Raw genomic sequence first — 115,343 nt, 5'->3', positions numbered from 1 at the left:
CTGCATGCCGATGACCCGCGAGCGCTGCGAGCGTCTACAGCTGCCGCTGATGGTGCGCGACAACGGCTCCGGCTTCGGGACCAAGTTTACCCTGTCCATCGAGGCCGCCGAGGGGGTGACCACCGGCATTTCCGCCGCCGACCGTGCGCGCACCGTGCGCGCGGCGGTCGCCCGCGATGCCAAGGCCGGAGATATCGTCCAACCCGGTCACATCTTCCCGCTGATGGCCGAGCCCGGCGGCGTGCTGCGCCGCGCCGGCCACACGGAAGCGGCCTGTGACCTCTCGGCGCTGGCCGGTCTCGACCCCAGTGGCGTGATCTGCGAGGTCATGAACGAGGATGGCAGCATGGCCCGCCGGGCCGAGCTCGAGCGCTTCGCCGTCGAGCATGGCCTGAAGATGGGTACCATCGCCGACCTGATCCACTACCGCATCCACAACGAGCAGACCGTGCAGCCGGTGGAATCGACGTCGGTCGAGACCGCATTCGGCGAGCTCAGCCTGCACGTCTTCCGCGACAGCATCCAGGGGGCCCATCACCTGGCGCTGGTCAAGGGGGATCCGCATCCCTCGACCTTGACCACGGTGCGCGTGCACCTGGCCAATGCGATGCGCGACCTGCTCGCCCTGCAGCAGGGCGACAGGCCGAGCTGGACCGCCCATCAGGCCCTGGCCGAGGTGTCCCGCGCCGAGCAAGGGGTCTTCGTGCTGCTCGACGACGGGCGTCCGCGTCAGGACCTCCATGACCTGCTCGAGGTGTTTCTGGAGCGTCGTCGGCCACCGCGCACCAGCAACTCGGATGGCGCCGGCAACTACCTGACCATCGGCACCGGCTCGCAGATTCTGCGTCATCTGGGCGTCGGCAAGATGCGCCTGTTGAGCTCGCCCTGGAAGTTCTCCGCCCTCTCCGGGTTCGACCTCGAGGTGGTTGAGCGACTGGAGCCTGGCGAGCGCGTGCACGGCGAGGAGCATGGCGACTAGCGCCACGCTCTCCTTTCACATGATGGCATGGCCGCGGCCATGCCTCCGGACCCTCCAGCACCGGATCTTTCAGGACACAGAACCATGCAACCGATTTCCCAAGTCGAAGGCAGCTTCATCGACGTCGATGGTCGCTACGTCATCGTGGTCGGCCGTTTCAACCATCATGTGGTGGACAGCCTGGTCGAAGGCGCCGTGGATAGCCTGGTGCGCCATGGCGTGGACCCTCAAGGCATCGATATCGTCCACGTGCCAGGCGCCTGGGAGCTGCCCCTGGCCATCAAGCGCGTGCTGCAGGTGGCACGCCCCGATGCGGTCATCGCCCTGGGGGCGGTCATCCGCGGCGGCACCCCTCATTTCGAGTACGTGGCCGGAGGGTGCAACACGGCCATGGGCAGTCTGCAGCTGGAGTTCGACACGCCGGTGGCCAATGGCGTGCTGACCGTCGAGTCCATCGAGCAGGCCATCGAGCGCGCTGGCACCAAGGCCGGCAACAAGGGCGCCGAGGCAGCCATGGCGGCCATGGAGATGGTCTCGCTGCTGCGCTGTTTCGGCGATGACGCCGACGATGGGGGCGAGCAATGAGCGGTGAGCGGATGCGGGGCCCCTCCAAGGCCCAGCTGTCGCGCCATGCGGCCCGCGAACTGGCCGTCCAGGGCCTCTACCAGTGGCAGATGACCGGCAAGTCGATTACCTCCGTGGAGTCGGAGTTCCGCAGCCAGGTGGCCGACGATGACCTCGAGGACCACGAGAACTGGCGCAAGGTCATGGAGATCGCCGACCTCGCGCTCTTCCACGAACTTCTGCACAACGTGGCGCGTGATTGGCAGGAGCTCGATGCCGCCATCTCCCCGCTGCTCGACCGCCGCCTCGAGGAACTCGACCCCATTGAGCTGGCGATCCTCCGCCTGGGCGCCTACGAGCTTTCCCGGCGCATGGAAGTGCCGTACCGTGCGGTGATCAACGAGGGTGTGGAGCTCGCCAAGTCCTTCGGTGCCACGGATGGACACAAGTACGTCAATGGCATCCTCGACAAGCTTGCCAGTCGCCTGCGTTCCGTCGAGGTCACCGCTCGCCGCCGCTGAAGGTCAGCCCCGATGCACAGCGAATTCGAACTCATCACTCGCTACTTCACGCCCGACCCGCCCGGGGCGGAGGACGGCGTGAGCCTGGGTGTGGGTGACGACTGCACCCTGCTGGTTCCGACGCCGGGCCAGCGGCTGGCCGTCAGCGTCGATACCTCAGTGGCAGGGGTCCACTTTCCCGAGGAGGCCCCGGCCGCGGCGGTGGGTCATCGAGCGCTGGCGGTCAGCCTGAGTGACCTCGCCGCCATGGGTGCCCGTGCCCGCTGGTGCCTGATGTCGCTGACCCTGCCGGCGTCGGATGACGGCCCCTGGCTGGCGGACTTCGCCCGCGGCTTCCATGAGCTCTGCGCTGCCACCGGCACCGCCCTGGTGGGTGGCGACGTCACCCGCGGGTCGCTTTCGATCGGCGTGACGGTGATGGGGGAGGTGCCGCCGGAGCAAGCGCTGACTCGCAGCGGGGCGCGCCCGGGCGATGTGCTGGCGGTGACCGGTGCGCTGGGTGGCGGCGCCGGGGGGCTGGCCCTGTGGCGGCGCGGCGAGCGAGACGCCGGTCATCCACTGCTGAAACGCTACCTCCATCCCCTTCCGCGCCTCGAGGTGGGCCTGGCGCTGCGCGGCCTTGCCATGGCCGCCATCGATATCTCTGACGGCCTGCTGGCCGACCTCGGTCATGTGCTCGAGTGTTCCGGCGTCGGGGCCGAGCTGACCCCCGAGACCCTGCCCCTGGCCGAGGGGCTCTCGGCGGCGCTCGGCGAGGAGCGCGCCCTCGAGGCGGGGCTGCATGGCGGTGATGACTACGAGCTGCTGGTGGCCCTGCCGCCCGAGCATCTCGACGAAGCCCGCGAGAGGCTGGCAGCGCTCGGCCTGGCGCTCACCCAGGTCGGCCGGGTGAGCGAGGCGCCCGGCGTGCGCGGGGTGGCGGTCAGCGGCGAGCGCGGCTGGCAGCACTTCCAGGGAGGCGGTGCCCCATGAACCATGCTCCCGCCAGCGTCTGGCGGCGTCCGGTGCACTTCCTGGCCTTCGGGCTGGGCAGCGGTACCGTGCCCTTCGCGCCCGGGACCTTCGGTACCCTGGCCGCCATCCCCTTCTACTGGCTCATGTCCGAGCTGCCGCTGAACTGGTACCTGGGCCTGGTGGTGGTGACCTTCCTGTGGGGCGTCTGGCTCTGTGACAAGACCTCCCGCGACCTGGGGGTGCACGACCACTCCGGCATCGTCTGGGACGAGTTCGTCGGCTACTGGCTGACCATGGCCGCCGTGCCCTTCTCCTGGGAGGCCGCCCTGTGGGGGTTCGTGCTGTTCCGTATCTTCGATGTCTTCAAGCCCTGGCCGATCCGCTGGGCGGACCGGCGGGTCGCCGGCGGCTTCGGCATCATGATCGATGACGTCCTCGCCGCCATCTATGCATGGAGTATCATGCACCTTTGGTTCTGGCTCCACTGATCCGGCTGCCCGGCAGACCTCTCTCCTGCCGGGTGACACGGGAATGGCCTGGATGCGGTGCGGACAAGGAATGCCATGATGCGCAAGGAACGACTGATCGTCCCTGTGGTGGTGGGGCTGGCGCTGCTCTGGGGCGTGGCCCAGTTCATCGCCAGCGTACTCTTCGAACGGGAGCTGGCCCGAGCCCTCGAGGATCTCGCCGCCAGGGGAGAACTGGAGGTCGAGCGAACCGATGTCGACCGGGGATGGCTCGACTCTCGCGGCACCATCCACCTGACCCCCCGTTTCGGCCGGGCCTGGCACCTCGAGCTGCCCTATGAGGCACGTCACGGGGTGATCAGCACACGAATCGACGGCGAGCTGCGGCCCCATCTCGGCACTGACGGCCGTCGCCTTTTCGGCGATCTGCTGCCCTCTTCCCCGCCCCTCTGGCAAGCCCGCTACTATACCCTGGGGGCTTCCCTTCGAGGGCGCTTCCAGCTTGCACCCTTCATCGTCAGCCAGGAGGCGCGCGAATTCGAGTTCCGCGGCGGGCAGGTCACCTTCGGTGGTGTCTACGGGGATTGGCGTCTTCAGGCCATCTTCGCGCCCTGGCGGCTCAGCGATGGCCTGACCACCCTGGAGGCCGGCCCGGTGACGCTGGAGAGCCGCTATGCCTATACCGAGGGTGCCTATCACTTCACCCAGCAGGACCTGCTCAGGGTGGAGCGCCTGTCCTGGCGCCAGCCGGACCTCGACCTGGACGCCGACGGGCTCGTCCTGCAAAGCCGCACGTCCCTCGACGAGGAGGAGTTGCGCATCCACAGTGAGCTGCTTCTGGATCGGCTGGTCACCGCCGACCAGGTGCTGCTTACCGGTCGCATCGACGTGGAGCTGTCGCGGATCAATGCCAACGCGCTGCGCAACGTGCTGGCCGTGCTGCGCTACGAGGCGGCCCGGGGTGATATCGGCCGGCAAGGCAGGGAACTGCTGGCTCGCCTCGAGGCCGACCTGCTGGGCATGCTCGAGGATTCCCCTCGGCTGGACATCCTTGCCATCGACCTCGACAGCCCCATGCTGGGGCTGGACGCTCGTGGCGACGGGGCGCTGTTCTTCGATGCGCGCAGGCTCGATGAACTGAATCTGGTCGCGCTGGGCGACCCCGGAGAACAGGCCCGTTGGCGTTCACGGCTCTTCGGGGACATCGCCTGGAACCAGGTGCCTCAGGTGGTGGCGCTGTGGCTCGGCCTGCCGTTGGGAACCAAGGACCTGGAAATCGATGTGGTGCGTGGCCGTGTCAGGATCAATGGACGGCCTCTGCCACCGGCCCTCGAGCGGCTACAGTGACTTGAAGTCTGGCCCCGTCGCCCGCATTCCTGAGGGCAGCCCCGGGAATAGCTCCCGATGATCCAGGACGAGGAACGCATGAGCGACGACCACGATATGCAGGATGGCCTGGACTGGATCCATGCCAGTGACGATGACGTCTTCGACGACGAGATACCGGGTGCGGGTAGTCACCAGGCGGTGGTGCCCGCCAGCGACTCCCTGCCGGAGCGTATCTACCTGCTGCCGATCCACAATCGGCCCTTCTTTCCCGCCCAGGTCCAGCCGTTGGTGATCAACCGCGAGCGCTGGGAGGAGACCATCCACTGCGTCGGCAACACGCCGCACCGTACCGTCGGCCTGGCCTTCGTCGGCGAGACCGGCGTGGAGGATCTCGGCAGTGAGGAGTTCCCCGAGATCGGCACCGCGGTCAGGGTGCACAAGCTGCAGGGCGAGGACCAGCAGATCCAGTTCATCGCCCAGGGCATGCGGCGCTTTCGCATCCAGCGCTGGCTTTCGAGGAAGCCTCCCTACCTGGTGGAGGTGAGCTATCCCCGCGAACCGGTGGATGCCGAGGAAGACGAGACACGTGCCTATGCGATGGCGCTGATCAACGGCATCAAGGAGCTGCTGCCGATCAACCCGCTCTATGGCGAGGAGCTCAAGCATTACCTGAACCGCTTCAGTCCCCATGAGCCTGGGCCGCTGACCGACTTCGCCGCGGCGATCACCTCGGCCAAGGGGCACGAGCTGCAGGATGTGCTGGAGACCCTGCCGGTCATGGACCGCATGCAGAAGGTGCTGCCGCTGCTGCGCAAGGAGATCGAGGTCGCCCAGCTGCAGAGCGAGATCAGCGAGCAGGTCAATGCCCAGATGCAGGAGCGCCAGCGCGAGTTCTTCCTGCGCGAGCAGCTCAAGGTGATCCAGCGTGAGCTGGGCATCTCCAAGGATGACCGCGAGAACGACGTCGACACCTTCCGGGCGAGACTCGAGGGGTGCGTGGTGCCCGAGCGGGTCATGGAGCGCATCAACGACGAGCTCGACAAGCTCTCGGTACTGGAAACCGGCTCGCCGGAATATGGCACCACCCGCAACTACCTCGACTGGCTCACCGCCATGCCCTGGGGTGTCTACAGTCAGGACCAGCTCGACCTGGGCCACGCCCGCACGGTCCTCGATCGCGATCATGACGGCCTCAGCGACGTCAAGGAGCGCATCGTCGAGTTCCTCGCCGAGGGCACCTTCAAGGGCGACGTTGGCGGATCGATCCTGCTGCTGGTCGGGCCCCCGGGGGTCGGCAAGACCTCGGTGGGGCGCTCCATCGCCGAGGCCCTGGGGCGTGAGTTCTACCGCTTCTCGGTCGGCGGGATGCGTGACGAGGCCGAGATAAAGGGCCATCGTCGCACCTACATCGGCGCCATGCCCGGCAAGCTGGTCCAGGCCATCAAGGAAGTCGAGGTCGAGAACCCGGTGATCATGCTCGACGAGATCGACAAGATGGGACAGTCCTTTCAGGGCGATCCTGCCTCGGCGCTGCTTGAGGTGCTTGATCCGGAGCAGAATGTCGACTTCCTCGACCATTACCTCGACGTGCGCCTGGACCTCTCCAAGGTGCTCTTCGTCTGTACCGCCAATACCCTGGACTCGATCCCCCCGGCGCTGCTCGACCGCATGGAGCAGATCCGCCTCTCGGGCTACATCGCCGAGGAGAAGGTGGCCATCGCCAAGCACTTCCTCTGGCCCAAGCTGCTCAAGCGCGACAACATCCCCAAGAAGCGCATCAACCTCACCGATGCGGCCCTGCGGCAGGTCATCGAGGGCTACGCCCGGGAGGCCGGGGTGCGCCAGCTCGAGAAGCAGCTGCACCGCATCGTGCGCAAGGCGGCCGTGAAGCTGCTGGAGGGTGATCAGCAGTCGGTGCGGGTCTCGGTGAACAACCTCGAGACGTTCCTCGGCGCGCCGATCTTCCGAAGGGACAAGGTGATGCAGGGCGAGGGCGTGGTCACGGGGCTGGCCTGGACCGCCATGGGCGGGGCCACGCTCTCCGTGGAAGCCGGCAAGGTGCACGCCCTGGATCGCGGCTTCAAGCTCACCGGCCAGCTGGGCGACGTGATGAAGGAATCGGCCAACATCGCCTACAGCTACGTGCTCGGCCACCTGGGCGACTACGGGGCCGATGCGGACTTCTTCGACTCGGCCTTCGTGCATCTTCATGTGCCGGAGGGGGCCACGCCCAAGGACGGTCCCTCGGCCGGGGTGACCATGGCCACGTCGTTACTGTCGCTGGCCAGGCATCGCTCCATCGACCGGCCCCTGGCCATGACCGGCGAGCTCACCCTGACCGGCCAGGTGCTGCCGGTGGGCGGCATCCGTGAGAAGGTTATCGCGGCACGCCGCAGCGAGATCGTCGAGCTGATCCTGCCCGAGGCGAACCGCCGCGACTACGATGAGTTGCCCGAATACCTCAAGGAGGGCATGACGGTGCATTTCGCCGGCCATTTCCGCGACGTGGCCGGGGTGGTGTTCGGCTAGCCATCGCGGTCAGCCATTGCGACGACCCGGGTGCGTGACGCACTATCCCCCGACCCCACAAGAGGAACCACCATGCACCCCATGATCGCGGCAGGCGTCCTGGCCCTGGCCGGCCTCAGCGCCGGCGCAACGGCCGCCGCCGCCGAGCGCACCCTGACGGTCTACACCTATGACTCCTTCGTTTCCGAGTGGGGCCCGGGTCCGGGCATCGAGGAAGCCTTCGAGGCTCGCTGCGGCGATTGCGACCTGCAGTTCGTGGCTTTGCCCGGCGGGATCGACATCCTCCAGCGCCTGCGCCTGGAAGGTGAGGGCAGCGGGGCGGATCTGGTGCTGGGCCTGGACATGAACCTGATGGCCGAGGCACGCGAGCTGGACCTGCTGGCCCCCCACAATGCCGACCTGGCGCCGCTGGCGCTTCCCGTCGACTGGGACGACGATACCTTCCTGCCCTACGACTGGGGTCACTTCGCCTTCGTCTATGACACCGAGCAGCTCGAGACGCCGCCGGGCAGCTTCGCCGAGTTGCTCGAGGCCCCCGAGGACGTCCGGTTGATCCTCCAGGACCCGCGTACCAGCGTCACCGGTCAGGGGCTGCTGCTGTGGATCAGGAAGGTCTATGGCGACCAGGCCCCGGCCATCTGGGAACGGCTCAACGAGCGGGTGCTCGCCGTCACCAACGGCTGGAGCCAGGCCTACTTCTCGCTGTTCATGAACGGCGAGGCGCCCATGGTGCTGTCGTATGCCACCTCTCCGGCATACCACATGGCGGTAGAGGAGACCGAGCGCTACCAGGCCGCCGAGTTCGAGGAGGGGCACTACCTGCAGGTGGAGACCGCCGCGATGCTGCGATCCACCGGGGAGCCGGCACTGGCTCGGGATTTCCTCGCCTTCATCCTGACGCCGGACTTCCAGCGTCATATCCCGCTGGGCAACGTCATGAATCCGGCCATCGATCTGGGCGACGAGTTGCCCGAGGTCTTCGACCGGCTGATACAGCCCGAGAGCCTCACCTTCACGCCCGAGGAGGTCCGCGCGCAGCGTCGTGACTGGATTCGCGAGTGGCTGAACGCCAGCGTGCGCTGACCGGCGCAGCCGCGCCTGCGCGCTGGGCCACTCTGTCCCGCTGGCCGCCGGGTCTCGGCCTCGCTGCCCTGACGGCGGTGGCGGGGCTGGGGCTTGGCAGTCTCGGCGCCCTGCTGTGGCAGGCGCGGGGACTGCATCCGGCGGCCCTGTGGCAGGAGCCCTGGCTCGCCGCGGTGCTGCGCTTCACCCTCTGGCAAGCGACCCTCTCGACCCTGCTGGCCGTGGGGCTCGCCGTGCCGGTGGCCCTGGCCCTGGCACGGCGCCCGCGCTTCCCGGGGCGGGGCCTGCTGCTGCGTGCCATGGAACTCTCGCTGGTGCTGCCTACCCTGATCGGCCTGTTTGGCCTGGTGGCCGTGCACGGCCGCCGCGGCTGGGCGGCACCGCTCTGGGAGTGGCTGGCCGGGTCGGAGTCGGGGTACCTCTATGGCCTCTCAGGCATCGTGCTGGCCCATGTCTTCTACAACCTGCCGCTCTCGGCCCGGCTGATGCTGCAGGTCCTGGAGACGGCACCCCCGGCGCACTGGCGGCTGGCCTCGCAACTGGGCCTGACGCGGGTCGCACTGTGGCGCACCCTGGAGTGGCCGAACCTCAAGCCCTTGCTGCCGAGGCTGGCGGCGCTGGTCTTCACGCTCTGCTTCACCAGCTTCGCCATCGTCATGACGCTGGGCGGCGGTCCGCGCTCCTCGACCCTGGAAGTGGCGCTCTATCAGGCGCTGAAGTTCGACCATGACCTGGCGCTGGCGGCCCTGCTGGCGCTGACCCAGCTGACCCTCTGCCTGTCGCTTTGGCTGCTGGCCCTCTCCCGGGGCGGCACGCCCTCGCTGGTGGTGGGCAGCGTCTCCCTGCCGGCCGGCGGGCGCTGGCGTCGCCGCGACGCCGTCGGCGCCTCAATGGCCACCGACGCCATCTGGCTCACCGCGCTGGCGGCGCTTCTGCTGCCCCCCCTGGTTGCCGTACTGGTCGCGGGCCTGGCCGGGCTTCCGGAGTTGCCACACCAGGCGAGCCTCTGGCCTGCGACGGCACGCAGCCTGGTCATGGCCCTGGCCGCGGCGCTCGGTGCCCTGGCCATCGCCCTGGCCCTGCTTGCGGGCAGCCGATGGCTCAAGGCCCGACGGCACGGGATAGCGGCGCTGCTGATGGAGGGGGGCGGCCAGCTGATCCTGGTGATCCCGTCGCTGGTGCTGGGGACCGGGCTCTTCCTGCTGCTGCGCCCGACCCTGGGCAGCGGCTGGCAGGGCTATGGCCTGGTGGTGCTGGTCAATGCCTTCATGGCGTTGCCCTTCGCGATGCAGGTGATCCGTGGGGCACTGCCTGGCCTGTCGACCCCCGAGGAACGCCTGGCCGACCAGTTCGGCATCCGCGGGCGCGTCCGGCTGCGCTGGCTGGTCTGGCCGCGGCTGCGTCGTCCCCTGGCCCTGGCATTGGCCTATGCCATGACCCTGTCGCTTGGCGACTTCAGCGTGATCGCCCTGTTCGGTAGCCCTTCGGCGCCGACCTTGCCCATGCTGCTCTATCAGCAGCTGGGCGGCTATCGCTGGCAGGGCGCCGCCGCCACGGCGCTGCTGCTGCTGGCGCTGGTGGTGCTGGTGTTCGTGCTGCTCGGCCTGCTGACCCGCAGCACGCCCCGCTATCCCTGGAACCGCTTCGCCCGCGAGGAGCGCCATGCTCGAGTGCCGTGACCTGATCTTTCATTACGATCGCTTTGATCCCGGTGAAACACCGGACTTCGATTTCAGCTTCCGGCTCGCCTCCGGGGAGTGTCTGTCGGTGGAGGGCCCCTCGGGTGCCGGAAAGAGTACCCTGCTCGGCCTGCTGGCTGGCTTCCTGGAACCGGCCGGCGGCAGCCTCGCCTGGCAGCGCCAGGACCTGCTGGCGCTGCCGCCATGGGAGCGCGGCATCACCACCGTCTTCCAGGAGCACAACCTCTTCGACCAGCTGCCGGTCTGGCTCAACGTGGGGCTCGGCCTGGCACCGGACATGCGCCTGTCCCGGGAACAGCGCGCCCGGGTCCGGGAGGGACTGGCGGAGGTGGGCCTCGAGGGCCTGCATGACCGCCTGCCCTCGGAGCTCTCCGGCGGCCAGCGCCAGAGGGTGGCGCTGCTGCGGGCGTTGCTGCGCGGCTCGCGGATCCTGCTGCTCGACGAGCCCTTCTCCGGGCTCGACGAGACGACCCGCGATGGGCTCTGGGGCCTGGTCCGCCGGCAGAAGGCGGCGGGGGCCGCCGTGCTGCTGGTCAGCCACGACCGAGACGACATCGAGGCACTGGCCGACCGGCGCAGTCGGCTCGAGATGGGGCGGCTGGTGCCTGTCGCCTAAGCGAGCATTGAGGCTACATCGCCACGCTGGCGCCGTCATCGATGACAAGAGTGTCGCCGGAGATGAAGGTGTTGTCGGGGGAGACCAGAAACGCCACGGCGCGGGCCACCTCACCGGCAAGGGCTATCCGCCCCGGCGGCGCGGCCCCGCCGAGGCGCGGGTTCAGTTATTCGATGCCTTTCCCGAGGCCTTCGAGGCGCTGGTGTCAGGCCACGTCGATCGGGTGCTGCAGTGTACAGCGCACTTCAGCCATGCCGACTGTGTGGGTCGCACCATGCATCGTGCCTTTCCGGTGGATACCTTCGTCGCCGGCAGTCGCCCCCTGGCACTGCTGAGACGCGTCAAGGTGGCAGAGCCGTTCAGCGTGGGGCTGCAACCGGCCACCCGCCACTACACCGACCTCTCGGCCTTTGCCGAGCAGCGCCACTACGCCACGATTGTGGCCGTTGCCGAGGGGCTTCTGGCAGGGGAGGTCGATGCCGGCATCTGTGCCCGCGATACGCTGGCACACCAGCAGGGGGCGCTGCTACTGATGAAGGATCTCGGTCCGGCGCTGGACGTCTGGGTGCTCTACGGCACTGAGTCGCTGCCCGACACCAGCCCGCTGGTGTTGTCCTAGCCACTGGCCTGCCGTGCGGCCCCATGACAGAATCGCCTCCACTGGATACCGCTCAAGAAAAGAGAACACCATGCCCGAGTATCGTGTGCGCACCACCACCGCCGACAAGGGCGCGGTGCGAGACCTGGCGAAGCTGGACTAGGCTTGAAGAGCCGCCACCGGCATGCCCATCCCGGCCGAGTGCCGGGTTTCGTGACACCTGCAGGGAAGCCGACATCATGAAGACAAAGACTATCAGCGTCGGCCTGGTTGGCTTCGGAATGGCCGGACGCACCTTCCATGCGCCGCTCATCCAGGCGGCGCCGAGCCTGGAACTCGCTGCCGTGGTCAGCGGCGATCCCGAGCGGGTCCAGGTCGATCATCCGGGGGTCGAGGTGCTGCCCAAGGCGGCGCAGCTGTTCGCTCGACGCGACATCGATCTGGTGGTGATCGCCACCCCCAACGAGACCCACTTCCCGCTGGCCAAGGCGGCACTGAATGCCGGCAAGCACGTGGTGATCGACAAGCCCTTCAGCATCACCGTCTCCGAGGCCCGCCTGCTCAAGGCCCAGGCCGACCTGGTTGAGCGCTTGCTTAGTGTCTTTCACAATCGCCGCTGGGACAGCGATTTCCTGACCCTCAAGGCGCTGATCGATGCCGGGACCCTCGGCCGGGTGGTGGCCCTGGAGTCGCGATTCGACCGCTTCCGACCCCGGGTCACCGACCGCTGGCGCGAGCGCCACCAGCCGGGCGGCGGCATCTGGTATGACCTGGGGCCGCACCTGCTGGATCAGGTCCACGAGCTCTTCGGCATGCCCCGGTCGATTTTGCTCGAGCTGGCCACCGCCCGCGAGGGGGCCGAGGTGGACGATGACTTTCTGGCATTGCTGGAGTATGACCACCTGCGGGTGACCCTGCAGGCCAGTTCCCTGGTGGCCGAGCCGACGCCCCGCTTCCGGGTACATGGGACCCGCGGCAGTTTCGTCAAATACGGGCTGGACCCCCAGGAGGGGTGGCTCAAGGCGGGACAGCAGCCGATGCCGGGCTGGGGCGTGGATGCCTGGCCCGGCACGCTCACCCTTGAAGAGGGAGGGGGAGACGAAGAGGAAACCCGCGAGTCGGTCGCCCTGGTGAGCCGCGAGGCACCGGTCGTGCCGGGCGACTACACCGCCTATTATTCCGGCATCGCCGAGGCGCTGCTCAAGGGCACATCTCCGCCGGTGACCAGCGAGTCAGCCCTGGACGTGATGACTCTCCTGGAAACGGGGCTCGACAGCTATCGCCAGGGCCGCTGGGTAAAGCTCAAGGAAGGCGACAGCAAGGTTCGCCGGTTGCAGAGTCACTAGGCGGCATCGTCGCGGACCGCGCCGGGCTCACCAGAGCCCGGCCTCGTCGGGAGCCTCGCTGCGCAGCTTGTCCCTGGCGATGAACAGTGCCGCGATGGCTCTGGCCTCGTGGAAGTCCTCCCGGGCCAGCAATGCCGACAATTCGTCGATGGCGTGGGTCTCGACGACCAGCGGCTCGGGCTCGTCACCCGGCAGCCGCTTGGGATAGAGGTCGGTGGCCAGCAGGACCTGCATGCGGTGGCGCATGTAGTTGGGGGCCAGCGACAGCTCCACCAGTGGCTCGATGCGATGGGCGCCGAAGCCGCACTCTTCCATCAGCTCGCGATTGGCCGCGGTGACGATGTCCTCGCCCGGGTCCACGAGCCCCTTGGGCAGGGTCAGTACGTAGTCCTCGAAGCCGGCGGCATATTCGCGGATCAGCAGCACGTGTTCGGGGTCCGGCATGGCCACGATCATCACCGCGCCGACACCCTGGCCGGTGCCGGTGAGCCGCTCGAAGGTGCGTTCGGCGCCATTGGAGAAGCGCAGGTCCAGCTCCTCCACGTGGAAAAGGCGACTGCGCGCCACGCTGCGGCGGTCGAGGATCTGTGGCTTGATAGGCCAGTGTCGGGAGGCATCGTGCGGGTCTGACATGGCGGTATTCCGTTTGGCGATGGATAGGGAAATGGATAGGGAGATCGATAGGGCGAGCGGTAGGGGCGTGGGAGATGACGGGCGTTATGCGTCATCCATGGCGATTCGATACAATACTACGTCCCAACGGCCCCCGACTCACTCCCGGAGTAGCGATGATCGACTGGCGCGCCATCGATACCGTCCTGCTGGACATGGACGGCACCCTGCTGGACCTGCACTTCGACAGCCACTTCTGGCTCGAGCACCTGCCGCGCCGCTATGTGGAGTTGCACCGTCTCGACGACTCCACCCAGGCGGAGGTGCGCGCGCGAATCATCCGTGAGCAGGGCACCCTCAACTGGTACAGCCTGGCCTACTGGAGCCGCGAACTGGGGGTCGATGTGGTCGCGCTGAAGCGGGAGGTGCAGCACCTGATCGGCCTTCGCAGCGACGCCCTGGATTTCCTGCAGTGGTTGAAGGCGGCCCACCCCCGGGTCGTGCTGGCCACCAACGCCGATCGTGAGAGCCTGGCGCTCAAGCTGCCGCTCACCGGGCTCGAGGATTACCTCGACGCCATCGTCTCCTCGGCGGATCTCGGCGTGCCCAAGGAGGAGCAGGCCTTCTGGTTTGCCCTGCAGGAGATCGAGCCCTTCGATCCCGAGCGGACCCTTTTCATCGACGACAACGCCTCGGTGCTCGAGAGCGCTCGCGAGTTCGGCATCCGCCACCTGCTGGGCATCAAGCAGCCGAACAGCCGCCGGCCTGAGAAGGAACTCGAGGAGTTCATCGCCCTGGATCGCTTCGCCAGCATCCTGCCCGATGATCGGCCGTCGATTCCCGGAGCAAGCCATGGATAGCGTTCGACTCGACAAGTGGCTCTGGGCGGCACGCTTCTTCAAGACCCGGGCACTCGCCAAGAAGGCCATCGAGGGCGGCAAGGTCCACTACAACGGGGGCCGAGCCAAGACCAGCAAGGGCGTCGAGGTCGGCGCGCTGGTCAAGGTCCCTCAGGGGTGGGACATCATGGAAGTCGAGGTGCTGGCCCTCTCCGACCAGCGTCGCGGGGCACCCGAAGCCCGGGCGCTCTATGTCGAGACGTCCGATAGCATCGAGCGCCGCGAACGCGAGGCCGAGGCGCGGCGCCTGACCAACCAGGCCATGCAGCACCCGCTCAAGCGACCCGACAAGAAGCAGCGCCGGGAAATAAAGCGGTTCCAGGAGCGCTCCGGCGAGTGAGCCTGTGCTCGGTTTCCATGCCCGACAGCCCCCCCCCGCATTTGCTATTCACCATTCAGGTTCCAGACGACATGAACGACCAGATCCAGCGTTTTCTCTTCGAACGTACCAACGTGCGCGGCGAGATCGTCACCCTCGAGCGATCCTATGCCGAGGTGCTCGAGCGTCATGACTACCCGGCCGCGGTGAATCACCTGCTGGGCGAACTGCTGTGTGCGGTGGCCCTGCTCACCGACACCGTGAAGCTCGACGGCACCCTGAGCATCGAGGTGCGCGGACAGGGAGCGCTTTCCCTGCTGATGGCCGAATCCAACCCCGGAGGTGAGCTGCGCGCCATCGCCCGTCTGGCCGAGGATGCGGCGATTCCCGGCGACGATGCAGGCTTCCGCGAGCTGGTGGGTGAGGGACAGATCGTGATCACCCTCGACCCGACCGGTGGCCATCGCTACCAGGGCATCGTGGCCCTCGAGCACGACAGCCTGGCGGGTTGCCTGGCCGCCTACTTCGCCCAGTCCGAGCAGCTGCCCACCCGGCTTTGGCTCCGCGCCGACGGCCGGCGTGCCGGTGGGCTGCTCCTGCAGCGACTACCCGATGAGTCGATCAATCAGGATGACGATGCCTGGGAGCGCACCGTACAGCTTGCCGAGACACTCAAGGACGAGGAACTGCTGGGCCTCGAGCAGCTCGAGGTCCTGCGTCGGCTCTACCACGAGGAGGAGGTCCGGGTCTTCGACCCCAAGTCCTTGCGCTTCGGATGCACCTGTTCTCGCGAGCGCATCGCCAACGGTCTGATGACCCTGGGCGGGCAGGAGCTCCGCGAAGTGCTGGCAGAGCAGGGCGGCATCGAGACCCAGTGCCACTTCTGCCATACCCGCTACGAGTTCTCGGCCGTGGAGATCGAGGCGATGCTGGAAGCCCCACAGGGGCCGCCACCCATCGTGCATTGACCGGGGTCGCTGCCGAGTGCTGCAGGGCAGCATGCGTCCTGGAGTGAGCGGTAGTGAACGGCGTCGATGTAGTAGTAAAACTACAAGAACTTCGCCCAAAAATGGCGTTTCCCGGCGGCCGGCTTTTTGCCATAATGGCGCCGATTTTCCGGTTCGATCGCCAATGACTAGACGGGAATACCCCCGCACGCGGCGATCATGGCATGACCCACGTTGCGTCACCGACGCCCGGCACACGAGAGAGAAGCGGCCGCAAGGCCCAGGAAACGACATGACCACGACTCAAGCCGCCCCCCAGCAAGCCGCCACTTCCCACGTCAACCTCTGCAGTGCCGAGCTGATCGAGCGGGCCGTGGCCAACGGGGAAGGTCACCTGGCCGCCAATGGCGCCCTGGTGGTCAACACCGGCGCGCGCACCGGTCGCTCCCCCAAGGACCGTTACATCGTCGACGAGCCGAGCACCAGCGGCCAGATCGACTGGGGCAGCGTCAATCGTCCCTTCTCGGCCGGCAGGTTCGATGCGCTCTGGACGCGAGTCGAGGACTACCTGGCCAGCAGCGGGTCCTATGTCTCCGAACTTCACGTCGGCAGCGACCCCGTCCACTACCTGCCGGTCCGCGTCACCACCGAGACCGCCTGGCATAACCTGTTCGGCCGGACCATGTTCGTGCGCCCAGAGGCCTACAATCCGTCGACCAAGGACGAGTGGACCATCCTCAATGCGCCCTGGTTCGAGTGCGATCCGGCCCGGGATGGCACCAACTCAGACGGCTGCGTCATCCTCGACTTCGCCCAGAAGAAGGTGCTGATCGCCGGCATGCGCTATGCCGGCGAGATGAAGAAGGCGATGTTCTCGGTCCAGAACTTCCTGCTGCCGGCCGCCGATGTGCTGCCGATGCACTGCTCCGCCAACGTGGGCGAGGATGGCGAGACCACCCTGTTCTTCGGCCTCTCCGGTACCGGCAAGACCACCCTGTCCGCCGACCCGGCGCGCTTCCTGATCGGCGATGACGAGCATGGCTGGGGACCGGGCACCGTCTTCAACATCGAGGGCGGCTGCTATGCCAAGTGCATCGACCTTTCCGAGAAGAACGAGCCGATCATCTGGAATGCCATCAAGTTCGGCACCGTGCTTGAGAACGTGGTCCTCGATGACCGCCATGAGCCGGACTATGTCGACGACAGCCTGACCCAGAACTCCCGTGCCGCCTACCCGCTGGAGCATGTCGAGAAGCGCGTGGTCGAGAACCGTGCCGACGAACCCAATGCCATCATCTTCCTGACCTGCGACATGAGCGGCGTGCTGCCGCCGGTTTCCGTGCTGTCCAAGGAAGCCGCGGCCTACCACTTCCTCTCGGGCTACACCGCCAAGGTCGGGTCCACCGAGGTCGGCTCCTCTGCCGGTCTCGAGGCGACCTTCTCCACCTGCTTCGGTGCACCCTTCTTCCCGCGCCCGGCCCGGGAGTATGCCGACCTGCTGGTTCGCCGCGTGTCCGAGAAGGATGCCCAGGTCTATCTGGTCAACACCGGCTGGACCGGCGGTGCCTACGGCGAGGGCGGCGCGCGCTTCTCCATTCCGACCACCCGCGCCATCATCAGCGCCATCCAGTCCGGCGCGCTGCGTGACGTCGCGACCCGTTCGGTCGAGGGCCTGAACCTGGCCGTGCCCACTGCCGTACCGGGCGTCGACTCCAGCCTGCTCGACCCGCGGGAAACCTGGGAAGACAAGGCCGCCTATGACCGCAAGCGGGACGAGCTGGCCGCCAAGTTCGTCGAGAACTTCAAGAAGTTCGACGGCGTCAACGAGTCGATCCTCAAGGCCGGTCCCAGCCTGGTCTGACGGTCAGGTCATCGCGAACCGTCGGCAAGGTCGGTGGTCCTAGGGGGGAAGGGAACAAGCCCTTCCCCCTTTCGCATCTATATGGAGACGATCATGAAACGACGTCATTTCCTCGGGCTGGTGGGGGCAGGCGGCATCGTCGGCCTGATCCCCGGGCTGGCCCTGGCCCGGCCCAAGCCTGATCTGAAGCGTGCCGCGGGCCTCGAGGTGCTGGAGCTTTCCGAGGCCGAGTGGCGGGAGCGCTTGACCGAGGCGCAGTTCGATATCCTGCGCAAGGAGGGTACCGAGCCGGCGTTCTCCAGCCCCCTGGACAAGGAAACGCGGGAAGGCGAGTTCCACTGCGCGGGCTGCGATCTGGTGCTCTTCACCAGCGCCATGAAGTACGATTCCGGTACCGGCTGGCCAAGCTTCTTCGAGCATGTGGAAGGACACCTGCTCAGCAAGGTCGACTACAAGGCCATCTGGCCACGTACCGAGTACCATTGCGCCCGCTGCGGCGGCCACCAGGGCCACGTGTTCGAGGACGGCCCGGCGCCCACCGGCCTGCGCTGGTGCAACAATGGCCTGGCACTGCGATTCGTCCCCGCCTGAACGACGATTGTGATACCTTGTCGCGATCGTCTGGACGTTTGATTGCCAAGGATTTCATGGACGCACACGACAAGATCATCACCCGCCTCGCCGAGGAACTCGCCGTTCGTCCGCCGCAGGTCTCGGCCACGGTGGAGCTGCTCGACGGCGGGGCCACCGTTCCCTTCATCGCCCGCTACCGCAAGGAAGTTACCGGCGGGCTGGATGATATCCAGCTGCGCCAGCTCCATGAGCGACTCGCCTACCTGCGAGAGCTGGAGGAGCGACGGGAGGCCGTGCTGGCCGCCATCGACGAGCAGGGCAAGCTTACCGACGCGCTGGCCGCCAGTATCCGCGCCGCCGGTACCAAGCAGCGTCTGGAAGACCTCTATCTCCCCTACAAGAAGAAGCGTCGCACCAAGGCCCAGATCGCCCGCGAGGCGGGACTCGAGCCGCTGGCCGATGCGCTGCTGGCCGATCCCGGCCTGGATCCCGAGACGGAGGCGGCGCGCTACCTTCGCGCCGCCGATGGCGACATTCCCGCCATCGAGGACGCCAAGGCGGCCCTGGACGGCGCCAAGCAGATCCTCATGGAGCGCTTCGCCGAAGAGCCCGAGTTGGTGGGCCGTCTTCGTGAAAGGCTGTGGAGCGAGGGCGAGCTGTGTGCCCGGCTGATCGCCGGCAAGGAGCAGGAGGGCGCCAAGTTCTCAGACTACTTCGAGCATGACGAGGCGCTCGCGAAGGTGCCTTCGCACCGGGCGCTGGCGATGTTCCGAGGCCGCAACGAGGGCGTGCTGGCGCTGACCCTGCGCCTGCCCGGCGAGGAAGACGTCCCGGTCCACCCGGCCCAGGTGGCCATCGCCCGGCACTTCTCGATCAGTGACCAGGGACGCCCCGCCGACCGCTGGCTCGCCGAGGTGGTGCGCTGGACATGGCGGGTCAAGCTCTACACACACCTCGAGACCGAGCTGATGGGGCGCCTGCGCGAACGCGCCGAGCAGGAGGCCATCGAGGTCTTCGCCGCCAACCTCAAGGACCTTCTGCTGGCCGCCCCGGCGGGCCAGAAGGCGACGCTCGCCATCGACCCCGGCCTGCGCACCGGCTGCAAGGTGGCGGTGGTGGATGCCACCGGGCAGTTCCTCGAGCATGCCACCATCTATCCCCATGCGCCCCGCAACGCCTGGGAGGCCTCGCTTGCCGAGCTGGCGAAGCTGGTGGATAAGCACGACGTGGCGCTGATCGCCGTGGGCAACGGCACCGCCAGCCGCGAGACCGATCGCCTGGCCGGCGAACTGGTCAAGGCCTTCTCTTCGTCTCAAGGGCGGGGCAAGCGTCATCTCGCCAAGGTGATGGTCAGCGAGGCCGGCGCCTCGGTCTACTCCGCCTCGGAGTTCGCCTCCCGGGAGTTTCCGGACCTCGACGTCAGCATCCGCGGCGCGGTCTCCATCGCCCGTCGTCTGCAGGACCCGCTGGCGGAACTGGTCAAGATCGAGCCCAAGTCCATCGGCGTGGGCCAGTACCAGCACGACGTTTCCCAGCTGCAGCTGTCGAAGAGCCTGGAGGCGGTGATCGAGGATTGCGTCAACGCCGTGGGCGTGGATCTCAATACCTCCTCAAGCGCGTTGCTTTCCCGGGTGGCCGGCCTCAATGCTGCGCTGGCCGACAACATCGTCGCCCGGCGCAACACCGAAGGGGCCTTCACCAGCCGCCGGGCGCTGCTCGACGTCAGCCGGCTGGGGCCAAAGACCTTCGAGCAGTGTGCGGGCTTCCTGCGCATCATGAACGGCGTCAACCCGCTGGACGCCAGCGCCGTTCACCCCGAGGCCTATCCGCTGGTGGAGCGTATCGCCAGCCGAAGCGGTCGCGACCTGGCCGGCCTGATCGGCGACAGCACCACCCTGAAGTCGCTCAAGCCCGCCGAGTTTGCCGACGAGCGCTTCGGCGTGCCCACGGTCAGCGATATCCTCGCCGAGCTCGACAAGCCGGGACGCGACCCGCGCCCCGAGTTCAAGGCCGCCGAGTTCCGTGAGGGTGTCGAGACCCTCAAGGATCTCGAGCCCGGCATGATCCTCGAGGGCAGCGTGACCAACGTCACCCACTTCGGCGCCTTCGTCGATATCGGCGTTCACCAGGATGGCCTGGTGCACATCTCGGCGCTCTCCGATCGCTTCATCGAGGACCCGCGAACGGTGGTCAAGGCCGGTGATATCGTCAGGGTCAAGGTGATGAGCGTGGACCTTCCGCGCTCGCGCATCGGCCTGACCATGCGGCTGGATGACCAGCCCGACGCCCAGGGCGATGGCCGGCCCGCCGGCAAGGCGCGCCGGGCGCCCGGCGAGACCCGTGACCGCGGCAAGGCCGCCCGCAGCAAGGCGCCGGAGCAGGGGGGGCAGATGGGCGCCCTGGGCGAGGCGCTGCTGCAGGCCAGAAAGGACCGCTGACCTGAAGGCGCCGCCGTCCGGCGCCATAATCTGATGCTTGTCGGGCGCCCAGGCGCCCGCCTTACCACACATGGGGTGACCATCTTGTCCGAATCGCTTATCGCCCGTGTCGATCGACTCAAGGAACTGGCCGACCAGGGTCGAGTCGGCCGACTGCGGCGCGGCATCGAAAAGGAAGGGCTGCGTGTCGATGGCGAGGGGCGTATCGCCGCCACTCCGCATCCGGCGGCCCTGGGGTCCAAGCTGACCCATCCGCACATCACCACCGACTACTCCGAGGCGCTGCTTGAGTACATTACCCCGGTCTATTGCCGGCCGAGTGATGCCATGGACTTCCTCGGCGACCTGCACCGTTTCAGCTACCGTCACCTGGAAGGCGAGCTGATCTGGCCGGCGAGCATGCCGGCACGACTCGACGGCAACGACAGCGTGCCCATCGCCGACTACGGCGCCTCCAACGTGGGCGTCATGAAGCATGTCTACCGCAAGGGGCTGGACCTGCGCTACGGGCGGATCATGCAGTCCATCGCCGGGGTGCACTACAACGTCTCGCTGCCCGATGACCTCTGGCAGCTGCTGCGCGAGATCGACGGTGATACCGATACGTCGTTGAGTGACTACCGCTCGGCGCGCTATTTCGGCCTGATCCGCAATTTTCGTCGCCACAGCTGGCTGCTGCTCTACCTCTTCGGCGCCTCGCCGGCGCTTGACCGCAGCTTCATGCCTACCGGCGACGTCCCGCGAAAGCTTCGCCGACATGGAGAGGACACCCTGGTATCGAACCATGCCACCAGCCTTCGCATGTCGGACCTGGGGTACCAGAACAAGGTCCAGGAGCAGCTCAAGATCTGCTTCAACTCGCTATCCAACTACGTCAACACCCTGCGTCACGCCATCGCCACCCCCTGGCAGGACTACCGGAAACTGGGCGTGAACGAGACGGGCGAGTGGCGCCAGCTCAACGCCAATATCCTGCAGATCGAGAACGAGTACTACAGCGACATCCGCCCCAAGCGGGTGACGCGCCAGGGCGAGACGCCCAGCCAGGCGCTGGAGGCCCGCGGGGTCGAGTACATCGAGGTGCGTTGCCTCGACCTCAATCCCTTCCTGTCGCTGGGCGTCGACGAGACCCAGATTCGCTTCATCGACACCTTCCTGATGTGGTGCCTGCTCAGCGAGAGCCCGTGGATACCCGATGACGAGTGTGACCGGCTGGACGACAACCGCCGCCTGGTGGTGGAGCGAGGCAGGGACCCCACGCTTCGCCTGCTGCAGGGCGCCCGGCATCGCGCCATCGCCGACTGGGGCGGGGAGATACTTGCCGAGATGGTCCCGGTGGCGGAACTGCTCGACCGACAGGAAGAGGGCGAGCCCCATGGCGAGGCCCTGGCCGCCCTGGCTCCGCGTCTCGATGATCCGGCACTGACGCCCTCCGGGCAGATGCTGGCGCGGCTCGAGTCGACCGGCGAATCCTTCCTCGAGGCGATGCTGGGCCTCGCCCGGGAACAGGCGCAGGGCTTTCGCGACACGCCCATGGACCCGGCCCGTGAGGCGCTGTTCGACGAGATGGTGGCGACCTCCCACACACAACAGGCGGACATCGAGGCCGCGGACGACGAGGACTTCGATACCTTCCTGGCCCGCTACTTCGAGCGTGCCCGCGAGGTCAGAAGCGTTACTCCGCTGCAGACGGGAGAGACATCATGATCGACGATCTTCGACGCCTGGACGTGCGCGAGTGGAGCCTCGCCGGCCTCGCTTTCTGCGTGTTGATGATGGGCGTGGCCCTGGTGCTCGAGCATGTCGTCGGGCTGGAGCCCTGCCCGCTGTGCATCTTCCAGCGGGTGGCGGTGCTTGCCGCCGCTGCGGTATTCCTGGTGGCCGCGCTCCACAACCCCGACGGCCGCCTCGGGGCGGTGCTCTACGGGCTGATGTCGCTGGCTGCCGTGGGTGGCGGCATCGCCGCGGCCGGGCGCCACCTGTGGCTGCAGTCGCTGCCGGCCGACAAGGTGCCGACCTGCGGCCCGGGGCTCGACTACATGATGGAGATCCTGCCATGGCAGCAGGTGGTGTCCCGGGTGTTCACGGGCTCTGGTGAATGTGCCGAGATCAGCTTCCTCCTGCTGGGCATCTCGCTGCCCGGCTGGACCCTGCTTGGCTTCCTGGTGCTTGCGCTTGCCCCGCTGGGCCTGCTGCTGTTGGCCAACCGGCCTCACCCCGGCTTTCGCTGGGTGGGATAGGCAGGCGTCATGCTCTATCGCCACCTGGCCTCCCAGGAGGAGATCGACCGGGCCTATGACCCCATGCGGGGGCGCGATGGCGCGGCCCTGATCGCCGACTGGCGCTCGCGCAGCGCCCGCTCGCGTCAGCACCATCGCCTGACGCCCGACCTGGCCTATGGGCCGACCCTGGCCGAATGCATGGATGTCTTCGAAAGCGGCATCGAGGGCGGTCCGGTGCATCTCTTCTTCCATGGCGGCTACTGGCGCGCGCTGGGTCACGCCGAGTTCGGCTTCGTCGCCGACGGCCTGGTGGCATCGGGCATCACCGTGGCGGTAGTCAACTATGCCCTCTGTCCCGCAGTGCGCTTCGGCGAGGTGGTCCGCCAGAGCCGGGCGGCGGTGGCCTGGATGCATAGCCATGGGGCGTCGCTGGGCGTGGATCCGAATCAGCTCAGCGTCTCCGGCCACTCCGCGGGGGGGCACCTGTGCGCCATGCTGCTCGCCACCCGATGGGAAGAGGAGTACGGCCTGCCCGACGACCTGATCCGCGGCGCCCTCTCGATCAGCGGCCTCTACGACCTCGCGCCCTTCCCCTGGTCCTGGCTGCAGCCCAAGCTCCAGCTCACCGGTCGTGACGTGAGAGACTACAGCCCCGTGCTGCAGCTCTGCCGCGTGCCGGCCGAGGTGCGTCTCGTCGCCGGCAGCGAGGAGTCAGATGAGTTCGCTCGCCAGATGCAGGCCCAGGCCGCGCACCTGAGAAGGCAGGGGTGTCGGGTCGAAAGCGAGCTGCTCTCCGGCGACGACCACTTCTCGATTCTCGACCACTATCGCCCCGGCGGGCGCTTCATCGACGAGATCGCCGCCTTCCATCGCTGAGGGGCGCGCCGCCTATACCCCCAGGTAGCGGTCGCGGAGTCGGTGGTCCAGTGCCTCGGGCCTGCCCGTCCATGCCGTGCGTCCCTTCTCCAGGATCGTGCAGCGGTCGGCGACCGGCAGCAGCTCGCTGAGTGACTTGTCGACGATCAGGGTCGACTGACCCTCGGCCTTGAGCCGGCGAAGCGCCGACCAGATCTCCTGGCGGATCACCGGGGCCAGGCCCTCGGTGGCCTCGTCGAGCACCAGCAGGCGGGGGTTGGTCATCAGTGCCCGGCCGATGGCGAGCATCTGCTGCTCTCCGCCCGACAGGGTCTCGGCCATCTGGTTTCGTCTCTCGGCCAGCCGCGGAAAGAGTGCCTCGACCCGAGCCTGGTCCCAGGGGCCGGTCCGGGCGGTGACGACCAGGTTCTCGCGCACCGAGAGGTTGGGAAAGCATCGGCGCCCCTCGGGCACCAGCCCGAGACCGCGCTGGGCGATGCGGTACGCCGGCAGCCGCCGCAGTTCCCGGGACTCGAACTCGATCCGCCCCCGGCGCGCCGGGGTCAGGCCGAACAGCGAGCGGATGGTGGTGGTCTTGCCCATGCCGTTGCGCCCCATCAGGGCCACCATCTCGCCAGCCTCGACATGGAGGCTGACGCCGAACAGCGCCTGGGACGGCCCGTAGAAGGTCTCGAGGTCGGTGATCGTGAGCATCTCAGTCTCCCAGGTAGGCCTCCCGAACGCGCGGGTCACGCCGAATGGCGTCACTGTCGCCATGGGCGAGGACGCTGCCGTCGACCAGCACGGAGAGGCGGTCCGCCAGCCGGAAGACCGCGTCCATGTCGTGCTCGATCAGCAGGATGGGGACCTCGCGTTTCAGGGTCTCGAGCAGCTCGGTGAGTCGCGCCGAGCCCTCCGGCCCGAGGCCCGCCATGGGCTCGTCGAGCAGCAAGGCGCGGGGCTCGAGCACCAGGGCACAGGCCACCTCCACCTGCCGGCGCTCGCCGTGGGAAAGGGCCGCCACCGGGGTGTCGGCACGGTGGCCCAGGTGCACCCGCTCCAGTGCCTTCCGGGCCGGGGTGACCAGCCGCGCGTCGCGTGCCACCGGCGTCCAGAAGCGGAAGCTGTGGCCCGCCCGCGCCTGGGCACCGATCATCACGTTGCGCAGCGCGCTGAGGGGCTCGGCCAGCGACGAGACCTGGAAGCTGCGACCGAGGCCGAGGCGGGCCCGGGCGGCGACGCCCAGCCCGGTGATGTCGCGCTCTGCAAGATGAATGCGTCCCTCGTCGGGCCTGAGACTGCCGGCGATCTGGGCGATCAGGGTCGACTTGCCGGCCCCGTTGGGACCGATCAGGGCATGGATCTCGCCGGCCCGCAGGTCCAGCGAGACGTCCCGGGTGGCCTCAAGGGCGCCGAAGCGCTTGTGCAGCCCCTCGATCGACAGCACCACCTCACCCATGCGGCTCCCCCCCGGCCAGCCAGCCGATCACGCCTTGCCTTGCGAACAGCACCACGCCGAGCAGCACCAGGCCGAGGAAGAACTGCCAGTATTCGGTCAGCCCGCCCAGCAGGGTCTCCATCAGCACATAGACGATGGCGCCGGCCAGCGGCCCGTAGAGACGACCGACCCCGCCGAGGATGACGATCACCATCAGCTCCCCCGACATGTGCCAGCTGAGCATGGCGGGGCTGACGAAGCCGTTGAGGTCCGCATAGAGGGCGCCGGCGAGCCCGGTAATCATGGCCGAGATGACGAAGGCCGTGAGGCGGATGGGGTAGGGCGAGATGCCGGCAGTGGCCAGCCGGGTCTCGTTGAGCCGCGCCATGGTCAGGGCAGCGCCGAAGCGTGACGCCATCAGCCTCGAGGTGATCGCCATGGCGAGCAGCAGCAGGGCGAAGCAGATCAGGAAGAAACTCAGCGGGTCCTGGCTGTCGACCATTGGAAGGCCATTGCGCAGGTAGATCGGCAGGCCGTCCTGCCCGCCGTAGCTCGGCCAGGAATTGGCGAAGTAGTAGACCATCTGGGCGAAGGCCAAGGTGATCATGATGAAGTAGACCCCGCCGGTGCGCAGCGAGACGGCACCGATCACGAGTGCCAGCAGGCCGCACGCCAGCAGCGCCACCAGCCAGATCACGAGCATGTCGTCGCTGCCGGGCAGGCCCATCAGCAGGCTGCCGTCGAAGGCGTGGTAGGCGCTGATGCCGGCCGCATAGCCTCCCACCCCGAAGTAGGCCGCATGGCCGAAGCTGATCATGCCGCCGTAGCCCAGGGCCAGGTTCAGTCCCACCCCCGCCATCGCCACCAGAACGATGCGGGTGGCCAGGTTGACGTAGTAGGCTTCGCCCAGCAGGTGCGCCAGTAGCGGGGCCAGCAGCGTCAACGCCAGCAGCCCGAGCTGTACCAGGCCCTGACGATGGCGCCAGGGCCGCGGTGCGCCCGATCGTTCGAGGACGGGGAAAGTATCGTGGGGGGGCTCAGTCATGGGCGGCAAAGAGTCCCTTCGGCTTGAAGGCAAGGATGACGGCCATGAGGATGTAGATCAGCATGGCGGCGAGTGCGGTGCCGACACCGGCGGCCTCCGATGGGCTCATGAAATGCCCGAACAGGGTCGGCAGGAAGATGCGCCCAAGGGTGTCCACCACGCCGACCAGTACCGCGCCCAGCAGGGCGCCCTTGATCGAGCCGATGCCGCCGATGACGATCACCACGAAGGCCAGGATCAGCACCGGCTCGCCCATTCCCACCTGCACCGATTGCAGCCCGCCCACCAGGGAGCCGGCGAGTCCCGCCAGGGCGGCGCCCAGGGCGAACACCAGGGTGTAGAGCCGCTGGATGTCGATGCCCAGCGCACCGATCATCTCGCGGTCGCTCTCGCCGGCGCGGATGCGCATGCCCAGCCGCGTGTGAGAGATCAGCAGGTAGAGCCCGGCGGCGATGATCACGCCCACGGCGATGATCATCAGTCGGTAGACGGGATATCGTGAACCGCCGGGCAGCGCCACGGAGCCTGACAGCCACTCGGGCGGGCTGAGCCACAACGGCGAGGAGCCGAAGAGCCAGCGCGTGCCCTCCGAAAAGATCAGGATCAGGGCGAAGGTGGCCAGTACCTGGTCCAGGTGCGGGCGTCGGTAGAGTCGCCGAATTACCAGCAACTCCACCACGCCACCCGCGACGGCGGCCGCGAGGGTGCCGGCGGCCAGGCCCAGCAGGAAGGAGCCGGTCGAGGCGGTGGCCAGGGCGGTCACATAGGCTCCGACCATGTAGAAGGAACCGTGGGCCAGGTTGATGAGCCCCATCACGCCGAACACCAGCGTCAATCCGCTGGCCATCAGGAACAGCATGGTACCGAGCTGCAGGCCGTTGATGAGTTGCTCGATCAGCAAGGTTAGGCTCACGACAGGGGGTCCATGGCTGGGGAGCGGGGCAACCGGGCCGCGAGCGGCCCGGGGTTTAGGTCACATCTGGCACTGCTCGGCATAAACATCCTGGATGTCCTCGACGGCGATGCCGACCAGGCGGTTGGTGGGCTCCCCGTCTTCGCCCGCGACCACCTCGCGGACGAAGATGTCCTGGATCGGATGCTGGTTCGAGCCGAAGCGGAACTTGCCGCGCACCGAGGCGAAGTCGGCCGCGCGAAGGGCCTCGCGGAAGGCGTCCTTGTCGTCGGGGTGCGCCTTGTCCAGGGCGCTCAGAATCAGCCGAGCGGTGTCGTAGCCCTGAGCCGCGTAGAGGGTCGGAGTGCGGTCATGGGCCTCGCGGAAGGCCTCGACGAAGGCCCGGTTGGCCTCGTTGTCCATGTCATAGGCCCACTCCGAAGTGTTGATGGCGCCGATCGCCGCGTCGCCCACCGCCTTGATGATGATCTCGTCGAAGGAGAAGGCCGCGCCGAACACCGGCATGTCGACGCCCGAGTTCTCCCACTGCTTCATGAAGGAGATGCCCATCCCGCCGGGAAGGAAGAAGAACAGGCTGTCGGCATCGCTGGCGCGGATCTGGGCGATCTCGGCGGCGTAGTCGGTCTGACCGAGCTGGGTATAGCGCTCGTCGACCACCTCGCCCTCATAGAGGTGCTTGAAGCCGGCCAGGGCATCCGTGCCGGCAGGGTAGTTGGGGGCCATCAGGAAGGGACGCTCGAAGCCCTGCTCGCGCATGTAGGCGCCCATCGCGCCGTGCAGGTTGTCGTTCTGGTAGGCCACGTTGAAGTAGTTCTCGTGGCAGAGGCGGCCTGCCAGGTCCGAGGGCCCTGCGTTGGGCGAGAGATAGAAGGTGCCCTGACGAACCACCGACGGCACCACGGCCATGGCCAGGTTCGACCAGATGATGCCGGTCATGATGTCGACGTCATCGCGCTGCATGAACTCGTTGGAGAGCGTCTTGGCCAGGTCGGGACGACGGGCGTCGTCCTGGATCAGGACCTCGATGTCGTCGCGCTGTGCCTGCTCGATGGCCAGCATGAAGCCATCTCGCACGTCGACGCCGAGATGGGAGCCACCGCCAGAGAGGGTGGTGATCATGCCGATCCTGACCTCCTCGGCCTGGGCCGTGGCTACGGCAGTCGTCATCAGCAGGCCAAGGCCGGCACGGGTCAGCTTGTTCATGGAAATACCCTCTGGTGTCCTGATGGTGTCGTTGGGCGAGCGCTGCGCCGCACGCTGAAGGTCGGCTGGCACTCGCGTCATCCTGCTCCGGATTCTCTCACCGTTACAAGGTGCTAGTAATCAATGTACTACGAATGCCGCGACAGTCTCTCCACACTTCTGTCGGGATGCATGCATCCTGTCCTCCTGGCGGGCCTCGGAGGCATCATGAGGTTCGAGCTGTCCGGGTCTACAGGATTGACACCGCCCCCGGCAGGCGCGAGTCTGTTGTCTCGCGGGTCGAGCGCGCTGTCGCTGCCGGCCATCGAGCAAGGGAGGAACCCATGCTGGAAGATTGCAAGAATTCCCGGGAGCGCTGGGGTGGAGTGCACCAGCTGATCGATCGCTGGCTCGATGAGCGCCGTGAATTGCTGATCAACTTCGTTGAACTCAAGGATGCCTGCGGCGACGAAAGGGAGATCGTGGACAAGGCCCGTATCGACGCCTTCAGCGAATTGCTGATGGATTATATCAGTGCCGGCCACTTCGAGATCTACCCGCAATTGCGCGAAGAAGCCCGTGCCTTCGACGACGAGCCCGCCCTGAAACTGGCGGACCAGCTGATGGAGCGTCTCGAGATGTCCACCGAGCTGGTGCTCGCCTTCGACGAGGACTACGCCACCCCGGAGCGCTGCGAACAGCGCCTCGTCCGGCTGCCCGCCTGGATCGACCGTCTCACCAAGGGGCTCGGTCAGCGCTTCGAGCTGGAGGACCAGCTGATCGCCCGGCTGCATGCGGCTCATTCGCCTGATGCCGCCCACGCTCCGGTCGACTCCCGGGTCTGAGGGCACCGTCCTCGGCCTGCCAGGAGAGCATGCCTACCGCGTGCGGCTGAACCGTGCGCCCAGCACCAGCATGCAGGGAGTGAGCAGCAGCGTCAGCCCGGTGGCGAAGGTCAGGCCGCCGGCGATGGCGCTGGAAAGCTGTGTCCACCACTGGGTCGAGGGGGCCCCGATGCCCAGGCTCGGGGTGAGCAGGTCGACATTGATGCCCAGCACCATGGGCATCAGGCCCAGTACCGTGGTGACGGCGGTCAGCAGCACCGGGCGCAGACGCAGGCCGCCGGCCTCGAGGGCCGCCTCTCCGGGCGAGAGCCCATCGCCACGCAGCTGGTTGTAAGTGTCGATCAGCACGATGTTGTTGTTCACCACGATCCCCGCCAGGGCGATGATGCCCATGCCCACCATGACGATCCCGAAGGGCTGGGCAGTGGCGAGCAGGCCCAGCAGCACGCCGGCGGTGGAGAAGACGATGGCCGAGAGCACCAGCGCCGCCTGATAGAGGCTGTTGAACTGGGTGACCAGGATCAGTGTCATCAGGCAGATCGACGCCAGGAAGGCGGTGGTCAGGAACTGCATCGCCTCCTGCTGGTCCGCCTGTTCTCCCGCCACGTCGACCACCACTCCATCGGGTGGCGCCTCCATGGCCGCCATCAGGGCCTCCAGGCGCTCATCGGGACGGTATCCCGCCGAGACATCGGCTTCCAGAGTGATCGCCCGGCGCCCGTCGATACGGTGCAGCACACCGACCTTGGGAGCCGGTTCCAATGACACGAAGTGCGAGATCGGCACCTGCCCCCGAGGGGTGTCGAGGGAGAGGCGGCCGAGCTGGTCCAGCGAGCGGGCGCCCTCCGGCAGGCGGACCCGGATATCCACCTCTTCGTTGACGCCGGCGGGTCGGTAGCTTGCCACGCGTAGCCCGGTTGTGAGCAGCTGCACGGCACTGCCGACGCTTGCCACGTCGGTGCCGAAGCGAGCGGCGGCCTCGCGATCGACCTTCACTCGCCACTCCACCCCCGGCAGGCTGCGGTTATCCTCGATGTCGCGAAAGCCGCCCAGCGTCTCCATGGATCGTCGAATCGACTCGATGGTCCGGTCGGCCAGCGCCGGGTCCTGGGCACTGATCTCCAGCACGATGGGCTTGCCGGCGGCGGGGCCGCTCTCCTGTTCGCGGAACTCCAGCTTGAGGCCCGGCAGGTCACGGGTACGCTCGGCCATCTCGGCAAGGATCGCGCTGGCCGGGCGGCGCTTCTGCCAGTCGATCAGCTGGAACTGCAGCACGCCCACCACATCGCCGCCCAGCTGCTGGTCGGGCACGGCGAAGGAGCGGGCATAGAGCGCCTGGACCTCGCTCATGCCGGCGAGACGTGACTCGACGCGACGCACCACGGCGTCGGTCTCCTCGGCGGAGAAGTCGCCCCGCGAGCGCACCAGCACCTGGGCGGTGTCGGGCTCGACGCTGGGGAAGAACTCGACGCCGTGGTTGAAGCGTGCATAGGTCGCGTAGATCAGGGCCACCATCAGCAGGGCGACCAGCAGGGTGAGCCCCGGCCAGGCGAGCATGCGGGCCAGCAAGCCCCGGTAGAGCCTCCCTCCGGCGGTGACCATGTCGGTGTCGCGGACGACAGCTACGCTGCGGGCGCCGAACACTCCGCCCAGGGTGGGCAGGAACACCAGCGCCATGGCCAGCGACGCCAGCAGGCAGAGGATCACCGTGATGGGCAGGTACTTCATGAACTGGCCCACCACGCCCGGCCAGAACAGCAGCGGCACGAAGACGGCCAGGGTGGTGGCGATGGAGGCGATCACCGGCCAGCTCATGCGGGTGGCGGCCTGGGTCCAGGCCTCCCGGGGGGACTGGCCCTGGCGCAGGTGGCGGTCGGCCAGCTCACTGACCACGATGGCGCCATCCACCAGCATGCCGGCGACCAGGATCAGCGCGAACATGACCACGATGTTGAGGGTGTACCCCAGTGCCCAGATCATCAGGATGCCGGTGAGGAAGGCGCCGGGAATGGTCAGCCCGACCATCAGCGCCGAGCGCACCCCCATGGCGGCCAGAATCAATATCAGCACCAGCACGACCGCGGTGACCACGTTGTTGAGCAATTCCGAGAGGATGTCCCGAACCGTCTCGGACTGGTCGAGAATGGTGGTGACCTCGAGTTCGTCGGGAAGCAGGTCGGCCGCCGCCTCGAACAGTGCCCTTACCTGGGCCACGGTGGCGATGATGTTGGCGCCGGCACGCTTGGATATCTCCAGCACCAGGGCGGGCTGGTCGTCGATGCGGGCGAAGCCTTCCGGGTCCTTGAAGGTGGGGCGGATCCAGGCCACGTCGCCGAAGGTGACGACCCGGTCGCCGTCGACCTTGATGGGCATCGCCATGACGTCTTCGAGTCGTTCGACCACGCCCGGGACCTTGATGGCCTGGCGGCCCGCACCCGTGTCGAGGCTGCCGGCCGCCACCAGGCGGTTGTTGCGGCTGACCAGGGTGAACAGGGTGTTGAACTCGATCCCGTAGCTGTCGAGGATCAGGGGGTCCACGACGATCTCCAGCAGGTCCTCGCGGTCACCGCCGATGTCCACCTCGAGCACCTCGGGAATGCCTTCGATCTCCTGCTGCAGTCGGCGGGCCACGGCCAGTCGCCGGCCCTCCTCGAGGGGCCCGGAGAGACCGATGGAGAGGATCGGAAACAGGGCCACGTTGACCTCCGTGACCCTCGGCTCATCGGCCTCGGCGGGCAGCTCGGCCCTGGCGATGTCGACCTTCTCACGCACGTCGGTCATCGCCTGGTCGGGGTCGAAACCGGCATCGAACTCCAGGGTCACCGCGGCATGGCCCTCGCTTGCCTGGGCGGTCATCTTGCGCAGTCCCTCGATGCTGCGTAGCTCCTGCTCCATGGGGCGTACCAGCAGCCGCTCGCCATCCTCGGGGCTGACGCCTTCCAGCGACAGGGACACATAGATGATGGGGATGGTGACGTCGGGGTTGGCTTCCTTGGGGATCGCCTGCCAGGCGGCGACCCCCGAGAGCAGCAGTGCGACCAGCAGCAGCAGGGTGGTGCGGGAACGATCCAGTGCCGCCTCGATGAGGGTGCGCATCTCAGTGCGATTCCCGGTCGCCGAGATGCTCGGCCGCATCGTCGAGTGCCGCGGAGCGCGGTTCGGCGATGACGGCCTCCACTCGTTCGCCCCCATCGACGAAGCCGCCGCCCAGGGTGATCAGTCGTATCCGCTCGGGCAGGCCGGCCACCCGGGCGGTGTCGGCGTCGGCGTCGACCAGCTCGACCGGGGAGATGACCACGCGGTCGTCCTCATCCAGTCTCTTCACCGCCAGTTGCCCTTTCTCATCCAGCTCGAGCAGAGCAGGGGAGAGCCGGTGCACCCGACGCTCGGGCAGCTGGATGACCAGGGTGGCGCTGGCGCCGGCCAGGCGGCGTCCGTCGGGATTCTCCACCGTGACCTCGACGGGGAAGCTGCGGGTGGTCTCGTCGGCCCGGTGGGCGACGAAGGTCAGCGTGCCGGGCAGGCGTGAGCCGTCGAGCAGGCGTACCTCCGCGGGAAGCCCCGCAGCCAGCGACAGGACATCCCGCTGGGGCGCCGCGGCGGTGGCCGTGAGACTGGAGTCGTCGACCAGTCGCCCCCAGGTCTCGCCGGCCTGGACCAGGTCGCCAAGTTCCACGTCGAGGCGGTCGAGTACGCCGTCGAAGGGGGCCTCGGGACGGGTGTCATCGAGCTGGCGATGCAGGGTGGCGACCTCGGTCTCGGACCGGCGCAACTCGCTCTGCAGGCGCAGGATGTCGGTGTCGGAGACCAGGTTGCGGCGGTGCAGGCGGTCGGCGCCGGCGAGCTCCGCCCTGGCCAGGGCCAGCTCCGCCTCGGCCTGTGCGAGCCGCGCGGGCAGCGCCTCTCGGGCGAGTGCCAGCAGGGGCTGGCCCGCGGAGACCCGCTCGCCCAGGGCGATGGGCAAGGCCTCCACCCGGCCTGTCGTACGGGCCCGCAGGTCCGCCTCGCGGTGGGCCTCCAGCTGGCCCTGCAGGACTCGGTGTGGCGTGTAGGGGGCCGCGTGGCGTTCCACCACCTCGACCCGTGTCGGCGTCGGCCCTTCGGCCGCGGCACGCTCCGGGGGGGCGTCGCGAAAGCCCTCGATATCGCCCAGGGCGAGCCACAGCAGCAGCAGGCAGGCCAGCCCGAGGGCCAGCAGGAGGGGGAGTGGGGGGAGACGACGAGACATTCGGACCTTCCCTGGTGCGACGCGGCGTTCGATAGTGTGGGCTGGCAAATACCCGGGGCCAGGCGGCCAGCATAGCCCAGCGGGCCCGGAGTGTCTCTGGCTCGCCCATGGCCTCCGTGCGAGGGAGTGGTCTTCCTGGCGGGTCTAGTCGCAGGTCGAATTGAGTTTTGTGCAGTGCAGGCATAACATCTTGGCGGTTCGAATTCCGGTCAGATGGGCCGCCGGCCCACCTGGCTCATCCTCACGGCGACAACCCGCGTGTTGACAACCCAAGGAGCTACCATGAAAGACCCCGTCCGTATTGCCATCACCGGTGCTGCCGGCCAGATCAGCTACTCCCTCGCCTTTCGTATCGCCTCCGGCGACATGCTGGGCAAGGACCAGCCGGTCATCCTGCAACTGCTGGAGATCCCGCCGGCCATGGACGCCCTGAACGGCGTGGTGATGGAGCTCAATGACTGCGCCTTCCCGCTGGTGCAGGACATCGTTGCCACCGACGACGCCAATGTCGCCTTCAAGGATGCCGACTTCGCCCTGCTGGTCGGTGCCCGTCCGCGGGGGCCGGGCATGGAGCGCAAGGATCTGCTCGAGGCCAACGCCGCGATCTTCTCCGTGCAGGGCAAGGCGATCAACGACCATGCCAGCCGTGACGTGCGCGTGCTGGTGGTCGGCAACCCGGCTAACACCAACGCCCTGATCGCTTCCTGCAATGCGCCGGACCTTGATGCGGGTCAGTTCACCGCGATGATGCGCCTGGACCACAACCGCGCCAAGACCCAACTGGCCCAGAAGGCCGACAAGCACGTCAACGACGTCGAGTCCATGGTGGTCTGGGGCAACCACAGCGCGACCCAGTACCCGGACCTGGCCCACTGCAAGGTGGACGGCAAACCGGCCCTGGACCTGGTCGATCGCGACTGGTACGAGAACGACTTCATCCCCACCGTGCAGCAGCGCGGCGCCGCCATCATCAAGGCGCGCGGGGCTTCTTCCGCGGCCTCCGCGGCCTCCGCGGCCATCGACCACATGCGTGACTGGGCGCTGGGCACCGACGAGGTGGTGAGCATGGGCATCCCCGCCGACGGCAGCTATGGCGTCGAGCCGGGCATCATGTACTCCTACCCGGTGGTCTGCCGGAACGGCAAGTACGAGATCGTCCAGGGCCTGGAGATCGATGACTTCAGCCGCGGCCGCATGCAGGCGACCGAGGACGAGTTGCGCCAGGAGCGCGCCGCCGTCGAGCATCTGCTGGGCTAAGCAGCACCGAGCTACAAGCGCCGAGCTGCTCGTTGACGGGCTTCTGGCTAAACGGCTGTAAATGAAAAACCCGCTGGATCGAATCCGGCGGGTTTTTCGGTTCTTGCCGAGTATCCTTAGGCCGCTCAGTCCCTCAGGCTGATGATCTTCCAGCCGCGGGCCTCGGCCACTTCGCGCAGGCTTGGGTCGGGGTCCACCGCCACCGGGTGGTCGATCTGCTCAAGCAGCGCCAGGTCGTTATGGGAGTCGCTGTAGAACCAGCTTCCGTCCAGGGACAGGTCCTGGCCGGCAAGCCATGCGTCCAGACGCTTGACCTTGCCCTCTCGGTAGCTGGGGATGCCGACGGTGCGACCGGTATAGCGCCCATCGACCATCTCGGGCTCCACGGCGATCAAGTCGTCGATGCCCAGGCGTTCGGCGATGGGGCCGGTGATGAAGCGGTTGGTGGCGGTGATGATCAGCAGGGTGTCGCCGCGGGTGCGGTGGCGGGCCACCAGTTCCTCGCCCTTGGACAGGATGTGTGGCTCGATCTTGCTGGCCATGAACTGCTGATGCCAGGCGGCGAGCTGCTCGGGGCTGTGCTCTGCGAGTGGTCGCAGGGCTACCTCGAGGAAGGCCTGCATGTCCAGAGTGCCCGCCTCGTAGTCGGCCAGGAAACGGTCATTGGCCTCGCGGTAGGTCACCGGGTCCACGGCGCCCTGTTCCAGCAGGAACTCGCCCCAGGCATGGTCGCTGTCGATCGACAGCAGGGTGTTGTCCAGGTCGAAGATGGCCAGGCTCACTGCGTTTCCCTCATGTGTTGTCGGTGTGGGTGGACCGGTAGGTGTCTCGGTCACGACGAGGTCGGCGATTATGGCAGAAGCGATGGCAAGCTTCGAGCACAAGCCCGGGGGCGGATCGCCGCCGGTTCATCACTAACTTCCCGGTTGTATTGATGCTCTTTGTGGCCTTGTGGAAGAATGGTCTCATTACTTGATCCATTAAGGTGAAGTCCGTGATCGACGCTGACGGCTTTCGCCCCAATGTTGGCATCATCATCGCCAACGAGATGGGGCAGCTGCTTTGGGCGCGTCGGGTAGGGCAGAATGCGTGGCAGTTTCCCCAGGGTGGCATCAAGGCTGACGAGAATCCGCAACAGGCACTTTTTCGTGAGCTGCACGAGGAGATCGGCCTCACCGCCGAGGACGTCGAGATCCTTGCCTGTACCCGGGGCTGGCTGCGCTATCGCCTGCCGCGACGCATGGTTCGTACCCACTCGAGGCCGGTGTGCATCGGCCAGAAACAGAAGTGGTTCCTGCTGAGGATCCGCTGCCAGGAAAGCCGGATATGCATGGACATGTCCGGCAAGCCGGAATTCGATGGCTGGCGATGGGTCAGCTACTGGTACCCTCTGGGGCAGGTCGTGCCCTTCAAGCGGGAGGTCTACCGTCGCGCCCTGCGCGAGTTGTCGTCCCGGGCACAGCGGCTGGCACTCGGACATGGATGAGTCGAGGGCCTGACGGTCGCGGATTTCCTCAGCGAGGCGAGAGACAACCACCATGGAAAACAAGACGCCGATGCTCGAGGTGTTGCGACGCATCATTCAGGAGGTCAACGGAGCTCGCAGCCTGGACGCGGCCCTGGCCACCATGGTGCGACGCATCCGCAAGGCCATGCTCACCGACGTATGCTCCTTCTACCTCTTCGACAGCGCCATCGACCGACTGGTGCTGATGGAGACTATCGGCCTGCGTGCCCAGGCGGTGGGGCGAGTGAGCCTGGAGGTAGGCGAAGGCCTGGTGGGCCTGGTGGCGAAGCGCGAGGAGCCGCTCAACCTGGAAGATGCCCAGGCCCATCCTCAGTTCCTCTACTTCGAGGCCACCGGCGAGGAGCGCTATTCCAGCTTTCTCGGCGTGCCGATCATCCACCAGCGCCGCATGCTCGGCGTTCTGGTGGTGCAGCAGTCCGAGAAGCGGCGCTTCGACGAGGAAGACGAGGCCTTCCTGGTTACCATGGCCGCCCAGCTGGCCGGTGTGCTGGCTCATGCCCTGGCGACCGGCGGGCTCAATCGGCCGAGCCTGCCCGGGGGTGAGGCTCGATTCACCGGGGTGGCGGCCTCGCCCGGCATGGCCATCGGCGAGGCGGTCGTCATCGCCGCTCCGGCTGACCTCAACAGCGTACCCGACCTGGTACCCACCGATGTCGAGTACGAGATCGCCCGTTTCAAGGAGGCCATCGGCCGGGTCCGCGAGGAGATCCGCTCCGCGGGCCAGCGTCTTGCCAGCCGCATTTCCGCCCAGGAGCTCGCGCTGTTCGATGTCTACCAGCAGATGCTCGGCGAGGCGGCTCTCTCCCAGGAGGTCGAGAATCGCATCCGCGAGGGGCAGTGGGCGCCCGGCGCGCTGGCCGATGTTGTGCGTCGCCACGTTCAGTACCTGGAGCGGGTTGACGACAACTACCTTCGGGAACGTGCGGCGGACGTCCGCGACCTGGGCAGGCGGGTGCTGGCCCACCTGCAGGAGGAGACCCCCCAGAACCCGGAGGTCTATCCCGACAGCACCATCCTGGTGGGCGACGAGATCAGTGTGGCGTTGCTCGGCGAGGTCCCTCGCGACAAGCTCGCCGGCCTGATCTCGGTGCGCGGCTCCAGTACCTCCCATGTGGCCATCGTCGCCCGGGCCATGGGCATTCCCACCGTGTCCGGCATGGTCGACCTGCCGCTGCCGCGTCTCGGCGGCAACCGGGTGGTGCTGGATGGCCACCGCGGGCGCCTCTTCGTTCGCCCCTCGCCGGAGCTCGAGAGCCACTACCAGGGCCTGATCGACGAGGAGCTGGCGCTGATGGAGGTGCTGGAGCACGAGCAGGACCTGCCCAGCCGCACCCCGGATGGCCATGACATGCCGCTGATGGTCAACACCGGCCTGACGGTGGACGCCGTGGCGTCGCTCAAGTCGCGCATCGGCGGGGTGGGGCTCTATCGCACCGAAGTGCCCTTCATGATCACCGAGCGCTTCCCCGGTGAACAGGAACAGACCCGCCTCTATCGCGACCAGCTCGAGAGTTTCGCGCCCTTGCCGGTGGTGATGCGCACCCTGGACATCGGCGGCGACAAGGACCTGCCCTACTTCCCCATCGAGGAGGCCAACCCCTTCCTGGGCTGGCGCGGCATCCGGGTCACCCTCGATCACCCCGAGGTGCTGATGGTGCAGTTGCGCGCCATGCTGCGCGCCTCCCAGGGGCTCGACAACCTGCAGGTGCTGCTGCCCATGGTCACCAATGTCGATGAGGTCGACGATGCGATGCGCCTGCTCGACCGCGCCATCGTCGAGCTCGGCGAGGAGGGGGTGCCGGTCAATCGACCCAAGGTGGGAGTGATGCTGGAGGTGCCGGCGACCCTCTACCAGCTCGATGCCTTGGCCAGGCGCGTCGACTTCTTCTCGGTGGGCAGCAACGACCTTACCCAGTATCTGCTGGCGGTGGATCGCAACAACCCGCGGGTCGCCGACCTCTACGACGCCTGCCATCCCGCCGTGCTCTCGGCCATGGCGCGGCTAGGCGACGATACCCGGCGCCTGGCCATGCCGACTTCGGTGTGTGGCGAGATGGCCGGGGACCCCGCCGGGGCGCTGCTGCTGATGGGCATGGGCTTCGATGCCCTGTCGATGAACGCGCCCAGCCTGCCGAGGGTGAGGGCGGCGATACGCCGTGTGCCCCTCGAGAGTGCCCGGGAGCTGGTCGATGAGACCCTCAGGCTCGATTCTCCCGGAGATGTGCGCCGCCATCTCGCGGAACGCCTCGGCGGCTGGGATCTCGCCCACCTGCTGCCGCCAAGGGACTGAGTGCCCTGGCACCCCTCTGCGGGAGCGCTGCTTGCAGCGCGATCGGGGGAGGTGTTCTGGAAATGATGGTGGCCATGGCAGCCACTGCCTCGAGAGCAAGGCTGCTATTGCTGGCTAGTGGATAGCCGCTCCACCTTTTCCCCAAGTGGCACCCCGTCCGGTCCGAAGCGGCGCTCACCGATCTCGATCCGCCCATCGCCGTGCCAGGTCAGCCAGGTGGTGGCCCGGGTGCCGTAGTCCCTGCCGACGATGAAGCAGGACGACAGCCGGCGCTCCTGTTCGAGTCCCACGCCGGTCTCCGGCAGCTCGTCGTCATCGAAGAGGTGGGCGTCACCGAGCACAGTCAGGGCTTCCGCCGGCCAACGGCCATGGCGCAGGCCGGCTTCGAGCCCCTGTCGGGCAGCGATCAGTTTCGGCCAGGGAGTATCCAGGCTGGCGTTGGACAGGCCATGCAGGCCAGGAGGAACTTGTCTGAGGCGGATATCGTCGAGGCCACGATGCAGATGCCAAAGCGTCTCCCCGTCACCCACCAGCAGGTTGAAGCCGGCATAGTTCCGGGCCGCCCCGCCCGCCAGCCGGTCTAGCCAGGCCGTCAGGTCGTCGTGTTCCAGGGCCTCGCGCACCAGCTCGCCGCGACTCGGTGCACCCGGTGGCATGTTGAGGCGAGGGTCGCGGACATTGGTCACGGCGGCGACACGGCCGCGGCGGTGCACGGCCAGCCAGGTGCCGCCGGCCTCCAGGTCTCGGCCACCGACGATAGCGGAGGCCTCATCCCAGGCTGCCAGCGGCGCCGACGGCCGGGCGTGGAACTCGTCACGGTTGGCCACCAGGCGCAGCGGATAGTCGCTGCCGGGGCGATGGTCGAAGGCGATCAGGCACATGGGGCCAGCTTAGCCGGCTGCAGGCCCGGGGGGAAGGTGCCGTCATGACAGCTCCGACACGGCCGCGTACACTCAGTTAACTGTTGAGCTTACCCAGGGATGACAATGCAGGACAATCTCAGCATGGACCGCTTCTGGACGCGTCTGGTCTGGCCGATCCTCTGGCCGGTGCTGCTGGCTCAGGTAGCCCTGGTGACGCTCTGCCTGGTGGTCGGGGTCTTGCTGTGGTGGATGATGCCCACACATGCCTCGTGGGGCGCCACCCTCTGGTTGCTGCTGGCGATGCTGCTGGGCAGCAGCCTCAACGGGGCGGTCTTCATGACCCTGCTCCGGCAGCGCCTGCGCGGGAAACAACGTGAAGTCGACGAGGCCCTGGCCGGTCTCGAGGCGTATCTGGCTCGACACCACCGGCCTCAGCGCCATGATCTGCCGCTTTCGCAACGACTCGAGGCCCTGGCGGACTCCTGTGAGGACCTGGTGGAAAGCTGGCGTGGTGACCTCGAACAGAGGCGTGACGCCGAGTGGCGCCTGGCCGGCGACCTCCAGGCCTGCAAGGGCCAGCTCGAGCGGCTGGAGGCCGGGCGGGTGAGGGCCCGCGAGGATTCGCGCATCAAGTCCGTCTTCCTCTCCCACCTGCAGCAGTCGTTGAGCCCGCTGATGACCTCGCTGACCGGGGTGCTGGAGAGCGATACCCGTGGGCAGGGGAGCGGAGATCGCGACCATGCGGCCCTGCTCTCGCTGCGGGAGCGTCTGGCCGATGCCATGCTGCTGCTGGAGAACCTCGGCGAGCCCAGTGATACCTCCAGGGTGCCCGTGACGGCCACGCCCTCCGGGAAATGGCGGGTGCTGATCGTCGATGACGGCCCGGTGAATCTCACCCTGGCGCGGCAGGTGCTGGAGCGCCAGGGGCTCGAGGTCGCCACGGCCACCAGCGGTGATCAGGCCCTGTCACTGCTCGAAGGCGAGCCCTTCGACCTGGTGTTGATGGACATCTTCATGCCCGGCATGGACGGTGTGGAGGCCAGCCGGCACTGGCGTGAGAGGGAGGCCGACAAGGTGCCTCGCCGGCGCAGCATCCTGGTGGCGCTGACCGCCAACGCCAGCGACGAGGATCGCCGCCGCTTCCGTCAGGCTGGCATGGACGACTGCCTGGCCAAGCCCTATCAGCCCCAGGCGCTGGTCGACAAGCTGCGGCTGTGGCTGCCGGCCCTTCCAAAAGCCGATCTCGCATGAGCCTCGTCCTGACCCTCGCCGCTTACCTTTTACTCGGCGCCGTGGCCGGCACCATGGCCGGCCTCTACGGCGTGGGTGGCGGATTGATCATCGTGCCGTCCCTGATCGCCGCCTTCGGATGGCAGGGCGTGGCCCCGGAAGTGGCCATGCACCTGGCCGTGGGCACCTCGCTTGCCACCATCGTGGTGACCGGGTCGTCCTCGGCCTGGGGGCATTATCGTCGCGGCAGCATCCGCCGCGACTGGTTCCTGGCGATGTTGCCGGGGCTGGTGCTCGGCGCCATCGCCGGGGTCTTCGTTGCCGGCAGCCTCTCCGGCGGGCTGCTGGGAACCCTGTTTGGCCTCTTCGTGATACTGGTCGCGTTGAAGATGGCGCTGGGGCGAGGCCCCAGGCCAGGCGGGGCGCAGTCCGGTCCTGCCGCGATGGGTCTGGCGGGGGTGGTGGTCGGCGGCGTATCGGCGCTGTTCGGCATCGGCGGGGGCACCCTCAGCGTGCCCTGGCTGTCGCGCTGCGGGGCCACCATGACCCAGGCCGTGGGTACCTCATCGGCCTGCGGCCTGCCCATCGCGCTGTTCGGCGCGGCCACCTTCATGGTGGTTGGGTGGGGCAACCCCCTGTTGCCGTCAGGGGCCGTCGGCTTCGTCATGTTGCCCGCCTTCCTGGGCATCGTGCTGGCCAGCGTGCCCTTCGCGCGCCTCGGGGTGTTACTGGCCCATCGGCTGTCGGCCCGGGCGCTGCGCCTCTCCTTCGCCGCCCTGCTGGCGGTGGTGGGCCTGAAGTTTCTCCTCTAATCGTTTTTCAAGGGCATCCCATGCTGCGCTATCCCGACATCGACCCCGTGGCCATCTCGTTCGGTCCCTTCCAGATTCACTGGTATGGCCTGATGTACGTGGTCGGTTTCGTTGCCGCCTGGTTCCTGGGGCGTCGCCGGGCCCAGCGTATCGGCCTGACCCGCGACGATGTGGGCGACCTGCTGTTCTATGCCGCCATCGGCGTGGTGGCCGGCGGGCGCCTGGGCTATGGGCTCTTCTATGGGCTGTCCCAGTGGCTGGCGGACCCGCTGTGGATCTTCCGAGTCTGGGACGGCGGGATGAGCTTCCACGGCGGCCTGATCGGCGTGCTGTTAGCCGCCCTCTGGTTCGCCCGCAGGAAACGGCTAGCCTTCATCACCCTGACCGACTTCGTGGCCCCCCTGGTACCCATCGGCCTGGGGGCGGGGCGCATCGGCAACTTCATCAACCACGAACTCCCCGGTCGTCTCACCGGGCTGCCCTGGGGCATGCCCTTCCCGGGCATGGGTCCGGAGCCGCGTCACCCTTCGTCTCTCTACGAGGCGTCGCTGGAGGGTGCGGTGCTGTTTGCGCTGCTGTGGTGGGTCTCGGCGACACCGCGTCGCCGTGGGCTGGTCTCTGGCCTCTTCCTGCTGCTCTATGGGGTGTTCCGCTTCGTGGTGGAGTTCGTGCGCCTTCCCGACCCCCAGCTTGGCTTCATCGCCCTGGGCTGGGTGACCATGGGCATGCTGCTGAGCCTGCCGATGATCGTCGCCGGCATCCTGCTGGTCACCTGGTCCCGTCGTCAGCCGGTGGATGCCCGACTCGGCTAGCGAGGGGGCCAGACGGACGGTAGACTCTCCCGATTCGCTCACTCACATCTTCGACCCGGGGGCCGCCCAGACGATGCACACCGACGATGCCCAGCCGGCACTGGAACAGCCCTATCTCGACCTGATGCGCCAGGTGCTCGACCATGGCGTGGAGCGTGATGATCGCACCGGTGTCGGCACACGCTCGCTGTTTGGCCACCAGATGCGCTTCGACCTCTCGCGGGGCTTCCCGCTGGTCACCACCAAGAAGCTGCACCTGCGCTCGATCATCCACGAGCTGCTGTGGTTCCTGGCCGGCGACACTAACATCGCCTACCTCAAGGACAACGGGGTGCGCATCTGGGACGACTGGGCCGACGAGAACGGCGACCTGGGGCCGGTCTACGGCTACCAATGGCGCAGCTGGCCCGACCCGCGAGGCGGGCACGTCGACCAGATCGTCAACCTGCTCCAGCAGATTCGCACCAACCCGCGCTCGCGCCGGCTGATCGTCTCGGCCTGGAACCCGGCGCTGGTCGACGAGATGGCCTTGCCGCCGTGCCACTGCCTGTTCCAGTTCTACGTGGCCGAGGGGCGGCTTTCCTGCCAGCTCTACCAGCGCAGCGCCGACATCTTCCTCGGTGTGCCGTTCAACATCGCCAGCTACGCGCTTCTGACCCAGATGATCGCCCGGGTCGCGGGACTCGAGCCCGGTGACTTCGTTCATACCCTGGGCGATGCCCACCTCTACCTCAACCATCTCGAGCAGGCCGAGGAGCAGCTCTCGCGCACGCCGCGCCCGGCGCCTCGCCTGGTGCTGGACCCCTCGGTGGACGATCTCTTCGACTTCCGCTTCGAGCACATCGCCATCGAGGGGTACGACCCACACCCCCATATCAAGGCCGAGGTGGCCGTATGAGCGAGGCGAGCGGCTTGACCGACGAGACCCTCATCCCCATCGCGATGATTGCCGCCATGTCCCGCAATCGCGTGATCGGCGTGGACAACCAGCTGCCCTGGTACCTGCCGGAGGACCTGAAGTTCTTCAAGCGGATGACCCAGGCCAAGCCGCTGGTGATGGGGCGCAAGACCTTTCAATCCATCGGTCGGCCGCTGCCCGGGCGTCTCAATATCGTGGTGACCCGGGATCCCGACTTCCATCCCGACGGCGTGCGGGTCTGTCATGACATCGCCTCCGCGCTGACACTGGCCGACCAGCAGGCCACCATCGACGGCGTCGAGGAGATCATGGTGATGGGCGGGGCCGAGATCTATGCCCAGGCGCTGCCCTGCGCCAGCCGGCTATACCTCACTGAGGTGGACATCGAGGTCCAGGGCGATGCCCGTTTCCCCGAGCTCGACATGGGCGACTGGGAGGAGAAGCAGCGTGTGGCCGGCGAGCCTGCCGAGGGCCAGCCGCGCTATGATTTCGTGGAGTACCGTCGATATCAAGGGCAGCGTCGCTGATGGCGTCGCCTGCCACCGACATTTGTCACCAGGCCACGCCTGGCACAGACTGAGCAGCAAGTGCCATTGCCGGCCGGAGCCGGCAGCGGCCGGACGAGTCAGGGGCATGGCGCACTGGAGGGCCAGGACGTGAACGAGGAACGCTCAACACACCTGCTGGAACAGTTGGAGCGGCGCGTTGCGGCCCTGCTGGGCGAGTCGCGGGAATCCCGCCTGCAGCAGGATGCCCTTCAGTCCCGGCTGGCCGAGATGCAGGCTCGCATCACTGAGCTGGAGGCCACCCGCCTCGAGCTTGCCGAGGAGAACCGCGAGCTCGATGAGCAGAACCGTGAACTCGAGGCGCACAACCTGCGCCTGCTGGAAAAAGATCCCGCCGAGGCGGGAACGATGCTCTTCCATCGCCAGGCGCGACGGGCCCTTGGGCTCTCCGCCCTGATCGGTCGTCGCCCGCGAAAGCCCGAGGCCGCCGAGGCGCTCTCCGATTCGCCTAAACCCGGTTCGCCCAGCTCCGAGTCGCCCAACCTGGAGTCGCCCGAGTCGGAGAGCACCTCCGCCCCAAATCCCGAGACGACGGCTGACCCGGCCGACCCTTCGGGGGATGTCTCCGCCGGTGTTCGTGACCAGGTTCGCCCCGACGTTCGCCCCGACGTTCGCCCCGAAGCTCGCGCTGAAGTTACCGGAGAGCCGGGCACGACCCCTGAGCTCGACATCGGTGAGGCTCCGTCTCCCCAGGCGCTGCTGGACGAGTGGTACCGGCGCTATTCGGCCACCTTCTTCAAGGGTCATACCCGGCCACTCAAGGTCGGCATCCACGAGGAGCTGACCGAGCGTGAGCCCTGGCCCGAGAAGCTCGTGCGCCGGGCGCTGGCCTGCTACGTCAACCTGCCGCGCTACCTCAAGTCGGTGCGCGAGGGGGCCTGGCGCCTCGACCTGGCCGGTGAACCGGCGGGCCAGGTGGATACCGCCGCCGCCGAGCATGCCCACAGGAAGCTGGAGCGACTGCAGGCCGATCGCCGCAAGTCCGCCCGCTCGGCCCGACCCCGCGGCAAGGGACGCGAGGCCGGCTCTGGCGACAAGGGCGATAGAGGAGATAAGGGCGACAGACGCGCCGAAGGGCAGGGCAGGCGTGACGGCCACGGTGACAACAGGGACGGTGAGCACAAGGCTCACACGAACAAGGCCGGCACGCACAATGCTTCCCCTGGGTCGTCGTCTGCCTCCTCGCGCCCTGCCGGCCCCTCCTCCGGCGCCCCCGAGAGCGGGGGCGCCGACACCCTGGACGAGAAGCTCTCCGCCCTGCTGGCCAAGCATAACCAGCGTTGATCTCCCCCTGACTTGTCTTCGTCATATTGGCAGGGCATCATGAGCCCGCTCATCGCGCCAGGCGCCCGATTCGGCGGCAACATCGCCGCGGCAAGCCGGAGGGGGCGCAGGGCTCGCCGGGATGGCGCCCGAATCGCAAGGAGCAGGAGGAGGCACCGGTTGTGGATGTGCGCGGCGAATGAAAACAGTGTTTTTTCTTGTTGCGTTCCCCCCGATACCCGGTATAAAGTTCCTCTTGCGAGCATTGGACTATAACAAGGCTTAGCCGTGGTCTGGCTCGCGACCTGCCACCTCCCGGGAGGGAGCCCGCAGGCACGAGAACCGGCACCAAGACCGGCCAAGCCCGCTGACCCGCTCATCAAGAACGGGCAGCTACGATCGAAACAGCAAGCTAGACAATAAGGAAACATCGCAATGAAAAAGACACTGTTAGCGACTGCTATTGCCGGCGCACTGGCCGCTTCCGGCGCCCAGGCTGCCACCGTCTACAACCAGGACGGCACCAAACTTGACCTGTACGGCAACGTCCAGCTGACCTACGCCAGCAAGGAAAAGGCTCAAGGCGACGGTACCGTCGAATCCGAAGACTCGCTGGTAGACAACGGCTCCACCCTGGGTGTGTCCGGCAGCCACCAGATCTCTGAAGGCCTGAGCGGCTACTTCAAGTACGAGTTCGAAGGCGACGCCGACGAAATTCAGGACGGCGGTGGCATGGATACCGGTGACCAGGCCTACTTCGGCCTGATGGGCAACTTCGGTGATGTTCGTCTCGGCTCCTACGATCCGCTGATCGATGACTGGATCCAGGACCCGTTCACCAGCTATCAATATGGGAGCCTTTCGGACTCCAACAGTGCCTATGTGAGCACCGAAGATTCCCGCGAGGGTGACAAGCTGCAGTACATGTCGCCTTCCTTCAGCGGCCTGCAGTTCGCCCTGGGCACCCAGATCCAGGGTGACGCAGAAGAAGCAGATTCCGTTGATGACTTCGAATCTGCTGCCGGTGATACCGTGAGCGTCGTGGGAGATTCCGGCGGCGACGCCTCCTTCTTCGGCGGCGTGAAGTACACCGCCGGTGCCTTCTCCATCGCCGCGGCCTACGACAACCTGGGCAACAACGACGGCACTTACACCAGCACCGATGCCGATTCCGTCGTCACCACCGGTGACTTCGACGCGGGCGACCAGTACGGGATCAACGCCCAGTACACCATCGACACCCTGCGCCTCTCCCTCAAGTATGAGCGCTTCGATGCCGGTACCGACGTCGTATCCGACGTCAACTATTACGGCCTGAGCGCCGACTACGGTTACGGCATGGGCAACATCTACGCCGCCTACCAGTATGTCGACGTGGGTGGTGGTACCCTGGTCGATACCGTCGACGACGCCGTGACCAGCGGCGACTGGCCGAACGAGCAGGGGGACGAGAGCTACAACGAGTTTGCGATCGGCGCAACTTACAACATCTCCGATGCCTTCTACACCTACGCCGAGGCTTATTGGTATGACCGCGCACTCGACGAGGGTGACAGCATCGCCGTTGGCGCCGCCTACCTGTTCTAATTCCCCCTGCATGCAGGGCCTGATCCTGCTGCAGCGGTCTTAGATCCAGAAAGCCGATCCTCAGGGGTCGGCTTTTTTATTCTCTGAGGCGAGGTTCCATGAAACAGCCCATTATCACCGTCAGCCTTCTGTCGCTGGGTCTCATGCTCGGCAGTGCCACGGCGCCTGCCAACGAGGTGGAGAAGCGGTTCCGTGAAGAGGGCAAGCAACTCGATCTGACCGGCTTCCTGCAGTCCGATACGGATGCTCGCAGCCGCAGCTTTCTGTTCGGGGGCGTCAACGCCCACGACTTTTCGGTGACCGAGGACGGTACCTACCTGGTCGAGAGCCGGGTTACCCCCGGATACTCCGAGGACTACCGCATAGCAGCCGTCCTCGAGGATGCCCAGGGGCAGGTGATCGCCCGCAGCGAGGCGCTAGGACAGAACGGCGGCCTGGCCCTGCGTCAGCGCCTGTCCCCCGGCGACTACATCCTGCGCGTCGAGGCCCAACGCTTCGGCACCCGCGGCAAGGCGGGCGATGGCTACTCCATCCGGATCGTCGGACTGGATGACCAGGGACGGCGACTGGAGGAGGCCGTCAGCGATGGCAACGGGCTGGTCTTCACCGGAAATGGGCGTGACGCCAGCGGCAGCGTTTTCGTGCGCAACCAGGATGACGTGGCGACCATTGCAGCGCCTCGACGTGACGTGGCGTCCGGCGCGGCGGCGACGGCCACAGCCGCCACCGGAGATTCGCCCGAGGCGTCGGCCTCCGTGGCGCAAGGGTCACCCGAGCGTGACGAGGCCGCGCCTGGTTTCCAGACCATCGTCACCGACGTGAAGATTCGCGCCCGGGGCGAGGTGCTGACCTTCGAGGTGGCCGAGCAGGGTCGGGTCGCTATCACCACCTCCACCTATCCGCCGGGCTACCAGGACACCTACCGCATCGTCCTCGAGGTGCTGGATGCGTCCGGTCGGGTGGTCGCCGAGGGCGCCGGTCAGGGCTTCGACGGCGATGTCGACATGGAGACGGCGCTTTCACCGGGCCGTTATCGCATCCGCGTGCAGGGCCAGAAGTTCGGTAACACGAGAGGCGTCAACAACTACGAGCTGAAGGTGCAGCGGCTGGATCGCTGACAGGAGAATGGCTGCCAGGACGCTGGATGGGTCCTGAACGCCTGTTGGACAGCAAGGCCCCCGGCGTGAATGCGCCGGGGGCCTTGTCGTTGGGCATCAGGCCGCTATGGAGATGCGAACACTCGATTCACTCATCGCTGGATGCGCAGGCCATGCTGTTTGAGCTTCCTGACAACGCTTGGCTGGCTGATGCCGAGTCGCTCGGCAATGGCATAGGTGCTGGGCAGAGACTCGCAGAACTCGGCAAGGATGGTGCGCTCGGCGCGGCTTAGAGCGTCCTTGAGGCCTTCCTCCTCGTGGAGAGTCGGAAAGGAGATTTGGTCTGGAACGCCTTGGTCGGAGGCGTTGGCTGTCGCTGTGACCGGATGGGCAGGAACTGGTGTGTCGGCATGGATGGTGTCATCACTGGATAGCCAGGCCCGCTCCAGCCAGTTCTCAAGCTCCCGCACGTTGCCGGGCCAGTCCTGACGCATTAACGACTTCCAACTGCTCCGCGCGAGTAGTTTCTCCTGCCTATAGCGTCGATTGAGTTGCTTCAGCTGCCGCTCGACCAGGCCGGGAATGTCCTCCCGGCGCTCTCGTAGTGGCGGCAGGGTGACGGGTATGACGTTCAGTCGGTAGAAGAGGTCCAGGCGGAACGACCCTTCCTTCACTAGTCGGCTGAGGTCCTGGTTGCTGGCTACCACGAGGCGGAAGTCGACGCGGCGTGACTGGTTGTCGCCCAGACGAGAGATGCGCCCATCCTGGATAGCTTTCAGTAGCTTCGTCTGTACCCCCAGGGGCAGCTCGCCGATCTCGTCGAGGAAGAGCGTACCGCCTGCGGCTTGCTCGATCAGCCCGATGCGCCCGCCGGGAGCGGCGCCGCTGAAGGCCCCGGAACGATAGCCGAACATCTCCGCCTCGAACAGGCTTTCGGGTATGGCGGCACAGTTGACGTCGACGAAGGGGCCGTCGTGTCGAGGGCTCCAGCGATGAAGCTGACGGGCGAAGGCCGTCTTGCCGACCCCGGACTCGCCGAGCATCATCACCGTCGCGTCCGTGGGGGCAACCCGGCGGAGCAGCAGGGCCACCTCCCGCATCAGGGGGCTCTTGACCTCCAGCTCGTCGAGCTCGCTCTCCAGTGTCGCACCCTCCTGCTCGAGTGCCTGGCTGCGCTTCAGGTGGTCGCTGAAGCGCTGCTGCAGCAAGGTGTATTCCTGCTGCAGCAGCTGAAGGTCGGTGAGATCCATGGAACGGCTGACGACGGCCACCAGCTCTCCCGCTTCAAAGACCGGATGGGCCTGGGCAATCACCTGGCGCCCGGTGCCGGTGCACTGAACGAGCTGTACTGGTTCTCCAGTGTGCATCACTTCGATGCTTATCGATGGATTCAGCACCCCCTCGTCTTCGAGACGCTGCACGCTGCTTGCCAGGAGTTGTTCACAGGAGATGCCATATACCGCCGCGGCACTGGGGCTTACATAGCGAACCTTGCCGTCGGCATCGACCACGAAGTAGTGGTCATGGGCGGTATCGATGATGGTCCTGAGGATGAGACTGTCGATGTTGCTCATGTGGTCGACCTTGGATTCATGAATGCATCAATGATTCATTATTGCATCATTGTTGGATGGTGAGTGATCTAGTTATGAATCATTTGTTTGGGTCAGGCCCCGAAATCCGGGTGGCATGGTTTGTGCACATTTAATGTGAACCTTGCGTATTCATCACCGACCAGAAAAGCAAAGGACCTTTGCATGAGTGAGTTCAACCAGCCCCTGGGTGGCAACGACATGCCGCGCTTCGGTGGGCCCGCGACGATGATGCGCCTGCCGACCCAGGAAGGCGCCGAGGGTCTGGATGCAGCCTTCATCGGCATTCCCATGGACATCGGGACTTCCAATCGCCCCGGGACCCGCCTGGGACCCCGCCAGATTCGCGATGAGTCGCGGATGCTGCGTCCCTACAACATGGCGACCCGGGCGGCACCCTTCGATAGCCTCCAGGTTGCGGACATTGGCGACGTGCCGATCAACACCTTCAACCTGCCCAAGAACCTGGACATCATCTCCGGCTTCTATGACCGGGTGCTGGCCCACGACTGCGCGCCCCTTACGCTTGGCGGTGATCACACCCTGACCTGGCCGGTGCTCCGGGCCATTGCCAAGAAGCACGGCCCGGTCGGGCTGATCCATATCGACGCCCATGCTGACATCAACGACACGATGTTCGGCGAGGAGGTGGCGCATGGCTGCCCGTTCCGCCGCGCTCAGGAGGAGGGCCTGCTGGATAGCCAGCGGGTGATCCAGATCGGCCTGCGAGGTACCGGCTACGCCGCAGAGGACTTCGACTGGTGCCGCGAGCAGGGCTTTCGCGTCGTACAGGCCGAGGAGTGCTGGTACAGGTCGCTCGCCCCGTTGATGGCCGAAGTGCGAGAGCAGATGGGCGACGGGCCCGTCTATATCTCCTTCGATATTGATGCCCTCGATCCCTCGGTCGCGCCGGGCACCGGCACCGTCGAGATGGGAGGCCTGACTTCTCAGCAGGGGTTGGAGATCGTGCGAGGCGCAGCCGGGCTCAATGTGGTAGGCGGTGACCTGGTGGAAGTGGCACCGCCCTATGACCCCAGCGGCAACACCGCCTTGATTGGCGCCACCCTGCTCTACGAGATGCTTTGCGTATTGCCGGGCGTCAAGCGTCGCGATTGAAGCGTCTGGCCTGAATACAGGTCAGCCATAGATTTTCACAATGACAAGTCAACCTGAGGTAATCCATGCCATCTTCTCTCGATAGCTCCGACAACATAGCGCTTGAAGGCGAGCCGCTGTCACGGCACGGCCTGATCAAGTTCATCGTACCGTCGCTGATGGGCGTTCTGCTGTTCCTGGTGCCTTTCTCGGTAGGCGATACCATCAATATTGGCATGGGCCTTGCCGCCGATTGGCTCAAGGCCCTGCTGGGTGAGTCGCTGCCTGCCATCGCCACCCTGGTACTCTGCCTGTCGTTTGTGCTGACCCTCTACGTGAAGGCCTCCAGGCCTTCCTGGGCACAAGGCAGCGCGCTGGGAGAGCTGTTCGACGTGACCCTCCCGTGGACTATCATGCGGGGGCTAGGGGCGATATTCGCGCTGATGATCTACTTCAAGGTCGGTCCCGAGTTTGTTACCGCCTCCTACACTGGTGGCGTCATGCTCAATGACCTGGCGCCGGTCCTGCTGACTTTCTTCTTCTTTGCCGCCATCCTGCTGCCGTTCCTGGTCGATTTCGGCTTCATGGAGTTCATCGGCAGCCTGCTTCGCACTCCCTTCCGCTTGATCTTCGGCCTGCCCGGCCGCAGCGCCATCGATGCTACCGCCTCCTGGATGGGCTCCGGCACCGTCGGCGTCCTGATCACGACCCAGCAGTATGAGAAGGGTTTCTACAACTGCCGCGAGGCGGCGGCCATCGCCACCAACTTTTCCATCGTCTCGATCGCCTTCGCGCTCCTGGTGGCCAGCTTCATCGGTATCAATCACCTCTTCGTGCCCTTCTACCTGACGGTGGTGGTGGCCGGTCTGGTGGCCGCCGTGATCGTGCCGCGTATCCCGCCGCTCTCACTCAAGTCGAACAGCTACTATGAGCCGGTGGGCTGTCAGCTGCAGGAGGAGCGTACAGGGGATCAGGGGCTGTTGCGCTACAGCCTGGGGATGGCCGTCGCCCGCGCCGAGAAGGCGCCAGGCCCGCGTCAGCTGTTGCGCGTCGCGATGTTCAACGTCGCCGATATCTTCTTCGGTCTGCTGCCTCTGGTTATCGCCATCGGTACTGTGGCGTTGATCCTGGCCGAATTCACTCCGCTGTTCACATGGCTTTCCATGCCCATGGTGCCGGTCCTTGAGTGGATGGGCCTGCCGGAGGCCGAGGCCGCGGCGCCTGCCACCCTGGTTGGTTTCGCCGACATGTTCCTGCCGGCGGTGCTGGCCAGCAACATCGATAGCGAGCTGACACGCTTCGTGATTGCCTGCCTGTCGCTGACCCAGCTGGTCTACATGTCCGAGATCGGCGCGCTGCTGCTGAAATCGAAGATCCCTCTCAAACTGTGGGAACTGGTAGCCATCTTCCTGATCCGTACCGCCATCACCCTGCCGATCATCGTCGTCATGGCCCACTGGCTGGTGGGATGAGGGGCGCTAAATGACCTGTGCAGAACTGCTCATCCGTCTGCTTCGGGACACCTATGACGTAGATACCGTCTTCGGCATCCCAGGGGTCCATACCGTCGAGCTCTATCGTGGGCTGGGCGGAGGAGAGACAGCCAGCGGCATCCGGCATGTTACCCCGCGCCACGAGCAGGGCGCGGGCTTTATGGCCGATGGCTATGCCAGGGCCACCGGCCAGCCGGGGGTGTGCTTCATCATCACCGGCCCCGGGATGACGAACATCGCCACGGCCATGGGCCAGGCGCTGGCCGACTCGGTCCCCATGCTGGTGATCTCCAGCGTCAATCGTCACGACACACTGGGACGCGGTCAGGGCCGGCTGCACGAACTGCCGAGCCAACAGCAGCTGATCGCGGGGCTCGCGCGGTTCAGCCATACCTTGCTGGAACCGCAGGCGCTGCCCGAGGTGCTGGCCAGGGCCTTTTCCGTGTTCGAGGTTGGGCGCCCGGGGCCGGTGCACATCGAGATCCCCATCGATCTCCTCGATGCTCCGGTAGAGGAACCGGCCAGTTGGCGACGTACGTCACTTGCCAGTGCATCGCCGGATCTCGAGGCTCTTGAGAAGGCGGGTGACTGGCTGAGGCAGGCCAAGTGCCCCCTGGTGCTTCTGGGCGGCGGCTGCATCAAGGAGCCGAGTGCCGCGAGATCGATGGTGGAGGCCCTGGACGCCCCGGCGGTCACCACGATCAATGCGAAGGGGCTTCTTGGCATCGACCATCCCCTGGACCTGGGCGCCAATGCCTCTCTGCCCGCCGTGCGCAAATTGGCCATCGATGCCGATGTGGTGCTCGCCATTGGCACCGAGCTGGGCGAGACCGACTATGACGTCGTCTTCGATGACGGGTTCTCCCTTGGCGGGCGGCTGATCCGCGTGGATATCGACGCCGAGCAGCTGGCCAGAAATCAGCCGGCGGATCTTGCACTTATGGCGGACGCCGGGCTCACCCTCAAGGCACTGGCTAGCCGTTTCAGCCAGACTCCCCTTCGAAAAAACGGTGAGGAACGGACACGAGCGACTCGGGAGGCGCTGGCGTTGTGGCAGGACCCGGCGTTCGCGCCCTATGTGTCGCTGTTCGACACTCTCCGTGACACCCTGCCGGAGGCCATCCTGGTCGGTGACTCCTGCGCCACCACCTATGCCGCCAACCACCTGGTGTCACAGCCGGCGACACGGCGTTTCTTCAACGCCTCGACGGGCTACGGCACGCTTGGCTATGGCCTGCCCGCCGCCATGGGGGCCAGCCTTGGGAAGCCCGAGTTGCCTGTCGTGGCACTGGTGGGTGACGGCGGCATCATGTTCACCCTGACCGAGCTGGCCTGTGCTGTGGAGGAGGCCTTGCCGGTGTTGATTCTGCTGTGGCACAACCAGGGCTATGAAGAGATTCGCCGCTACATGGATAGCGCGGATGTCCCGCGATTGGGGGTAGATATCCAGGCGCCGGATTTCCAGATGCTGGCCGCCGGATTCGGTTGTTATGCCCGTAGCGTCGGCGATCCTGAATCGCTGGCCGAGGCGATCCGCGAGCGCCCCCAGCAGGGACCATCGTTGATCGAGATCGACGCGGCCGCCTGGAATGCCTCGTTGCAGGAATAGCATCCCTTCGACCTGTAATCCCGTTGCGAGAGAGTCGCCCATGCAAGAGCTGACAAGACAATTCATCGACAACCGCTGGGTCGAGAGCGCAGGACGTCGTCGCCTACCCGTCACAGACCCCTACCGTCAGGAGACAATCGCCGAAGTCACCGGCGGTGATGCCACCGATGTGGACGCCGCCGTAGCCGCCGCTCGTCATGCCCTGCCTTCTTGGCAGGCTCTTGGCGGTGAGCGCCGGGGCGCTTTTCTATACGCCTTTGCCGACGCGCTGGAGGAGCGCCGCGATGCGCTGATGCGTCTTTCCTCCCGCAATAACGGCAAGGCCCTGGCTGAGGCGGGTATAGATCTTGATGATGCCATCGCCGCTTACCGCTACTACGCGGGTCAGGCGGCCGAGCTGGAGGCGCGTCAGGGACGTATGGTCGAGCATGGCCTTGACGGTATCCAAGCCCAGTGCTTTGAAGACCCTGTTGGGGTAGTGGGCCTGATCACCCCGTGGAACTTCCCTCTGGTGACCAGTGCCTGGAAGATTGCTCCGGCCCTGGCGGCAGGATGCACAGTAGTGTTCAAGCCCTCCGAGGTGACACCGCTGCCTGAGCAAGCGGTTGCAGAGATCGCCGAGGCCGTGGGCTTGCCCGCCGGCGTGCTGAACCTGGTGCACGGTGACGGCGAGGGTATCGGCGCGCCACTCACCGCTCACCCTGGCGTTGACAAGCTTTCCTTCACCGGCAGCAATGCGGTGGGAGAGAAGGTGATGCACGCGGCGGCCAAGGGAGTCCGTAAAGTCTCCCTGGAATTAGGCGGCAAGTCCCCCATCCTGGTGCTGGAGGATGCCGAGGTCGAGCAGGCCGCCGACTGGGTGATGGCTGGCATCTTCTTCAATTCTGGCCAGATCTGCTCCGCCACCTCGCGACTGATCGTCCACGATGCCATTGCGGAGCCCCTCTATGCGGCGCTGGGTAAGCGCATCGACGCCATTCGCCTTGGCGATCCTCTGGCCGACGACACCGATATGGGCCCCATGTCCAGCGCCCGTCAGCGCGAAGCGGTCGAGCGCTACCTAGGGTTAGCTCGTGAAGAGGGGCTGGTTGCGGTGCGCGATGGCCGGGACCGTCAGCTCCCCGATCGCGGCGAGTTCGTCGCACCGGTGCTCTACCGCGATGTTCCGACCGAGAGTCGCCTGTGGCAGGAGGAGATTTTCGGCCCCGTGCTCTGCGGTCGAAGCGTCTCCAGCGATGAAGCGGCCATTGAGCTCGCCAATGCCAGCCCTTTCGGCCTGGCGGCCACGGTGGTTGCCGGCGATATCCAGCGTGCCCGGAGAGCAGGGCGGCAGGTTCGTGCCGGCAGCATCTGGATCAACAGCGAACAGATAGTGTTGCCCGAGGTGAGCTGGGGCGGTTTCGGCATCAGCGGTATCGGGCGTGAGCTGGGCCCTTTGGGGCTGGCGGAATATCTGGAGGTGAAGCATCTGATCGGGCCTGATGCGTGAGATATGCCTGGACGCCAAGCCCTTTGTGTTCACGCAAGCCAAATGGCCGTCCTGAGATATGGACGGCCATTTGCTTGAGCTTGCTAAAACAACCGTGGCTGTGAATGTTCATCACACGCCTTTATCTGTCAGCCATTGGCCGATGATCTCTCTGTGCCGCTTACCATCGTAGCTGGGGAAGTGGCCCCCATGCACGACCCTGACAGGTAGGTCGTAAAGGCGCTTCATCGAACGGACGTAGTCTTCGGCATCCGCGTGATAGGTATCCTCGATCAAAGGGCCGTCATAGACGATATCCCCCGAGAACAGAATGCCACTCCTCGCCTCCCACAGGGCAATACCCCCGGGTGAGTGTCCTGGGGTATGAATCACCTCGAAGACCCGGTCACCCAGATCAATGACATCACCGTCTTCCACCAGACGCGTAGCGGGTGCTGACTTCACCGAGTAGGTGGTAGAACTGTAGGGAGATGGCGGCAACCGATCGAAGATGTCGTCCGTCACGTAGGGATCAGCCAGCGTCTCGGGTCTGCCAGGACTGGCCAGGATGTCTGCCTCGGCACGATGCACCACACGATCCTTGAATTCGTGGTGACAGCCGATGTGATCGAAATGGGTGTGGCTAGCGACGGCGGTCAGGTCCCGCTCGGTCACTAGTGGAACCCATTCGCGCAAGGAAAGTACGCCCATGCCGCTGTCCACCAGCATGTCGCGTTCCCGTCCGCGCACGTGCCAGATGTTGCAGCGATAGAACGCCTTGATAAAAGGCTCGGAGATCAGCGTGACTTCGTCTCCCACACGCTTGGTGGCGTACCAATCTTCAGGTCTGGCATGGTTCATGGTTCGATCGCCTCCTTCGACTCCTCGGTGGCAAACAGGCTGATATCAGCAGGGTTAGCATAGATGGGCAGTTTGGTCCCTGGCTTGGGAGCTGCGCTGGGAGGCAGGTAGGCTACCAAAGTCAGCTCCGGTGCCTCGTCGCTCCGCAAATGGCACCGGTAGTGGGATCCGAAGAACGCACTGTCTATAATCGTTGCGCTGCCGAGCGACCACTCATGTGGCTCGAAGGTCAATTGCTCGGGGCGAATGCAGGCCGTCCACTGCGTGGTGCTGTTGGCGGTATCATGGCCGGGCAGGTACCCCAATGCGGTCTTGACGCCGTGCTGTTCACACCATGCCGGGAGCTGATTCATTTCACCCATGAAGTTGGCGGCGAATAGGCTGGAGGGGCGACGATAGACACGGTCAGGTGCGCCCTGATCTTCGATGCGACCCGCATTCATCACCACGATCCGGTCGGCGATGGCCATTGCCTCTTCCTGATCATGTGTCACGTGAACAAAGGTGGTGCCGACTTCACGCTGAATGTCCTTCAGCTCATCCTGCATGGATCGCCGCAGTTTCAGGTCGAGTGCACCGAGCGGCTCATCCAGCAGCAGCACGTCAGGATTCACTGCCAGTGCTCTTGCCAGCGCAACGCGTTGCCGCTGGCCACCGGAGAGTTCATGAGGCCTCTTGGTGCCGTCCTGGCGAAGTCCCACCAGTTCAAGGAACTGATCTGCCTTGGCATGCCGTTCTGATTTGGCCATGCCACGCATGCGTAATCCGAAAGCAACGTTATCCTGCAGCGTCATGTGCGGAAAGAGTGCATAGTCCTGAAACATGGTGGTAGTCGGCCGTTTGGCCGGTTGCACCCTTGTCATGTCGTTGTCGCCAATCATGACGTTGCCCTGTGTGGGGACCAGGAAGCCACCAAGCACTGATAGCAGGGTAGTCTTCCCACAACCTGAAGGGCCTAGCAATACGGTGTACTCACCAGCGTCTATGGAGAGGTTGATGTCCTTGAGTGCCTGGAAGTCACCGAACTGGTGGTGCAATGTGGTGATGGAGATAGATGCTGTCATGCGCGGCGTCGTCCAAAGAGAAATATTTCAAGCAGCAGGACCACGGTTACCGATCCCAGAAACACCAGGCTGCCGATCGCATTGGTCTTCGATGAAAGCCCGGAGCGCAGCAGGCTCCAGATCTCGACAGGCAAGGTGACGTCGAAGCGGGTCAGCAGGAAGGCAATCACGAACTCGTCCCAGCTTAGTGTCATGGCCAGGAAGAAGGCCGCCAGGATGGCAGGGGCCAACATGGGGATCGTCACCAGCGTGATCACCCGAGCCTCATTCGCACCAAGATCCCGTGCGGCATGTTCAGCGTTCTGCTGTTGAGCCCCCATCGAGGCATAGATGATCGCGAAGCAGAGCGGCAGGTTGATCACGACGTGACCGGTGCCTGCGGCCCAAAGAGATAGCCCGATGCCCAGTTGATTGAACACGATCAGCAGGCCCAGGCCGACGATCAGGTAGCTGACCGTCATCGGGGCGATAAGCAGTCCGCGCATGAAAGCGCTTCCGGGCAACACATGCCTGGCCAGCCCGTAAGCGGCCAGGAAGCCCAGCGTGCATGCTGTAAATGAGGACACCACGGCGACCAGCAGGGAGTTGCCCAGTGCCGCCATCAACTGGTGATCGCCCAGTACGTCCTGATACCACCGAAGCGTTGGCCCCTCGAAGGGAGGCAAAGGCAGGTTGCCATCCTTCAATGAAAACAATACGAGAGAGGCCACCGGCAAGTAGATAAAGGCAAAGGCCACGGCCAGGTAAAACCACTGAATCACGCGCATAAACTAAATCCTGTCCAGTCGCAGCCATCTCGCGGTGGCGATATAGGCCAAAGTCACCAGGCCCATCAGCACCAGGGACATGGCGGATGCCAGCGGGAAGTCGCCTCGGCGGCCAAGCTGCATCATGATGACCTGCGGCACGCTAAGCTCATTGTTCCCGCCCAGGATCTGGGGAGTGATGTAGTCTCCTATGCACAACACGAATGTCAGGAAGGCTCCTACCATGATGCCGGGCATCGTCAACGGCAGAATGACGTGACGAAACGCCTGCCAGCCGGAGGCACCCAGGTCCATGGCGGCGCGGCGGTAGTTCGGGGATAGCTGCACGAGATTGGCGAAGATCGTCAACGTGAGCAACATGACAAAGAAATGCACGAAACCGGTAACGGTGGCGAATCGCGAACTCGCCATCTGAAGAGGTTCAGATATCAGTCCCAGCGACATCAGCGAATTATTGATAACCCCTTCGCGTGACATGACCAATAGCCATGAGTAAGAGCGGACCACATAGGAGGTCCAGAAGGGCAGAATGCTGAGTAGCAGCACCAGTCGCTGCCAGCGTTTGGGAACACGAAAGGCGATGATCCATGCCAGCGGATAGGCGAGCAGGATCGAGATCACGGTAACGGTTAGCGTGATCTGTAGTGAAACCCATATGGCCTTGGTGAGATATGCCTGTGTAAAAAGCTTTTGGTAATTGTCGAGACTCAACGACCAGACCAACTCGCGCCCTTCCAGCGAGGCAAGGCTCATGACCGCCATAATCGTGAAAGGAGCAACGAAGAAGGCCAGCGTCCAGAGTAGGGCGGGGGCCATGAAGCCCCAACCCCGTGTAGTTGATGACGAAGCCATGATAATCAGTACTGCAGCATTTCAAACCAGAGGTCTTGCATTGCCGCGTCCAGTTCGGCATCGGGTGACGGATAGAGCTGGCTACGGGCCAGATAGTCATCCTGCTGGTCCCAGCGCAGAACCGATTTCTGCTCCTCGCTCAGAATATCTCCGGTCTTCCGGTTGGCCGGCATTCCCCAATAACACGAAGACGTAGCAAGCGCCGCCTGGCCTTCCGGGCTCACCACATGCTGAACGAAGGACTCCGCCAGCTCTGATTTTTCACTTCCTGCCAATACAGCAATCGACTGCGACCACCGGACGGCCCCTTGCTCAGGGATTGTCCACGTGAGGTTGGGCTGCTCTTCGGAGAGAACCGCGGTAAGCCACTCACCGCCGCCAACCACAATGTCTGCTTCCCCGGTAGCAAGAGCTGTCTGACTTGCAACCACTGCCCCCACGGATCCAGCGTTTTCCTTCATCTTCAGTAATTCTTCTCGAATAGCCGGCAGGTCGTCTTGGGTAAGCTCACTGGTATCCATGCCAAGTCCTGTTGCGACCAGGCCGATTACCGGAAGGTAGTAATCGTAGATGGCGATGCGTCCAGCAGGTTCATCACCCCAGATCGACAGCAGGTTATCGAGATCAGCGGGGTCAACGGTTTCAGCATCGTATGAGATGGTGTTGAAGCCGAACTTCTCGGTCACCGCATATGTCTCCCCGTTCACCTGGTTGCTGGAGGGCATCACGATGTCAGCGAAGAAGTCTTCAGTAGGCAGGGCCTGGGCATCGAGTGGGGCGAGAAGCCCAGCCGCTACGGCGCGTGGCACATCGACCGTATCGATTACCAGTACGTCCCAGTCGCCAGGACGGGACTGTTCGAGCATGGCAAATGCCGCCCCCGTCCCTTCGTACTCACGCAGGTTGACCTTGACGTCGTGTGCTTTCTCGAACGGTTCGATCAGGGCAGGGTCGGTATGATCGCACCACACCAGTGCGTTCAGGCTGTCAGCCGCCTGAGCAGAGCCGGTACCTGTCAACATCAGGCTTGCCGGCAGGGCGAGGACATAACTGAATCGGAGATGGTTCATGGGGAAGCCTCCTGGTTTGTTGGACTTGTGGCGTAAAACTTGAATCCGTTCATTTTTTTAGCGGATAATGACGTTGAATGCAAATTACGCTCTGGGGGCCTGGCTTGGCTGGCTTGCGCGAGAGACAGAAGGCAGATCGGAATCACCGCATCCTGACGAGCGCGACAGAGCTGTTTCGTCGAGATGGCTATCGGCACGTGCGCATGGAGGATCTGGCCCAACGGGCCGGCGTTTCCGTGGGGACTGTATACAATTACTACTCGACTAAGGGCGATATCCTCATCGCCATCGTCTCGATGGAGGTTAAAGAAGTGTTGGAGGCAGGCGAATGTCTGCTCGCGTCTCCACCACGGCCGGTACTCAAGGCACTGACGCGACTGATCGATCACTACTACGATCATTCACTGCACTATCTGGACAAGGAGATGTGGCGCACGGCGATGGCAACGTCGATCGAGTCGCCACATACGCCGAACGGCCTCAAATACAACCTTCTGGACGAGCGACTGAGAAATCAGGTGCAGCGCTTGCTGCTTGTCTTGCAGGAGCGGGGAGATGTCGTCCCTGGTGTGGATGCTGCAGTGATTGGCTCTCTGCTTTTTAACCTGCTGAATGTGTTGTTCATAGACTTCGTGAAATCAGACGACATGGAGCTTGGTTCGTTGAAGGCTACATTGCATGGTCAGCTAGATGTGATTTCTCGTATTTTGGTGTCTGACGACTCGTCTCTGGAAAACTAGGCCTGGCGACAGAAGAGAGTCATGTCAACACCTTGTCGGGCAGGTAAGGTGCTGCACTTGGGCATTTAGACCGCCGGCGTTGGGGCCTTGGCGCAGCGCTGTCGGATGCCTACCAGGCAACCTTGTTGGGGTCGCTGTTGGGGCTGGAGGCGATTCTTGGGCTGCTGGGGAGGAGGGAGTGATAACTTATTGATTATCCTGGTGCCCCCACCAGGATTCGAACCTGGGACCTTCCCCTTAGGAGGGAGTTATGGCCATATCCAGCCAGAAACATCCAGAACAAGCCATATCTTTTTATATCTATTGAATCAGTATCTTGAAGGTGTTTTTGAGTGTTCCGCTTGTGGCTAAAAGATGCCCGAGATATCCTGCAGATGTCACCTATTTGTCACCTATTTGTCACCTATAGCGGGGCCGCCTGGCATGGCAGACACTGCCCAGATGAAGCTGACCACCCGGGCGCTGGAGCGCTTGGCCAAGCATTCCCCGGCCAGTGATGTATGGGATACCGACCTGGCGGGCTTCCATCTTCGGCCCGGCAAGCGGGGCCTGACCTTCCGCCTCTACTACCGCACAAAGACTGGCCAGCGGCGCCTACTGACGCTTGGCAGATACGGGCCGCTGACCGCTGCCCAGGCCAGAACGCGTGCTACCGAGGCACTGGCCATCGTGGCTCAAGGTGGTGACCCGCGTGCTGTACTGGAAGAGGCCAAGGCCGAGGCCGTTCACCAGCAGCAGCAGACCCTACGCGCTTACCTGGCGGGCCCCTATGCCGCCTACCAGAGGCGCAAGAAGCGCGGCAAGGCGACAATCCAGAGCATCGAAAACCACTTTGCCGAATGGCTCGACGAGCCGATGGGCAGCCTGACCCAGGCCGATGTTGAACGATGGCAGGCCAGCAAGGAAGCCGAATTGCCGCCTCCTGCCTTCACGACCCTGACCCGGGCATATGGGGCGCTTGGCACTCTGCTGACACATGCTGCCGAGCGCAAGGTGATACCGGCCAACCCGCTGACTGGCGTCAAACTGCAGAAGCCCGCTACGAGTGAGGAGGAGATGGCCGAGCAAGCGTCGAAACGGCGCTACCTTGAGGGTCATGAGGTGGCAGCGCTGTTCGCCGCGCTGGACGCCTACCAGGAGGAGAAGCGAGAGCAGCGGCGCCAGAGTCGTGCCCATGGCAAGGCGTATCTGCCCGACCTGGATAGCGTGGCGTTCGTGGATCACGTCAAGCCGTGGGTACTGACCATGTATTACACCGGCTTCCGGCCGGGCGACCTGTTCGGCCTGCGCTGGGAACATGTCAACTTGACCTTCCGCACCATCCGCAAGGTGATCGAGAAGACCGCCCACCACCGGGGCGAGCCGATGACCTTCCCGCTTTCCACCGCCGCCGTGGACGTGCTCAAGGCGTGGCACCAGCAGCAGGGAGAGCCTGCCAATGGGTTGGTATTTCCCAGCCCGAAGACGGGCAAGCGGATGAGCGGGACCGCGATGCAAAAGCCATGGGCGCGAATCCGCCAACTGGCTAGCTTACCCGGCGGTCTACTGCTATACACCCTGCGCCACAACTTCGCCAGCCAGTTGGTAATGGCGGGTACCGACCTGCTGGCCGTGGCCAGGCTGATGGCGCACTCCGATATTCAGACCACCATTCAGCACTATGCTCACCTGCGCCCCGATCACACTCGCGACGCGGTTGAGGCATTTGCTCAGCAAACGTTCAGACAAGATATGGAAAAACCGGACGCATCAGACGAAGAGAGCGAGTCGCTGGGATTGGTTCGATAGGGCTGGCGCCAGTGGTGATAGCCTGCCCCGATAACTTGGCTTATGGTGGCTCCTGAATCTTTTGCAACTACACTGTGTTGACTATCCATTCCATATATAGTGAGCATTAAAAGGATCTGAAATGAGTATTCAGTCGCGGTTATACCGTCTTCAAAGCTGGCTAACATTAGAGGATGCGTCTTCATATTTGTCCATGTCATTAGCAGAAAATGTAAGGCCACAAGATATACTCCAGTTTGGGCTAGAAAATAGATTGACCTTGTCTGTGATGTTGGCGCCAGCAGGTGCAATTCAAGGAACAGTTGTAAGTGTTGATGGTGGCATGATGGATTTTTGTCCCCCCCGGGAAAGTTCCGGTTTTTTTAATAGTTAACTTCAGTGATATAGCAAAAAATGGAATTTATGTCCCTAAAAAGAATTCGGTTCATTTGTTTTCAGAATATCCTGAGTTAATAGAGCCTGTGAGAAAAGGTGAGCTCGTTGTAATGCCGGTTTCTTCACATATCAAAGGCGATGAAATAATAATTTGGAAAGATGAGGTGCTTCAAGTCGATGGTGTTTGGGATTTGCCAATGTTGGCCGCAGAAAAAGCTAGCGTTAAAAAACTTTATCAGAAGCTAATATCGGGTCCAAAAGATGTCCTGTGGGAGCTAGATGGTGCCTGGATTCAGCGTGATGGTATAATATATTGCTTGCAAGAAAAGAGCGTTATAACCTCGGAAGATTTCTCAATATTTCCTGTTGATTTTGTTGATTCAGATGCAGGGAAAAATGTATCGGATAGATGGCATCCAATGAGCAGGTTACCTGATGACAGCAAGGTTGTAATTCGCCGTCAAAATCTCGATGCATTCATCGAAAGCCTTGATTTAGAATCTTCCCATAAGCTCGCCGAAGGTGATGAGCTGAGAAACCTTGAGGCGTTCGGACTGTTGGTGGAGCTTTATGCCAGTAAACATGGCCCAGATTATCGTCACGGGATACGACCCAAGGCGTCTCGCATCGTCAAGGATATGTTGGATATTATGCCGAGCGACGTCACGAACATGGGTGACCGCAAGCTGAAAGAGCATGTTAGTGCTGCGGTCAAGGCATGGGAGTCCAAGAAGCGTCAATAGTCTGCAATCTGCAATCTGCATTTTGCACCTGCACCATGGCAGCCCCGGCTGTGGCCACCATCTAAACGTCAACCCGCAACCTAGAGACGCTTAGATGTCCATCAAGACGCAAATCCCCGGCGACATTCTCGCCAATGCCCTGGCCCGCTACCGTGACGGCTTAGACCCGGCATTGATTGAGTTGCCGGAGCAGGCCGTCTTCCCCGGCCTGATCCCCGCCCAACCCACCACCGCCCGTAAGGCGCGCTGTACCGGCACCCTGCTGGGTCGGCCTGGGCCACGCTTTGTTCGTCGTGGCCGCGCCATTCGTTACCGGCTCAAGGATGTACTCGAGTGGCTGGAGGCTGCAGAAAGCTTTGCCTCCACCGCAGAAGCAGGGAGGGCTATATCATGAGCTGGATTTCTTTATCCGATCGTATACTGATCAACCACCCAGACAGCGTCATCCAGCAGGCGGCCAGGGAGATATTCCTGAGAGGCAGGGATGGACAATATGTCGTGAGCTGCACTTATTGCCGCTGCGTCACTATCCCTACCCATTTCTACCAGGCCTCCTACTGGTGCCGGCGCAGTCGTATCAGGCGGGTCCTGGAATTGCTTCCTTTTCATGACACGTATGACAGCTCTAAGCCTGAACGGAGAGCGATCGCTGAGCGTTGCGCGCGACTGCCAGGTGATTGGCAATCCGCTTGTCGTCATGCGGTCCGCGAGGCAACTGGGAGAGTCCGATGACTTTTAGCTTCGCTAGCGCTGGTGACATGTTGGCCCACCTGAAGCCAATAGCCTGGCTGGTGCGGGGATTCGTGGAAGCTGATTCTCTGGCGCTTGTTTTTGGCGAGCCTGGTCACGGTAAGTCGTTTCTGGCCCTGGATTGGGCCGCCAGCGTGGCGACCGGTACCGCCTGGCATGGACATCAGACCCGGCAAGGCGCCGTGTTCGTGGTGGCTGGTGAAGGCCATAACGGTATTGCTCGCCGCCTGAAGGCATGGGAACTGGCAAGCAATGTGTCCCTGAAAGTGGCGCCGTTGTTCGTGTCCTATGTCGCCGCCAGCCTGGCTGATCGGGAAAGCGCGATTGAAGTCTTAGACGCCGTGGAAGCACGCGCCAAGTCCACCGGCCAGGCACCTGTCCTCATTGTGGTGGACACCTTATCCCGGAACCTCGGCACTGCTGACGAGAACAGCAGCAAGGACATGGCCGCTTTCATTCGCACCCTGGACGCGATGCGCCAGCGCTGGCAGGCGACAGTCTGCGTGGTACATCACAGCGGGAAGGACAGCGCCAGGGGCGCCAGAGGAAGCACTGTGCTGAAGGGCGCTGTGGATGCTGAATACCGTGTGGCCAAGGATGGAGCGGGCATCGTCTGCTTGGAGGCCACCAAGATGAAAGATGCCGACTTTCCGAAGCTGCAAGCCTTCAAGCTGGAAGGCGTGAAGCTGCCGCTGGTGGATGATGAAGGCAGGGACGTATGGGGCGCTGCCCTAGAAGCCGTGCGCGACTACCAGCCGACCGCCAGAGGGAAGGCGGGCAGGGGGAAAAATCAGACCAAGGCGCTGGCGGCTTTGCGATCCTTGTACCATGACCAGCGCGAACGTCTGGAGTACAGCGGTGGTGACCCCGAAGAAGCCAAGGTAAATATTGATGACTGGCGAGACGAACTGGCCGGTGAAGGCTTCAACCGCCGGCGTTTCTCTGAAGTGAAGAAAAGCCTGGTTAGCGCGGGAAAGGTGCGGTTGGTGCCGCCCTATGTGCAATTGGTGGAATGAAAGCGTGTCCGGTTTGCGTCCGGTTTGCGTCCGATTCTGTCACGTACTGTCCGTGTCCGTCCGTCCGGTTTTCTATAACCGGGCGGACGGCTGTTTCGGACAGTCGCTACCAAGGTCAACACCTCCCGATCCAGGAGGAAGCATTGCTGATTTACCTCGCCACAAGATGACATCCACTCTCTGGGCCGGGAGGCTTAGACACACGCCGCACCGGCTAACCTCACCATCGCTGATTGCTTCGAGCATCCGGGTAGCACCCAGGCAGTGCACCAGCATACCGAGTCGCTGGTGTGGCAGGCCATCACCCAGGATGAGGCTCGCGACAGCCTCAGCGAGTCCCTCAGCTGGATATCTCAAGTCCGTGTATCCAGAGTGCCATGGCCAGCCGTTCAGCGAATTTCACCAGTTTGTACAATACTTAGCCTTGGCGTTTCCGGAATTACTCTCAGCGGGAGGGATAATGGAAGTCGGCAAGGTAAAGGTTTCCTATGAGGGAAAGACGCGAATCCAGGCTTCGAAGATTGGTAGCCGCGAGCAAATGGGCGCAAATGCTCATCGTTATTCGGTGGCTCATCGGGATGGGTGGCAAGCTTCGATCGGCGTCATGGATTTCGCTGATAGCCAAGATGTACGCTGCCTCGAGGTGGGGAAGGGGGCGCCGGAAGCTGTCTATCGATTGCTGCACGGCTTGAGGATGAGTATCTCGGATGGCCCTTCAGCCGGAGAGCAGTGGGTGGAGTTGAGTCAGGCCCGTATCGATCCTGAGGTGGTGCCGCCCTGGTCAAACCTCAAGAAGGCGACATCGAGTCAACTGGATGATGGTGCCGATGCTGACGTTGAAGATGTGGTAATCGAGGCCGGAGGTGAGTCCGGAACCCGCGAGGATCTTCTGGGCGATGAGAGCCGGCGTCGTGGATATCTGTGCTGTGTGTTTCGGCAGGGAGAATTGCTACCACCGGTCACCAGTTATGTCCTGACCCGCCTACTGCCATTGGCCAATGGCTATACGGGATGACCTCCGTATAACCGAGCTTAGGCCCACTCACACAGCGCCGTCTGGATGAACCGCTCTTCTTTGCCGTTGGTGCGTGGGCTGTACGGCTTGGTCCGGCGGTGTTTCAGCCTCAGCCGCCGACACAGGCCCTGATGGGTATTCATCCGGGCTTCCTGGAGGTTGGTTTGGTTCATACCCCCCAGTTTTCCGGGTAGGCTCCGGATGAACAACCTACCGAGAGATCACAACCAGACACTTTGTGTCAGGTTGATTGCCATCCTCTGTGAGGAAGGTTGGGCGAGGGCCTGGATCACCTTGGACAGGGCTATTGAATTAAAAAGCCACTTGGCTTGCCGCTACTGGTGATGAACAGCCGTTCGATGGCTCTGGTGGCGGCAACATGCAGCAGAGCCCGCTCATTGATGTCGCGATTCTTTCTCTCGACCGGGTCCTCGGTGCGTGAGGCGGATTTGGCCGGTACCACGCCGTCGTTGACGCAGACGATATACATCACGCGGAATTCTAGTCCCTTGACACGGTGCAGGGTTGCGAGCCGTATGCCAGGTTGTTCCGGGTCGTCAGCTTCGTTGCGCGATAGGGGCCGTGTCGTCACGCCACGAGCTGCTAGGGCATTGGCTACCTGGTCCAGGAGGCGTTGAGTGCGTGCTGTCACACAGCAATCGGCACTGCGGCTTTCCTGGTGTTCTCTTCCATCATGAGGGGCTTTTCCCTCGTGATCCGTAATTAGGGACTTCAGTCGTAGAGCCAGGGCATCCATCTCGGCGTCGAAATCTGCGTAGTGCGTGACCTCTGGTGCTTGGCCCTGAAGTAGCGAGAGATAATCATCCTGGCCGTCACTCCCCTCGTCGAGATCATCGATCTCCTGGCCTTCCAGCAGTGCCACGGCAAAGCGCCGGGTCTGCTCGGTAGTGCGATAGTTGATGCGAAGCTTCTTGCCGCGCCCGCGGATGTTGATGCCACAGCGTGACAGGGCCGCCCGCCTTCCGTAGATACGCTGGTGGCCATCCCCGACGATGAACAGGTCGTTCTCGCCCTCAGGGACCAGATGGCGCAATAGCGACAGGGTCTCGGTGCCGAAGTCCTGAGCCTCATCGACGATGATATGGGCGAAGCGTGATTTAAGTTCACCACGTTCGTCCATGGCAATCGCCTCGAACACACCATCCTCGAAGGGGCGCAGCCTGGCGTGGCTGAGCTGGCTGCGCATTTCCTCGAACACTGGCCACAGAGCGGCTCGCTGGCGGCGATTGAGCGCCACGCCACGTCCGGTGCGCGAGGCACGGAAATAGTCCTGTCGCGTCAGCACATGCTGGGGCAGCACCACCTGTTTCCACTCTTCCCAGTAGAAGGAGGCAGGCAGATCGGGGTCCATCGGGCACATCTGGAGCGCCAGGTCCCAGATATCGCGGTATGCCTTCTGGCTGTCATAGATCAGGCGCGGTGCCCCCGGTTGCCGGACCAGCCGCGATACCAGCCGGTCGATATTGATCACTTCGATACGTGCCAATTCATCGGTATCACACAGCTGATGCAGATGCTGCTCGATATCGGTGGCCAGGTTGCGTGTAAAAGTGGTCATCAGAACCCGGCGATCGTCTCGGCTGTCCAGCTGTTCGATCAACCGCCGTGCCAGCCAGCGGGCGCGATGCATGGCCACCACCGTCTTGCCGGTACCGGCGCCGCCGAGCACACGCACTGCACCGTTCCAGTCACGCTCCACCAGCCGACGCTGGGAAGGGTGCAGGAAGACGCGCCAATGGGCCAAGGGCGCCTGGAGCATCCGCTCGAGCTCGCGTTCCTCCTCGACGACCCGGAAGCGACGCTGACTGTCGGGCCGCTTGAGGGCGGCAGCGAAGTCCTCGCGATCGATCGCCTGAGGTTGGTCGGGTACGCCATAGGTCTCCAGCACTACGTCAAGTGGCTCCCCTTGTGAGAGGAACGTCAGGGCTTCCAGAGCTTCCTCCGGCAGGTTAGAAGCGAGAGCGCGCAGTTCGGCCTCGTTGGTCAGTGCATTGATCCACGCCACCATTGATTCCGGTACCCCCAGTCGCAGCAGCTCCCTGTCGCGTATCGAGAACAGCGGCTGGCTTTTTGTCGCGGCCACTTCTTCCGAGGAAGGCGTTGCTTCAGATGTCTTTTGCGTCGTGGGTTCCGGGGACTGCTCGGTGCTGGAAGCGAGGATCTGCAGGCTGCCGGTCTGTGGATGGATGTCGATCTGGTGGCGACTGGCCCAGGTGTAGGCATCATCATGCTTGTCGACCCACATCAGTACGTAGACATTGCCATGCTTGGGCTTGAGCACAATCGCGCGGTATTCGTCATCGACGCGGATCGATCGCAGGTTGGGGTCCGGGGTTGCCAGCGTTTCGTAGTTGAGCCCCGGAGAGCGAGGGTTCTCACGAAACTTGGTGACCATGGCCATGACCTTGCCCTGCTTGCGCCGGGGTATGCGCGCATAGGCCTCTAGAAATTCCTGGGACAGGGCGACGGTGATTTCGCTCATGATGTGCTCCTCAACCAGTCCGCCAGCCGTTCGATGGCGTCGTCGTCATGGGTGGTGATGAGCCGCCAGTCCGCCAGTTGTTCACGCCAGCCGGCTGGCTGGTCGTCCTAGATGACCACGGCGACACAGTCTTTCTCCCAGGCCAATTCCAGGGTAATGCTGGCTTCCCCGTTGGCATCCAGTATATCCAGCCCCGGCGTGGGTGCTGGCAGTCCGCGTTCACCAAGCGCCAGGATCCACTCGGGTGGCAGCAGGGTTAGCTCGTCATCGACCAGTGCCTGCCAGTCTAGCTCGGGCGTTCCTTCGGATGCCGTGGCGGGCTCGTCACGGGCAAGTTGCAGCGGACATTTGGCCACGGCATCTGTCACCAGATGGTTGGCCACACCGCGCATCGAGCATAGCGAGAAGCGCGGCAGGAACTGCAACAGGTTGGCAGCATGCCAGAAGGTGCGCCAGCGTGCCTCGCCCTCGGAGCTCTGCGGAAGGTGGCGGTCATCCAGGCTCAGGTGCAGCTGCAGCTCGCGGGTCAGGCGACGGGCATCCTTCAGGGCCTCCGCCGCGATGCTGACCGCCACCTCGGTGCCTGGCATGCCCCCATGTTCGGCACCGTTGCCCAGGGCATCCATGGCCCCGCCGAGCAGTTGTCGAGAGCCTCTCTCGCCAGTGGGATCGGCGAGCAGTTCATGACGAATGCCGGGGGGAGCCCTTTCAGCCAGTTGCTGATCCATGGCCTGACATAACGTCGGCTCTTTCAGCGTGCGCTGGTCCAGCCATTGGAAGGCCTGGCCCATGACCGACTCTGCGAGTCTCCGGGCGGTCTCCTTGGGTGCGCGCAGGTAATGGAGCAGCCAGGTCACCGAGCTCACTTGGAGATCCTTCAGGCCATCGTGACGGCTGGTCATGCCCAGCTTGTCGGCCAGTCCGTCATAGGCCTGCCCGAGGTGATGGGGGGCATGACGGGACCATAGTGACCCTGTCAGTGGCTCATCGTTGAGGTCTCGCCAGCCCAAGGTCCAGACATGAAATTGGCCGGAGGCCAGTACCGCCTGGCGCTTGGCTGTGTCGCCGTCGAGTTGATCATGATGGTACTGGAAGCCGTCGAGATAGAGTGCGATGGGGCGTACACCGCGGTTGTCCTCCGCGGCGGGCCAGAGCACGAAATCCGGTCGAGTGGCTCTTTCCACATGTTCCGTGGGGCCCAGGGTGCGTTGAGGCTCGATACGCCAGCTGGTCAGACGTTCCTCGCCTGTTCGGAGTGTCAGCCGCCAACCGGGGTTGTCGTCAACCAACTCGGGTACCAGACGGATGCCCGGCGCCAATGTCGGCAGGCGGTCGATGAAGCGTTGCTCCAGCTCGCTTTCTACCAGGGCATTCAGGTCGATCTGTTCGAGTCCTTCGACCTCCACCAGGATGTCTTGGCGATCGAGGATTCGGCCGAGCAGGTCGCGAGCCAAGCGTCGCGAGATCTTTGCCATATGCCGGCTCTCGCGATAGGCCAGCAGGCAGCGATAGCAGCCATCCAGATCGGAGTCATCCTGGCAGCGGCAGGCATCCAGCTTGGCATGGGCCTTTTCCAGCATGCTGAGCAGGGTTTTGGGTGACTGCATCAACTCCTTCAAGTAGCCGGTGCCACCGGGCACGCTGTCGTAGATCACCAGATAGTGGCGCGAGGGGCCGTTCATGTCGCCGGGTGTCTGTTGCTCTGTGATGCGCAAGTGATCGACGCTGCCACGGAAGTGTGCCTTTAGGCCCATATGCAACGCGGAAATCAGTGAGTGGCGCGCCGTGTCGGAGATCGCCACATCCGAGAGCGGCAGCAAGAGTCGCAGGGCCTCGGAGGCGAGTTCGCGGTAGAGGAAAAGGCTGTCGAAAAAGTCGTTTTCCTGTTCGACGGCATCACGGCCGGCCAGCTTGCAGAAGCGCTGATGGCGCTCGAAGGCCTTCATCTGGGCGCGCTGCACCTTGCCGCAATGCTTGCAGACACGAAAGCCGCTACGTGGGCGTTCCTCGCCGGCCACGGACAGCGACGGCGCCTGGTCGTCATGGCGGCCGAAATTGATCTCTAGGAAGCGTGCCTGGGGCACATACTCGAAGCCAAAGGGGCACTCCGGGTCATCGATGCGGTAGGCGAAGCGTGCGCTTCCCGGAGCGATGTCGGTCAGCATCTGGCGGGTATAAAAAGACGGCTCCCGCTGTTCGCTGTCATCGCCGATGCGGCTGTCGCGGTCACGTACATTCGCGGTGACCTCGCGAAGGCGCAGGAGGGAGCGCTTTTGAGCTCCATCGCCCCACTGGGGGCTGCCGCAGCGCGGGCAGGCGCCGTGGATATCTCCCTTGCCCAGGTTCTCGCTGAAATGGCAATGGTTGCACAGCCGCCACTGCTCCACATCGTTCAGCCGCAGGTTTACCTGGTCGATCTTCAGCGCGCGGCCCACCGCGTAGAAGGTGTTCTCCGGGGCCAGCTCTACCAGCGCGCTCTGTGCCGGGCGCTGAAAGTCGTAGCTGACGATCTCATAGGGCTTGGCAGCGGTTTTCTCGCCTTCCTTGCCGTTGGCCTGTGCGCGTTGTGCCTTGCTGACCGAGCGCACTACCACGCCGTTCAGGGTCACGCCTTCCTCCGGGAAGGCATAGTTGGGCAACAGCCCCTCGTCGGTGAAGAAGTTCAGGGTTTGCTGTTGCCCCAGTCGTTTCGACAACTGCATCAATGCCTGGCGTTCGGTGGTGATGGCGGCGATGGCCTCACGATTGGCCTCATCGTCGGGCTCCTTGCGGCAACGCTCCAGCTGGTTCTTGTAATCGCGGATGGTGGCTTGCCAGCTCTGACGCTGGTTTGCCTTGTGCAATAGACGGTTGGTGATGCGGTATTCGAGGCTGCGGCTATCCTCGGCATTCCCTTGCAGATAGACCCTGAGGTGCTCGATGGCGTCCTCGCCGAGCGCTGGAAAAAGCGCGCAGAAGCCCTCGAGCAGGGGCCGGCGTCGCTCTCGGATGAATGCCAGCAATGGGTACGGGAAGCCGGTGCGGGCATCGCGCAAGACGTTGTCGAGTACCTGCGAGAGGCGGCTCGGCAACATGGTTTCTTCCAGCGTGCCGGAATTCGCCGCCTCGGCAACCCAGTGGTCGAAGGCATAGGCCAGCAGCTGGCGCTCCAGTACGGCGGTGGCCTGCAGGAAGACGCCGGGAGTCTGCACGTTGCCTGCCATCATTTCGCCGGGCTCGGCATAGAAGTAGAGATCGTGGGGCGCCGCGTTGGCGATGGTCACGTTGAGGGCATTGCCGTCGCGACGGCCGGCCCGGCCGATGCGTTGCAGATAGTTCGCCTGAGCCGGTGGGGTGGAGCAGAGCAATACCGAGGAGAGGTCGCCGATATCGATACCCATCTCCAGGGTCGGAGTCGCCGAAAGCAGGTTGATATCCCAGGGGCGGTCGCCGTTGATGAAGGAGTGCTCGACCCGTGCACGGGTGTCGGCATCGAGTAGCCCGGTATGCTCGTGGCTGACTACCCGGGTCGGGTTGCTGCGCGAAGGCGCGATCTCCCAGCGTGGGGATTCAGCCAGTGCCAGCTGGCCCCGGCAATAGGGCTGCAGGCAAGGCATCTGCTGCCAGAGCATCACTTGAGTGGCGGGTACCTGATGTCGCTGGCCGCAGCCCGAGCAGCGCAATGCCAGCAACTGGGAAACGGCCCGCCAGTGAGGGCGCGTCAGGCCCCACACCCTGTGCTGGCGGAGCTGGGCTATCGGGCGCACCAGTCCCTCTCGCTCCAGCGCCCGCAGCGCCAGCTGATAGGCCTGGGTGATATCCCCAGCCAGGGCCTGGTCGGCCTCCAGCAGCTTAAGGAACCAGGCTGCGTACCAGTTCTGTTTCGATCCCGTCACGCTGTCGAATGTCTTCGCGGTCGGTTCCAGGGTCAGGAAGGCCGGGGGTGCCGAGCGCGGACCGTAGTTGGGCAGGAAGGGCCGGCTGCGGAAGAACCAGGTCTGACCGCCTTCCTTGACGTAGTCCGTGACCTCGGGGTGATCGAAGGCGCCGCGAATGCGCATGCGATGGAGCATGCCCAGCAGGAAGCGTCGGGCCTGCAGGGAGTCGACCGTACCGATCCCCGGCAACTCTTCCGACCAGTCACCGGCCAGGCGCTCGGAGGCCGCCTCGAGCAGCGCCGGATCGAGCGCCAGGCTGGCCCGGCCCTGGCGTTCCAGCGTGCGACCGATCTGGCTGCGCAGGCCAAGCTCGGTATGCACCTCCCAGTCCAGCCGCTTGGCGACAAGTTCGGGCAGGTCGCTGCCCGCGGGCAGGCTACCCTCGGCCTGAAGGATATCGGCGTCCTTGAGCCAGGCCATGTTGGGGGCGAGCCAGCGGCCGACGAAATCCGCATCGCTGCCGGCATTGCGGTGCATGGCGGAGGCGAACTCATGGCCCAACTGATCCAGCGACAGCCCCTGACCATCAGCAGACAACCAGCCATCTAGCGCCTGGCGCAGGGCCTGGCGCCAGGTGCGCGCCTCGAAGAAGCCCGCCCGGTGGGCGGCATCCTGCACGCTGTCCGAGAAGGCGATGGCCTTGCGGTCGTCGTTGTAGGGTGACTGGTAGAGCCGGCCCAGCAGCGTGCTGGAGAGCGACGCCGCTCTAAAGCCGAGGATCGAGAGCCCGCCCCGTGCGCGGCACCAAGGGCAGTGGTCAGTGCTGGCGACAAGCCTTTCCTGGCGTCGCTCCTGCAGGCCGGGCTGCCAGACCTTCAACAGTGCCGCGGATTCGCAGCCGGCACACTGGCTCCGGGCTTTGCCGTTGTGCAACGATCCGCAGCTACTGCACAGCTGCTTGATCTGTCCCGCACGATCCTCGGGCGGCTTGGCGTCATCGGCCAGCGGGTAGAGCAGACACAGATCCGGCCCCTGCTGGAAGTAGACCCGATAGAAGGCCGCCAGATCACGAGAGACATGAGGATCATCCTCTTGTTTCAGGGTGCCCCAGGCCGCCGCATGGCAGTCGCGGCAATGCACCAGTGGAAGGCGCAGGGGGGCGTCACTTCCTGCCAGTCCGGCGGGCCGCCCGCCGGCCGGCTTTCCCTGAGGATCATCATCGGCGTGGGTGAGATCTGGGGTCTCGGCCACATTGGCCACCATGCGACTCAGTTCGCGTAGCCATAGCTGCAAGCGGACTGTAAGAAGCGGCACCAGTATCCGCGAGCCATCATCGCGCTTTACGACCTCGCGGGCTGCCGAGACCAGCGCCAGCAGGCTGTGAAGAAGTACCTCGGGCTCCTCTGTCAGTCGTCGATCGCGTTTCCAGCGCGCCAGCAGTTCGCTCAGGTCGGTGACGCCCTGGCTGTCACGCAGCAGGCGATGGAAGGCATCGTGGCGCTTGAGATCAACGCCAAGGGCCACGCATGCTTCCCCATGGTCAGGATGGGATGCACTGCCCAGCGCTGCTGGATCGGTAGTCGGTTCGGCATCGTGGACGCTGAACCACTGTCGGAATGCGGTCGCCAGATAAGTGTCGGGTCGATCATAACGCTGGGGGTCGAGCTGGCGCCGCTCGGCCAGGCTCTCGGGCCAGGTGTGGAAGGCCGGGCCGCCGAGTTTGCTTTCGGCTTCGGCCAGGTATTCCTCCGGCGAGAGGCGATCTTCCAGAATCAGGCTGTCGGTTTCGAAGGCGGTGGCGAAGATCTCGCCGGCATAGTCCCGCAGTTGTTCGGATGCGCTGGCATCACCGATGGTCGCCGAGGTCCCCACGCAGGCCAGCGCCTGTCCGGCCTGAAGGCGTTCGCGCAGCCGACGGATCAGGCACGCCAGGTCGGTGCCCTGGGCGCCGTCGAAAGTGTGCAACTCGTCCACTACCAGGTAGCGCAGGGTGCCGGGCGCATTGTAGCGCCATAGCGGTTGGTCCTTCGGCCGCATCAGCAGGAAGTCCAGCATCTTGTAGTTGGTCAGCAGGATATCCGGTGGGTGCTCCCGTAGGGTTTCCTTGTCGGTAATCACACCCTCCGGGGTCATGGTCTTCCCCGGCACCGCCTGGTCGTCGCCGGTGAACAGCCCAACGGTCAGCTTGCCTTCCAGCTTGTGGATTTCCCTGGCGAAGCGGCGCGCCTGGTCACTGGCCAAGGCATTCATGGGGTAGATGATCAACGCCTTGATGCCACGCTTTTCCGTGACGGCCGGGTCATGTCGCAGGGCGGCACAGTGGTCCAGAATCGGCAGCAGGAAGCATTCCGTCTTGCCCGAACCGGTACCGGTGGCCACCAGGGTCGAGCGCTTGTCGACGCCGCACAGCCGTTCGAAGGCGCGCTGCTGATGGCAGTAGGGCGCTAACCCGGGGTCGAGATGGCGAAAGGGCGGGGGCTGATCATCACGGCGGAAAGGCAGGCCCAGCGACAGATACGGCCCCTTGATCAGCTTGCCCGGCGTGGCCAGGAAACGTTCGATCAGCGCCGTCTCACCATGCTCCCCGTCTCCGCGGAACATCGCCGTGGAGATCGGAAAGGCTGCGCGTAGATAATCATGCAGGCTCAGTTGCAGTTCATGGGCGACGATACTCGGCAGCATGCAGGCTCCTTTGGCATTCCCTCGCGCGGACGCAAGCCTGAAGCCAAGTTAACAAAAACCGCAGAGAGGTGCCCGCTTCTGGCTGGCGATCACATGGCGCGCTTGCGACATCGTCCGCTGAACCTGTAATTCGTATGATGGAGTTCGCCGCGAGCCAGGCAGCGCCTTAAAGGAAAACCGGTAATTCGTATATTGCATCACCCTGCTGACCGAGGCCTTGCCCGGCTTGCAGGCCATCTACCTGTTCGTCAGCCAGGCGACAGGAGACGCACGGGCTGGACGCTGCCAATGGGGATTCATTCCGCTACTGGAAACAGTCGCGGATCGAGCGGAAACGCGAAGTGGGTCAGCTCGACCCGGGTCGCGTCAGATGAAGGAGGTTGAAGAGGTAGTTGCAATTATGGGTAACGGTCACGCTCGGCACCTGCATCAAAAGGGTCTAAGCCTCCTTCAGCCAGGTATCCCCGAGGCGATGAGCCTATAGCGCTGTTGCTCAAGGAGTTCATCGATAGCAATGAAGCCCGGCGTAGTGGCGATGGCATCCAGGGCGCTGATGTCGCCCAGCGCTTTCCTCGGTTTCTGCAACCATTGAGCAGCCTTCTCCTGGCTGCCGAAGACCTCCTCGGTGAGCAGGATGATATTGCTGGCGCGATACAGGCGATCGCCTTGTTCTGCCTAGAGCGCCTCGCCCCGCGAGCGACGATGGCTCAAGGTGCGTGGCTTGATGATGCCCAGGCGAATGACGTCCACCCCATGCTGGGACAGGCGGTCTAGCGCCGCCAGGGGCACACCTTGGCGGATCAGGTCATCGGCCCGGGCGCCACGACGCCCGCTCATCAGCTGGTTAACAGCGTTTTCTTCTTCGATATTGAGCGCTTCCAAGGCCAACTCCTGGGATTCAAGCAATACGCCTTTAAGACTGCGGCAGATTGCCGATCCTTCCAAGGCCGCCGAGTCAGGGTGGCCGATCAGGGATTGATCGGAACATTGACATACTGGATCGGATTGCTGCTGCCCTGCGAGAAGTAACCGGTCACGTCGATACCCAGATAGCGTGACCGTATCATCTCTTCAGCCTGTTCACCGGTGAATTCCCAGCGGCCTTGGATGGCGACATCTACCGGCACACGCGTGTGATAGAGCGTGGTGCCGGCCGGATGCCAGGCATGCACACGATAGACTTCGCGAATGACCCCCGACGCCACCGCGAAGACCAGTTCGACCTGTTCGCGGCGCTCGCCGATCTTCCAGACGCCACGGGTGGCCTCGTAGAGCGCTGCTGTGGAGATCCCCCCATGCCAACTGCGCGAGATACGGATGAGAAGCGAGGGTTCGGCAATGTGCATCAGAAAAAATCATCCAAGAAATTCCTTGATCCTTATACTAGGCTGTCTGCTTAGGTATTAAAAATGATTTTCGAGGCTGCCTTATGACGAGCGGAAATGAAGCAGGTGTTATTAGGGTTACTGGAACAGCACACCTTGATGCGAAGCCGGATAAGGTGATAATAAGCGCGGCATTCTGGGAGTCTGTTTCGAGCGGAAAAGGTAAGTTTAACAAAAGTCCGAAACCAAAAGATCTTCAGAGTTCGAAAAAGGATTTAGAGAACAGGATCCTGAATCTTGCTGCATATCTAGATGAAGTCGGGATAGGGAAGGGTGTGTTGAAGACAGGTACGTTTAGGGTTGAACGTGTGAAGGCAGATCCAGGAATTGGTGGAATAAAAGAAGAAGAGGTCTATTTAACACGAGTATTGCGAACTGTCAGCTTGGTAAGTCATGATGTTGACGATATTTCATCGGTATTAAATGCTTTGACGACTCAAGGAGTGAATATTATTCAAGGTGTTCATTATCAGCTCGAAAATCCAGAGTCACTTCAGACTGAAGCAGTGAAAAAAGCGACCAGTAATGCTAAAGAAAAGGCTCAGGGTATGGCAGAGGCGCTTGGTGTCTCGTTGCTAAGCTTGGTCGAGGTCAGGGAGGATGCTGCCCGGCACCGACTCCAATCTGATTTTAATGATCATAAATTAAAAAGTAGAGCCTTTTCAGGTATGGCGTTGTATAGAAAATCTTCCGAAGAGCCTGAGGAGGGTTATCATAATCCTGACACGATAAATGTAAGTGCCAGTGTAGATGCCGTTTGGCAGGTGGGGTGATTAGAAATAACAGGTGATATTTCATGGATTTATCAATCATCTTTGCTATTACAGTATGGGCATTATTTCTCATCTTGCTTTTCAAGAACTGGGGAAATATTTTCCATAGAGGAAGTGGCGATGCGACCAAGGTGACATCGCCACTTAAGCCGACGTCAGCCCCCAAGCCGACGTCAGCCCCGAAGCCGACGCCAGCCCCCAAGCCGACCCCAGCATCTAGCTCGACGCCAGCACCGAAGCCGACCAAAGCACTGAAGCCGTCGGCAGCCCCGAAACCGACACCAGCACCAAAACCTGTCCAGGCAAAGATAGGTAGGACGTCTATTCTATTTTTTGATGTTGAAACCACGGGGCTGAGTGCCAAGTCAGATCGTATTGTTCAAATCGCTTGGGCTCTCACGGATGTTAATGGGAATTTATTGGATGAACAGAGCCATATAATCTATCCATCTGGTTTCAAGATACCAGCTCATGTGGCAAGAATCCATGGGATTACTACGGAAATAGCAAGGCGTGAGGGAGTTGAAATAGCAGGTGTTCTTGATGAATTCGAAAGAGCAGCAATGGGATCAAAACTTGCTGTAGCACACAATATAAAATTTGATGATAACTTTGTTAAGGAGGAATTCAAAAGGAATGGTAAGCCTCATCCTTTAATTGGGATAGATTCTTGCTGTACCATGCGGTCATCGACCGAGCTTTGCAAGTTACCTGTCAAGGGAAACAGGAGTGGATATAAATGGCCCAAGCTCGAGGAATTGCATATGTTCCTGTTTGCGAAATCAATGCAGAATGCACACGATGCAAAGGCCGATGTTGATGCATGCAGAAGATGTTATTATGAGCTGAAAAATAGAAAGGTTATTTAATTTAAATTTTCAGAATTAGTATAAATGAAGAAAAATAATGTTAAATTCGAGGCCACAATTAAATCTGAGCATGCTAGGGCCTTAAGTTTTACATGTTCTTGAAGCTTGAATATTTAGTTCGAGCCAATAAAAAGGTTTTTTTCGTTAATTAATTTAAAAACGAGAAGCCAAGATATTATGCATTGCATAATACCGTTACGCCGGATTATCGATTGTATCTTAAAAGCTCTCGACTGTATGCTCTGTTCCTGTGGGCTGGATTTGAATTCAGTCAGTTAATCAATCTGACGTTTAAGTTTTTGCGGGCTATCCAGGCACTGAGATACGCTGAATACTCGCCATCCCTGCACTCGGGCTTGATTGGCGTCATCGGGACCAATCGCGACGCCCACACGCCTTTCAGGCCATGCCAACTCTAGGTTGGCGACGATTGCCTTGCGTTCATCCTGAACGTCCAGGCCCACCTCCGGCAATGGTGCTTTGAGCGTCTTGAGATGGTGCAGCAGACCATTGAGGCCGGGGTCAGCCAAGTCGAAAACCTCTTGCCAGTCGGCAGTATCTGCGCATTTCTGCTCGCGGCGGAGGTGTGCAATGGTATGGCGGTCATCATGAGTAACCACCATGTGATCATGGCCAGGTTGCTTGCTATGGCAATCCGCACAGAGCGCCCTGAGGTTATGGTCGGAATTGTCATCGCGAACTCCGTTGAGGTGGTGGGTGTGCAACAGGTGGCGATGGCCTTGGAGCGTTACACTGCAGCTTTCGCAGGTGTAATCTTTTGAAGCCCTATAAGCCCTCGAAAGCTCCGGCCAGTCTCGGGTATAGCCTTTCTCCTCATGGGTCCGCGGTTCAGTGGCCGGATGCTCGCTGAAGAAAGACTCGTAATATTGAAAGAACTCACGGAATGAAAAGTTGGCAAACACCGCCTTGTTACCAGGATTGCTGTAACCCTTGTAGTTGAGCTTTTTCAGGCATAGCATGCAGACTCGCAGCGGCACCTTGACCTCATACGACGGCTTTTCACGAGAGTATATGCGAAACTCTCCATGTTGGTCCTGAGTGGCAATGTAGCGTTCAAACCGGCCGCTTTGTTTCATTTCCTCCAGTTTTTGGCAGAAGGCAACATGTACCCGGTTTCCATTAAGTGCATCGACTTGTGCCTCTTCGAAACGGTTCTGAGGGTGACCCGGCATATAAAGCAGAATCTGCTGGCCCTTGTATGCCAGAAGATTACCAGTCTTTTCTATTTCATCGAACTCTCCCTTGGTGATTTCCTCGCCACCTGGTTCGAATACAGGTGGGGCCTCGGTTGGGGAGGGAGTTCCAGTAACGGGTGGTGAAAGCGAGTTTGTGAGATCCAAGTCGACTGGCAGCGGTGGCCCCATGCGACTTACAGCCGCACGCAAGGTGCTTAAGTCAATCTCGAGCTTCATGAATCTGCCTCGGATAGAATTTCTCTGATCTGGCTTTCGGCATTGGTCAAGATGCGAAAGCTCACCCGGCGCGAGCGCTCGTGGTCTTCCTGTCCGGAATCATCCAGCACAAGATGTGAGGAAGAGAAGCCCACTGCGGCGGTGGTCTGTTTCACCCAGTTCTTTTGCGACTGTGTCTCAGGAAGTTGATACAGATAGCTCAGTACCGAGCGAGTTCGGTCCTGAGAAAGTTGCATATTGAGGAAGTAGGCTTCGTCCTCGCCCACGCCGCTGTTCCAACGGCTGGAGGTGTGGCCCTCGATACGGATCTCGTCGATGGCTTCCCGAAAGGGCGTGAGTACCTCGAGATAACGGGGATAGAAGTCGTCTAGTATGCCCTCGAAGCGCTGGCGAAGCTGAGCCGATCCGGTGGCAAAAAGCACATCCGGTGACTGGAAGGTCAGCGCCAGGGTATCGGAATCAATCTCGGCCTTCCAGGTTTCTAGGTCATCGGAGAATTCATCCATCAAGGCCTGATAGATCGCGACCTGGGTTTCCTGATAAGCCTCGGCTACCTGGGTGACGCGATCACGCTGATCCAAGGCATGACGCATCAAGGCAATCGAGATCAGTAGGAATACCATCATCAACCCGGCCATCAGATCGGAGACGCTCAGCCAATGGTGCTCTTCCTCGTTACCGGCGGAGCTGCCACGACCGAAAATAGTGTTCAGGCGGCTCATGAGTATGATCCGTTATTACCGGACTGCACTACCTTATGCATCTCATTGGTGAGTTGCTGATAGTCTTGGGTGAAGCGACCCGTAATCTGGGCCAATTGGTTGCCCATCTGTGTTAGAGACCGGGAAAGCTCTTCCTGCATGCCTTGGTCAAGAGCACCGACCTGATCGCTAACGGATTTTCCGGTGCTTTGCACCACTTCCTTGAGCACTCCATTCAGTTGTTGTTGAGCCGCGCTAAGCTCGCGCTGATATCGTTCGCTGGCCGCCTCGAGCGCCTGGCGGTGCTGGCTCTGAACGCTTTCAAGCAGCTCACGAGACTGACCATGCGCCTGACGTAGCTGGCTCTGGGTCTCCTCGCCAGCCTCGCCAAGGGTTTTCGTTAGCTGCTCGCTATGATGTGTGAGATGCGTAGTCATGTCGGCGATACGAGTGTTGAGATCTTTATAAGCATCTTCCAGATTCTTTGCGATCTTGTCGGATTGGTCAGAAAGATGATCCGAGGTACCCTGCAGAGATTCGTGGACGCGATTGTACCGATCATTGAGACCACTGGCGCCCTCGATCATTTCCTTGTTGATGTTCGCACTTCCCTGGAGAAGTTCATCCTTCATGCTGGCACTGCCTGTCATCAGTTCCTGTGCAGCACTCTGGGCGGCCTGATTGATCTCGGTGACGGTCTCCTCGACCTGGCGCCGAATCTCCGGCACGGCTTCAACGGCTCGGTCACGCATGTCCTTGAAGGCGCCTAAGTGTGACTCGAGGTCATCTAGTTGACGCTGGGTAGCGGTGAGCAGGGTTTCGAGACCGCTCATAGTCTCTGGAATCGCCGTGGCCTTGTCGCTGATTGCAGCAACGCTGGCCTCTGTCTGGGCAATAGCGGTGACGCCCTGGGCATACTGGTCGCGCATCTCGCCCAGCTGTTGGCGGTAGTTCTCCTGCCACTCGACCAGCGACTTAACCGAGGCATCCAGAGCCTTGAAGTTTTCGCCGAATTGCTCGGTCAGCTGGTTATTAAAGTCCTGGATGACCTCTTTGAGGGCATTGATTACCTGTTCTGTAGCAGATTTTGACATCATTTCCGCGAAATCATTCATCTGTGTCGAGAGTTCACGTGTGAAGGTGTCGAAGCGCTCGCGCTGGATTTCGGCGGTCTGACCCAGCGATTCAGCAGCATCTGCCTGGCGGCTGGTTTCCTTGGCAAGCGCCTTGTGGTTGTCGTCTTGATGCTGTCGAAGCAGACGAATCTGTCCCGTCAGGGTATCGCTGTCATCTCCGGCAATTGCCTGATGCAGACTAGCGATATTTTCGTTCTGTTCTTGTAGCAGCTGGTGGATATGCTCCGGCCCTATCTCGTCCGGACCGCTGGCAAAATTCGCCTTCGGCTGCACCCAGGGGAGGCCAGTGATGACCTTGTAGGCTATGGTCATGGCCATGCCGAAAAGGCTGGTCATGAACGCAGTTTGCAGACCGCCGAGTAGCAGGCTGATACTTCCATCGATATTATCCGTATCAAAGTGCAAGAGGCCGATAACGATCCCGACGAAGGTGCCCAACATCCCCAGCGAGGTGAGCAGGTTGGGTGTGTAGTGCGTCAGGCTTCTGAGCTTGTCCGTCTTGTAGCAGACCAGCGCAATGGCAAAGAAACCTGCGATAAGGCCGAAAAATATGCTGGTAACTGCGCCGGCATCGGCGGCAGATAGGTAGGTTTCCAATCCGCTTGGACCGCGCAAAAGTGCGGTAAAAAAATCCATACTTCAGCTCCCTTTAGGCCCTTGTGGCCATTTTATATATTGCGATGTTTTTCAATGTTCCTGATGCGAGCCTTTAATGTTTCAGAGCTGCCTGGTTGCCAAGATTTTTTTGATCCTGAATTCAGGTGGCTTATGCATTTTTTTATGAAGCTTTCCCATGTGTCAGGTGTTTTAACAGTTCATCGGAAAACCTAGTGTAAATTTCTACTGTTTCTTCCATTTCGGTTAACATGTCCTGTTGTAAGCCAGGCTTTCTTGCCCTGTAAAGGGTTGCCCAAAGATTTTTTTTCATTGCTGCTCTTATAAATGCCGGTAGCTTATTAACTTTATTATTTTTAATTTTTGCTCTGCAAACAAGGCTTCCATCCCAAAGCCAGATATCTACATGTCCTTGTTTATTTTTTAGTGAGGACTTCATTATTTTCGTGCCGTTTCTGTAAAAGGCAGAATGAGTAAAGGAGCCATGTGTCGGTTGGTACGATATTTCAGACAATATCGTGCCGTCGTTTCTCCAGTATCTTGATGTGCCGATTAATTCTCCATGTGAAAATGAAATTTCTTTTTCCTTTGTGCCGTTTTCATGCCAGAATTCGGACGTTCCATGTTTTTTTCCATCATAAAGTTGTTCCTTATATTCTTTCTCTCCAGAAGGGTAGTTGCTGATAATTTTCTCGTGTCTCTTTTCCTGAAGATTAGCTATTCTTTTTGTAATGCTGTTGAGTTTTTCAAGTGATTTTTGATGAGCGAACTCATGTTCCTTGGATTGAGTTATTTTTAGCAAGTTCTCAAGGTCTTTTTTTATACTTTCAAGTCTGCGTATCTCAGTGACTGCCAGTTTGAATGTGTGAGAAGTAAGATCCTGCTCTTTATTTTTTACCCTTTGTTCTATTTCGCTTATACTGGAGAGTTCTATGTCGTTTTTTAGTAACTTATTTTTTCTTACGTATTGGTCTTTCTCATAACCCAATGTTTTTGCGATAATTTCGTCATATTTTTTTGATAGTGCTTGTCTTTTTTCGCTAGTTGCTATTAGGTCGTCGGAATTGCCGATCAGGCGGTTTATTTCATTCTCCAAGCTTGAGGCTTGGGTTTTCAGGAGGAGCAGTTCTGAACTTTTTTGTACTCCATCTGCCAGCTCATCCAGAAGCTCAACTCCATTGCTGATGGCTTTAGCTGTCGAGACGGTAACATTTTTTATATTGCCAAAAAATGACATATTTCGTCCTTGATTGTGAGGTTTATTTGGCAAAAATCTGAGAGTCTATTTTCATTCAGAAAATCTCGAAGACGAAGAGCCAACTTTCTCAGATTTCATCGTCGTCTGAGTCCAGTGCCGTAAGCTGGGCGCCCAGCTCCTGCTCGACGTCGTAGGCCGACGGGTGGAGCATCCGCTCGGCGTCTTCACGCTTGCGGCGACGCTCCGCGTGATGAGTGAGGCCGGTACCCGCCGGGATCAGGCGACCCACCACCACGTTCTCCTTCAGGCCACGCAGGTAGTCACGCTTGCCGGTCACCGCCGCCTCGGTCAGCACACGCGTGGTCTCCTGGAAGGAGGCCGCGGAGATGAACGACTCGGTGGCAAGGCTGGCCTTGGTGATACCCAGCAGCAGCCGCTGGTACTTCGCCGGGAACTTGTCCTCCGGCTCCAGCCGGGCGTTCTGCTCGAGCACGCGCACCAGCTCGGCCTGGTCGCCCGGGATGAAGTCGCTGTCGCCGGCATCGGTGATCTCCACCTTGCGCAGCATCTGACGCACGATCACCTCGATGTGCTTGTCGTTGATGCCAACGCCCTGCAGGCGGTAGACATCCTGCACCTCGGTGGTGATGTACTTGGCCAACTCGGCGATACCCAGCAGACGAAGGATGTCGTGCGGGTTGCTCGGGCCGTCCGAGATCACCTCGCCCTTCTCGACCGACTCGCCCTCGAACACCGCGATCTGGCGAAACTTCGGGATCAGCATCTCAAAAGGGTCGCCGCCTTCTGGGGTAATCGCCAAGCGACGCTTGCCCTTGGTCTCCTTGCCGAAGCTGATCACGCCGCTGATCTCGGCGAGGATAGCCGGCTCCTTCGGCTTGCGTGCCTCGAACAGGTCGGTGACCCGCGGCAGGCCAACCGTAATGTCTGTATTAACAACAACTTTCGACGGAATCCAAGCTAAAACGTCACCGACTTTAACCCTATCCCCGTTGTGAAAAGAAAATAGGGGCCTAGGAATGGGTGGTATAGGATAATGTGAACGATGCACCCAATTTTTTTCTTTGTCAGTGCTTACATTGCCTAACAAAGATCTTGCCCAGAGGGATAACTTACTCTTCCGGGGTTTACTCTTGTCTCCCATGCTCGTCTTGAAATAAACGAACAGGCCATCCTGATCGTAAGCAAACGTTCCTTCATCTTTAGAAATGATAGGCAGTATATGGGGGTTCCAGTTGGCCACTATATCGCCCGCCTTTACTATTTCGCCCCCTTTTACAGACAACTCGGCTCCGTAGGGCAGTTTGTAGTACTCGCGCTCACGACCCTGGTCGTCGGCGACGGCCAGAGCACTGGAACGGGAGACCACCACCAGCTTGCCGTCGCTGCGCTCGACGTGCTTGATGTTGTGCAGGCGCACCTTGCCGCCGTGCTTGACCTGGACATCAGAAACTGGCGTGCCGCGCAGCACAGCACTCGAGCGCTTTTTACTATCCAGCACTAACTGCATCCCCGGCTCGCCGATCGACTGAGCGGCGATGACGCCTACGGACTCGCCGATGTTCACCTGGTGGCCGCGCGCCAGGTCACGGCCGTAACAGGCCGAGCAGACGCCATGGGCGGTCTGGCAGGTGATGGTCGAGCGAACCACGATCTCGTCGACGCCCATGGTGTCGAGCTCGGCACACCAGGCCTCGTCAAGCAGGGTGCCACTCGGAATCAGCACGTCCTCGCTGGCCGGGTCGACCACGTCCTGGGCGACCACTCGGCCCAGCACGCGCTGAGCCAGGGAGACGATGATGTCGCCGCCCTCGATCACCGGATGCAAGGTCAGGCCCTTGTCGGTGCCGCAATCCGGCTCGGTGATGACCATGTCCTGGGCCACGTCGACCAGGCGACGGGTCAGGTAACCGGAGTTGGCACTCCTGAGCGCCTGGTCTGCCAGGCCCTTGCGCGCGCCGTGAGTCGAGATGAAGTACTGCAGGACATTCAGGCCCTCACGGAAGTTCGCGACGATCGGTGTCTCGATGATCGAGCCGTCCGGCTTGGCTATCAGGCCGCGCATGCCTGCCAGCTGGCGGATCTGGGCGGCACTACCCCGGGCGCCGGAGTCGGCCATGATGAAGACGCTGTTGAAGGAGTCTTGCTCGACCTCCTTGCCGTCGCGGTCCACCACGGTCTCCTTGGAGATACCGGCCATCATCGCCTTGGCGACCTGGTCGTTGGCCCGGGCCCAGATGTCGATGACCTTGTTGTACTTCTCGCCGGCGGTGACGAGACCGGAGGAGAACTGGTCCTCGATCTCCTTCACCTCGTCCTCGGCCGCATCGACGATCTCGGCCTTCTCGTCCGGGATGACGAAGTCGTTGATGCCAAGTGATATGCCCGCAAAGGTTGAATACCGGAAACCGAGATCTTTCAGCCTATCTGCCATTTTGACCCACTCGGTACTGCTCACAAGCCCATGAGCAGAGAGCATGAGCCGCTTTAACGCCTTCTTGTTCATTGGCTGATCGACCAGCTCGAAGGGCACGCCATCGGGGAGGATGCGGAACAGCAGCGCCCGGCCGACGGTGGTGTCGTAGATGCGACGATGGCGGCTCTGCTCGCCGGTCTCCTCGTCGAACTCGACCTCGTCCAGGCGAACCTTGACGCGGGCATGCATGGACACGCTCTGGGTTCCGAAGGCGCGCTCCACCTCGTCGAGGCCGGAGAACACCATGCCCTCGCCCTTGTCGTTGATACGCTCGCGGGTCATGTAGTACAGACCCAGTACCACGTCCCGGGAGGGCACGATGATCGGCTCGCCGTTGGCCGGTGACAGCACGTTGTTGGTGGCCATCATCAGCGCGCGGGCCTCGAGCTGGGCTTCCAGAGTCAGCGGCACGTGCACCGCCATCTGGTCACCGTCGAAGTCGGCGTTGTAGGCGGCACACACCAGCGGGTGCAGCTGGATCGCCTTGCCCTCGATCAGCAACGGCTCGAAGGCCTGGATGCCGAGGCGGTGCAGGGTCGGGGCGCGGTTGAGCAGCACGGGGTGCTCGCGGATGACGTCGGCGAGGATGTCCCACACCTCCGGCAGCTCGCGCTCGACCATCTTCTTGGCGGCCTTGATGGTGGAGGCATAGCCCAGGGACTGCAGCTTTGAATAGATGAAGTGCTTGAACAGTTCTAGCGCCATCTTCTTCGGCAGGCCGCACTGGTGCAGACGCAGGGTCGGGCCGACGGTAATCACCGAGCGGCCGGAGTAGTCGACGCGCTTGCCCAGCAGGTTCTGGCGGAAACGCCCCTGCTTGCCCTTGATCATGTCGGACAGGGACTTCAGTGGGCGATTGTTGGAGCCGGTAATGGCCCGGCCACGGCGTCCGTTGTCGAGCAGCGCGTCCACTGACTCCTGCAGCATGCGCTTCTGGTTGCGCACGATGATGTCCGGCGCATTGAGGTCCAGCAGCCGCTTGAGGCGATTGTTGCGGTTGATCACGCGACGGTAGAGGTCGTTGAGATCGGAGGTCGCGAAGCGGCCGCCATCCAGCGGCACCAGCGGACGCAGATCCGGCGGCAGGACCGGCAGCACCTCCATGACCATCCACGCCGGGTCGTTGCCCGAGCCCTGAAAGGCCTCCAGCAGCTTGAGGCGCTTGGAGAGCTTCTTGATCTTGGTCTCGGAATTGGTCTGAGGGATTTCCTCGCGCAGGCGACCGATCTCCTCTTCGAGGTCGATGTCCTTGAGCAGCGCCTGGACCGCCTCGGCACCCATGTGGGCGTTGAAGTCGTCACCGAACTCCTCGAGGGCCTCGAAGTACTGCTCGTCGTTGAGCAGCTGTCCCCGCTCGAGGGTGGTCTTGCCTGGGTCAATGACCATGAAGCTCTCGAAGTAGAGCACCCGCTCGATGTCGCGCAGCGTCATGTCCAGGAACATGCCGATGCGTGACGGCAGCGACTTGAGAAACCAGATGTGCGCGACCGGGCTTGCCAGCTCGATGTGGCCCATGCGCTCGCGGCGCACCGCGGCCTTGGTCACCTCTACGCCGCACTTCTCGCAGATGATGCCACGGTGTTTCATTCGCTGGTATTTACCGCAAAGGCATGAGAAATCCCTCAAGGGCCCGAAAATCTTGGCACAGAAGATACCATCACGTATCGGTTTAAATGTGCGATGGTCGAATGTTTCGGGCTTCTTGACCTCGCCGTAGGACCAGGAGCGAATTATGTCTGGCGACGCCAGCGTGATCTTGATCGCGTCGAACTCTTCGGACTGAGACTGCGATTTGAGGATTTTCACCAACTCTTTCATTCGGCATGACTTCTGGAGCTTTTAATATATGCCGCTATCGCCCCATCAGGATTTGCGGCCGACACTGTGTCGAGTTGGTCATAGCCTCGTGATCTAAGGTTTTTTTCGCGCCAGTTGTTGCCATTGACGCCACAAACGATATAGATCACCAGCACGATGAGGCTGGCTAACATGCCGACCTCTGTCTCAACAGGAAGGGCGCTGAGCATGAGTACGACCACAAGCAGCACAGCACCCAGCCCCCACAGTTTCTTCACCAGTGCCCAGATGGGGCCGAAGAAGAATCCTGGCCATGACCAGCCTTGCTTGACGGCTTCCTGCTTGCCTGTGGGGTGCTGGTAGATCCTGAACTCTTTCATACACTGCTCCGGCAGATGGTGTTGTCAGTCCGAAAGCGCTACTCCGGCTTATTCGAGAGGTGTCGCGTGATGATTAGTCGTTATAACGAATCGCTTGAATGATGGCCTTTCCCTGGCCCCAAGTGGTCATGGTGACACCTTGGGTATCCGTTGCATTGATCAGCATGGCATCGGCACCGCAACCGCAGGCCTCGGCGCGCGCGTGATCAATGGCGGCGGCGGCATTCTTGCGGTGAAATGCCGTGGTTCCAGTGCGCGAATCGATCAGACAGGCGGTCTGGTAAGAGCGTTGAATATCAGACTCGCTGACATAGATATCGAGTTGGCAACTGGCGGGTTTGGCCGCAAAATTATTGACAGGCGTGACACCGACGCTAGTGCAGCCCGTGACAAGAAGAGCGATGCTTACAGCTATCAGAATTTTTCCTTTCATGATGATTCCCTTGTGCTTTTTTCATGAGTTTTGTTTCTTTGGTTTTCAGCCTTTTTCGGACTGGCGATGATGCACGTTGCTTTTAAACATTAGTTTTGTGAATTCTCAAAAAACGCCCAGGCTTCCTCGTAATCCTTCTCCCGATCCGGGCGAGTGAAGGGGGCGTGGTATTCCACGGTCTTTTCCCAGGGGCCGTCGGGGAGGGTGTCGTCCAGGTAGGTCTTGCGGACGACGCCTTCCTGCATGTCCTGAATGTCTTCCCAGCCCAGTGCGATACCGTAATTTTGTGAAGAGCCCTTGCGGTCCGGGGATTCGATGGAGTAGTGGATATCTTTGTCCAGGTCCTTTCTGTTGGCCTTGCGGGGCAGACCGACGCCGACGAGGCCCTTGCTGGGGGTGAAGACGATGCGGCCGCGGGCGTCGTACCAGGTGTCGGCCTCGTACTGGCGCATCACCGAAAACTGCACGCGATAGATAGTCTTGAGGTCTTCCAGGCTCATTCCCAGCGCCTGGGCAACCAGCACGTCGATCTCGACCAGGGCCTGGCGGCGGGCGTAGTCGCTGCGCAGCGCACAGTGGCGCTGCCACTCCGAGGTGAGGTTGGCGAAGAAGTTGTGGTCCAGCAGCGAGCTTCGGCTGGCCCAGCGGGCCTGCTTGAAATCATCCAGCCAGCAGGAGTGCCAGAGATCGGCGTAGTGGCTTGTGAGGCACGCAAGTGACAAGGCACGAATCATTGCTGAATTTCTGGTTGTGCCTTTTAGATGAACCATCGGGAACTTGGCGATGACACTTTTGTTAGCATGGCCTGCTCCAGTCGTCTTTACCTGGAAATCGACTGGAACAGAAAGCGCGCCGATATAGAAGGTCAGGAGTTCCTGTTCACTCTTGAACACTTGCTGGATGCATGTGTGGATATTTCCAGGTCCCTTGGGTAACAGTGCGCCTATCAGTGTTCTCTCACCAGATTGGCTAAGCATTTCCCTACTGATGAACCGATAATACTCCGTTACCTTTCTGGGCTGGCTTTCCCCTTCCTCTATCCAGCTGACGCGCGGTGTGCGGGCGGCGTAGCTATCTGCACCGCAAGTGGGCACGTAGTTGGTGCGCGGCAGGTAGTCGTCGGGCAGGGCTTCCAGGTCTAGATTGTCGTAATCCTTGTTGCTCTTGCAGCCTGGGCGTGGTGACTTGAATAGTGGGTTGCCGACGAAGAAGTGCGGGCCGCTGAGGATCCATTCGCCGGAATCCTGGGGAAAGCGTGTTTCTCGCTGAATGGTGCCGTCGCGCTGGGCATAAGTCTCATCGAACATTACCGTCGATGTGTATTCGTCTTTGAGGTCCCCAAGGCGTATCGGTTGAGCGGCGAAGCGTTCCAGTACGCTGAGCAACTGACGGGCATGCAGGACCGGCAGGCGAGCCTGCAATGGTGGCGTGCTGGCCTCGTCATAGAGCGAGGCGAAGAGCCCCAGCGTATCCGTATCGACCTGGATCACGCGGTCGCGGTGTCCGGTGACGTTCCATTTCACGCGTGGGCGGCCGTCCTGGCCTTCGTATTCTTCCTTGATGCCGGGTACCTCACCCTCTCCATTATGTGAAAAGCAGGCGTCGATGGTATTGGGCACGAAGAGGTTGCCGAGATTCCAGAAGCTCGGGCTTCCCTCGAGGGGCCCATGGATATTAATGCTGAAAAGCGTCTGGTTATGGACCTCGGCGAACAACTTGGTTTCGTTGATGAACTGAAAGTGCGCCCTTAGCCGCGGATAGATCGCTTCGCGGAAGACGCCGCCCTTGGGGTCATCGTAGACAGTTTCGGGATGGAGGAAGCCGGCCACCCCTTGTTCGCTGCCCAACCGCCAAGCGGTGGGCAGGAAGCACTTGTAGAGGTTGGTCTGTACGCCCTTGAGCAGCGGGTAGTTGCTGGCGGCATTGAGAAACGCCTGGGTGCCTTCGCTCTCCTCGTATTCCTCCCGCCAGGCGGTGAGCAGGTCGGGATGGTCGTTAAAGGCCTGCTCGCGCATCTCGGCGAGCTTGCTGGCGGAGATGTTGCGCAGGGCGAAGAGCGGCTGGTGGTCGCCCATGATGCCGCCTTCCTGCCACTCCACCTTGAGCCAGGGGGGGTTACCCAGCACCAGGTCGAAGCCGCGGCGGCCGCTGAGGGCACCGGAGAAGATATCGGCGAATTCCAGCTCCCAGTGGAAGAAGCGGCGCTGCTCGGCCAGCTCGTCGGCGAGCGCCAGCCGCGGGCAGGCGCGGAACAGGGTCTCGAGCTTGACCACACCGAAGCGGTCGACGAAGCGCTGGCCTTCCTCCACCCGGTCCGGTTCCAACTGGAAGAGGTCCGGGGTGTCGTGGCTGGGGCCGCCGCCGATGGTGTCGCCGAGCAGCAGGGTCTCCAGGTCCCACAGCCACTCCTCGCGGCTGGGCAGTTCCTCGGTACGGTCGATGGGCCAGAACCACAGCGCGCACCAATAGTCCATGGCCAGCTTGAGCCGGCGGAAGGCCGGGGCGCTCTGCTGGTAACGCTGGGTGAGCGAGGCTTCCAGGGCATCCTTGAAGGCCAGGCTGGTGGGCTCGCCGATGGCCTTTCGGCCGTAGATGGGATAGGGGTCGCTGGTGCGGGTGCGAATGCGCGCCAGCTCGCGGGTGTGCTCGACCCACAGCGCCTCCACCTCGGCGCTGAGCCTTGTGAGGCGCTTTAGCTCGTCGGCGGCGAAGGGCTTGGTGAATTGTCGCTTCCACTGACGGATGGCGTTGGTTTGCTCGCTGAAAAGCTGGCGGGCGATGCGGTCGGTGTAATCCGCCATGCCCGGGAACGGCAGCAGAAAGTGCCAGATACGCTCGCCGAGCGGGGTATCTTCGCTGTCGTCGTCGGTGGAAAGTGCCACGGCATCGCCGGCGCGGTTGAGCCAGGCCGCCGGGTCCTTGGGCTTGAGCTTCAGGGCGCTGGCCGGGTAAGCCTCGCGGCGGGCGCCGATCAGCGAGTTGCCGCTGCGCAGCTGAAAGCCGAACCAGGGCACGAAGCGGTCGGCGGAGAGCGCGCCGAGCCATAGCGAGACCTCGGCCAGCTCCACGGCCACGGGGTTCAGGTCGACGCCGAAGACGTTGTGGTCGGCCAGGTACATCTTCACCCGCTGTTTCTCTGCGGCGTAGTCGGCCTGGGCGATCCTGTCGGCGCTCTTCGCTTCACGATCGTTTTGGTCTTCCTGCTGGCGGGCGCTCTGGGCCAGGGCCAGGTACTTGTCGGCGAGCTGGTCGATGGCCTCGTTGAGGAAGGCGGCACTGCCCATGGCCGGCTCGCAGAGGGTCAGGGTGAGCAGGCGCTCGGCGCGGGCGGCGTCATCGGGCAGTGGGTCGAGCTGCTCGGCGTAGAGTTCCTTCAGGGCGTATTTGACCAGCGAGCGGGTGAGCACCTCCGGGGTGTAGTAGGAGGCGGACTTCTCGCGGTCGCGGCCGGCTAGGCGGTAGAGGAAGCTGCTGCGCGGGTGTCGGCGCAGCACCCGGTGGCCGGCGTCGTCGCGGTCGTAGACCTTCTCGTCGTCGCGGAAGTGTTCCAGCTGTTCGGCGGTGACGAAGTAGCCGGTGTCCAGCGGGTCGGGGTTGGCCTCGCCGGTCTTCTTGACCTCGAACAGCTCCTGTTCGGCGAAGAAGCCGCGGTAGCTGAGCAGCGCCTCGTAGACGGCGCCGAGCTGGTTGATGCCCAGGCGCGCATAACTGATGCGTCCGCGGCGGCGTTTTCCCCGGCCGCCGGTGGTGGGCCGCGAGAGTGACATCTTGTGGATGACCTGCTGCCAGACGGCGTTGGGGAAGACCACGCTATCGAGCAGGCGGGTGCGTTCCGGGTCGAACAGGTGGCTCTTCAACGCCGGCAGGGTGAAGGCACTGCGCCCGGCCTGGCGTCCGGCGGTTCCCTCGACCTTCAGGCCGTCGAAATCGAGGCTGTCGGTAGTGGGGGCTTCCACGCCGTCGTGGACCAGGTGAAACAGCCGGGTGATGGAGTGGTGCAGGAAGCTGCCCTGGCGCTCGCGCTCGCTGGTCAGGGGCGTCATCTCCAGCTGGCGCAAGCCCTCCAGGGAGTAGCCGCTGAGGTAGACGGGGCTGTCTACCGGGGCGTAGCCGAGTTCGGGGCGGGCCTCGATGTAGAACAGGAACAGCAGGCGGTACATGGTGCGCAGGCACTCGCGGGAGAGGCGGTCCGGGTCGAGTTGGCCGGAGTAGATGCCCTCCTTGCGGGCGCGGGCGCGCTCGACGAGCTGGCGGGCGGCCTCGTTGCCGAGCAGTTCGATGCATTCGCGCAGGGCGTACTTGAGGTCCTCGCTGACGCCGTAGGCGTGCTTGTGGGCGTTCTCGTCGAGACTGTCGAGCAGGCTCTGGCCGTTGGCCTCGAGCAGAGATTCGCGCCCCAGCAAGACGCTTGCCGCTTTCAGCGCCTCGGTCTCGCGGCGGGCGAGCAGCTCCACCCAGTCGAAGCGCAGTAACTGGCCGCGGGCGAAGCGGGTGCGGTCGATCAGCACCCACTGGTGCGGCGCCACCAGCAGCACCCAGCGCGGCGGGCGTTCGCGGGCGAAGACCTCGCGGGAGAGCAGGCCCTGCCAGCTGGGCGGCGTCTGTGAGTCGAGATCGCGCTGCAGGGCCGTGGGCAGCGGGGTCTCGGAGAGCGAGAGATACTGTTCCATCAGCGGCGCGGCGGCCAGGGGGTCGCCCTCCGGCTCCTCGAGGGGCAGCGCTTCGATGACCCAAAGCAGCGGGGCGCCGTTCTGGGCGGAAAGCTCGGCAAGCAGCGGGATCTCGCAATCGTCGCTGAGCAGGCGCCGTTCGGGCTGCGTCTTGTAGCCGAAAGCCTCGAGCAGCGGGCGAGCCAGAGCCCGGGCATCCTCCACCGCCTCTCGGGCGCGGCCGCGGCGGGCCAGGGCGTGCACGGCCTCGATCTCGCGCAGCCGCTCATGGGCACCGCGGCGCATCAGGGCCCAGGGCGTCTCGCCGCCGCTATCGGTGGCGTGTTGCTGCCAGGCCTCGAGCACGCCGCGGATGTCACCCTCGAAGATGTCGGCGAGGTAGTGCTCGCTGTAGAACTCGTTGTCGTTGACGATGCCTGCGTATGCCATGAGAGCTCTTTTCAGGTGTCGTTGGAAGGGGGCGCCTATCGGCTGCCTCGGCCCTTCGGGTTGTTGCCGCCGCGCTTCTCGCGAGCCTTGCGCAACACCGTGCTGCCGACGTCCGCGGAGACACCGCCTGCGAGGCTAGCGCCGGTGAGAACTGTTTCTCCAGCCTTGCGCGTCCAGTCCTTGGCGGTGACTCCAAGCCCTGGGCGCTTGCCAAAGTGCTCGGTCACGGCCCTGAGCTCGGCCTGGTAATGCGCGGGGTGAAGGCCGGCGCTGGCCAGGAGCTCAAGCGTTTCGCGCAGGCGCGTCTCGGCCTTGGGTTTGTCCTGACCGCTCAGGCGGAGAAGGTGAATCCGCATTTCCTGGGTGTGGCGACGGTCGTCGTTGAGCCGCCAGCGCAGGTAGTCGCCCGCCGAGTTGTCGGGACAGCGCTCGAGCTTGGTGTCGATCTGCTCGCGCTTGGCGGTCAGGGCATTGAGCAGGCGGCCATGAAGGGCATCGAGACGAATATGGGCTTCGGCTTGCCATACCCGGTACGTTTCCCCGGAGGCGTGATGCTTAATCCCCTGGCTGACCTTGGGGGTAAGGGATTGGGCGAGTATCGGGCCGCCCGAGGCGAATACTAGGGCGCCAGCCGGACCGAACATGAAGCCGCCGATGATGGGGCCGGCGAGACCCCCGGCACTGGCCAGGCCGATTCGCACGCCGCCATCGAGCATGATCTGCTCGAGCGTCTGCCGGGCACTCAGCTGACCGCGTTGATAGGCCAGTACGCTGCGCGTAATCGTGATAAGGGCGGCTGCAGGCACGACATCCGGGCTGAATACCTCGGCGCCGGCCTCGAGAGACTGCGTCGTGAGTGCCTCGATTCGGGCGTTGCTGAGGCCTTCGAGGAAGAATACCTGGTCGCTCCATTCTTCGGGGATGCGTCCGTCGAGCTCGGTATTGGCGATGACGGGGATGTCATACCGTGCAAAGTGTTCGTGCAGGCCGGCGAGGCTGTCGTGGAACTTGACCTGCATGGGCTGTCCATCGACGAGCAGATCCCAGCCGGGGTTGTTGGCGGTCTCCGGCAGGCTGACGGTGTGGCCCTGAGCCATCAGCTGCGCGGCGACAGCCTGTTCGGCAACGTAGCCCTGGAGATGGCTGGTGGCGCCAAGAGCGGCGACCTGACTGCTGCCCTGTATCTGCTCGGCGAGGGTGGCGAAGTCTAGCCGGCTGTCGATATCAGCGGTGCGCGAGAAGTCGGCGGCCTGGATGACCTCGGGCTCGATGGCGGCAAGGTTGTATAGCACATCGCCGAGAGTCAGCCCGGCCATGGCGGCCAGGTTGCCCGCCTCGTTGCCGGTCAGGGGGCTGGCAGTTTCGGCTGGCGCTCGGTCACCGACTGACTCGACGTGTCGCGCCATGACCCGTTCTGTCTCGGCCGAAGGCCGCGGGTTGGGTGTGTCGGCGAGTTCTGCCAGGCGCTGCCATTCGGCCTGATAGGCGTCGATGGTTTCCTGTCCGCCCCAGAGCTTGTCGGAGGTGTCCCATCGATTGGGCAGATAAGGCGTCAGGGTGAAGCACTGCAAGGTGGCGTTCAGTGCGAGGTGGCCTTTTTGCAGGCCCGTCAGGGCCAGCAAAGAGATCACTCTGGCAGCGACATGCGCATTGACTCGGTCTTCAGCTTTCTTGACGAAGTGGACTCCAGCGGTGGCGGTCGCCGCCAGAATGGTGATGGGGTTGCTGATGACCGAGACAAACGAGACCAGGGTAGGGCCACTGATCACGGGGATGAAGGCTGATGCCTGCGCCGCCAGCAGGTACGGGGCGAAACCGCTGACGCCCACGCCGACGCCCACGGCGGTGAGTGAGCTACCGAGGATCGCCGTGTTGCGCATGGCGGCGTCATTGGCGCTGTTGGCGCTGGCCTCGTCGAGGAAACGCTCCAGCCGGTCGGCATCGATCCTGCCCAGCAGGGACACGGCCTCGGCCAGCGCCTGGTGCCGCTGCTCGGCATCTGGCGACAAGGTATCGCGTGACTTCGCCTTGGCGTCTTCGCTCAGCAGCTCATCCAGAACCGGCACCACGATATCTGAAAGCGTGGCCGTGTGGCCGCCCTCCTGTTTCCTGCCGAGCTTCTTCAGCCAGCGACGACTCGACTTCTTCACGTTGGGTGGGTCGAGCACCTGAAGCAGCCGAGCGACCATGTCGTCGGCCAGGTAATGGCAACCACGATGGGTGCTGGTCAACTGGGCGGGTAGGTCCAGTGCGTCGCGCAGGCGTATCCACAGCAGCAGGCGTAGCATGTCGTCACTGTGTTCACTATGTTGCCAGTGGGCCTGGCGCTGGCCGATTTCGCGGGCGTTCTGCTGAATTTCCTCGCTGTCTGGAGCGGGCAGGGCAAGGACGTCGAACTCTTCCTCCGATGGCGTCTTTCCGTAGCTTGAGACTTTCTCGTAGAAATCCTCGGCCCGCTTGACCAGGCGGCGGCGTATTTTGCTGTCATCGAACAGCGCGAGGAAGGTGGCGAGCACGTCGCGCTCGGCCCCGCCCAGGCCGGCCAGGACATCGACTGGTGCGATATCAGCCTGTGGCCTTGAAGATGGCGATTGGGTCATGTCGGTTTCCTTGGCCAGGCCATCATGCCGGTGAAGTCTCAGGTCTAGCGGGATCGCCGGTGAAGACGGCGGCGACCTGGAGCCAGGGCTGGCGCTCGATCTGCTGGGTGGCTTCGAGCCAGTCCAGGTAGTCGTCGAAGACGCGCTCGAGCTGGGCGGTGCGCTCATCGCGGCGGCGCTGCTTGCGGCCTTCCTGTTCGCGGCTGGCGGCGAGGTCGAGCTCGATCTGCCGGCGGTGGCGGGCCTTGAGGGCGTCCATGGACTGCATCTGCACATTGAGGCGTTCGTTGAGCTCGGATTCTCGGACCTCTCGGGTGGCATCCAGGTAGCGATGGGCGGCGGCAACGGCACCGGGAAGGGCAGCCTGCAGGGCGCTAGTGTCGCCGTGGATGCCGGGGTTGGGCAGGGCGGTGGGGTCGAGTGACAGCTCGGCCAGGGCGTCTTCCAGGGCCATGGGATCACCGATCTGGCCGTTGTCGGTATTCACCGGTACGGCACACCAGGCCTGGATCAGCGATTGACCTCGGCGGTTGGGATAGCCGCCCTGAAGTAGAAAGCGTGCCTGGCCTGGCGCGAGGTGGCCGGGCACACGGATCACCGGGGCGGTGTGGCGGCCAAACGCGTTGAGGATGCGGTCGCGCAGCCATTCCATTACCGGGTGAAGCGGCCACAGGTACTGCACGGCGGGCCAGGGGTCGTCTTCCTGGCGGGCCTGGTCGAGGGCCTGCTGCATGCGATGGATATCGGCCGTCAGGATGAAGCGGTCGTGCTCGGGGCGGATCTCCCGTGGTAGGTAAGCGAGCCGCTGGCGCAGATCCGCCGGTGCGACCAGTTCCAGTCGCTGGGCGTTTTCGTCGACGCTGGCCTGCAGTTCCTGGCCCTGGTCTCGCATCTCCTGGCGCAGCCAGTCGATGGCGGCGCGGCTCCAGGCCAGGGTGCTGGGGTAGAGCCTGGGTGGCTGGGCGGTCAGCTCGGCCAGGCTGGCGGCTTGAGGTTTGTCCGGGATGAAGGCCTCGAGTGGCGACTCGCTCTGGGCGAGCTGGTCGTCGAGCAGGCCGGCGAAGATGTCTGAGAGGTCATTGGGGTCGTTGTCGCGCTCCAGCACCTCGGTCACCTGGGCTTCCTGCTCTTCCTGAGTTCGGCCGGCGCTGAACTCCGAGGGGTCACCGATGTTGCGGCTGGCCTGGTCGTCCTTGTCGATGAGCACCTCGAGCACGCGCTGGTCGCCGCGCACCTTGGGGTGCCTCGATTCAGTGAGCAGGTAGCGGATCTGGGGGGCTTGGGTCTGGCCGTAGCGATCGATGCGGCCATTGCGCTGTTGGAAGACCATCAGCGACCAGGGGATATCGAAGTGCACCAGGCGGTGGGCGCGGTGGTGAAGGTTGATGCCCTCGGCGGCCACGTCTGAACACAGTAGCAGGCGCAGCGGGCTGTCACCGCGGTTGAAGGCCTCCACTGTGGCCATGAGGTCACGATCGCGGTCGGTGCCACGCAGCACCGCCATCTGGTTGGCCTTGAGGCCGGCATCGGCGGGCAGGTGTTCCTCGAGGAAGGCGAGCGTGACCAGGCTCTCGGTGAAGATCACCAGACGATCATCGGCGTCGCGGTGCCAGCCCAGTTCGCCCTGTCCGGCCCTGTTGCCCAGCAGTTCGAGCAGTGCCTGGTACTTGCCGAAGCGCTCCGGGGTGACGGCGCGAACCGCCAGGGCCAGGCCTTCTAGACTCGAGATATCGTCATCACGTTCGGGGCTGGGTGCCTGCTTTTCAAGGCGCTTGAGTCGATTGGTGATGGTGCTCAAGCAGGCAGCCGGGCTGGAGAAGAGGGTCTTCTCCAGGCGGGTGCGGAACAGGCCGCTGCCGGCGGTGCGCTTGCCGTCCAGGGTGTGGAAGGTGACGTTCATCAGCTCGTCGAAGGCGTGCTCTTCTTCGCGGCTGGCCGGGGCGTGGTGGCGGGCGATCTCGCGGTCAGGGAAGTCGCCGAGTTGGTCGCGGACGTGCTTCTTGAAGCGGCGGATCACCAGGCCCTTGTCGCGGAAGTCCTCGTTGGCATAGTCGCTGGGATTGGCGATGGCGGTCGGGTCCAGCATGTTCATCAGGCTGGCGAAGCTCTCGGCCTTGCCGTCATGAGGCGTGGCCGAAAGCATGATCAGGGTGTCGGAGCGTGTGGCTAGCAGCCGGGCCAGGCGGGCGCGCTGCGAGGCGCCGTGGGCGCCGGCGCGCTCGGCGACGTTATGGGCCTCATCAATGATGATGATGTCCCAGTGGGCCTGCTCCAAGTAGTGGCGATACTCGATATCCTGCTTGAGGGTATCGATGGAGATGATCGCCCGGTCGAAGTAGTGGAAGGGGTTATGGTTGGCCGGTATGCGGCCCCGTACCCTGGCTAACCCCTGGGAGTCGAGTCGGGTCAGGGGGATGGTGAAGCGGTTCCAGAACTCTTGCTGGAACTGGCCAAGCATGGATTTAACCGCCAGCACCAGAATGCGCTTGCCGCGTCCGCGGTGGATCAGCTCGCTGGTCAGGATCCCGGCTTCCAGGGTCTTGCCGAGACCAACGGCGTCGGCGATCAGGATGCGCGCCCGGGGTTGGCCCAGCGCCTGACGAGTGGGTTCGAGCTGGAAGGGCAGGGCATCCATGGCGGCATGGTGGCCGAGGTGGATGCGATCATCTGCCGGGGCGGTATCGCGCAGCTGGGTGGCCAGGTTGAGCAGGCCGGCGCGGTAGCCCCGCGAGATGTCGTCGACCAATTCGGTGGTGGCCGGGTCGAGGATGCGGATCTCATCTTCCAGACGGCTGAGAAACTGGGCATCACGGCCGCGTACCAGTTCGGAAAGCCCGGTGCAGCCGAGCAGGTAGCCACCGTCGTTCGAATGATCCAGGCGCGTGAGGCGCCACTCCGCGTCGCGGATTTCCAGGCGCATGCCCGGCGCAAACTGCTGGTCTTGACCCATGCTTCCCCCCGACGTCTGCGAGCGGCCATGCTCCGATTCGAGGGACGTGCTCCTGGTTTGTCAGTCGTGCGTCCCTGCGACTCCTGGGCACTTTTCTGTTAAGTGCTCTAATAAATCTTAGCGTAACAAAGTGAAGAGGGGCTGTCTGTATTAGTCAACAGCGGCCTAAGCAGACGTCGCTTGCTCGCAGAGATCTCGCTCATCCACTGCCACTAATTGGCCAGGGACTAGAGCTCCGGCAGCGGTCGAGGATGGCATCCGAGATGCGATCGGCGAACTTGTTGGGGTGCCCGTCGGAGACCGACTCGGAAGTGAAGAGGTGGTGGCGGGTCATGAGCGGGCCTCCTTGCGCTGCTTTACCAACGCTTCCAGCTCGGCGGTGCCTCCCTTCACGCGGCAGTAGCCGCAGCCGAACTGATTAGAGCTGCTGCTGATCATCAGTCGATGGCTCTTTCCGGGGCAGTCGGCGTACCACGCGGAGGGGGAGGCACCGGCAGGCTCGGGTCGAAGGCCTAGTTTATGGGCCATGGCGATGATTGTGGCCTGGGACTGCGCTTCTGCCTCCTGGCGGTTGCGCTCAACCTCGGCCTCCAACTCGCCGACGATGCGGCGATGGACAGACTCGGTGATCAGGGGACCTTCGCGGAAGGCCTCGGGCCAGACATGGCCATGGCGGGCGGCGGTGAGGGCACGAAACAGGATCTCGACCCCCGTGGCGCGGGTACCCTGGCTGCCTGCCCATGCCACGCGCCCCTGCTGATAGGCGTTGGCCAACTGCTCCTCCCGCGGCTTGCCTGGGGCACCGTGGGTCAGGCCAGCGGCCCACAACTCGTCCAAGCCGTCATGGCGACGGAAGAACAGCGCCTCGGGGATCACGTCAACGACGCCCAGATGGATCTCCTGCAGGCAGGCAAGTTCGGCATCGTCGGGTACGCTCAAGCGGTTTTCGGGTTGCTTGAGCCAGACGTCCAACTCTAGGTCGTGGGGCGGCTGATGAAGGTAGGGCATGTGAACTCCTGGTTCCCCCTGGAATCGGTCGGCAAGCGCCGACTCGGGGGATGGGAGTCACGGCGCCGCTTTAGCTGCATTTCTATCCCGCCCGCAAGTTGGTGCTTAAATCGGCGGTGGCCCGAAGGCCAGACAACAAAAAATCCACTCAGCGTTTGCTAAAGCGGGCCTCTGGGGTCGCTTTAGCTGGATTTGTAGAGCGCCCGCAAGCTGGTGTTCAAATCGGCGCTGAGATAGACGTTAGCGGTGAGCTGAAAGGGTGTCAACGACGATGGCGGACGATGTTCATGACCCGTTGATTTCGTTGCTGATATCAACTTACTTCATGATCGAGATATAATGAAAGTCCAGCCATCCGAGAGGATCGCCTCATGACCCGAGTTCGACTCACGCCAAAGCAATCCCGGTTTGTAGATGAATATCTGATCGACCTCAATGCCACCCAGGCGGCCATCCGTGCCGGCTACAGTGAAAAGACCGCCCGGCAGGTGGGTGCCGAGAACTTGTCAAAACCTGACATAGCGTCTGCCATCGAGGCTCGGACCCAGGAGCGCTCAGAGCGAACCCAGATCAACGCCGACATGGTGCTGCAAGGCATCCTGCACAACGTCCGTCGCTGCGAGCAGGGCGAGGTCGTGCGCAATTCACGTGGCGAGCCCATGATGATTGAGACGCTCGATGGCGAGATGGCCGTGGCCTATCGTTATGACGCCAGCAACGCGCTGAAAGGCTACGAGATGCTGGGCAAGCATCTGAAGTTGTTCACCGACAGGCACGAGCATGAAGGCGCCGAGACAGTCACGCGGATTGAGTTGGTCGCTGCTGAAATGGAGCGCATGGAGCCCGAGGAGGCCAGCAAGCTGTATCGCGAGATGCTGAAGGAGCCAGGTAAGCGCAAGCACTAATTTATAACTTCACCACCTCACGGGCCCCGGCTTTGAGCTGGGGCCTTATCACCATGCCATCCGGGAGGATAGCACTATGAGCTAGTACGACTGGGAGACCATTGAGCGCGACTTACGCGCGGGCCAGCTCTCCATCCGTCACCTCGCCGCCAGGCACTAGGTGCCCGAGTCCACCCTGCGCAGCAGGGCCAGGGCGCTAGGCTGGCAGCGGGATCTTTCCGACGAAGTCCGCGCCGCCACCCGTGCCAAGCTATCGCGCACAGCGACGATGCGCGCATCATCCAGGCCGCCAGCGATGACGCGGCCTCTATTGTCGAGGCCCACCGCAAGTCCATCGCACAGTGGCGGATCATCGCCGAGCATCTCGCCCAACACCTGGCCACCATGGAAATCACGGACGAGAACCACGACAAGTTCTCGCGCAGCCTCAATGCCGGTATCGACGCCCTGATGAAGACCGTGAAGGGAGAGCGCTAGGCCTATCAGCTCGACTAAGATCAGAAAGCCGACTCGGAAAGCCCCTACGCGCACCTGAGCAGCGAGGAGCTGAGAGACAAGATTGACAGGCTGAACCAGAAGCTCGGCTACGTGAAGCAGGAAGACCCTTCTCAACTGATATAGAGCATTGTGAGCCAGGAGGGCGGAAAGCCTTCCTTGGCACTTCACCATTCCTTAGTGCTGGGTGCCGCGAGCTATAGGACGGCCGGGCCGAATACTTCCGGCGACACCCTTGCATGTGTCATCGTGGCTGAGGATGACACTGCTTGCTGTAGGAGATCGCCGAGTCTACTTGTAAGAGAGCGCAGTGACCTTGCCTCTCACATAATGAAGAGGAGAGATACCTACTTGTTACTGCAGCCGGTGGACTTGGATGCGCTGATCGATACCTTCAACCTGCATCTCGTATCCGCCGCGTAGCCGCATAATGACGACCCGTGGACTATAACTGTAGCTGTAGAGGTAGGAGTAGCTGCTCTGCTGCCAGATCTGACCATTCATTAGCCGAAAGATAGTCTCACCCTCCCAGCCTTCGAATTCACCATCAATGTGAGACTCGATGATGCTCCCACTGCTTCCTGATGCCGTGCCTCCACCCGCTACCTGCTGAATATTTAGCGCCTTCCCGTCTATCATCAATTGCCCTCGGTTAGGGCAGACCACCACCTCTGGGTAATACTCATAGAGATATTCATACTCATGGATCACTTCCCAAAATGACCCGTCCATCAGCTGGAAAATTTCGCCATGGTTGCCCATGAAGGGCGTAGGGGTTTGAACCGAGCTGTAATAGCAGCTGCCCAATGCCACTGATGAGGTCGTTGTCAGCAGCGCGCCGGCGAGTACTCCTAGGATTCCTTTTTTCATCACTTTTTCTTCCCTGCCGTCGTATTTTTCTGGTTTCTGAAACTCATCAAATAAGTGTGACAGGCGCAACACCTGCCTGAAGTTCATCTCGCATTGATTGGCTGCCTTCTTCCAGCAGGTCAGTATTGATTAGCTGACCATCTAAAGGGATAGCGCCTAGGGTTAACCTGACCCTCTGAGGACCCGCCAGCGTGAGGTGGTGGGTCTGTCCCGACCTGAGATGGGCTTGTTCAGGGTAGAGCAGTACGACTGATCCACATCCGTAGGCGGTGGCATAGGCCGCCATTTGATAGAGGTCCGCCGCCGAGAGTGCTGCCAGCGCAACGGGGCCTTCGATGCGTTTCCACTTGGTATCCAGAATGACCACCGGGCGCCCCCTGACATCCCGCAGGCTGATATCGGGACGCATCTGCAGGCGGCCGCGGCCGTTATCTTCCTGGCCCAGGTAGCGGCGAGGGCCTTGCTCCATCAGCTTGAGCCCATGACGGCTCGCCAACGGCCTGAGCCGGCTGGCGGTATAGCGCTCGAAGAGACGGTTCATGTCGAAGAGCAGGCTGAAGGCCTGCTGGCGCCCGGAGCGGGCATCCAGGAATTGGCCGTCCAGGAACAGATGGGCCAGCGCCACCAGCGGGTAATAGCGACTCTGCATCCGGTTGAGCTGATCGGCCGCGGGCCCCCGTTCATGGTGAGCAAGGGTGCCGACCTGGCCGAATCGCATGCGCAGGGCGTGGAGCTGCTGAGCCAGCATGGGGCTGGTGCAGAGTAATATCACCAACCGCAAGGCGCTGTGGAGCAGGCGGTTGACCGGAATGTCGGCGACCAGCTCGCTGTATCGGCAGGCCAGGCGCTGTGGCTTGAAGAGGTTCTCGCGCTGCTGACGCACCAGGTCGATGCGACCGCGTACCTGATCCAGGGTGTCGTCGATGTCCCGGTAGTCGCGCAGCAGCCCCTGCTGAAGCTGTCGTTCCAGCAGATGGGCGAAATGGCGGATGAACAGGTCCAGCAGGGTGGTTCGATTGGTCGCCAGTCCCGCACCCAGGTTGTCCACGCCCTCCAGGTCACCGGCGCAGGCGAGCATGGTCAGTAGGGTGTCACGCTGCTGAGCTTCGGTCTGGTAGGGAGTGAGTTTAGGCAGCACCTCCACCTGCAGCCCGTCCACCTGAACCACGCCGCAGAACTGGGTAAACTTAACCCGCCGGTGGCCCCACTGCAGGCAGCCGGGTGGAAGCACCCCTTCCGCGGAGGCTAGCGCCTCGACTTCATGCAGCGCTAGGTCGCGCCCCTCGCCGAAATCCAGCCAGCCATGCTCGTAGGCGGTCAGCTGCCTCATGCCTCGCCTTCCAGCGACTCGTAGATCTTCCTGATAGCGTCGGCGCTGATCTCATCAGGCGCTTTTACCCGGTAGTCTGGTCGCTCAGCCAGCAAATCGTCGCTGCCGGGGAATAGCTGGGCCGGGTCGAGGGTGGTGGCGGTGATCAGCTGCTGCTCGGCATCGGCCCCTTCATCGGCCAGCACTCGGCGGATCTGGCGCCAGTCGTCATAGAAGTACTCCGCCAGCATGGGGATGATGTCGAAGACCATCACCTGGCGCAGGGCATCGAGATCCTTTACATCAGTGAGGTAGGCGTGGCCGAAGGTCTGATCGCGGTGCAGCAGATAGCGCAGGCGTAGGTTGATGGCCTTGAGCAGTGCGCGCAGATTGAGAAGGCTACCCTCGCCGTCGGGGATGTAGCCGTCCCCTTGGCTGCCAGGAATCCGCTTGGGCTCCGGCATCAGTTCCTGAAAGTGGAAGCGCCGCCGCAGCGCGGCATCCATCAGCGCGATGGAGCGGTCGGCGGTGTTCATGGTGGCGTAGATATCGAGGTTCTTGGGCACCCCGAAGCGCTCGCCGGAGTAGGGCAGCACCAGTTCGATCCCTTCGACCAGCTGGCCCTCCTCGTCCCACCAGGCGCGCTTGTCGGCCTCGATCAGGGTGATCAGCTCGCCGAAGATGCGCGAGATGTTGCCGCGATTGATCTCGTCGATGAACAACGCATAGCGCTGGTGGGGGTCCTGGCTGGCACGCTTACAGAACGCCTTGAACAGACCGTCGCGAACCTCATAGCTGATGCCGCCTTCCTCCGTCGTCTGCGGGCGAATCCCCTCGACGAAGTCCTCATAGCTGTAGGACTGGTGGAAGGTCACCGTCAGGTGGCGCTTGATACGGGCGTCGTCGCTGGCGGGTCCCCTTTGCAACTGGGTGAGTTTCTCACGCAGTTCCTCGCCCACTTCCTCCCACTCGCCGGTCAGGATCCAGCGTCCGCCATGCTGCTTGTCGAAGACCAGCGGTGAGATTCGCTTCTCGGCGGCCGTCTTGACCGTTTCCGAATCCAGCACCGCGTGCTGCTGTAATGTCCCCCAGCAGGTCTGGCGCAGGTGGGGGTTGTTGGCCCGCCCTTGTACCCGCGCCTTGGCCTTGAAGTAGGGGTGAATCAACAGCTGGTTCACGCTGGCATTTCCGCCCAGGTGTGCCAGCGCCAGGGCGATGGCCTCCCACCAGGAGGTGTTCGCCAGCTGCTCCTCCAGCCATTCGCCGGTGGGCGCCTGATTGGCCTGGCTCTCGTAGCGCGGCATCAAGTGGATGCGCAGGTGATAGGTCTTGCCGGTGCCGGGGGGGCCGTAAAAGATCGTGTTGACCGGTCGGGCGATCTGGATGGCCTGCTGCTTGGGGGTGTCGGGCTTGGCGGCAGAGACCTTCACCGGGGGCAGCTTCTCCCACAGCTTGCCGACCAGCTTGGCCGAGAGTGACTTGATCTCGATGCCCGAACCCTGCGGCGACCAGGTCTGACCGTCAGTAGTGCCGGCCTGGAGGTCGGCCATGCTGATGTAGGCGTCCACATCAGGGTCGCGCAGGTCGGTCAGGGTTATATCGACGAACCGAGCGGTATCTCCGTTGGCGGCCCGCTCCGGATCGTAGTGGGCATCCTCATACGGCGCCGAAGCGATATTGCCGCGGGCGATCAAGCCCCGCGGTTCCTGCCCCACACGCACCAGATACAAGGTTTCACCCTCACGCGGCTGGATGGAGGAGGTTCGCCACGGCAAGGTAACGTTCTCTCCGCTGGCGATCTTGAGTCGGTCATCCTGGTACGACTTCCAGGGCCAGTGGTCCGGGCTCCAGGCCATCAGCCAGCTTCGTTGCGTCTGCTGCCAGCTATCGACCCAAGGCGACACATAGAAATCGACATCGGTACCGTACTCCTTCTCGAGTCTTGTACGCAGTTCCAGTAGAGCCTCGTCGAGCTCTCTGTCGAGCATATTTCTGATCCTGGACTTGGGTAATCCGGAAATCGACTCTAGGACGGCTGTCTTGTCTCGGGTCACCGAGATTCGCTCGAAATCACTGGGAAAGAGCAAAAAACGCAAGACATGCCGGAACTGGCGAGCTCCTTCCCTTGGGATGCTGGCCATCCAGTCGCAGAACTCCCAGGGAGAATTCAAGAGTTTCTGGCGTGTGGAGGCATCCAATTGCTTGAAGGCTCTCATGACATCGATGAGAAATACCAGCTCGCGCCAGCGATGGGTATTAAAACCCGTCCCCGTGCTCCCTACGCCAATAAGAACATGGTCAGCAATCAATGGGGTGTCGACCGGGAAGGGTAATCCGCTCAATTCCCAGATCTGACGGATCTGACTGCGTTTGGTATCGGGTTTAATATTGCTGGAGAATAGCAGCAGAAGCCAGTTGAGCTCCGCCATCAGTTGGATGGCCTCAGGAGAGGCATCAGCCAATTGCATAGCCAGCTTGTCGGTGAAAGTTTCGCCCCCCTCGATCGGATTCTGGTTGAAGGCACGCTCCAGTTCATCGAGGTGCTTCAATGTCCATAGGCTGGTATCTGTGAACAGACTCCCATCCTCAAGCAGGCAGTGATCCCGCCACCGCTGAGCCGCATTTAGCAGGGCATCTATTTCGTGATGAGGGTTGTATCGACTCATGTCTCTCTCTCCTGCCATTCCTTGATCTTCTGGATGCAGCGGCTAAGATCATCCCGAACTTCATATACCCAGAACCGCTTGATTTCCCAGCCAAGCTCGAAAAGTCGCAGATTGCGCATCTGGTCGCGACGGCACAGTTCGCCAGTCCAATTGCGGTGGTAACGTTCGCCGTCGATCTCGATGTTCAACTTGCGCTCGCCATCGAACAGTGCGAAGTCGAGGTCATACTTCTCGACCTTGTACTGCGGGATGGCGCGTATGCCCGCCTGATACATGGCGCGATAGAACAGGCGCTCCCAGTCGGATACACGCTCTGGGTTGCTCACGGTCGGATACTCCGGGCCGAGGTCCTCCTGCCAGTGTTCCTGCGCGCGCTTGGTCTGCTGTTGGAGTGCCTGGGAGTAGCGAGCAAAGCGTTGTTTTGGCGTTTAGCTTCGGCCGGCTGCCGGCTGCCGGCTGCCGGCTTCTTGGTGGCTGGCTGTTGCCTGTGATGGAGCTTAGCATCCTAAGTCTACCAAGGAGGAGAGCTGCGCCGAGGGCTGTGTCAGTTTTGTCAGGGGGGCGGGATGAGGTGATCGGAGTCGCCACGAAGCCCGCAAGGGGGAGGGAGGTCGGGCCAGGGCAGGTTCGATGGTTCAGCGTTGCTGGCTGTTTCCGAAGCTTGTCACCTATATGTCACCTGCGGCACAGCCCAACAAAAAATCGCCATCGGCATTAGATGTAAATAGCTGCTTTATATATAGATTCTGGTGCCCCCATCAGGATTCGAACCTGAGACCTTCCCCTTAGGAGGGGGACGCTCTATCCAGCTGAGCTATGGGGGCGAGACGTGGCGCATTATAAGCGCCTGAACCGCCGAGATAAACCCGCGGCTGCCCTGGCAGCCGCCGCCACCCATGAGTCCGGGGCGATTACCGGGTAGAATGCGCCGCAAACCCGCTTCCGGTGGCCGGCATGACCGAACCCGTTTCTCCCCTCTCGCCGGCAGGCGATCGTCACTTCGACGGCCTGGCCGACAAGTTCGCCGCGAGTCTCTATGGCGGGGCCCGCGGCGAGCTGCGCCTGGCACTGCTCGACCGCCTGCTGCCCGAGATGCTCGACCTTCAGGGCCAGCCGCTGCTCGACGTGGGGGGTGGCCTGGGGCAATTGGCCGGCTGGTTCGCCGGGCGTGGCCATGCCGTGACGCTGGCCGAACCCTCCGCCGAGATGCTCGCGCGGGCCCGGGAACCCCTGCAAGAGCAAAACGTGCGCTTCCTTCAGGCCCCGCTTCAGGACCTCCCCGAACAGGCGCCCGGGCCCTGGCCGCTGATCGCCTGCCACGCGGTACTGGAGTGGCTGGCCGACCCGCGCGTCGCCCTGGCCCTGCTGGCGGGCCTGCTGGCGCCGGGCGGGCAGCTCTCGCTGATGGTGTTCAATCGCGACGCGCTCAGGCTCTCCAACGTGGTCAAGGGCAACCTGGAGAAGGCCCTGGCCGACCGGCTCGAGGGCAAGGGGCTTCGCAAGCGGTTGACACCGATCTCGCCGCTGACCCATGGGCAGGTGGAGGCCTGGAGCGCCGAGAATGGGCTGGTGATCCGCGAGGTGGCGGGCATTCGGGTGTTCTCCGACTACCTGCGTCGGCCACCGGAAAGCCAGGCCGAGCGGGAACGCCTGCTGGCGCTGGAGCATCGCTACTGCCGGGTGGATCCTCACTGGCGGCTGGGCCGCTACCTGCTCTATACCCTGGAGCGTCCGACGCATCCCCCACAGGAGGCGAGCGAATGAGCGCAGAGACCCCCGTCTGCCAGCTGCTGGAGCGACAGGCGTTCGATTATCGCGGTTGGCTGTGGGTGGCGCCTCCTCGGGACCGCTGGCTGGAAGCGGGGCAGGGGAGCCTGCTCTCCGCCGACCAGTCGGTGCTCTCGGCCTGGCAGGCCCGGGGGCGGTCGGCGGTCTCGCCCTTCGAGGTCGTCGAACCGGCTCCCCCGGGCGTGGTGCTGTTCTGGCCCAAGAGCCATGCCCTGGGCGAATGGTGGCTGCTGTGGCTCTGTGCCCACCTGCCAACCGGCACCCCGCTGCAGCTGGTGGGCGAGAATCAGGGGGGCATCAAGCGAGTGCTCAAGGTGCTGGCGGCCCTGGGGCTTGGGTGTCGCAAGGTGGACAGCGCCAGGCGCTGCGGCCTCTACGCAACCCGTCTCGGCCGGGTGGGGATAGACCCCGATGAGGCCTGGAAGAGCTTCGAGGCCGATGGCTTGCGGCTGGTCAGCCACCCCGGGGTCTTCGGTCACGGCAAGCTCGACGATGGTACCCGTCTGCTGCTGGAGCAACTGCCTGGTGTGTTGGGAGAGACGCTGGGAGAGGTGACTGACGAGTTGCCCGGCAATGTTCTCGCCGATGTTCTCGATATGGGCTGTGGCGACGGCATCCTCGCCGCCTGGCTGGCGCGGAGAGGGGTGCGGGTCACGGCGGTGGACGTCAACGGTTTCGCGGTGGAGGCGACGCGCAGGACGCTGGCGGCCAATGGGCTTTCCGGCGAGGCCCTGGCAAGCGATGTCTATTCGGCGCTCGGCGCCCGGCGCTTCGACGCCATCGTCAGTAATCCGCCCTTCCACCAGGAGCGAGCGATCGACTATGGCCCGGCGGGGCGGCTTATCAGTGAGGCGCCCGATCACCTGAACCCCGGGGGCCAGCTGATCATGGTGGCCAACGCCTTCCTGCCCTATCCGGATCTGCTCACACGCGCCTTCGGCGCCTTCGAGACCCTGGCCGACGACCGTAGCTTTCGGGTCTATCGGGCCGTCAAGGACGGATCGAGTACCTGATCAGGCTTGGGGGTCGCGATAGGCGATCTCGGTGATGAGGTAGGTGGTCTCGCCCCCGGGGGCGGCGACGATCGCCTCATCGTCCAGCGACTTGCCGAGCAGTGCCTTTGCCAGGGGAGCGTCCACGCTGATCCAGTGCTTGCCGGTGTCGGTCTCATCGTGGCCGACGAGGCGGATGGCCAGTTCCTCGCCCTCTTCGTCCTCCAGGGTAACGAAGGCACCGAAGTAGACCCTCTGGGTATCCGCCGGGAGCCGGCCCACCACCGTCAGTTCGTCGAGGCGCTTGGTGAGGTAGCGGATGCGGGCGATGACCCGGTTGAGCTCCTTCTTGTTGTAGGTGTAGTCGGCATTCTCGCTGCGATCGCCCAGTGCCGCCGCCTCGCCCACCTTGGCGGAGAGGGCAGGGCGCTTGACCCGCGACAGGTGGTCGAGGATGCCGCGCAGCCGCTCGGCCCCCTCGGCGGTGATCAGGTTGCTCTTGGGTTCCTGACGCGGGTCCTTGGCGGGGTCGCGCCAGCGCGTCATGTTGCGGCCCTTCATCCGTCGCGTCCTCCTGTCGTCGAGAGACGCAAGATACGCCATCGGATCACCCGTCGCCAAGCCGCTGGACGCCCGTCGTCGAGGGGGCGCCTTCGGGGCAGGGCGGTTGGCATTCCTGCTCCCGGTACTGATAATGGTCACTTTGTGTGATCGGGAGACCGGCATGAGCGACACTCGTCCGCCTGTAGACGATCATGATCTCACCCTCACGGCACCCTTCACGGCCGCCGACGTGGCGCTGGAGGAGCGACGCTGCCTGCACGAGGGGTTCTTCCGCCTGGAGGAGCTCCATCTGCGCCATCGCCTCTTCGAGGGCGGCTGGAGCGACCGGATGGTGCGCGAGGTACACCATCGCCATGATGCCGTGGGTGTGCTGCTCTACGACGTGGAGCGCGATGCCTTGGTGCTGGTGGAGCAGTTTCGGGCCGGGGCCATCGACGACCCCGACTCCCCCTGGAAGCTCGAGGTGGTGGCCGGGCTGGTCGAGCGCGGCGAGGGTGTCGCCGAGGTAGCCCGTCGCGAGGCCATGGAGGAAGCCGGCTGCGAGGTGGGCGAGCTGATCGAGCTGCACACCTACTACCCCAGCCCAGGGGCCTGCGACGAGCGTGTCACCCTGTTCTGTGGACTGGTCGACAGCCGTGGTCTCGGTGGGGTGCATGGGCTGGACGAGGAACACGAGGATATCCGCGTGCATGTGTTACCGTTCATTCGGGTCTGGGAACTCCTCCAGGCCGGTCGACTCGACAACGCCATGTGCCTGATCGCCTTCCACTGGCTGGCCGGTGAGCGTGCATCGTTGCGAGCAAGGAGGTAGCGTGCCGAGAAACGCCTATGTCACCGACCTGAAGACCCTGCAGGGCGAATGCACCGCCAACTTCATCCGGCTCAGCCGGCTGCTGGGTGACCTGGCGGTCGGCGAGACCCGTGAGGTTGCGCTGGTCAAAAATGGCCGTCGTCTGGGGGCACTGTGCCTCAAGCTCCAGGAGCGTGCTCCCTACACCAGCATCGTGCGCGTCTCCCAGCGTGGAGGGCTCGATGCCGTGATCGATACGCCGCGCATGCGCGTGCACCTTTACCACGACGTGCGCATGGCTGAGGTCACCGACTTCCAGCGTCAGCGCCACTTCCACGGCCGCTACCGCTATCCCAACTCCCGCATGCATCAGCCCGACGAGAAGCTGCAGCTCAACCGTTTCCTCGGCGAGTGGCTGGAGCATGGACTGGCCCATGGCCACTCCCTCGACCTGCCCCAGATGCCTTCATGAGAGTTGCCCTGAGAAGCCTTCTGGCCCGATGCGTCTGATCCAGATCACCGACTGCCACCTGCTGGCCGATCCCTCGGCGCATGGCCGGATCGGTGTTCCGCTGCGCCAGCTTGACGCCGTGGTGGAGGCGGTCAACCGCGCTCGACCGCAACGGGTGCTGGTCACCGGAGATGTCAGCCAGGACGAGACGGCGGCCTCTTACCGGCTGGCCGAGCGGGCCCTGGCGCAGCTCGACGCCCCCTGGTGCTGGCTGCCGGGCAACCATGACCAGCCGACGTTGATGGCCGAGTGCCACGCGCTGCATGACGAGCTGGACCTGGATGACTGGCGCGTTCTGCTGCTGGATACGCATATCAGCGGCCAGCCGGGGGGTGAGCTGGGGGCGCTGCGCCTGGCGGACCTGGGCGAGCGGCTCGCCGGCGATGACCGGCCGACGCTGCTGATGATGCACCATCCGCCGCTGCCCGTCGGCTCGGCCTGGCTCGACGAGATCGGCCTGGCCGATGCCGGGGCCTTCTGGCGCGTGGTCGCGCCCCATTCCCAGGTGCGGGGGGTGTTCTTCGGCCATGTGCATCAGGCCTTCCAGGGCGTTCATGCCCTGGCCGACCGTGAGGTGGCGGTCTACGGCTGCCCCGCCACCACCGACCAGTTCCTGCCCGGCTCCACGACCTTCGCCCTCGACGAGGCCTCGCGGCCCGGCTATCGCCTCATCGATCTGGGGAAGGGCGGGTTCGAGACCCGGGTGGAACGCGTCGATCTCTGATGATCTTATAGTCGAAATTAGCATAAAAAGATAGTCATTGATTCTTTTGAGTTATTATCGACTCGACGTTACCCTGTGTCGCATGATCTCTCCCGCCCAATGTCATGCGAGGTAGCCGGGCCATGAGCAGTCTTTCCGCACCGTCCCGCGAGAACGCCGTCGAGGCCGCCGCCCGCGACCTGACGCCCTCGCGCCAGCGACTCACCCATCTGCAGCAGCTCGAGGCCGAGTCGATCCACATCATCCGCGAGGTGGTGGCGGAGTTTGCCAACCCGGTGATGCTCTACTCCATCGGCAAGGACTCCTCGGTGATGCTGCACCTGGCGCGCAAGGCCTTCTATCCCGGCCCGCCGCCGTTCCCGCTGATGCACGTCAACACCACCTGGAAGTTCCGCGAGATGATCGAGTTCCGCGACCGCATGGCGGCGGAATCCGGCATGGAGCTGATCGAGCACATCAACGAGGAGGGACGCGCCGCCGGCATCAATCCCTTCGACCACGGCTCCAGTGGCTATACCGACGTGATGAAGACCGCGTCCCTCAAGCAGGCCCTGGACAAGTACGGCTTCGATGCCGCCTTCGGCGGGGCGCGCCGCGACGAGGAGGCCAGCCGCGCCAAGGAGCGTGTGTTCTCCTTCCGCGATCGCCATCACCGCTGGGATCCCAAGAACCAGCGCCCGGAGCTCTGGAACCTCTACAACGCCCGGGTCAACAAGGGTGAGTCGATCCGCGCCTTCCCTCTCTCCAACTGGACCGAGCTGGACATCTGGCAGTACATCCATCTCGAGGGTATTCCCATCGTGCCGCTCTACTACGCCGCCCCGCGCCCGGTGGTCGAGCGCGACGGCATGCAGATCATGGTCGACGACGACCGCCTGCCCATCAATGAGGGCGAGGTGCCGGAGGAGAAGTGGGTGCGCTTCCGCACGCTTGGCTGCTACCCGCTGACCGGCGCCGTGGAGTCCCGGGCGGATACCCTCCCCGAGATCATCCAGGAGATGCTGCTCACCCGGACCAGCGAGCGCAGCGGCCGCGCCATCGACCACGACCAGGCGGGCTCCATGGAGAAGAAGAAGCGCGAGGGCTATTTCTGATGTCACACCAGTCCAACCTCATCGCCGACAATATCGAGCAGTATCTTCACGAGCACGAGAACAAGGACCTGCTGCGCTTCATCACCTGCGGCAGCGTCGACGACGGCAAGTCGACCCTCATCGGGCGGCTGCTGCACGACTCCAAGATGATCTTCGACGACCAACTGGCGGCGATCACCCAGGCCTCGAAGAAGAGCGGTACCACCGGCGAAGCGGTGGATCTCGCGTTGCTGGTCGATGGCCTGCAGTCCGAACGGGAGCAGGGCATCACCATCGACGTGGCCTACCGCTTCTTCTCCACCGACAAGCGCAAGTTCATCATTGCAGATACGCCGGGGCACGAGCAGTACACCCGCAACATGGCGACCGGCGCCTCCACGGCGAGCCTGGCGATCATCCTGATCGATGCCCGTTACGGCGTGCAGACCCAGACCCGCCGGCACAGCTTCATCGCCGACTTGCTGGGCATCCAGCACCTGGTGATCGCGGTCAACAAGATGGACCTGGTCGGCTTCGACGAGGCCCGTTTCGAGGAGATCGTCGCAGAGTACCGTGAGTTCGCTGAGCAGCTCGACGCCCCCGACATCCACTTCGTGCCGCTCTCGGCGCTGGAGGGCGACAACGTCGTCAACCGCAGCGAGAAGACCCCGTGGTACTCGGTCGATGGACAACCAGGCCCGCCGCTGCTCGAGCTGCTGGAGGGCGTGGAGATCAGCCGTGACCGCAACCTGATCGACCTGCGCCTGCCGGTGCAGATCGTCAACCGCCCCGACCTCGACTTCCGTGGCTATGCAGGCACCCTGGAGGCGGGCATCCTGCGCCCGGGCCAGGCCATCAAGGTCCTGCCCTCCGGGCGGACCTCGACGGTGGAGCGAATCGTCACCTTCGACGGCGACCTGGAGGCCGCCTGGCCGGGCCAGGCGATCACCGTCACCCTGAGCGATGAGATCGACATCTCGCGCGGCGACTGGATCGTCGCCGAGGATGCAGAGGTCGCCCTGGCCGATGCCTTCGAGGCCGATATCGTCTGGATGCACGACGAGGCGCTGGCGCCCGGGCGCCAGGTCGATATCCGCCTGGCCGGACGCTCCGTATCGGGCCAGGTCGGCGAGATCCTCCACCAGGTGGACGTCAACAGCCAGGCGCGCCATCCGGCCGGACGTCTCGAGCTCAACGCCATCGCCCGCTGCCGGGTCGAGCTGACCGCCGAGGTGCCGCTGGACGACTACGCCACGAGCCCGGGCACGGGCAGCTTCATCGTCATCGACCGGCTCTCCAACGTCACGGTGGGGGCGGGAATGATCCGTGCCGTCGCCCGGTCCGGCCTCCGCCCGGCCGGCGAGGTGGACTGGACCGGCTTCGAGCTGGAGCTCAACGCCCTGGTGCGCAAGCACTTCCCTCACTGGGAGGCCAAGGACTTGCGCGAGCTTCTGCGGTGATTTCTGGTAGGTTGCTGCGATAAGGGGTGCCGGGGGACAGGTCGTGGAGGGGGTCCTATGCCATGGATGGCATCGGTAGCGTACAGGGACGTATTCACAGCGCCCACTCGGAGGCCTGTCACCGGGTATGCCCATCCCACTGGGCTAAATCAGGAAACCGGCTCTGGTAGGGTAGGTCCAATGATCTGACCCTACTCCGGAGCCTGCCCGATGATCGTCCTGGCAATCGCACTGCTGCTGGCCCTGTTCCTGCTGCCCAATGTCTGGGCCAAGTGGGTGCTGGCGCGCCATGCCCGGGGTCGCGAGGACTACCCCGGCACCGGGGGCGAGCTGGCCGACCACCTGATCCGGCGTCTGGGCCTAGAGGGTGTCAAGGTGGAGGAGACCGATCAGGGCGACCACTATGACCCGGAGGCGCGTCGGGTTCGGCTCTCGCGTGGCAATTATACGGGGCGCTCGCTCACGGCGGTTACGGTGGCGGCCCACGAAGTGGGTCATGCCATCCAGCACCAGCAGGGCTATGCGCCGCTGCTGGCCCGCTCCCGGCTGATCGCGGTGGCGCAGAAGGCCGAGAAGATCGGGGCACTGCTGATGATGGCCGCCCCCTTCCTCTTCGCCTTGACTCGCCTTCCCGGTGGCCTGGCCATCGTGGTGGCCGCGGCGGTGATCAGCTTCGGTACCGCGGCGCTGGTGCACCTGGTCACCCTGCCCGTGGAGTTCGATGCCAGCTTTCAGCGGGCGCTGCCGATGCTCAAGGAGTACATCCCCGCCAGCGACATGCCCGGCGCCCGCCATGTGCTCACCGCCTGTGCCTTCACCTATGTGGCGGCCTCGCTGGCCAGCATCCTCAACCTGGGCCGGTGGCTGGTGATCCTGCGTCGATAGCGTCCCTATTCCGGCCGGTTGGCCATTACCACCGCGCGCCGCGGGGCGGGATGGCCCTCGCGGGTCAGGGTCGGGTCGTCGCGGTCGAGGAAGTCGGAAAGCGACTGGAAGGTCATCCAGTCGGTGGCGCGCTGCTCGTCGGTGGTCGTCAACGCCTCGTCCACTACCCGCACATTGCGAAAGCCGCAACGCTCGAGCCACTGGCAGAGCGCGGCGGAAGAGGGCAGGAAGTAGACGTTGGGCATGGCGGCGTAGCGCTCTCCGGGCAGCAGCACCGTGGTGGCGTCACCCTCCACTACCAGGGTCTCCAGAACCAGTTCGCCGCCCGGGCGCAAGGCTTCCTTCAACTGCAGCAGGTGCTCCAGCGGCGAGGGACGGTGATAGAGCACGCCCATGGAGAACACCGTGTCGAAGAAGCCGAGCCGTTCGGGCACCTCCTCGATGCCCACCGGCAGGAAGTGGGTTCGCTGGCCGTCGGCGTCGCCGACGAAGTGGCGCAGGGCCCGGAACTGCCAGAAGAAGCGCGGTGAGGGGTCGATCACCAGCACGAAGGAGGCGCCGGCGCCGGCCATGCGCCAGGCGTGATAGCCGTTGCCGCCGCCTACATCGAGTACCCGTCTCCCGGCCAGCGGGGCCAGGTGCGGGGCGACTCTTTGCCATTTCCAGTCCGAGCGCCATTCGGTGTCGATGTGGATGCCTGCGAGCTGATAGGGCCCCTTGCGCCAGGGCATGAGCGTGCTCAGCAGGTTCTCGCACCGGCGCCGCTGGCTCTCGTCCAGGGCGGCCTCGATGCTAACCGTGTCGCGATCCAGG

At 63.3% G+C, this 115,343-nt stretch carries 92 protein-coding genes, 1 tRNA gene, 2 pseudogenes and 1 riboswitch (2 of these 96 running past the window's edge); of the genes and pseudogenes, 54 read left to right on the top strand and 41 right to left on the bottom strand.

The genetic code is table 11. The features are described 5' to 3' along the window. From ribBA to ABE960_RS00905, 12 genes are all read left to right on the top strand, one after another. Positions 1-979 carry the 3' portion of a bifunctional 3,4-dihydroxy-2-butanone-4-phosphate synthase/GTP cyclohydrolase II gene (gene ribBA, locus ABE960_RS00960; RefSeq protein ID WP_349760346.1) on the top strand. 185 nt of this gene lie to the left of the window's left edge, so the window shows 979 of its 1,164 coding nt (coding positions 186-1,164); the start codon falls outside the window, past its left edge; it ends in the stop codon at positions 977-979. 84 nt (positions 980-1,063) lie between these two features. Then, positions 1,064-1,564 (top strand): 6,7-dimethyl-8-ribityllumazine synthase, encoded by a 501-nt coding sequence (ribH, locus tag ABE960_RS00955; RefSeq protein ID WP_349760345.1) that lies wholly within the window; start codon positions 1,064-1,066, stop codon positions 1,562-1,564. After that, positions 1,561-2,064 (top strand): transcription antitermination factor NusB, encoded by a 504-nt coding sequence (gene nusB, locus ABE960_RS00950; protein ID WP_349760344.1) that lies wholly within the window; start codon positions 1,561-1,563, stop codon positions 2,062-2,064. The genes ribH and nusB overlap by 4 nt, the downstream gene beginning before the upstream one ends. Before the next feature lie 12 nt (positions 2,065-2,076). Next, positions 2,077-3,036: a thiamine-phosphate kinase gene (gene thiL / locus ABE960_RS00945; RefSeq protein ID WP_349760343.1), complete on the top strand. Its 960-nt coding sequence runs from the start codon at positions 2,077-2,079 to the stop codon at positions 3,034-3,036. Beyond that, on the top strand, positions 3,033-3,506 hold the full coding sequence (locus ABE960_RS00940; RefSeq protein ID WP_349760342.1) for a phosphatidylglycerophosphatase A family protein: 474 nt from the start codon (positions 3,033-3,035) through the stop codon (positions 3,504-3,506). Before thiL ends, ABE960_RS00940 begins: the two co-directional genes overlap by 4 nt. Before the next feature lie 78 nt (positions 3,507-3,584). Continuing rightward, positions 3,585-4,832 (top strand): DUF945 family protein, encoded by a 1,248-nt coding sequence (locus ABE960_RS00935; RefSeq protein ID WP_349760341.1) that lies wholly within the window; start codon positions 3,585-3,587, stop codon positions 4,830-4,832. Between the two features lie 78 nt (positions 4,833-4,910). Further along, on the top strand, positions 4,911-7,343 hold the full coding sequence (gene lon / locus ABE960_RS00930; protein WP_349760340.1) for an endopeptidase La: 2,433 nt from the start codon (positions 4,911-4,913) through the stop codon (positions 7,341-7,343). 72 nt (positions 7,344-7,415) lie between these two features. Then, positions 7,416-8,426, top strand: a complete 1,011-nt coding sequence (gene thiB / locus ABE960_RS00925; protein WP_349760339.1) for a thiamine ABC transporter substrate binding subunit — start codon at positions 7,416-7,418, stop codon at positions 8,424-8,426. Then, complete coding sequence (gene thiP / locus ABE960_RS00920; protein WP_349760338.1) at positions 8,402-10,105, top strand: thiamine/thiamine pyrophosphate ABC transporter permease; 1,704 nt, start codon at positions 8,402-8,404, stop codon at positions 10,103-10,105. The genes thiB and thiP overlap by 25 nt, the downstream gene beginning before the upstream one ends. Then, a complete protein-coding gene (locus ABE960_RS00915) occupies positions 10,089-10,742 on the top strand; it encodes an ATP-binding cassette domain-containing protein (protein WP_349760337.1) in 654 nt (217 codons plus the stop codon). Before thiP ends, ABE960_RS00915 begins: the two co-directional genes overlap by 17 nt. A 7-nt stretch (positions 10,743-10,749) precedes the next feature. Continuing rightward, the gene (locus ABE960_RS00910) at positions 10,750-11,361 is read left to right on the top strand and encodes a hypothetical protein (RefSeq protein WP_349760336.1); all 612 of its coding nucleotides are present in this window, start codon (positions 10,750-10,752) and stop codon (positions 11,359-11,361) included. A gap of 218 nt (positions 11,362-11,579) precedes the next feature. Then, positions 11,580-12,686, top strand: coding sequence for an oxidoreductase (locus tag ABE960_RS00905; protein WP_349760335.1), 1,107 nt, complete (start codon positions 11,580-11,582; stop codon positions 12,684-12,686). A gap of 27 nt (positions 12,687-12,713) precedes the next feature. On the opposite strand, the gene nudE is transcribed toward ABE960_RS00905, so the two are convergent. Then, a complete protein-coding gene (gene nudE, locus ABE960_RS00900) occupies positions 12,714-13,319 on the bottom strand; it encodes an ADP compounds hydrolase NudE (RefSeq protein ID WP_349760334.1) in 606 nt (201 codons plus the stop codon). Between the two features lie 155 nt (positions 13,320-13,474). Here nudE and yrfG point away from each other — a divergent pair, with 155 nt between their 5' ends. The 9 genes from yrfG (at position 13,475) to ABE960_RS00855 (ending at position 23,433) form a co-directional block, all read left to right on the top strand. Beyond that, entirely contained in the window at positions 13,475-14,158 is a 684-nt protein-coding gene (yrfG, locus tag ABE960_RS00895) for a GMP/IMP nucleotidase (RefSeq protein WP_349760333.1), read from the top strand. Further along, positions 14,151-14,537, top strand: a complete 387-nt coding sequence (gene hslR / locus ABE960_RS00890) for a ribosome-associated heat shock protein Hsp15 (RefSeq protein ID WP_349760332.1) — start codon at positions 14,151-14,153, stop codon at positions 14,535-14,537. Before yrfG ends, hslR begins: the two co-directional genes overlap by 8 nt. A gap of 71 nt (positions 14,538-14,608) precedes the next feature. Beyond that, positions 14,609-15,484, top strand: a complete 876-nt coding sequence (gene hslO, locus ABE960_RS00885; protein ID WP_349760331.1) for an Hsp33 family molecular chaperone HslO — start codon at positions 14,609-14,611, stop codon at positions 15,482-15,484. A gap of 271 nt (positions 15,485-15,755) precedes the next feature. Next, the gene (locus ABE960_RS00880; protein ID WP_349760330.1) at positions 15,756-17,324 is read left to right on the top strand and encodes a phosphoenolpyruvate carboxykinase; all 1,569 of its coding nucleotides are present in this window, start codon (positions 15,756-15,758) and stop codon (positions 17,322-17,324) included. A 93-nt stretch (positions 17,325-17,417) separates the two neighbouring features. Then, on the top strand, positions 17,418-17,915 hold the full coding sequence (msrB, locus tag ABE960_RS00875) for a peptide-methionine (R)-S-oxide reductase MsrB (protein ID WP_349760329.1): 498 nt from the start codon (positions 17,418-17,420) through the stop codon (positions 17,913-17,915). Between the two features lie 56 nt (positions 17,916-17,971). After that, complete coding sequence (locus ABE960_RS00870) at positions 17,972-20,335, top strand: Tex family protein (RefSeq protein WP_349760328.1); 2,364 nt, start codon at positions 17,972-17,974, stop codon at positions 20,333-20,335. A 33-nt stretch (positions 20,336-20,368) separates the two neighbouring features. Next, entirely contained in the window at positions 20,369-22,042 is a 1,674-nt protein-coding gene (gene gshA / locus ABE960_RS00865) for a glutamate--cysteine ligase (protein WP_349760327.1), read from the top strand. After that, positions 22,039-22,575, top strand: coding sequence for a disulfide bond formation protein B (locus ABE960_RS00860; RefSeq protein ID WP_349760326.1), 537 nt, complete (start codon positions 22,039-22,041; stop codon positions 22,573-22,575). Before gshA ends, ABE960_RS00860 begins: the two co-directional genes overlap by 4 nt. Positions 22,576-22,584: 9 nt before the next feature. Next, positions 22,585-23,433, top strand: coding sequence for an alpha/beta hydrolase (locus tag ABE960_RS00855; protein ID WP_349760325.1), 849 nt, complete (start codon positions 22,585-22,587; stop codon positions 23,431-23,433). A 12-nt stretch (positions 23,434-23,445) separates the two neighbouring features. Here ABE960_RS00855 and ABE960_RS00850 read toward each other — a convergent pair whose 3' ends face one another. The 5 genes from ABE960_RS00850 to ABE960_RS00830 are packed head-to-tail and all read right to left on the bottom strand — an operon-like array spanning position 23,446 to position 28,011. Beyond that, the gene (locus ABE960_RS00850; protein ID WP_349760324.1) at positions 23,446-24,126 is read right to left on the bottom strand and encodes an ABC transporter ATP-binding protein; all 681 of its coding nucleotides are present in this window, start codon (positions 24,124-24,126) and stop codon (positions 23,446-23,448) included. Position 24,127: 1 nt separating this feature from the next. Further along, positions 24,128-24,871, bottom strand: coding sequence for an ABC transporter ATP-binding protein (locus ABE960_RS00845; protein WP_349760323.1), 744 nt, complete (start codon positions 24,869-24,871; stop codon positions 24,128-24,130). After that, positions 24,864-25,895 carry a branched-chain amino acid ABC transporter permease gene (locus ABE960_RS00840; RefSeq protein WP_349760322.1) on the bottom strand — a complete coding sequence of 344 codons (1,032 nt, stop codon included), beginning with the start codon at positions 25,893-25,895 and terminating at the stop codon, positions 24,864-24,866. Before ABE960_RS00840 ends, ABE960_RS00845 begins: the two co-directional genes overlap by 8 nt. Further along, the gene (locus tag ABE960_RS00835) at positions 25,888-26,808 is read right to left on the bottom strand and encodes a branched-chain amino acid ABC transporter permease (RefSeq protein WP_349760321.1); all 921 of its coding nucleotides are present in this window, start codon (positions 26,806-26,808) and stop codon (positions 25,888-25,890) included. The genes ABE960_RS00840 and ABE960_RS00835 overlap by 8 nt, the downstream gene beginning before the upstream one ends. A 60-nt stretch (positions 26,809-26,868) precedes the next feature. Further along, a complete protein-coding gene (locus tag ABE960_RS00830; protein WP_349760784.1) occupies positions 26,869-28,011 on the bottom strand; it encodes an ABC transporter substrate-binding protein in 1,143 nt (380 codons plus the stop codon). 323 nt (positions 28,012-28,334) lie between these two features. Here ABE960_RS00830 and rsd point away from each other — a divergent pair, with 323 nt between their 5' ends. Then, entirely contained in the window at positions 28,335-28,835 is a 501-nt protein-coding gene (gene rsd, locus ABE960_RS00825) for a sigma D regulator (RefSeq protein ID WP_349760320.1), read from the top strand. 33 nt (positions 28,836-28,868) lie between these two features. On the opposite strand, the gene ABE960_RS00820 is transcribed toward rsd, so the two are convergent. Next, complete coding sequence (locus ABE960_RS00820; protein WP_349760319.1) at positions 28,869-31,931, bottom strand: efflux RND transporter permease subunit; 3,063 nt, start codon at positions 31,929-31,931, stop codon at positions 28,869-28,871. A 1-nt stretch (position 31,932) separates the two neighbouring features. Further along, positions 31,933-33,063 carry an efflux RND transporter periplasmic adaptor subunit gene (locus ABE960_RS00815; protein ID WP_349760318.1) on the bottom strand — a complete coding sequence of 377 codons (1,131 nt, stop codon included), beginning with the start codon at positions 33,061-33,063 and terminating at the stop codon, positions 31,933-31,935. 282 nt (positions 33,064-33,345) lie between these two features. On the opposite strand from ABE960_RS00815, the gene ABE960_RS00810 reads away from it, so the two are divergent. Further along, positions 33,346-34,320 (top strand): malate dehydrogenase, encoded by a 975-nt coding sequence (locus ABE960_RS00810; RefSeq protein WP_349760317.1) that lies wholly within the window; start codon positions 33,346-33,348, stop codon positions 34,318-34,320. A 125-nt stretch (positions 34,321-34,445) separates the two neighbouring features. Here the strand turns inward: ABE960_RS00810 and ABE960_RS00805 are convergent, their stop codons facing one another. Continuing rightward, on the bottom strand, positions 34,446-35,102 hold the full coding sequence (locus ABE960_RS00805; RefSeq protein ID WP_349760316.1) for a histidinol-phosphatase: 657 nt from the start codon (positions 35,100-35,102) through the stop codon (positions 34,446-34,448). Between the two features lie 212 nt (positions 35,103-35,314). Between ABE960_RS00805 and ABE960_RS00800 the strand changes: the two genes are divergently transcribed. After that, positions 35,315-35,806 (top strand): RNA pyrophosphohydrolase, encoded by a 492-nt coding sequence (locus ABE960_RS00800; RefSeq protein WP_349760315.1) that lies wholly within the window; start codon positions 35,315-35,317, stop codon positions 35,804-35,806. Between the two features lie 70 nt (positions 35,807-35,876). Next, entirely contained in the window at positions 35,877-38,138 is a 2,262-nt protein-coding gene (gene ptsP / locus ABE960_RS00795) for a phosphoenolpyruvate--protein phosphotransferase (RefSeq protein WP_349760783.1), read from the top strand. 104 nt (positions 38,139-38,242) lie between these two features. On the opposite strand, the gene ABE960_RS00790 is transcribed toward ptsP, so the two are convergent. Further along, positions 38,243-39,019, bottom strand: a complete 777-nt coding sequence (locus ABE960_RS00790; RefSeq protein ID WP_349760314.1) for an NRDE family protein — start codon at positions 39,017-39,019, stop codon at positions 38,243-38,245. Between the two features lie 123 nt (positions 39,020-39,142). On the opposite strand from ABE960_RS00790, the gene ABE960_RS00785 reads away from it, so the two are divergent. From ABE960_RS00785 to ABE960_RS00750, 8 genes are all read left to right on the top strand, one after another. Then, the gene (locus tag ABE960_RS00785; RefSeq protein ID WP_349760313.1) at positions 39,143-40,252 is read left to right on the top strand and encodes a response regulator; all 1,110 of its coding nucleotides are present in this window, start codon (positions 39,143-39,145) and stop codon (positions 40,250-40,252) included. Continuing rightward, complete coding sequence (locus tag ABE960_RS00780) at positions 40,249-41,043, top strand: sulfite exporter TauE/SafE family protein (RefSeq protein ID WP_349760312.1); 795 nt, start codon at positions 40,249-40,251, stop codon at positions 41,041-41,043. Before ABE960_RS00785 ends, ABE960_RS00780 begins: the two co-directional genes overlap by 4 nt. A gap of 20 nt (positions 41,044-41,063) precedes the next feature. Then, positions 41,064-41,855 carry a prolipoprotein diacylglyceryl transferase gene (lgt, locus tag ABE960_RS00775; protein ID WP_349760311.1) on the top strand — a complete coding sequence of 264 codons (792 nt, stop codon included), beginning with the start codon at positions 41,064-41,066 and terminating at the stop codon, positions 41,853-41,855. A 73-nt stretch (positions 41,856-41,928) separates the two neighbouring features. Then, positions 41,929-42,753: a thymidylate synthase gene (locus tag ABE960_RS00770; RefSeq protein WP_349760782.1), complete on the top strand. Its 825-nt coding sequence runs from the start codon at positions 41,929-41,931 to the stop codon at positions 42,751-42,753. Next, positions 42,750-43,301 (top strand): dihydrofolate reductase, encoded by a 552-nt coding sequence (locus ABE960_RS00765; protein WP_349760310.1) that lies wholly within the window; start codon positions 42,750-42,752, stop codon positions 43,299-43,301. Before ABE960_RS00770 ends, ABE960_RS00765 begins: the two co-directional genes overlap by 4 nt. A 129-nt stretch (positions 43,302-43,430) precedes the next feature. Next, positions 43,431-44,624: a ProQ/FINO family protein gene (locus ABE960_RS00760; protein ID WP_349760309.1), complete on the top strand. Its 1,194-nt coding sequence runs from the start codon at positions 43,431-43,433 to the stop codon at positions 44,622-44,624. A 414-nt stretch (positions 44,625-45,038) separates the two neighbouring features. Then, complete coding sequence (locus ABE960_RS00755; protein WP_349760308.1) at positions 45,039-46,190, top strand: porin; 1,152 nt, start codon at positions 45,039-45,041, stop codon at positions 46,188-46,190. 98 nt (positions 46,191-46,288) lie between these two features. Continuing rightward, a complete protein-coding gene (locus ABE960_RS00750; protein ID WP_349760307.1) occupies positions 46,289-47,308 on the top strand; it encodes a hypothetical protein in 1,020 nt (339 codons plus the stop codon). A 131-nt stretch (positions 47,309-47,439) separates the two neighbouring features. Here ABE960_RS00750 and ABE960_RS00745 read toward each other — a convergent pair whose 3' ends face one another. Continuing rightward, positions 47,440-48,861, bottom strand: coding sequence for a sigma-54 interaction domain-containing protein (locus ABE960_RS00745; RefSeq protein WP_349760306.1), 1,422 nt, complete (start codon positions 48,859-48,861; stop codon positions 47,440-47,442). Between the two features lie 183 nt (positions 48,862-49,044). On the opposite strand from ABE960_RS00745, the gene speB reads away from it, so the two are divergent. The 4 genes from speB to ABE960_RS00725 all read left to right on the top strand — a co-directional run bounded on the left by speB (position 49,045) and on the right by ABE960_RS00725 (position 54,565). Next, positions 49,045-49,995, top strand: a complete 951-nt coding sequence (gene speB, locus ABE960_RS00740; protein ID WP_349760305.1) for an agmatinase — start codon at positions 49,045-49,047, stop codon at positions 49,993-49,995. A 65-nt stretch (positions 49,996-50,060) separates the two neighbouring features. Then, positions 50,061-51,446: a YjiH family protein gene (locus ABE960_RS00735; RefSeq protein ID WP_349760304.1), complete on the top strand. Its 1,386-nt coding sequence runs from the start codon at positions 50,061-50,063 to the stop codon at positions 51,444-51,446. Positions 51,447-51,456: 10 nt separating this feature from the next. Further along, positions 51,457-53,076: a 5-guanidino-2-oxopentanoate decarboxylase gene (locus tag ABE960_RS00730; protein WP_349760303.1), complete on the top strand. Its 1,620-nt coding sequence runs from the start codon at positions 51,457-51,459 to the stop codon at positions 53,074-53,076. Between the two features lie 40 nt (positions 53,077-53,116). Further along, positions 53,117-54,565 carry an aldehyde dehydrogenase family protein gene (locus ABE960_RS00725; RefSeq protein WP_349760302.1) on the top strand — a complete coding sequence of 483 codons (1,449 nt, stop codon included), beginning with the start codon at positions 53,117-53,119 and terminating at the stop codon, positions 54,563-54,565. Between the two features lie 111 nt (positions 54,566-54,676). On the opposite strand, the gene ABE960_RS00720 is transcribed toward ABE960_RS00725, so the two are convergent. From ABE960_RS00720 to ABE960_RS00700, 5 genes are read right to left on the bottom strand one after another with little or no spacing between them, the layout of a single operon-like run. Further along, positions 54,677-55,405 (bottom strand): MBL fold metallo-hydrolase, encoded by a 729-nt coding sequence (locus tag ABE960_RS00720; RefSeq protein WP_349760301.1) that lies wholly within the window; start codon positions 55,403-55,405, stop codon positions 54,677-54,679. After that, the gene (locus ABE960_RS00715) at positions 55,402-56,469 is read right to left on the bottom strand and encodes an ABC transporter ATP-binding protein (protein WP_349760300.1); all 1,068 of its coding nucleotides are present in this window, start codon (positions 56,467-56,469) and stop codon (positions 55,402-55,404) included. The genes ABE960_RS00720 and ABE960_RS00715 overlap by 4 nt, the downstream gene beginning before the upstream one ends. After that, positions 56,466-57,236, bottom strand: a complete 771-nt coding sequence (locus ABE960_RS00710; protein WP_349760299.1) for an ABC transporter permease — start codon at positions 57,234-57,236, stop codon at positions 56,466-56,468. The genes ABE960_RS00715 and ABE960_RS00710 overlap by 4 nt, the downstream gene beginning before the upstream one ends. A gap of 3 nt (positions 57,237-57,239) precedes the next feature. Further along, positions 57,240-58,052: an ABC transporter permease gene (locus tag ABE960_RS00705; protein ID WP_349760298.1), complete on the bottom strand. Its 813-nt coding sequence runs from the start codon at positions 58,050-58,052 to the stop codon at positions 57,240-57,242. A 41-nt stretch (positions 58,053-58,093) separates the two neighbouring features. Then, a complete protein-coding gene (locus tag ABE960_RS00700; protein WP_349760297.1) occupies positions 58,094-59,158 on the bottom strand; it encodes an extracellular solute-binding protein in 1,065 nt (354 codons plus the stop codon). A 77-nt stretch (positions 59,159-59,235) separates the two neighbouring features. Here ABE960_RS00700 and ABE960_RS00695 point away from each other — a divergent pair, with 77 nt between their 5' ends. From ABE960_RS00695 to ABE960_RS00670, 6 genes are all read left to right on the top strand, one after another. Continuing rightward, entirely contained in the window at positions 59,236-59,898 is a 663-nt protein-coding gene (locus ABE960_RS00695; RefSeq protein ID WP_349760296.1) for a TetR/AcrR family transcriptional regulator, read from the top strand. A gap of 441 nt (positions 59,899-60,339) precedes the next feature. After that, the gene (locus tag ABE960_RS00690; RefSeq protein WP_349760295.1) at positions 60,340-61,686 is read left to right on the top strand and encodes a site-specific integrase; all 1,347 of its coding nucleotides are present in this window, start codon (positions 60,340-60,342) and stop codon (positions 61,684-61,686) included. Between the two features lie 485 nt (positions 61,687-62,171). After that, positions 62,172-62,804: a hypothetical protein gene (locus tag ABE960_RS00685; protein WP_349760294.1), complete on the top strand. Its 633-nt coding sequence runs from the start codon at positions 62,172-62,174 to the stop codon at positions 62,802-62,804. A gap of 94 nt (positions 62,805-62,898) precedes the next feature. After that, positions 62,899-63,198, top strand: coding sequence for a hypothetical protein (locus ABE960_RS00680; RefSeq protein ID WP_349760293.1), 300 nt, complete (start codon positions 62,899-62,901; stop codon positions 63,196-63,198). 334 nt (positions 63,199-63,532) lie between these two features. After that, entirely contained in the window at positions 63,533-64,570 is a 1,038-nt protein-coding gene (locus ABE960_RS00675) for a helicase RepA family protein (protein WP_349760292.1), read from the top strand. A gap of 460 nt (positions 64,571-65,030) precedes the next feature. Beyond that, entirely contained in the window at positions 65,031-65,585 is a 555-nt protein-coding gene (locus ABE960_RS00670; protein ID WP_349760291.1) for a hypothetical protein, read from the top strand. Positions 65,586-65,605: 20 nt separating this feature from the next. Here ABE960_RS00670 and ABE960_RS00665 read toward each other — a convergent pair. The 6 genes and pseudogenes from ABE960_RS00665 to ABE960_RS00645 all read right to left on the bottom strand — a co-directional run. Then, positions 65,606-65,707: pseudogene (locus ABE960_RS00665) on the bottom strand (IS481 family transposase); the annotation flags it as partial. 182 nt (positions 65,708-65,889) lie between these two features. Further along, entirely contained in the window at positions 65,890-68,088 is a 2,199-nt protein-coding gene (locus tag ABE960_RS00660; RefSeq protein WP_349760290.1) for a UvrD-helicase domain-containing protein, read from the bottom strand. Between the two features lie 107 nt (positions 68,089-68,195). Next, on the bottom strand, positions 68,196-74,627 hold the full coding sequence (locus ABE960_RS00655; RefSeq protein WP_349760289.1) for a DEAD/DEAH box helicase: 6,432 nt from the start codon (positions 74,625-74,627) through the stop codon (positions 68,196-68,198). Positions 74,628-75,077: 450 nt separating this feature from the next. Next, entirely contained in the window at positions 75,078-75,260 is a 183-nt protein-coding gene (locus ABE960_RS14825) for an MbcA/ParS/Xre antitoxin family protein (RefSeq protein ID WP_432765327.1), read from the bottom strand. 42 nt (positions 75,261-75,302) lie between these two features. Further along, positions 75,303-75,509 carry a hypothetical protein gene (locus ABE960_RS00650; RefSeq protein WP_349760288.1) on the bottom strand — a complete coding sequence of 69 codons (207 nt, stop codon included), beginning with the start codon at positions 75,507-75,509 and terminating at the stop codon, positions 75,303-75,305. Positions 75,510-75,595: 86 nt separating this feature from the next. Continuing rightward, positions 75,596-75,973 carry a hypothetical protein gene (locus ABE960_RS00645; RefSeq protein ID WP_349760287.1) on the bottom strand — a complete coding sequence of 126 codons (378 nt, stop codon included), beginning with the start codon at positions 75,971-75,973 and terminating at the stop codon, positions 75,596-75,598. An 83-nt stretch (positions 75,974-76,056) separates the two neighbouring features. Here ABE960_RS00645 and ABE960_RS00640 point away from each other — a divergent pair, with 83 nt between their 5' ends. Together ABE960_RS00640 and ABE960_RS00635 are read left to right on the top strand one after the other, a co-directional pair. Continuing rightward, on the top strand, positions 76,057-76,785 hold the full coding sequence (locus tag ABE960_RS00640) for an SIMPL domain-containing protein (protein ID WP_349760286.1): 729 nt from the start codon (positions 76,057-76,059) through the stop codon (positions 76,783-76,785). 23 nt (positions 76,786-76,808) lie between these two features. Then, positions 76,809-77,654: a 3'-5' exonuclease gene (locus ABE960_RS00635; protein WP_349760285.1), complete on the top strand. Its 846-nt coding sequence runs from the start codon at positions 76,809-76,811 to the stop codon at positions 77,652-77,654. Between the two features lie 275 nt (positions 77,655-77,929). Here ABE960_RS00635 and ABE960_RS00630 read toward each other — a convergent pair whose 3' ends face one another. The 12 genes and pseudogenes from ABE960_RS00630 to ABE960_RS00575 form a co-directional block, all read right to left on the bottom strand. Continuing rightward, a complete protein-coding gene (locus ABE960_RS00630; protein WP_349760284.1) occupies positions 77,930-79,087 on the bottom strand; it encodes a hypothetical protein in 1,158 nt (385 codons plus the stop codon). Beyond that, positions 79,084-79,809 (bottom strand): OmpA/MotB family protein, encoded by a 726-nt coding sequence (locus ABE960_RS00625; protein ID WP_349760283.1) that lies wholly within the window; start codon positions 79,807-79,809, stop codon positions 79,084-79,086. The genes ABE960_RS00630 and ABE960_RS00625 overlap by 4 nt, the downstream gene beginning before the upstream one ends. Further along, positions 79,806-81,560: a hypothetical protein gene (locus ABE960_RS00620; RefSeq protein WP_349760282.1), complete on the bottom strand. Its 1,755-nt coding sequence runs from the start codon at positions 81,558-81,560 to the stop codon at positions 79,806-79,808. The genes ABE960_RS00625 and ABE960_RS00620 overlap by 4 nt, the downstream gene beginning before the upstream one ends. A gap of 142 nt (positions 81,561-81,702) precedes the next feature. Continuing rightward, positions 81,703-82,776 (bottom strand): hypothetical protein, encoded by a 1,074-nt coding sequence (locus ABE960_RS00615; protein ID WP_349760281.1) that lies wholly within the window; start codon positions 82,774-82,776, stop codon positions 81,703-81,705. An 88-nt stretch (positions 82,777-82,864) separates the two neighbouring features. After that, entirely contained in the window at positions 82,865-87,049 is a 4,185-nt protein-coding gene (gene rpoC, locus ABE960_RS00610) for a DNA-directed RNA polymerase subunit beta' (RefSeq protein ID WP_349760280.1), read from the bottom strand. Continuing rightward, positions 87,046-87,408: a DUF2628 domain-containing protein gene (locus ABE960_RS00605; RefSeq protein ID WP_349760279.1), complete on the bottom strand. Its 363-nt coding sequence runs from the start codon at positions 87,406-87,408 to the stop codon at positions 87,046-87,048. Before ABE960_RS00605 ends, rpoC begins: the two co-directional genes overlap by 4 nt. A 73-nt stretch (positions 87,409-87,481) precedes the next feature. After that, positions 87,482-87,841, bottom strand: a complete 360-nt coding sequence (locus tag ABE960_RS00600; RefSeq protein WP_349760278.1) for a hypothetical protein — start codon at positions 87,839-87,841, stop codon at positions 87,482-87,484. A gap of 89 nt (positions 87,842-87,930) precedes the next feature. Next, positions 87,931-92,940 carry an Eco57I restriction-modification methylase domain-containing protein gene (locus ABE960_RS00595; protein ID WP_349760277.1) on the bottom strand — a complete coding sequence of 1,670 codons (5,010 nt, stop codon included), beginning with the start codon at positions 92,938-92,940 and terminating at the stop codon, positions 87,931-87,933. 35 nt (positions 92,941-92,975) lie between these two features. Continuing rightward, the gene (locus ABE960_RS00590) at positions 92,976-95,540 is read right to left on the bottom strand and encodes a hypothetical protein (protein WP_349760276.1); all 2,565 of its coding nucleotides are present in this window, start codon (positions 95,538-95,540) and stop codon (positions 92,976-92,978) included. A 22-nt stretch (positions 95,541-95,562) separates the two neighbouring features. Then, a complete protein-coding gene (locus ABE960_RS00585) occupies positions 95,563-98,490 on the bottom strand; it encodes a DEAD/DEAH box helicase (RefSeq protein WP_349760275.1) in 2,928 nt (975 codons plus the stop codon). 244 nt (positions 98,491-98,734) lie between these two features. Further along, positions 98,735-98,824, bottom strand: a pseudogene (locus tag ABE960_RS00580) (S-adenosylmethionine synthetase N-terminal domain-containing protein); the annotation flags it as partial. Continuing rightward, complete coding sequence (locus ABE960_RS00575; RefSeq protein WP_349760274.1) at positions 98,821-99,498, bottom strand: hypothetical protein; 678 nt, start codon at positions 99,496-99,498, stop codon at positions 98,821-98,823. The gene ABE960_RS00575 and the pseudogene ABE960_RS00580, both read right to left, overlap by 4 nt. A 161-nt stretch (positions 99,499-99,659) precedes the next feature. Continuing rightward, positions 99,660-99,737: riboswitch (SAM riboswitch) on the bottom strand. Positions 99,738-99,869: 132 nt separating this feature from the next. On the opposite strand from ABE960_RS00575, the gene ABE960_RS00570 reads away from it, so the two are divergent. After that, positions 99,870-100,403, top strand: coding sequence for a terminase small subunit (locus ABE960_RS00570; protein ID WP_349760273.1), 534 nt, complete (start codon positions 99,870-99,872; stop codon positions 100,401-100,403). An 849-nt stretch (positions 100,404-101,252) separates the two neighbouring features. On the opposite strand, the gene ABE960_RS00565 is transcribed toward ABE960_RS00570, so the two are convergent. The 5 genes from ABE960_RS00565 to ABE960_RS00545 form a co-directional block, all read right to left on the bottom strand. Continuing rightward, a complete protein-coding gene (locus tag ABE960_RS00565) occupies positions 101,253-101,855 on the bottom strand; it encodes a hypothetical protein (RefSeq protein WP_349760272.1) in 603 nt (200 codons plus the stop codon). After that, positions 101,815-103,098 carry an McrC family protein gene (locus tag ABE960_RS00560; protein WP_349760271.1) on the bottom strand — a complete coding sequence of 428 codons (1,284 nt, stop codon included), beginning with the start codon at positions 103,096-103,098 and terminating at the stop codon, positions 101,815-101,817. Before ABE960_RS00560 ends, ABE960_RS00565 begins: the two co-directional genes overlap by 41 nt. Then, complete coding sequence (locus ABE960_RS00555) at positions 103,095-105,743, bottom strand: McrB family protein (protein ID WP_349760270.1); 2,649 nt, start codon at positions 105,741-105,743, stop codon at positions 103,095-103,097. The genes ABE960_RS00560 and ABE960_RS00555 overlap by 4 nt, the downstream gene beginning before the upstream one ends. Beyond that, complete coding sequence (locus tag ABE960_RS00550; RefSeq protein WP_349760269.1) at positions 105,740-106,069, bottom strand: endonuclease domain-containing protein; 330 nt, start codon at positions 106,067-106,069, stop codon at positions 105,740-105,742. Before ABE960_RS00550 ends, ABE960_RS00555 begins: the two co-directional genes overlap by 4 nt. 421 nt (positions 106,070-106,490) lie before the next feature. Beyond that, a tRNA-Arg gene (locus ABE960_RS00545) sits at positions 106,491-106,567 on the bottom strand. Positions 106,568-106,697: 130 nt separating this feature from the next. On the opposite strand from ABE960_RS00545, the gene ABE960_RS00540 reads away from it, so the two are divergent. Beyond that, complete coding sequence (locus ABE960_RS00540) at positions 106,698-107,507, top strand: methyltransferase domain-containing protein (protein ID WP_349760268.1); 810 nt, start codon at positions 106,698-106,700, stop codon at positions 107,505-107,507. Continuing rightward, positions 107,504-108,544: a methyltransferase gene (locus tag ABE960_RS00535; protein WP_349760267.1), complete on the top strand. Its 1,041-nt coding sequence runs from the start codon at positions 107,504-107,506 to the stop codon at positions 108,542-108,544. The genes ABE960_RS00540 and ABE960_RS00535 overlap by 4 nt, the downstream gene beginning before the upstream one ends. Here ABE960_RS00535 and greB read toward each other — a convergent pair whose 3' ends face one another. Further along, a complete protein-coding gene (gene greB, locus ABE960_RS00530) occupies positions 108,545-109,084 on the bottom strand; it encodes a transcription elongation factor GreB (RefSeq protein WP_349760266.1) in 540 nt (179 codons plus the stop codon). A gap of 163 nt (positions 109,085-109,247) precedes the next feature. Between greB and ABE960_RS00525 the strand changes: the two genes are divergently transcribed. The 6 genes from ABE960_RS00525 (at position 109,248) to ABE960_RS00500 (ending at position 114,530) form a co-directional block, all read left to right on the top strand. Continuing rightward, the gene (locus tag ABE960_RS00525; protein ID WP_349760265.1) at positions 109,248-109,898 is read left to right on the top strand and encodes an NUDIX domain-containing protein; all 651 of its coding nucleotides are present in this window, start codon (positions 109,248-109,250) and stop codon (positions 109,896-109,898) included. Between the two features lies 1 nt (position 109,899). Further along, positions 109,900-110,349 carry a DUF1249 domain-containing protein gene (locus ABE960_RS00520; RefSeq protein ID WP_349760264.1) on the top strand — a complete coding sequence of 150 codons (450 nt, stop codon included), beginning with the start codon at positions 109,900-109,902 and terminating at the stop codon, positions 110,347-110,349. A 28-nt stretch (positions 110,350-110,377) separates the two neighbouring features. Then, positions 110,378-111,112, top strand: a complete 735-nt coding sequence (locus tag ABE960_RS00515) for a metallophosphoesterase (protein ID WP_349760263.1) — start codon at positions 110,378-110,380, stop codon at positions 111,110-111,112. Positions 111,113-111,234: 122 nt separating this feature from the next. Further along, positions 111,235-112,206, top strand: coding sequence for a sulfate adenylyltransferase subunit CysD (cysD, locus tag ABE960_RS00510; protein ID WP_349760262.1), 972 nt, complete (start codon positions 111,235-111,237; stop codon positions 112,204-112,206). Next, on the top strand, positions 112,206-113,645 hold the full coding sequence (gene cysN / locus ABE960_RS00505) for a sulfate adenylyltransferase subunit CysN (RefSeq protein WP_349760261.1): 1,440 nt from the start codon (positions 112,206-112,208) through the stop codon (positions 113,643-113,645). Before cysD ends, cysN begins: the two co-directional genes overlap by 1 nt. 210 nt (positions 113,646-113,855) lie before the next feature. After that, on the top strand, positions 113,856-114,530 hold the full coding sequence (locus tag ABE960_RS00500) for a zinc metallopeptidase (RefSeq protein ID WP_349760260.1): 675 nt from the start codon (positions 113,856-113,858) through the stop codon (positions 114,528-114,530). A gap of 5 nt (positions 114,531-114,535) precedes the next feature. Here ABE960_RS00500 and cmoB read toward each other — a convergent pair whose 3' ends face one another. After that, positions 114,536-115,343, bottom strand: partial view of a tRNA 5-methoxyuridine(34)/uridine 5-oxyacetic acid(34) synthase CmoB gene (gene cmoB, locus ABE960_RS00495; protein WP_349760259.1) — the 3' portion only. Its footprint extends 185 nt past the window's final position; 808 of the gene's 993 nt are visible here — the last part of the coding sequence; the start codon falls outside the window, past its right edge; the stop codon is at positions 114,536-114,538.

It is taken from the genome of Halomonas aquatica, assembly GCF_040196335.1.
GTDB lineage: Bacteria > Pseudomonadota > Gammaproteobacteria > Pseudomonadales > Halomonadaceae > Halomonas > Halomonas aquatica.
This window is presented reverse-complemented; position numbering and strand designations above follow the sequence as displayed.

What these genes read in the sequence shown, in the direction of transcription:
- ABE960_RS00790 (WP_349760314.1), bottom strand. Translation starts at nt 39,019, where the DNA reads ATGTGCCTGATCGCCTTCGACCATCGCCCCGGCAGCGACTATCCGCTG.
- ABE960_RS00785 (WP_349760313.1), top strand. Translation starts at nt 39,143, where the DNA reads ATGGACCGCTTCTGGACGCGTCTGGTCTGGCCGATCCTCTGGCCGGTG.
- ABE960_RS00745 (WP_349760306.1), bottom strand. Translation starts at nt 48,861, where the DNA reads ATGAGCAACATCGACAGTCTCATCCTCAGGACCATCATCGATACCGCC.
- hslR (WP_349760332.1), top strand. Translation starts at nt 14,151, where the DNA reads ATGGATAGCGTTCGACTCGACAAGTGGCTCTGGGCGGCACGCTTCTTC.
- ABE960_RS00765 (WP_349760310.1), top strand. Translation starts at nt 42,750, where the DNA reads ATGAGCGAGGCGAGCGGCTTGACCGACGAGACCCTCATCCCCATCGCG.
- ABE960_RS00630 (WP_349760284.1), bottom strand. Translation starts at nt 79,087, where the DNA reads ATGAAGCTCGAGATTGACTTAAGCACCTTGCGTGCGGCTGTAAGTCGC.
- ABE960_RS00685 (WP_349760294.1), top strand. Translation starts at nt 62,172, where the DNA reads ATGCCGGTTTCTTCACATATCAAAGGCGATGAAATAATAATTTGGAAA.
- cysN (WP_349760261.1), top strand. Translation starts at nt 112,206, where the DNA reads ATGTCACACCAGTCCAACCTCATCGCCGACAATATCGAGCAGTATCTT.
- ABE960_RS00615 (WP_349760281.1), bottom strand. Translation starts at nt 82,776, where the DNA reads ATGTCATTTTTTGGCAATATAAAAAATGTTACCGTCTCGACAGCTAAA.
- speB (WP_349760305.1), top strand. Translation starts at nt 49,045, where the DNA reads ATGAGTGAGTTCAACCAGCCCCTGGGTGGCAACGACATGCCGCGCTTC.
- ABE960_RS00855 (WP_349760325.1), top strand. Translation starts at nt 22,585, where the DNA reads ATGCTCTATCGCCACCTGGCCTCCCAGGAGGAGATCGACCGGGCCTAT.
- ABE960_RS00935 (WP_349760341.1), top strand. Translation starts at nt 3,585, where the DNA reads ATGCGCAAGGAACGACTGATCGTCCCTGTGGTGGTGGGGCTGGCGCTG.
- ptsP (WP_349760783.1), top strand. Translation starts at nt 35,877, where the DNA reads ATGCTCGAGGTGTTGCGACGCATCATTCAGGAGGTCAACGGAGCTCGC.
- ribH (WP_349760345.1), top strand. Translation starts at nt 1,064, where the DNA reads ATGCAACCGATTTCCCAAGTCGAAGGCAGCTTCATCGACGTCGATGGT.
- ABE960_RS00635 (WP_349760285.1), top strand. Translation starts at nt 76,809, where the DNA reads ATGGATTTATCAATCATCTTTGCTATTACAGTATGGGCATTATTTCTC.
- yrfG (WP_349760333.1), top strand. Translation starts at nt 13,475, where the DNA reads ATGATCGACTGGCGCGCCATCGATACCGTCCTGCTGGACATGGACGGC.
- ABE960_RS00595 (WP_349760277.1), bottom strand. Translation starts at nt 92,940, where the DNA reads ATGGCATACGCAGGCATCGTCAACGACAACGAGTTCTACAGCGAGCAC.
- ABE960_RS00600 (WP_349760278.1), bottom strand. Translation starts at nt 87,841, where the DNA reads ATGAAAGGAAAAATTCTGATAGCTGTAAGCATCGCTCTTCTTGTCACG.
- ABE960_RS00830 (WP_349760784.1), bottom strand. Translation starts at nt 28,011, where the DNA reads ATGAACAAGCTGACCCGTGCCGGCCTTGGCCTGCTGATGACGACTGCC.
- ABE960_RS00820 (WP_349760319.1), bottom strand. Translation starts at nt 31,931, where the DNA reads ATGCGCACCCTCATCGAGGCGGCACTGGATCGTTCCCGCACCACCCTG.
- ABE960_RS00660 (WP_349760290.1), bottom strand. Translation starts at nt 68,088, where the DNA reads ATGAGCGAAATCACCGTCGCCCTGTCCCAGGAATTTCTAGAGGCCTAT.
- ABE960_RS00870 (WP_349760328.1), top strand. Translation starts at nt 17,972, where the DNA reads ATGGACGCACACGACAAGATCATCACCCGCCTCGCCGAGGAACTCGCC.
- nusB (WP_349760344.1), top strand. Translation starts at nt 1,561, where the DNA reads ATGAGCGGTGAGCGGATGCGGGGCCCCTCCAAGGCCCAGCTGTCGCGC.
- ABE960_RS00570 (WP_349760273.1), top strand. Translation starts at nt 99,870, where the DNA reads ATGACCCGAGTTCGACTCACGCCAAAGCAATCCCGGTTTGTAGATGAA.
- ABE960_RS00860 (WP_349760326.1), top strand. Translation starts at nt 22,039, where the DNA reads ATGATCGACGATCTTCGACGCCTGGACGTGCGCGAGTGGAGCCTCGCC.
- ABE960_RS00620 (WP_349760282.1), bottom strand. Translation starts at nt 81,560, where the DNA reads ATGGATTTTTTTACCGCACTTTTGCGCGGTCCAAGCGGATTGGAAACC.
- ABE960_RS00725 (WP_349760302.1), top strand. Translation starts at nt 53,117, where the DNA reads ATGCAAGAGCTGACAAGACAATTCATCGACAACCGCTGGGTCGAGAGC.
- ABE960_RS00680 (WP_349760293.1), top strand. Translation starts at nt 62,899, where the DNA reads ATGTCCATCAAGACGCAAATCCCCGGCGACATTCTCGCCAATGCCCTG.
- ABE960_RS00710 (WP_349760299.1), bottom strand. Translation starts at nt 57,236, where the DNA reads ATGCGCGTGATTCAGTGGTTTTACCTGGCCGTGGCCTTTGCCTTTATC.
- ABE960_RS00535 (WP_349760267.1), top strand. Translation starts at nt 107,504, where the DNA reads ATGAGCGCAGAGACCCCCGTCTGCCAGCTGCTGGAGCGACAGGCGTTC.
- ABE960_RS00525 (WP_349760265.1), top strand. Translation starts at nt 109,248, where the DNA reads ATGAGCGACACTCGTCCGCCTGTAGACGATCATGATCTCACCCTCACG.
- ABE960_RS00840 (WP_349760322.1), bottom strand. Translation starts at nt 25,895, where the DNA reads ATGACTGAGCCCCCCCACGATACTTTCCCCGTCCTCGAACGATCGGGC.
- thiL (WP_349760343.1), top strand. Translation starts at nt 2,077, where the DNA reads ATGCACAGCGAATTCGAACTCATCACTCGCTACTTCACGCCCGACCCG.
- ABE960_RS00585 (WP_349760275.1), bottom strand. Translation starts at nt 98,490, where the DNA reads ATGGGTCAAGACCAGCAGTTTGCGCCGGGCATGCGCCTGGAAATCCGC.
- gshA (WP_349760327.1), top strand. Translation starts at nt 20,369, where the DNA reads ATGCTTGTCGGGCGCCCAGGCGCCCGCCTTACCACACATGGGGTGACC.
- ABE960_RS00540 (WP_349760268.1), top strand. Translation starts at nt 106,698, where the DNA reads ATGACCGAACCCGTTTCTCCCCTCTCGCCGGCAGGCGATCGTCACTTC.
- ABE960_RS00555 (WP_349760270.1), bottom strand. Translation starts at nt 105,743, where the DNA reads ATGAGTCGATACAACCCTCATCACGAAATAGATGCCCTGCTAAATGCG.
- ABE960_RS00735 (WP_349760304.1), top strand. Translation starts at nt 50,061, where the DNA reads ATGCCATCTTCTCTCGATAGCTCCGACAACATAGCGCTTGAAGGCGAG.
- ABE960_RS00770 (WP_349760782.1), top strand. Translation starts at nt 41,929, where the DNA reads ATGCACACCGACGATGCCCAGCCGGCACTGGAACAGCCCTATCTCGAC.
- ABE960_RS00565 (WP_349760272.1), bottom strand. Translation starts at nt 101,855, where the DNA reads ATGAACTTCAGGCAGGTGTTGCGCCTGTCACACTTATTTGATGAGTTT.
- ABE960_RS00750 (WP_349760307.1), top strand. Translation starts at nt 46,289, where the DNA reads ATGAAACAGCCCATTATCACCGTCAGCCTTCTGTCGCTGGGTCTCATG.
- rpoC (WP_349760280.1), bottom strand. Translation starts at nt 87,049, where the DNA reads ATGAAAGAGTTGGTGAAAATCCTCAAATCGCAGTCTCAGTCCGAAGAG.
- ABE960_RS00640 (WP_349760286.1), top strand. Translation starts at nt 76,057, where the DNA reads ATGACGAGCGGAAATGAAGCAGGTGTTATTAGGGTTACTGGAACAGCA.
- ABE960_RS00590 (WP_349760276.1), bottom strand. Translation starts at nt 95,540, where the DNA reads ATGACCCAATCGCCATCTTCAAGGCCACAGGCTGATATCGCACCAGTC.
- ABE960_RS00715 (WP_349760300.1), bottom strand. Translation starts at nt 56,469, where the DNA reads ATGACAGCATCTATCTCCATCACCACATTGCACCACCAGTTCGGTGAC.
- lon (WP_349760340.1), top strand. Translation starts at nt 4,911, where the DNA reads ATGAGCGACGACCACGATATGCAGGATGGCCTGGACTGGATCCATGCC.
- ABE960_RS00675 (WP_349760292.1), top strand. Translation starts at nt 63,533, where the DNA reads ATGACTTTTAGCTTCGCTAGCGCTGGTGACATGTTGGCCCACCTGAAG.
- thiB (WP_349760339.1), top strand. Translation starts at nt 7,416, where the DNA reads ATGCACCCCATGATCGCGGCAGGCGTCCTGGCCCTGGCCGGCCTCAGC.
- ABE960_RS00695 (WP_349760296.1), top strand. Translation starts at nt 59,236, where the DNA reads ATGCAAATTACGCTCTGGGGGCCTGGCTTGGCTGGCTTGCGCGAGAGA.
- ABE960_RS00645 (WP_349760287.1), bottom strand. Translation starts at nt 75,973, where the DNA reads ATGCACATTGCCGAACCCTCGCTTCTCATCCGTATCTCGCGCAGTTGG.
- hslO (WP_349760331.1), top strand. Translation starts at nt 14,609, where the DNA reads ATGAACGACCAGATCCAGCGTTTTCTCTTCGAACGTACCAACGTGCGC.
- greB (WP_349760266.1), bottom strand. Translation starts at nt 109,084, where the DNA reads ATGAAGGGCCGCAACATGACGCGCTGGCGCGACCCCGCCAAGGACCCG.
- ABE960_RS00560 (WP_349760271.1), bottom strand. Translation starts at nt 103,098, where the DNA reads ATGAGGCAGCTGACCGCCTACGAGCATGGCTGGCTGGATTTCGGCGAG.
- ABE960_RS00700 (WP_349760297.1), bottom strand. Translation starts at nt 59,158, where the DNA reads ATGAACCATCTCCGATTCAGTTATGTCCTCGCCCTGCCGGCAAGCCTG.
- ABE960_RS00815 (WP_349760318.1), bottom strand. Translation starts at nt 33,063, where the DNA reads ATGTCTCGTCGTCTCCCCCCACTCCCCCTCCTGCTGGCCCTCGGGCTG.
- ABE960_RS00810 (WP_349760317.1), top strand. Translation starts at nt 33,346, where the DNA reads ATGAAAGACCCCGTCCGTATTGCCATCACCGGTGCTGCCGGCCAGATC.
- rsd (WP_349760320.1), top strand. Translation starts at nt 28,335, where the DNA reads ATGCTGGAAGATTGCAAGAATTCCCGGGAGCGCTGGGGTGGAGTGCAC.
- ABE960_RS00670 (WP_349760291.1), top strand. Translation starts at nt 65,031, where the DNA reads ATGGAAGTCGGCAAGGTAAAGGTTTCCTATGAGGGAAAGACGCGAATC.
- ABE960_RS00730 (WP_349760303.1), top strand. Translation starts at nt 51,457, where the DNA reads ATGACCTGTGCAGAACTGCTCATCCGTCTGCTTCGGGACACCTATGAC.
- ABE960_RS00915 (WP_349760337.1), top strand. Translation starts at nt 10,089, where the DNA reads ATGCTCGAGTGCCGTGACCTGATCTTTCATTACGATCGCTTTGATCCC.
- lgt (WP_349760311.1), top strand. Translation starts at nt 41,064, where the DNA reads ATGCTGCGCTATCCCGACATCGACCCCGTGGCCATCTCGTTCGGTCCC.
- ABE960_RS00905 (WP_349760335.1), top strand. Translation starts at nt 11,580, where the DNA reads ATGAAGACAAAGACTATCAGCGTCGGCCTGGTTGGCTTCGGAATGGCC.
- ABE960_RS00850 (WP_349760324.1), bottom strand. Translation starts at nt 24,126, where the DNA reads ATGCTCACGATCACCGACCTCGAGACCTTCTACGGGCCGTCCCAGGCG.
- nudE (WP_349760334.1), bottom strand. Translation starts at nt 13,319, where the DNA reads ATGTCAGACCCGCACGATGCCTCCCGACACTGGCCTATCAAGCCACAG.
- ABE960_RS00690 (WP_349760295.1), top strand. Translation starts at nt 60,340, where the DNA reads ATGAAGCTGACCACCCGGGCGCTGGAGCGCTTGGCCAAGCATTCCCCG.
- ABE960_RS00705 (WP_349760298.1), bottom strand. Translation starts at nt 58,052, where the DNA reads ATGGCCCCCGCCCTACTCTGGACGCTGGCCTTCTTCGTTGCTCCTTTC.
- ABE960_RS00515 (WP_349760263.1), top strand. Translation starts at nt 110,378, where the DNA reads ATGCGTCTGATCCAGATCACCGACTGCCACCTGCTGGCCGATCCCTCG.
- ABE960_RS00605 (WP_349760279.1), bottom strand. Translation starts at nt 87,408, where the DNA reads ATGAAAGAGTTCAGGATCTACCAGCACCCCACAGGCAAGCAGGAAGCC.
- ABE960_RS00845 (WP_349760323.1), bottom strand. Translation starts at nt 24,871, where the DNA reads ATGGGTGAGGTGGTGCTGTCGATCGAGGGGCTGCACAAGCGCTTCGGC.
- ABE960_RS00720 (WP_349760301.1), bottom strand. Translation starts at nt 55,405, where the DNA reads ATGAACCATGCCAGACCTGAAGATTGGTACGCCACCAAGCGTGTGGGA.
- ABE960_RS00575 (WP_349760274.1), bottom strand. Translation starts at nt 99,498, where the DNA reads ATGCCCTACCTTCATCAGCCGCCCCACGACCTAGAGTTGGACGTCTGG.
- msrB (WP_349760329.1), top strand. Translation starts at nt 17,418, where the DNA reads ATGAAACGACGTCATTTCCTCGGGCTGGTGGGGGCAGGCGGCATCGTC.
- ABE960_RS00880 (WP_349760330.1), top strand. Translation starts at nt 15,756, where the DNA reads ATGACCACGACTCAAGCCGCCCCCCAGCAAGCCGCCACTTCCCACGTC.
- ABE960_RS00780 (WP_349760312.1), top strand. Translation starts at nt 40,249, where the DNA reads ATGAGCCTCGTCCTGACCCTCGCCGCTTACCTTTTACTCGGCGCCGTG.
- cysD (WP_349760262.1), top strand. Translation starts at nt 111,235, where the DNA reads ATGAGCAGTCTTTCCGCACCGTCCCGCGAGAACGCCGTCGAGGCCGCC.
- ABE960_RS00940 (WP_349760342.1), top strand. Translation starts at nt 3,033, where the DNA reads ATGAACCATGCTCCCGCCAGCGTCTGGCGGCGTCCGGTGCACTTCCTG.
- ABE960_RS00500 (WP_349760260.1), top strand. Translation starts at nt 113,856, where the DNA reads ATGATCGTCCTGGCAATCGCACTGCTGCTGGCCCTGTTCCTGCTGCCC.
- ABE960_RS00625 (WP_349760283.1), bottom strand. Translation starts at nt 79,809, where the DNA reads ATGAGCCGCCTGAACACTATTTTCGGTCGTGGCAGCTCCGCCGGTAAC.
- ABE960_RS00655 (WP_349760289.1), bottom strand. Translation starts at nt 74,627, where the DNA reads ATGCTGCCGAGTATCGTCGCCCATGAACTGCAACTGAGCCTGCATGAT.
- ABE960_RS00755 (WP_349760308.1), top strand. Translation starts at nt 45,039, where the DNA reads ATGAAAAAGACACTGTTAGCGACTGCTATTGCCGGCGCACTGGCCGCT.